The 115,343-nt window shown below is 64.3% G+C and carries 97 protein-coding genes and 2 pseudogenes (2 of these 99 only partly in view); 49 read left to right on the forward strand and 50 right to left on the reverse strand.

Features of this window, described 5'->3' with window-relative positions; translation table 11 throughout:
- The 3 genes in view from FJ956_RS08635 to FJ956_RS08645 are tightly spaced (each overlapping or abutting the next) and all read right to left on the reverse strand, a layout consistent with a single transcriptional unit that may run on beyond the window.
- On the reverse strand, nt 1–891 hold the 5' portion of the coding sequence (locus tag FJ956_RS08635) for a HAMP domain-containing sensor histidine kinase (RefSeq protein WP_140679373.1). Its footprint begins 450 nt before the window's first position; only the first 891 of its 1,341 coding nucleotides appear in the window; its start codon is at nt 889–891; its stop codon lies beyond the left edge, outside the window.
- Nucleotides 891–1,556, reverse strand: a complete 666-nt coding sequence (locus tag FJ956_RS08640) for a response regulator transcription factor (protein ID WP_140679371.1) — start codon at nt 1,554–1,556, stop codon at nt 891–893. The genes FJ956_RS08635 and FJ956_RS08640 overlap by 1 nt, the downstream gene beginning before the upstream one ends.
- Nucleotides 1,553–1,882, reverse strand: a complete 330-nt coding sequence (locus FJ956_RS08645; RefSeq protein WP_140679369.1) for a PepSY domain-containing protein — start codon at nt 1,880–1,882, stop codon at nt 1,553–1,555. Before FJ956_RS08645 ends, FJ956_RS08640 begins: the two co-directional genes overlap by 4 nt.
- A 127-nt stretch (nt 1,883–2,009) precedes the next feature.
- Between FJ956_RS08645 and FJ956_RS08650 the strand changes: the two genes are divergently transcribed.
- Together FJ956_RS08650 and FJ956_RS08655 are read left to right on the forward strand one after the other, a co-directional pair.
- Nucleotides 2,010–2,261 carry a hypothetical protein gene (locus FJ956_RS08650; RefSeq protein WP_140679366.1) on the forward strand — a complete coding sequence of 84 codons (252 nt, stop codon included), beginning with the start codon at nt 2,010–2,012 and terminating at the stop codon, nt 2,259–2,261.
- A gap of 57 nt (nt 2,262–2,318) precedes the next feature.
- Nucleotides 2,319–2,786, forward strand: a complete 468-nt coding sequence (locus tag FJ956_RS08655; protein ID WP_140679363.1) for a DUF2231 domain-containing protein — start codon at nt 2,319–2,321, stop codon at nt 2,784–2,786.
- A gap of 51 nt (nt 2,787–2,837) precedes the next feature.
- Here FJ956_RS08655 and mgtA read toward each other — a convergent pair whose 3' ends face one another.
- Entirely contained in the window at nt 2,838–5,510 is a 2,673-nt protein-coding gene (mgtA, locus tag FJ956_RS08660) for a magnesium-translocating P-type ATPase (RefSeq protein ID WP_140679360.1), read from the reverse strand.
- A gap of 9 nt (nt 5,511–5,519) precedes the next feature.
- Entirely contained in the window at nt 5,520–6,329 is an 810-nt protein-coding gene (locus FJ956_RS08665; protein ID WP_140679358.1) for a universal stress protein, read from the reverse strand.
- A gap of 260 nt (nt 6,330–6,589) precedes the next feature.
- On the opposite strand from FJ956_RS08665, the gene FJ956_RS08670 reads away from it, so the two are divergent.
- From FJ956_RS08670 to arcC, 10 genes and pseudogenes are all read left to right on the forward strand, one after another.
- Nucleotides 6,590–8,077, forward strand: coding sequence for a PAS domain-containing sensor histidine kinase (locus FJ956_RS08670; RefSeq protein WP_281405615.1), 1,488 nt, complete (start codon nt 6,590–6,592; stop codon nt 8,075–8,077).
- Complete coding sequence (gene fixJ, locus FJ956_RS08675; RefSeq protein ID WP_140679356.1) at nt 8,067–8,690, forward strand: response regulator FixJ; 624 nt, start codon at nt 8,067–8,069, stop codon at nt 8,688–8,690. The genes FJ956_RS08670 and fixJ overlap by 11 nt, the downstream gene beginning before the upstream one ends.
- Before the next feature lie 618 nt (nt 8,691–9,308).
- Entirely contained in the window at nt 9,309–10,586 is a 1,278-nt protein-coding gene (hemA, locus tag FJ956_RS08685; RefSeq protein ID WP_140781956.1) for a 5-aminolevulinate synthase, read from the forward strand.
- An 82-nt stretch (nt 10,587–10,668) separates the two neighbouring features.
- Nucleotides 10,669–11,097, forward strand: a complete 429-nt coding sequence (locus FJ956_RS08690) for a DUF2267 domain-containing protein (RefSeq protein WP_140674880.1) — start codon at nt 10,669–10,671, stop codon at nt 11,095–11,097.
- A gap of 3 nt (nt 11,098–11,100) precedes the next feature.
- Nucleotides 11,101–11,814: a phosphoribosyltransferase gene (locus FJ956_RS08695; protein WP_140674883.1), complete on the forward strand. Its 714-nt coding sequence runs from the start codon at nt 11,101–11,103 to the stop codon at nt 11,812–11,814.
- Nucleotides 11,815–11,825: 11 nt separating this feature from the next.
- Nucleotides 11,826–12,275, forward strand: a pseudogene (locus FJ956_RS08700) (pyridoxamine 5'-phosphate oxidase family protein).
- A 142-nt stretch (nt 12,276–12,417) separates the two neighbouring features.
- Nucleotides 12,418–13,884 carry an arginine-ornithine antiporter gene (arcD, locus tag FJ956_RS08705; RefSeq protein WP_140674886.1) on the forward strand — a complete coding sequence of 489 codons (1,467 nt, stop codon included), beginning with the start codon at nt 12,418–12,420 and terminating at the stop codon, nt 13,882–13,884.
- A 10-nt stretch (nt 13,885–13,894) separates the two neighbouring features.
- Nucleotides 13,895–15,109: an arginine deiminase gene (locus tag FJ956_RS08710; protein WP_140674890.1), complete on the forward strand. Its 1,215-nt coding sequence runs from the start codon at nt 13,895–13,897 to the stop codon at nt 15,107–15,109.
- A gap of 11 nt (nt 15,110–15,120) precedes the next feature.
- Nucleotides 15,121–16,122, forward strand: coding sequence for an ornithine carbamoyltransferase (gene argF, locus FJ956_RS08715; RefSeq protein ID WP_140674893.1), 1,002 nt, complete (start codon nt 15,121–15,123; stop codon nt 16,120–16,122).
- A 1-nt stretch (nt 16,123) separates the two neighbouring features.
- Nucleotides 16,124–17,026, forward strand: a complete 903-nt coding sequence (arcC, locus tag FJ956_RS08720) for a carbamate kinase (protein ID WP_140674896.1) — start codon at nt 16,124–16,126, stop codon at nt 17,024–17,026.
- A 77-nt stretch (nt 17,027–17,103) separates the two neighbouring features.
- Here the strand turns inward: arcC and FJ956_RS08725 are convergent, their stop codons facing one another.
- The 18 genes from FJ956_RS08725 to FJ956_RS08815 form a co-directional block, all read right to left on the reverse strand.
- Nucleotides 17,104–17,436 (reverse strand): cytochrome c, encoded by a 333-nt coding sequence (locus tag FJ956_RS08725; protein WP_246672026.1) that lies wholly within the window; start codon nt 17,434–17,436, stop codon nt 17,104–17,106.
- A gap of 160 nt (nt 17,437–17,596) precedes the next feature.
- Entirely contained in the window at nt 17,597–18,040 is a 444-nt protein-coding gene (locus FJ956_RS08735) for a hypothetical protein (RefSeq protein ID WP_181170136.1), read from the reverse strand.
- Nucleotides 18,041–18,168: 128 nt separating this feature from the next.
- A complete protein-coding gene (locus tag FJ956_RS08740; protein WP_140674899.1) occupies nt 18,169–18,831 on the reverse strand; it encodes a TetR/AcrR family transcriptional regulator in 663 nt (220 codons plus the stop codon).
- 51 nt (nt 18,832–18,882) lie between these two features.
- Complete coding sequence (locus FJ956_RS08745) at nt 18,883–19,407, reverse strand: hypothetical protein (protein WP_140674902.1); 525 nt, start codon at nt 19,405–19,407, stop codon at nt 18,883–18,885.
- The gene (locus tag FJ956_RS08750; RefSeq protein ID WP_140674904.1) at nt 19,400–22,279 is read right to left on the reverse strand and encodes a sarcosine oxidase subunit alpha family protein; all 2,880 of its coding nucleotides are present in this window, start codon (nt 22,277–22,279) and stop codon (nt 19,400–19,402) included. The genes FJ956_RS08745 and FJ956_RS08750 overlap by 8 nt, the downstream gene beginning before the upstream one ends.
- On the reverse strand, nt 22,276–22,545 hold the full coding sequence (locus FJ956_RS08755) for a sarcosine oxidase subunit delta (RefSeq protein ID WP_140674907.1): 270 nt from the start codon (nt 22,543–22,545) through the stop codon (nt 22,276–22,278). The genes FJ956_RS08750 and FJ956_RS08755 overlap by 4 nt, the downstream gene beginning before the upstream one ends.
- 14 nt (nt 22,546–22,559) lie before the next feature.
- Entirely contained in the window at nt 22,560–23,813 is a 1,254-nt protein-coding gene (locus FJ956_RS08760; RefSeq protein WP_140674910.1) for a sarcosine oxidase subunit beta family protein, read from the reverse strand.
- Nucleotides 23,814–24,144: 331 nt separating this feature from the next.
- Complete coding sequence (locus tag FJ956_RS08765) at nt 24,145–26,019, reverse strand: alpha/beta fold hydrolase (RefSeq protein ID WP_140674913.1); 1,875 nt, start codon at nt 26,017–26,019, stop codon at nt 24,145–24,147.
- Nucleotides 26,019–26,906: a branched-chain amino acid ABC transporter permease gene (locus FJ956_RS08770; RefSeq protein ID WP_140674916.1), complete on the reverse strand. Its 888-nt coding sequence runs from the start codon at nt 26,904–26,906 to the stop codon at nt 26,019–26,021. The genes FJ956_RS08765 and FJ956_RS08770 overlap by 1 nt, the downstream gene beginning before the upstream one ends.
- Nucleotides 26,903–27,694, reverse strand: coding sequence for an ATP-binding cassette domain-containing protein (locus FJ956_RS08775; RefSeq protein ID WP_140674919.1), 792 nt, complete (start codon nt 27,692–27,694; stop codon nt 26,903–26,905). The genes FJ956_RS08770 and FJ956_RS08775 overlap by 4 nt, the downstream gene beginning before the upstream one ends.
- Nucleotides 27,691–28,416, reverse strand: a complete 726-nt coding sequence (locus FJ956_RS08780; protein WP_140675268.1) for an ABC transporter ATP-binding protein — start codon at nt 28,414–28,416, stop codon at nt 27,691–27,693. Before FJ956_RS08780 ends, FJ956_RS08775 begins: the two co-directional genes overlap by 4 nt.
- A 118-nt stretch (nt 28,417–28,534) precedes the next feature.
- Nucleotides 28,535–29,782 carry an ABC transporter substrate-binding protein gene (locus tag FJ956_RS08785; RefSeq protein WP_140674922.1) on the reverse strand — a complete coding sequence of 416 codons (1,248 nt, stop codon included), beginning with the start codon at nt 29,780–29,782 and terminating at the stop codon, nt 28,535–28,537.
- 47 nt (nt 29,783–29,829) lie between these two features.
- Nucleotides 29,830–30,990 (reverse strand): acetylornithine deacetylase, encoded by a 1,161-nt coding sequence (gene argE, locus FJ956_RS08790; RefSeq protein WP_140674925.1) that lies wholly within the window; start codon nt 30,988–30,990, stop codon nt 29,830–29,832.
- Nucleotides 30,991–31,031: 41 nt separating this feature from the next.
- Nucleotides 31,032–31,928 carry an amidohydrolase family protein gene (locus FJ956_RS08795; protein ID WP_140674928.1) on the reverse strand — a complete coding sequence of 299 codons (897 nt, stop codon included), beginning with the start codon at nt 31,926–31,928 and terminating at the stop codon, nt 31,032–31,034.
- A 185-nt stretch (nt 31,929–32,113) separates the two neighbouring features.
- Complete coding sequence (locus FJ956_RS08800) at nt 32,114–33,181, reverse strand: branched-chain amino acid aminotransferase (RefSeq protein WP_140674931.1); 1,068 nt, start codon at nt 33,179–33,181, stop codon at nt 32,114–32,116.
- A 65-nt stretch (nt 33,182–33,246) separates the two neighbouring features.
- On the reverse strand, nt 33,247–34,266 hold the full coding sequence (locus tag FJ956_RS08805; protein WP_140674934.1) for a succinylglutamate desuccinylase/aspartoacylase family protein: 1,020 nt from the start codon (nt 34,264–34,266) through the stop codon (nt 33,247–33,249).
- A gap of 227 nt (nt 34,267–34,493) precedes the next feature.
- Nucleotides 34,494–35,129: an AraC family transcriptional regulator gene (locus FJ956_RS08810; RefSeq protein WP_140781957.1), complete on the reverse strand. Its 636-nt coding sequence runs from the start codon at nt 35,127–35,129 to the stop codon at nt 34,494–34,496.
- Nucleotides 35,130–35,654: 525 nt separating this feature from the next.
- Complete coding sequence (locus FJ956_RS08815; RefSeq protein WP_140674940.1) at nt 35,655–35,975, reverse strand: DUF1330 domain-containing protein; 321 nt, start codon at nt 35,973–35,975, stop codon at nt 35,655–35,657.
- 128 nt (nt 35,976–36,103) lie between these two features.
- On the opposite strand from FJ956_RS08815, the gene FJ956_RS08820 reads away from it, so the two are divergent.
- The 3 genes from FJ956_RS08820 (at nt 36,104) to FJ956_RS08830 (ending at nt 38,189) form a co-directional block, all read left to right on the forward strand.
- On the forward strand, nt 36,104–36,553 hold the full coding sequence (locus tag FJ956_RS08820; RefSeq protein ID WP_140674943.1) for an Lrp/AsnC family transcriptional regulator: 450 nt from the start codon (nt 36,104–36,106) through the stop codon (nt 36,551–36,553).
- Nucleotides 36,554–36,658: 105 nt separating this feature from the next.
- Nucleotides 36,659–37,429, forward strand: coding sequence for a fumarylacetoacetate hydrolase family protein (locus FJ956_RS08825; protein WP_181170137.1), 771 nt, complete (start codon nt 36,659–36,661; stop codon nt 37,427–37,429).
- A 25-nt stretch (nt 37,430–37,454) separates the two neighbouring features.
- Entirely contained in the window at nt 37,455–38,189 is a 735-nt protein-coding gene (locus FJ956_RS08830) for an SDR family oxidoreductase (RefSeq protein WP_140643150.1), read from the forward strand.
- Nucleotides 38,190–38,214: 25 nt separating this feature from the next.
- Here FJ956_RS08830 and tssH read toward each other — a convergent pair whose 3' ends face one another.
- Nucleotides 38,215–41,061, reverse strand: coding sequence for a type VI secretion system ATPase TssH (tssH, locus tag FJ956_RS08835; RefSeq protein WP_140674949.1), 2,847 nt, complete (start codon nt 41,059–41,061; stop codon nt 38,215–38,217).
- Between the two features lie 333 nt (nt 41,062–41,394).
- Here tssH and tssA point away from each other — a divergent pair, with 333 nt between their 5' ends.
- The 16 genes from tssA (at nt 41,395) to FJ956_RS08915 (ending at nt 60,350) form a co-directional block, all read left to right on the forward strand.
- Nucleotides 41,395–42,567 carry a type VI secretion system protein TssA gene (gene tssA / locus FJ956_RS08840; protein ID WP_140674952.1) on the forward strand — a complete coding sequence of 391 codons (1,173 nt, stop codon included), beginning with the start codon at nt 41,395–41,397 and terminating at the stop codon, nt 42,565–42,567.
- A gap of 6 nt (nt 42,568–42,573) precedes the next feature.
- Nucleotides 42,574–43,110 (forward strand): type VI secretion system contractile sheath small subunit, encoded by a 537-nt coding sequence (tssB, locus tag FJ956_RS08845; RefSeq protein ID WP_140674955.1) that lies wholly within the window; start codon nt 42,574–42,576, stop codon nt 43,108–43,110.
- Nucleotides 43,111–43,113: 3 nt separating this feature from the next.
- A complete protein-coding gene (tssC, locus tag FJ956_RS08850; protein ID WP_140654756.1) occupies nt 43,114–44,619 on the forward strand; it encodes a type VI secretion system contractile sheath large subunit in 1,506 nt (501 codons plus the stop codon).
- Between the two features lie 77 nt (nt 44,620–44,696).
- Nucleotides 44,697–45,146: an Hcp family type VI secretion system effector gene (locus FJ956_RS08855; RefSeq protein WP_181166839.1), complete on the forward strand. Its 450-nt coding sequence runs from the start codon at nt 44,697–44,699 to the stop codon at nt 45,144–45,146.
- Nucleotides 45,133–45,885, forward strand: a complete 753-nt coding sequence (gene tssE / locus FJ956_RS08860; protein WP_140674958.1) for a type VI secretion system baseplate subunit TssE — start codon at nt 45,133–45,135, stop codon at nt 45,883–45,885. Before FJ956_RS08855 ends, tssE begins: the two co-directional genes overlap by 14 nt.
- Nucleotide 45,886: 1 nt before the next feature.
- A complete protein-coding gene (gene tssF / locus FJ956_RS08865; protein WP_140674961.1) occupies nt 45,887–47,761 on the forward strand; it encodes a type VI secretion system baseplate subunit TssF in 1,875 nt (624 codons plus the stop codon).
- The gene (gene tssG / locus FJ956_RS08870) at nt 47,725–48,792 is read left to right on the forward strand and encodes a type VI secretion system baseplate subunit TssG (RefSeq protein WP_140674964.1); all 1,068 of its coding nucleotides are present in this window, start codon (nt 47,725–47,727) and stop codon (nt 48,790–48,792) included. The genes tssF and tssG overlap by 37 nt, the downstream gene beginning before the upstream one ends.
- Entirely contained in the window at nt 48,789–50,240 is a 1,452-nt protein-coding gene (gene tagH, locus FJ956_RS08875; RefSeq protein ID WP_140674967.1) for a type VI secretion system-associated FHA domain protein TagH, read from the forward strand. Before tssG ends, tagH (FJ956_RS08875) begins: the two co-directional genes overlap by 4 nt.
- A gap of 4 nt (nt 50,241–50,244) precedes the next feature.
- On the forward strand, nt 50,245–50,697 hold the full coding sequence (tssJ, locus tag FJ956_RS08880; protein ID WP_140674970.1) for a type VI secretion system lipoprotein TssJ: 453 nt from the start codon (nt 50,245–50,247) through the stop codon (nt 50,695–50,697).
- A gap of 43 nt (nt 50,698–50,740) precedes the next feature.
- Nucleotides 50,741–52,075 (forward strand): type VI secretion system baseplate subunit TssK, encoded by a 1,335-nt coding sequence (gene tssK / locus FJ956_RS08885; RefSeq protein WP_140643169.1) that lies wholly within the window; start codon nt 50,741–50,743, stop codon nt 52,073–52,075.
- A 4-nt stretch (nt 52,076–52,079) separates the two neighbouring features.
- Nucleotides 52,080–53,402: a type VI secretion system protein TssL, long form gene (tssL, locus tag FJ956_RS08890; RefSeq protein ID WP_140674973.1), complete on the forward strand. Its 1,323-nt coding sequence runs from the start codon at nt 52,080–52,082 to the stop codon at nt 53,400–53,402.
- Nucleotide 53,403: 1 nt separating this feature from the next.
- Nucleotides 53,404–56,946 carry a type VI secretion system membrane subunit TssM gene (tssM, locus tag FJ956_RS08895; protein ID WP_140674976.1) on the forward strand — a complete coding sequence of 1,181 codons (3,543 nt, stop codon included), beginning with the start codon at nt 53,404–53,406 and terminating at the stop codon, nt 56,944–56,946.
- Nucleotides 56,928–57,470, forward strand: coding sequence for a type VI secretion system-associated protein TagF (gene tagF, locus FJ956_RS08900; RefSeq protein WP_181170138.1), 543 nt, complete (start codon nt 56,928–56,930; stop codon nt 57,468–57,470). The genes tssM (FJ956_RS08895) and tagF overlap by 19 nt, the downstream gene beginning before the upstream one ends.
- Nucleotides 57,470–58,576, forward strand: a complete 1,107-nt coding sequence (locus FJ956_RS08905) for a DUF2169 domain-containing protein (protein ID WP_140674979.1) — start codon at nt 57,470–57,472, stop codon at nt 58,574–58,576. Before tagF ends, FJ956_RS08905 begins: the two co-directional genes overlap by 1 nt.
- Nucleotides 58,573–59,586 (forward strand): 3-oxoacyl-ACP synthase, encoded by a 1,014-nt coding sequence (locus tag FJ956_RS08910; RefSeq protein ID WP_140674982.1) that lies wholly within the window; start codon nt 58,573–58,575, stop codon nt 59,584–59,586. Before FJ956_RS08905 ends, FJ956_RS08910 begins: the two co-directional genes overlap by 4 nt.
- Nucleotides 59,583–60,350, forward strand: coding sequence for a DUF4150 domain-containing protein (locus tag FJ956_RS08915; RefSeq protein WP_140674984.1), 768 nt, complete (start codon nt 59,583–59,585; stop codon nt 60,348–60,350). Before FJ956_RS08910 ends, FJ956_RS08915 begins: the two co-directional genes overlap by 4 nt.
- Nucleotides 60,351–60,784: 434 nt before the next feature.
- Here the strand turns inward: FJ956_RS08915 and FJ956_RS08920 are convergent, their stop codons facing one another.
- Genes FJ956_RS08920 through tssI form a run of 3 tightly spaced genes read right to left on the reverse strand, consistent with a single transcriptional unit; the run spans nt 60,785 to nt 63,928 of the window.
- Nucleotides 60,785–61,144 carry a hypothetical protein gene (locus tag FJ956_RS08920; RefSeq protein ID WP_140674987.1) on the reverse strand — a complete coding sequence of 120 codons (360 nt, stop codon included), beginning with the start codon at nt 61,142–61,144 and terminating at the stop codon, nt 60,785–60,787.
- Entirely contained in the window at nt 61,144–61,593 is a 450-nt protein-coding gene (locus FJ956_RS08925) for a D-lyxose/D-mannose family sugar isomerase (protein WP_140674990.1), read from the reverse strand. Before FJ956_RS08925 ends, FJ956_RS08920 begins: the two co-directional genes overlap by 1 nt.
- A gap of 10 nt (nt 61,594–61,603) precedes the next feature.
- Nucleotides 61,604–63,928 carry a type VI secretion system tip protein VgrG gene (gene tssI, locus FJ956_RS08930; RefSeq protein WP_140674993.1) on the reverse strand — a complete coding sequence of 775 codons (2,325 nt, stop codon included), beginning with the start codon at nt 63,926–63,928 and terminating at the stop codon, nt 61,604–61,606.
- A gap of 308 nt (nt 63,929–64,236) precedes the next feature.
- Between tssI and tagH (FJ956_RS08935) the strand changes: the two genes are divergently transcribed.
- The 8 genes from tagH (FJ956_RS08935) (at nt 64,237) to FJ956_RS08970 (ending at nt 79,232) form a co-directional block, all read left to right on the forward strand.
- Nucleotides 64,237–65,316, forward strand: a complete 1,080-nt coding sequence (gene tagH, locus FJ956_RS08935; RefSeq protein WP_140674996.1) for a type VI secretion system-associated FHA domain protein TagH — start codon at nt 64,237–64,239, stop codon at nt 65,314–65,316.
- 297 nt (nt 65,317–65,613) lie between these two features.
- On the forward strand, nt 65,614–67,143 hold the full coding sequence (gene tssL / locus FJ956_RS08940) for a type VI secretion system protein TssL, long form (protein ID WP_140675000.1): 1,530 nt from the start codon (nt 65,614–65,616) through the stop codon (nt 67,141–67,143).
- The gene (tssM, locus tag FJ956_RS08945) at nt 67,143–70,670 is read left to right on the forward strand and encodes a type VI secretion system membrane subunit TssM (RefSeq protein ID WP_181170139.1); all 3,528 of its coding nucleotides are present in this window, start codon (nt 67,143–67,145) and stop codon (nt 70,668–70,670) included. The genes tssL (FJ956_RS08940) and tssM (FJ956_RS08945) overlap by 1 nt, the downstream gene beginning before the upstream one ends.
- Before the next feature lie 117 nt (nt 70,671–70,787).
- Complete coding sequence (locus FJ956_RS08950) at nt 70,788–71,567, forward strand: PP2C family serine/threonine-protein phosphatase (protein ID WP_140675006.1); 780 nt, start codon at nt 70,788–70,790, stop codon at nt 71,565–71,567.
- A complete protein-coding gene (locus FJ956_RS08955; RefSeq protein ID WP_140675010.1) occupies nt 71,564–74,062 on the forward strand; it encodes a serine/threonine-protein kinase in 2,499 nt (832 codons plus the stop codon). Before FJ956_RS08950 ends, FJ956_RS08955 begins: the two co-directional genes overlap by 4 nt.
- Before the next feature lie 11 nt (nt 74,063–74,073).
- Complete coding sequence (locus tag FJ956_RS08960; protein ID WP_181170140.1) at nt 74,074–74,568, forward strand: DUF1036 domain-containing protein; 495 nt, start codon at nt 74,074–74,076, stop codon at nt 74,566–74,568.
- Entirely contained in the window at nt 74,565–77,006 is a 2,442-nt protein-coding gene (locus FJ956_RS08965; RefSeq protein ID WP_140675013.1) for a M23 family metallopeptidase, read from the forward strand. The genes FJ956_RS08960 and FJ956_RS08965 overlap by 4 nt, the downstream gene beginning before the upstream one ends.
- 609 nt (nt 77,007–77,615) lie before the next feature.
- On the forward strand, nt 77,616–79,232 hold the full coding sequence (locus FJ956_RS08970) for a caspase family protein (RefSeq protein ID WP_140675016.1): 1,617 nt from the start codon (nt 77,616–77,618) through the stop codon (nt 79,230–79,232).
- Between the two features lie 58 nt (nt 79,233–79,290).
- On the opposite strand, the gene FJ956_RS08975 is transcribed toward FJ956_RS08970, so the two are convergent.
- Nucleotides 79,291–79,827 carry an OmpA family protein gene (locus FJ956_RS08975; RefSeq protein ID WP_181170150.1) on the reverse strand — a complete coding sequence of 179 codons (537 nt, stop codon included), beginning with the start codon at nt 79,825–79,827 and terminating at the stop codon, nt 79,291–79,293.
- 187 nt (nt 79,828–80,014) lie between these two features.
- On the opposite strand from FJ956_RS08975, the gene FJ956_RS08980 reads away from it, so the two are divergent.
- On the forward strand, nt 80,015–80,575 hold the full coding sequence (locus FJ956_RS08980; RefSeq protein ID WP_246672018.1) for a hypothetical protein: 561 nt from the start codon (nt 80,015–80,017) through the stop codon (nt 80,573–80,575).
- A 41-nt stretch (nt 80,576–80,616) separates the two neighbouring features.
- Here the strand turns inward: FJ956_RS08980 and FJ956_RS08985 are convergent, their stop codons facing one another.
- From FJ956_RS08985 to FJ956_RS09035, 11 genes are all read right to left on the reverse strand, one after another.
- Complete coding sequence (locus FJ956_RS08985; protein ID WP_246672019.1) at nt 80,617–81,852, reverse strand: caspase domain-containing protein; 1,236 nt, start codon at nt 81,850–81,852, stop codon at nt 80,617–80,619.
- Between the two features lie 7 nt (nt 81,853–81,859).
- Complete coding sequence (locus tag FJ956_RS08990; protein ID WP_140675025.1) at nt 81,860–82,951, reverse strand: OmpA family protein; 1,092 nt, start codon at nt 82,949–82,951, stop codon at nt 81,860–81,862.
- Between the two features lie 118 nt (nt 82,952–83,069).
- On the reverse strand, nt 83,070–83,549 hold the full coding sequence (locus tag FJ956_RS30835) for a caspase family protein (protein WP_246672020.1): 480 nt from the start codon (nt 83,547–83,549) through the stop codon (nt 83,070–83,072).
- Nucleotides 83,550–83,569: 20 nt separating this feature from the next.
- Entirely contained in the window at nt 83,570–84,688 is a 1,119-nt protein-coding gene (locus FJ956_RS09000) for a branched-chain amino acid ABC transporter substrate-binding protein (protein ID WP_140675028.1), read from the reverse strand.
- 407 nt (nt 84,689–85,095) lie between these two features.
- The gene (locus FJ956_RS09005; protein ID WP_140675031.1) at nt 85,096–86,118 is read right to left on the reverse strand and encodes an AraC family transcriptional regulator; all 1,023 of its coding nucleotides are present in this window, start codon (nt 86,116–86,118) and stop codon (nt 85,096–85,098) included.
- 41 nt (nt 86,119–86,159) lie between these two features.
- Nucleotides 86,160–87,788, reverse strand: a complete 1,629-nt coding sequence (locus tag FJ956_RS09010; protein WP_140675034.1) for an AMP-binding protein — start codon at nt 87,786–87,788, stop codon at nt 86,160–86,162.
- A 3-nt stretch (nt 87,789–87,791) separates the two neighbouring features.
- On the reverse strand, nt 87,792–88,538 hold the full coding sequence (locus FJ956_RS09015; RefSeq protein ID WP_140675037.1) for an enoyl-CoA hydratase/isomerase family protein: 747 nt from the start codon (nt 88,536–88,538) through the stop codon (nt 87,792–87,794).
- Between the two features lie 28 nt (nt 88,539–88,566).
- Nucleotides 88,567–90,258: a methylmalonyl-CoA mutase family protein gene (locus tag FJ956_RS09020; RefSeq protein ID WP_181170141.1), complete on the reverse strand. Its 1,692-nt coding sequence runs from the start codon at nt 90,256–90,258 to the stop codon at nt 88,567–88,569.
- Entirely contained in the window at nt 90,255–91,256 is a 1,002-nt protein-coding gene (meaB, locus tag FJ956_RS09025; RefSeq protein WP_140675040.1) for a methylmalonyl Co-A mutase-associated GTPase MeaB, read from the reverse strand. The genes FJ956_RS09020 and meaB overlap by 4 nt, the downstream gene beginning before the upstream one ends.
- Nucleotides 91,253–91,660, reverse strand: coding sequence for a cobalamin B12-binding domain-containing protein (locus tag FJ956_RS09030; RefSeq protein WP_181170152.1), 408 nt, complete (start codon nt 91,658–91,660; stop codon nt 91,253–91,255). The genes meaB and FJ956_RS09030 overlap by 4 nt, the downstream gene beginning before the upstream one ends.
- Before the next feature lie 70 nt (nt 91,661–91,730).
- Nucleotides 91,731–93,062, reverse strand: a complete 1,332-nt coding sequence (locus FJ956_RS09035) for an aspartate aminotransferase family protein (protein WP_140675043.1) — start codon at nt 93,060–93,062, stop codon at nt 91,731–91,733.
- Between the two features lie 96 nt (nt 93,063–93,158).
- On the opposite strand from FJ956_RS09035, the gene FJ956_RS09040 reads away from it, so the two are divergent.
- Together FJ956_RS09040 and FJ956_RS09045 are read left to right on the forward strand one after the other, a co-directional pair.
- Entirely contained in the window at nt 93,159–94,019 is an 861-nt protein-coding gene (locus tag FJ956_RS09040; protein WP_140675046.1) for a LysR family transcriptional regulator, read from the forward strand.
- 219 nt (nt 94,020–94,238) lie between these two features.
- The gene (locus tag FJ956_RS09045) at nt 94,239–94,649 is read left to right on the forward strand and encodes a thioesterase family protein (RefSeq protein WP_140675049.1); all 411 of its coding nucleotides are present in this window, start codon (nt 94,239–94,241) and stop codon (nt 94,647–94,649) included.
- A 76-nt stretch (nt 94,650–94,725) separates the two neighbouring features.
- On the opposite strand, the pseudogene FJ956_RS09050 reads toward FJ956_RS09045, so the two are convergent.
- The 4 genes and pseudogenes from FJ956_RS09050 to FJ956_RS09060 form a co-directional block, all read right to left on the reverse strand.
- Nucleotides 94,726–94,933 (reverse strand): annotated as a pseudogene (locus tag FJ956_RS09050) (acyl-CoA dehydrogenase family protein); the annotation flags it as partial.
- Nucleotides 94,914–96,266, reverse strand: coding sequence for an MmgE/PrpD family protein (locus FJ956_RS09055; RefSeq protein ID WP_140675052.1), 1,353 nt, complete (start codon nt 96,264–96,266; stop codon nt 94,914–94,916). The pseudogene FJ956_RS09050 and the gene FJ956_RS09055, both read right to left, overlap by 20 nt.
- Nucleotides 96,267–96,341: 75 nt before the next feature.
- A complete protein-coding gene (locus FJ956_RS30985) occupies nt 96,342–96,473 on the reverse strand; it encodes a hypothetical protein (RefSeq protein ID WP_281405614.1) in 132 nt (43 codons plus the stop codon).
- 10 nt (nt 96,474–96,483) lie between these two features.
- Complete coding sequence (locus FJ956_RS09060; RefSeq protein ID WP_140675055.1) at nt 96,484–97,455, reverse strand: LysR substrate-binding domain-containing protein; 972 nt, start codon at nt 97,453–97,455, stop codon at nt 96,484–96,486.
- A 217-nt stretch (nt 97,456–97,672) separates the two neighbouring features.
- Here FJ956_RS09060 and FJ956_RS09065 point away from each other — a divergent pair, with 217 nt between their 5' ends.
- From FJ956_RS09065 to FJ956_RS09075, 3 genes are read left to right on the forward strand one after another with little or no spacing between them, the layout of a single operon-like run.
- On the forward strand, nt 97,673–98,566 hold the full coding sequence (locus FJ956_RS09065; RefSeq protein WP_140675057.1) for an NAD(P)-dependent oxidoreductase: 894 nt from the start codon (nt 97,673–97,675) through the stop codon (nt 98,564–98,566).
- A 24-nt stretch (nt 98,567–98,590) separates the two neighbouring features.
- Entirely contained in the window at nt 98,591–99,958 is a 1,368-nt protein-coding gene (locus tag FJ956_RS09070; protein WP_140675060.1) for an MmgE/PrpD family protein, read from the forward strand.
- Nucleotides 99,959–99,986: 28 nt separating this feature from the next.
- Nucleotides 99,987–100,724 (forward strand): SDR family oxidoreductase, encoded by a 738-nt coding sequence (locus FJ956_RS09075; RefSeq protein ID WP_140675063.1) that lies wholly within the window; start codon nt 99,987–99,989, stop codon nt 100,722–100,724.
- Between the two features lie 62 nt (nt 100,725–100,786).
- Here FJ956_RS09075 and FJ956_RS09080 read toward each other — a convergent pair whose 3' ends face one another.
- From FJ956_RS09080 to FJ956_RS09100, 5 genes are all read right to left on the reverse strand, one after another.
- Nucleotides 100,787–102,280 carry a sugar ABC transporter ATP-binding protein gene (locus tag FJ956_RS09080; protein ID WP_140675066.1) on the reverse strand — a complete coding sequence of 498 codons (1,494 nt, stop codon included), beginning with the start codon at nt 102,278–102,280 and terminating at the stop codon, nt 100,787–100,789.
- Nucleotides 102,277–103,371, reverse strand: coding sequence for a hypothetical protein (locus FJ956_RS09085; RefSeq protein ID WP_140675069.1), 1,095 nt, complete (start codon nt 103,369–103,371; stop codon nt 102,277–102,279). The genes FJ956_RS09080 and FJ956_RS09085 overlap by 4 nt, the downstream gene beginning before the upstream one ends.
- Nucleotides 103,368–105,419, reverse strand: a complete 2,052-nt coding sequence (locus FJ956_RS09090) for an SMP-30/gluconolactonase/LRE family protein (RefSeq protein ID WP_246672022.1) — start codon at nt 105,417–105,419, stop codon at nt 103,368–103,370. Before FJ956_RS09090 ends, FJ956_RS09085 begins: the two co-directional genes overlap by 4 nt.
- Before the next feature lie 89 nt (nt 105,420–105,508).
- Complete coding sequence (locus tag FJ956_RS09095; protein ID WP_140675072.1) at nt 105,509–106,513, reverse strand: sugar ABC transporter substrate-binding protein; 1,005 nt, start codon at nt 106,511–106,513, stop codon at nt 105,509–105,511.
- A 31-nt stretch (nt 106,514–106,544) separates the two neighbouring features.
- Nucleotides 106,545–107,522 (reverse strand): ABC transporter permease, encoded by a 978-nt coding sequence (locus tag FJ956_RS09100; protein ID WP_140675075.1) that lies wholly within the window; start codon nt 107,520–107,522, stop codon nt 106,545–106,547.
- 338 nt (nt 107,523–107,860) lie between these two features.
- Between FJ956_RS09100 and FJ956_RS09105 the strand changes: the two genes are divergently transcribed.
- Nucleotides 107,861–108,733 carry an MBL fold metallo-hydrolase gene (locus FJ956_RS09105; RefSeq protein ID WP_140675078.1) on the forward strand — a complete coding sequence of 291 codons (873 nt, stop codon included), beginning with the start codon at nt 107,861–107,863 and terminating at the stop codon, nt 108,731–108,733.
- Nucleotides 108,734–108,802: 69 nt separating this feature from the next.
- On the opposite strand, the gene FJ956_RS09110 is transcribed toward FJ956_RS09105, so the two are convergent.
- Entirely contained in the window at nt 108,803–109,969 is a 1,167-nt protein-coding gene (locus FJ956_RS09110; RefSeq protein ID WP_140675081.1) for an ABC transporter substrate-binding protein, read from the reverse strand.
- Between the two features lie 575 nt (nt 109,970–110,544).
- Between FJ956_RS09110 and FJ956_RS09115 the strand changes: the two genes are divergently transcribed.
- The 3 genes from FJ956_RS09115 to FJ956_RS09125 are packed head-to-tail and all read left to right on the forward strand — an operon-like array spanning nt 110,545 to nt 114,033.
- A complete protein-coding gene (locus tag FJ956_RS09115) occupies nt 110,545–111,444 on the forward strand; it encodes a branched-chain amino acid ABC transporter permease (protein ID WP_181170143.1) in 900 nt (299 codons plus the stop codon).
- A 7-nt stretch (nt 111,445–111,451) separates the two neighbouring features.
- Entirely contained in the window at nt 111,452–113,314 is a 1,863-nt protein-coding gene (locus FJ956_RS09120) for an ATP-binding cassette domain-containing protein (protein ID WP_140675087.1), read from the forward strand.
- Complete coding sequence (locus FJ956_RS09125; RefSeq protein ID WP_140675090.1) at nt 113,311–114,033, forward strand: ABC transporter ATP-binding protein; 723 nt, start codon at nt 113,311–113,313, stop codon at nt 114,031–114,033. Before FJ956_RS09120 ends, FJ956_RS09125 begins: the two co-directional genes overlap by 4 nt.
- Before the next feature lie 331 nt (nt 114,034–114,364).
- On the opposite strand, the gene FJ956_RS09130 is transcribed toward FJ956_RS09125, so the two are convergent.
- Nucleotides 114,365–115,343, reverse strand: the 3' portion of a protein-coding gene (locus FJ956_RS09130) for an ABC transporter permease (protein ID WP_140675094.1). 35 nt of this gene lie beyond the right edge of the window; only the last 979 of its 1,014 coding nucleotides appear in the window; its start codon lies beyond the right edge, outside the window; it ends in the stop codon at nt 114,365–114,367.

Consider the following 115,343-nt stretch of genomic DNA (forward strand, 5'->3'; position numbering starts at 1 on the left):
GGGCGCCAGTCGAGCGCGCGCCAACTCCCGTTCGACGTGGCGGCGAATCGCGCCGGCGCTTTTCTCGATCTCGTCGGCAAGTTCGGTCTCGCCCTTCTTGCGCAAGGTCCGAATATCGGCGGAAAGGACCTGCAGGGGCGTCTTGAGGCCGTGCGCGAGATCGGTGGCGCGCGAGCGGGCGCGCGCGAGGGCTTTCTCCTGAGCATTGAGCAGGCGATTTATTTCGTCGGCGAGTGGCTGCACTTCGCTCGGCGCTGCTACATCGATCCGAGCCGCGCGCTGCGCAATCACGTTTCTGACGGCGACCCGCAAGCCTTCCAACGGCGCCAAACCGACGGTGATCTGGATGAAGAATGCTCCCATAAGAGCGAGCGCAAGCACCAAGAGCGCCGGCGCGAGATCACGGACATATTCGCCCACCGAGACTTCCACATTGCGATGATCTTCGGCTACGACGGCTCGAAACGCCCGCCCGTCGGCGTCGGTGATCGTGCGCAAGACCGCAACGGTAAGCTCGCCGCCCGGCCCCCTGAGCTCTTCCTTGCGGAGCTCACCACTGGATACCTGGCCAGGCAAGGCAAGCGTGGCGTCCCATAGCGAGCGCGATCGAACGAGGTTATGCGTGGCCAGATCTTCCACCTGCCAGTAGTGCCCGGACAGCGGACTGGCGAAGCGCTGGTCTGCCAGCGTCGATGCGACCAGCAAGCGGCCGTCGGCCGCGAAGCTCGTCGCGCCGATCAACTCATTGAGGTCGACGGTCAACTCACTGACGACCCGCCGCTCGACGTTGAGCTCGAACAGATAGCGCAGGCCGACGCCGGCGATGGCAAGAGCAATCACGATCGATATGGCTGCGGCCGACCAAAGCCTGAAGCGGATCGAATTGCGCATCAGCGAGGCCCGTCCGGCACGAAATATCCGAAGCCGCGTCGGGTTTCGATCACATCGCTGCCGAGTTTGCGCCGCAGACGCGCAACGATGACTTCGATCGTGTTCGGGTCGCGTTCATTGTCTGAACTGTACAGATGTTCCGCGAGCTCGGTCGGAGCGACCACGCGGCCGGCATGATGCATCAGGAACGCCAGAAGCCGATACTCAAGCGGCGAAAGTGCCATAGGAATGCCGCGAACCGAGATGCGCATCTGGCGCGTGTCGAGCGACAAGGGACCCGACTTCAGCACCGGTGCCGCCTGCCCGCTCGAGCGGCGCAGGATGGCGCGCAGTCGTGCCAGCAGCTCCTCCATTTCAAAAGGCTTCGGAAGGTAATCGTCGGCGCCGGCGTTGATGCCTTCCACCCGCTCGGTCCACAGCCCCCGCGCGGTCAGGATCAGCACCGGAAAGCGCCGTCCGTTGGCGCGCCAGCGCTTCAGCACCGTGAGGCCGTCGAGCTTCGGCAATCCAAGGTCGAGGATCGCCGCATCGTAGTTCTCGACGTCGCCGGCAAACCAGGCGGCCTCACCATCGCTCACGATGTCGACGGCCATGCCCGAGGCCTTCAAAACCGCGGCGATATCGGCCGCAATGCGCGGTTCGTCTTCTGCCACGAGGATCTTCATTTGCGGTCGCCTTCGCTGCTCAAGACGCCGCCGGCGCCGGCATCGACATCAACGGTCCTGCGGCGTCCGTCGGCAGCGATCACCTGGAACCGATAGACCCACTTGCTCCCTGCCCGTATGAGATCGACCGCAACGATCTCACCGGGAGCCTTGGCGCGGACAATGGCCATGATATCGGCGAGGCCTTCGATTTCGCCGCGCTCATAAAGGTCGCGCGCCCGGTCATGGTCATCGTCGTCATCCTGCGCCCTGGCGGCGGCCCAGGGCGTGGCCAGCACAAGTGCGGCGATCCCTAGAACGGCCAGGCGCATCAACACGATTTTCATCGAAGAGAGCTGTCGCATGCCGAAGCTGTCAAACCGCTGTCAATCATCGTCAGCCGGCGGCAAGGACCACGTCCCTATCAAGGGCCGCCGTGCCCGATGACGGGCGCGCAGAGAAGGATCTGAAACCATGCGCAATCTTCCTGTCCTAATTGTCGCCCTCGGAGGTCTGGCCGCCTTTGTCATACCCGCCGCCGCGGAATCCGACCATGGATCATGCGCGGCCGCATCCGCCACGGCTCCCGTGACAATCCACCTCGAGGCCATCCCAATGATGAGTTCCACCGGTCCCAAGGCGGTCAAAAGCGTCGGCGACGACGAATGTGACGGCGACAGGTCCAGCGAACGTGGTGACGAAGGATTTGGCGATAGCGACGACTAACAAGCGATCAAGAGCCTGATCCACCAATAGCCTCAACCTCCCTGGAGAATACTCGCAATGCCTGAAATCCAGCATATCCACCCTATTCTCGTGCATTTTCCTATTGTGCTGATGTACACGCTCGTGGTCATCGACCTCGCCGCGCTCGCAAACCGCAACGCCGTTACGACACGCACGGGCGTGGGCACTATTTCCAGTTTTGCGGCGGCAGCCGCGGGAATGTTTGCCGTCGGCACCTGGTTCTTTGGCGGCATCGCCCTCGACCATGCCGAGGCGACGGGGTTCAGCAGCCAGATAGCCGAAATCCACGAGGGCTTGGGTGAGGTCAGCGCCCTGGCCTTCCTGGGCTGGGGTCTCCTCCGCCTCGCGCTGTGGGTACGCAACCGCGAACTGAAGACGCTGGGGCCAGCCATACCCGCCATTGAAATCGCCGGCGCGGCCCTGGTCACGGTAACAGCCTATTATGGCGGGCAGCTGGTCTACGACCTTGGCGTGAACGTTGCCAAGGCCGCCGTCGGCGGCTGACGTCGCAATCTTGGTCCTTGAACCGCCACGCATCGAACCGCATCCTCCGGCTCAGCCCAGGGTGCGGATTGGCGCGACCCGGTGCGGATTTGAGGCCGCAGTTTTTCGGCCGGACCTGGCTCGGCTGCCGTGGTCGAAAAGCCAGCTCTTTGTAAGCTCGGATACCAGCACGTAGAGCGCAGTGATCGCGAGCAGCCCTGCCAGTACCGGTGTTGCCAGAGGCACAAATCCGAACCAGCCGGCAAACGGGGCGAAAGGGATCGCGATGGCGACAACACCGACGCCGACGGCCAAGCCAGCAAGCAAGAGACTCGGACGGCTGCGCCAGAGTCTCCTGCGGGTCCGCACGACGAGCACGATAGCGAGTTCGGTGAGGACGGATTCCACGAACCACGCGGTCTGGAATGTAGCTGCAGTGGCATGAACGGCCAGAAGGAGGTACGCGAAGGTTGCAAAGTCGAAGAGCGAGCTCACCAGTCCGAAACTCACCATGAAACGTCGCACGGAATGGATGTCCCAGTGACGCGGACGGCGCACCTGATCGACATCGACATTGTCACCCGCAATCGCGAGAGCCGGAATGTCGGAGAGGAAATTGTTCAGCAGGATCTGCTTGGCCAGCAGCGGCAGGAACGGCAGGTAAAGCGAGGCGGCGGCCATGCTGATCATGTTGCCGAAATTGGCACTGGTCGTGATGGAGATGTACTTCATCGTGTTGGCGAAGGTTTTGCGGCCATCGTCGACGCCCCTCACCAACACGCTCAGGTCGCGCTTGAGCAAGATGATGTCCGCGGCTTCGCGCGCCACATCGACGGCCGTATCGACTGAAATGCCGATGTCTGCCTCATGAAGCGCAGGCGCGTCGTTTATGCCATCGCCCAGATAGCCGACCACATGGCCGCTCCGGCGCAATGCCTCGACAATGCGCTCTTTCTGGTTCGGGTCGATCTCGACGAAGAGATCGGTATTGCGGACGCCGGCCAGAAGCCCGTTCTTCGTCAGCTTCGATAGATCCTCGCCGGTCATGATCCTATCGGCCCGCAGGCCCACGGCCTCGGCCAGATGCGCCGCGACATAGCGGTTGTCGCCGGAAATCACCTTTACGCCGATGCCTCGGTCGGCAAGCGCCGACAATGTCTCCCGCACCCCCTCCTTTGGCGGATCGAGAAACAGCAGGAACCCCGCGAACGCCATTTCAGTCTCGTCGTCACGGCTGAAGCCCGCCTTGCTCTGAAATCGCCGGATCGCCAGGCCGAGAACCCGATAGCCTTGCGCGCTCCAGCGTCTGAATCGTTCGTCGATCGCCTCGCGTTCCGTCGCGCCGAGGGGTGTCGAGCCATGCGAACCTTGCACGAAGCCGCAAGCATCGAGGACGTTCTGCACGGCTCCCTTGGTGATAAGGAACTGTTCGCTCTTGCTGTCCTGGACTGCGACCGACAAGCGCTTGCGAACAAAATCGTAGGGGATCTCGTCGATCTTGGTGAACCCAGACAAATCGTCCTCTCCATGCGGTACGCTCGCAATCGCCTCGTCGAGAGGATTCTTCAGGCCCGTCTGCAAAGTCGCGTTGAGACGGGCGAAAAGCAGCACGTCGGTCGAACTATTGCCTTCGATGTCGAATGAGCCGTCGAGGTGAATGACGCCCTCCGTCAGCGTCCCGGTCTTGTCGGTGCACAGCAGGTCCATGCTGCCGAGATTCTCGATCGCATCGAGACGGCGCACGATGACACCGCCGGCGGCCATCGTGCGGGCGCCCCGGGCCAAGGTCACACTGATGATCGCCGGAAGCAGTTCGGGCGTCAGACCAACCGCCAACGCCAGTGAAAACAACAAGGATTCGATGAAGGGCCGGTTGAGCATCACATTGGCGAAGAACACCAGGATGACGATCACAAGCATGATCTCGGTCATCAGGTATCCGAACATCCTGATGCCGCGAGCAAACTCGGTCTCGGGTATCCGTCGCTCCAATGCTTCGGCGATCGATGCGAATTCGGTCTGCGCCCCCGTGGCGACTGCCAGCACCTTTGCAGTTCCACTGCGAACCGAGGTGCCGGTGAAGATGGCATTTGTACGCTGCGCGATGCCGGCTTCGGGCGCGGAGCGGCCGGCGGACTTCACGACGGGAAAAGTTTCGCCGGTCAGAACGGATTCGCTGACGTTGAAATCCCGCGACTCCAGGATGACGCCGTCGACAGGGATGAGATCGCCAGCCGACAGGCAGACAACGTCGCCGGGAACGATCTCCTCGACATCGACGGTGCGTTCGAAGCTGTCCCGAAGCACGGTCACCTTGCGGGAGATTCGGTTCTGCAGCGCCTCCATCGCTCGCGAAGCGCCATACTCCTGAGTGAAGCTGAGGACGCAGCTGGCAAGCACAATCACGCCGATGATTGCGGCTTCATGACCCTCCCCGACGAACACCGAAACGGCGGCGGCAAATACCAGGATCAGGACCAACGGGCTGCGAAACTGGCACGCGAATACGCTCATCGCCGATCCACCGGACCGAGGCGCCAGTGCATTGCGACCGAAGCTAGCCAGCCGGATTGCCGCATCGACGCTCAGCAAGCCGGAAGTGGAGGTCTCCAGTTGGCCGACCAGCTCCCCCGTTTCGAGCGACCAGTATGCAGGCTCGACATGGCCGGAAAAGCGGCTGACCGGCCGCCTCTCACGTGGAACGCCCTCCAGCCGGTCCGGGCTATCTGTCGTTCTGGTCGCCATGGTGCAAAGTCAATTCGAAAACAGGCGGCTGATGCCATTCTCGCCAATCAGCGAGCGTGTGATGCCGCCAAAAGCCCATTCCCTGAGCCGGCTGTGACCGTATGCCCCGGAAACGATCAGGTCGGCGTGGACCGAGCGAGAAAACGCAAGGAGTCCCTCGCCGTCGGCGGTACCGGCGACCACTTCCGTACGCGCCATGATGCCATGCTGCTCCAGAAACACCGCGACGTCGGCGAGGCTGTCTCGAACGTCCTTATCCGAAGCTGCTTCGATTGTGGCGACTACGACCTCTTTGGCCTTGGCAAGTAGCGGCAAGGAATCGGACAAGGCTCGTCTTGCTTCCCGGCTGTCCTTCCAAGCGACCAGGACGGTTTTCCCAACCAGGTGTTCCGCATTACCCGCGGCAACCAGTACGGGCCTACCGGCCCCGAGCACCAGGCTTCCTATATCGAGGGCACGGAAGACATCGTCGCCGCCATCGGCGGTCACGATGAGATCGGCTGAACGGGCTACCAGCCCCAGAGCGCGAGTTGGACCGCAAATATATTGTTTCCATTCGCTGCTGGTGGAGTGTGGGACGAGGCCTTCGAAAATGTCGCGCAGTTCGGCAAGGCGTTTCTCGATCGCCTGCCGTTTGACCTGCATGACCTCGCCTTCGTAGACCAGGCCTTCACCCGTGGCCACCAAGGGCGGAACGTCCGCGGCAGCGAAGCCGACGAGGTGAGCGTCGAAGCGATGCGCCATTTCTGCCGCGAGCTTCACGATAGGTCCTGGGTCTGCATCAACGGCCAAGTTGACGACGATCGTTTTGTAGGACATGCGGCACCTTCAGGAGATGATGATCGGTTGATGAGTGCCATTCCGCGAGTTGCATAACCTTGATGCTGATCAAACTCCGGTAGCTCCATGTTTGCGAACGCCTGCACGGATGCTAAACCAGCGATCGCCAGTGTTCCTGATGCAGAATGGATGTGACCCAGAAGAACCCAGCTTCCGCCGAAATCTTCGCCGAAGCGGTCGCCTCGCCGGGCAGCTCGTCGCGAGGTGACGATTTGCCGGAACATGAGTTGCTTGCATTCATGTTCGAGCAGGCACCGGGTTTCATGACGCTGCTCAGAGAGCCCGGGCACGTGTTCGAGCTGGCGAATGCCGCCTACAAGCAAATGGTCGGCCAGCGAAAAATCATTGGCAGATCGGTGCGTGAAGCCTTTCCCGATCTCGAAGGCCAAGGTTTCTTCGAATTGCTGGACCGCGTCTACGAGACTGGCGAACCCTATGTGGGCCGAAGCGTCAAGGTCGTCTATCGCGACGTCGAAACGGGCGTTGCGGAAGAACGCATCCTCGACTTCGTCTATCAGCCCATTAGAGCAAAGGACGGACGGATCACGGCGATATTCGTTCAAGGCACGGACGTCAGCGAGCTGTCCTTTGCCAACGCCGCGCTGCAACTGCGCGAGGACCATCTTCGTTCGATCCTGGCGACAGTGCCCGATGCGATGATTGTCATCGACGAAACCGCCAATATCCAATCCTTCAGCACGGCGGCCGAGACATTGTTTGGCTACAAGGCCAGCGAAGTCATCGGTCAAAACGTCAAATTGCTGATGCCCTCGCCGTATCGGGAAGAGCATGACACCTACATGCAGCGTTACCTGACCACGGGAGAGCGCCGCATCATAGGGCTCGGGCGCACGGTGACCGGGAAGCGCAAGGACGGATCAACCTTTCCGATGGAACTCGCCGTCGGCGAAATGCATCCGGGAACGGGCCGCTTCTTCACCGGCTTCTGCCGCGACCTGACCGAGCGCCACAGAACCGAAGCCAGGATGCAGGAGCAGCAGCAGGAGCTGCTCCACATGGCACGCTTCACCGCGCTCGGCGAAATGGCCTCGACATTGGCGCATGAGATCAACCAACCGCTGACAGCCATCACCAACTATCTCAAAGGCAGCCGCCGTCTGCTCGAGAAAAGCAACGACGAGAACGCGACTATGTTGCGAGAGGCTGTCGAGAAAGCCGCGGAGCAGGCCTTACGCGCTGGCGACGTCATTCGTCGTCTCAGGGACTTCGTTGCCAGGGGAGAAAGCGAGCGCCAGGTCGAACGCCTGCCAGCCCTTATCGAGGACGCCTCATCCCTCGCTCTGGTCGGTGCGCGGGAGGCCGATGTCCGCGTCACATACGATCTCGACCCAGCGGCCGAGCTTGTTCTGACTGATCGAATTCAGATCGAACAGGTGCTCCTCAATCTTATGAGAAACGCCGTGGAGGCCATGCAGGGCGCGCCGCGCCGTGAGCTGCGTGTCTCTACCACCGCCCGGCATGACGGGATGGCAGAGGTTGGCGTGATCGATACCGGGTCGGGGTTGGCGCCGGAGGTTTCAGCCCAACTCTTCCAGCCCTTCGTTACCACGAAGAAGCAGGGAATGGGCGTGGGACTGTCTATTTGTCGCACTATCGTGGAGGCGCACGGTGGCCATATCTGGGCGGAGTCGATGCCCGGCGGCGGGACCGCCTTCCGCTTCACTCTGCGCTCGGTAGAAAAGGAAGAGGTCGACAGTGGCCAGTGATGTCGTGCATGTGGTCGACGATGATGTCGATGTCCGCAAATCGCTAGGCTTTCTTCTGGCGACGGCCGACTTTGCCGTGCGCCTCTATGAGTCGGCGACCGCATTTTTGGCGACAGAGCCGAAGGAGGTCGAGGGCTGCATTGTCACCGATGTGCGCATGCCCGGTATCGACGGCATCGAGTTCCTGCGGCAACTGAGATCCCGCGGGTTGAGCGTGCCGGTGATTGTAATGACGGGGCACGCCGATGTCGCGCTTGCCGTCCAGGCGATGAAGGAAGGCGCCGCCGACTTCATCGAAAAGCCGTTCGATGACCAGGTTCTCATCGATTCGTTGCGTTCGGCCCTGAGCCACCGCAGTCAGCCCATCGCCGCACACCCGCAATCAACCGAGATCCGGAAGAACCTTGCCGCCCTTTCGGAACGTGAGCGCCAAGTGCTGGACGGGCTCGTCTCCGGTTTGCCGAACAAGACGATTGCCTACGATCTCGGGATCAGCCCGCGAACGGTTGAAATCCATCGTGCCAATGTCATGAGCAAGATGGGTGCGGGCAGTCTCTCGCACCTGGTACGCATGGCGTTGATCGCCGAACCCAAACACCAAGGCGATATTTGATTCCCGACACCATCGCGCTTTGAGGCAACCGTCAGGACAGGTCTCGCAACAAGCTGGCCCGCCGCTCTTTTGGATTCCAGTCTCGCCAGTGGGTCGGCCTGATGTCGACACGAACGCGCGTAGCGACATCCACCCATCCTTCCCGGCCCTTTTCACAAGGAAAAACAAGCGCGTGCAGGCCATCCTCGTCCAAAACGGCTAGTTCGAGGCTTCGGCCAAACGGTGCGCTTGCTATTGGATTCCACATCCAATCACCGTGAATCGAGACGTCGCCCCGCGCTTTGATTTGAATCAGTTTTCGAAGTGATTTCGGACCAAGCCGGCTACCTTTGGCCGAATTTCAGATGGAGCATAAAAGTCCGCCCCAACCAGACCAACGCGGACACATCCCACCCAAGAAACTCAGCTTGCGTCTCCGTTTGGGCGGGCAGGTAGATTCGTGGAGGAATGCCGCCCTTCAAGACCCAGCAAACACTCGATGACTTTCGCTTTATCGCTTTAATCGAGTTGGAGTTGCGAATTGATATGGCTCAAAGTCGACGCTCGCAAACCGAGTATGGTGACCCTGAGGATAAGGCCGACCGCGACCGGCCAAGGCATCCCGAACAGGAGTTCATCATGAATTACCAGCGGTTCTTCGAAGATGCGATCGACCAGCTCCACGCCGAGCGTCGCTACCGCGTTTTCGCCGACCTGGAGCGCATGGTGGGCAAGTTCCCGCGTGCCATCTGGCGTTCCAACGGCCGCGCCCAGGAAATCACTGTATGGTGCTCCAACGACTATCTCGGCATGGGCCAGAACGAGGATGTCATCGCGGCCTTCCAGAACGCGGCCGGCAAGATGGGTTCGGGCGCCGGCGGCACCCGCAACATCTCCGGCACCTCCAACCCGCTGGTCGAGCTCGAGCATGAGCTCGCCGACCTGCACGACAAGGAAGCAGCCCTTGTCTTCACCTCCGGCTTCGTCTCCAACGAGGCCTCGATCTCGACGATCGCCCGGCTCTTGCCCAACTGCCTGATCATCTCGGACGAGCTCAACCATGCCTCGATGATCGAAGGCGTGCGGCGCTCGGGCGCGGAAAAGAAGATCTTCCGCCACAACGACGTCGCGCATCTGGAAAGCCTGCTGCAGGCGGCGGGCCGCGAACGCGCCAAGCTGATCGTCTTCGAAAGCGTCTATTCGATGGACGGCGACATCGCGCCGATCAGAGAGATCGTCGAGCTCGCCGAGCGCTACAACGCCATGACCTATATCGACGAGGTCCATGCCGTGGGCATGTACGGACCGCGCGGCGGCGGCATCACCGAGCGCGAAGGCCTGGCCGACCGCATCGACATCATCCAGGGCACGCTGGCCAAGGCCTTCGGCACGCTGGGCGGCTATATCACCGGCACCAGCGCTGTCATCGACGCCGTGCGTTCCTATGCGCCGGGCTTCATCTTCACCACCGCGCTGCCGCCGGCCATCGCCGCCGCCACCACCGCCTCTATCCGCCACCTCAAACGCTCGCAGGCCGAGCGCGACGCGCAGCAGCGCCAGGCGACGCGCACCAAGCAGGTGCTTGCCGCCGCCGGCTTGCCGGTGATGGAATCGGCCACCCATATCGTGCCGGTGCTGGTCGGCGACCCCGAGCTTTGCAAGATGGCCAGCGACCGCCTGCTCGGCGTGCACGGCATCTACATCCAGCCGATCAACTATCCGACCGTGCCGCGCGGCACCGAGCGGCTGCGCATCACGCCGACGCCGTTCCATTCGGACGCGCTGATCGCCGAATTGCAGGATGCGCTGGTCGAGACTTGGGATGCGCTGGGCATTCCCTATGCCAGCTCCGGCCGTCCCGCTGTCGCCAAGACCGATCGGATCATTCCGCTGCTGGCGAGCAACGCAGGCGGCTAGGTCCAAGGCGTAAAACTTGATCCGACGCAATGCACGAAGGTTCCAGCGCGCGAAAATAAAAACAGATTGAAGGATCGCGAAGATGACACACTCTGTTTCGCACACGTCCCTTATCCATGCCGCCGAGCAGGCGCAGCAATGGGTGAACGAACTCGCCAGGGATTTGGATTGGAACGAACAGAGCGCATTTCGGTTATTGAAATCAGTGTTGCATGCTTTGCGCGACTGGCTCTCGCCCGAGGAAATGGCCGATTTACCTGCTCAGTTGCCGACGTTGATCCGAGGCATCTACTTCGAAGGGTGGAATCCCGCCGGACCTGCGTGCGAGCACAAGAAGCGCGGCTTCGTCATCTGCGTCCGCGACAGCTTCGGCTACGAGCCGGAGATCGACGTCGATAAGGCTATCGGAGCGGTGTTCCGGCTCCTCGACCGGCATATCTCCCACGGCGAGATCATCCAGGTCCGAAACTCGATGAAGAAGTCGCTGCGCCAACTCTGGCCGGAAGGATGACCGATGTTTCGCGACCGCCAAGACGCGGGGCAAAAGCTTGGTGCCTCGCTGGAGCGCCTCCAGCTGCAGGATCCAATTATACTCGCCTTGCCACGCGGTGGCGTTCCCGTCGCTGCCGAGATTGCCAAGGCCCTGAGGGCACCGCTGGATCTGGTGATTGTTAGGAAGGTCGGGGCGCCGGGCAATCCGGAACTGGCTGTAGCCGCCATCGTGGACGGAGACCCGCCCGACGTCGTTCTTAACCGTGAGATCGTGGAGGCCTACGCTCTCGGTGACGGCGCCCTTCGCGTTCTGGTCGCGCAGGAACGCCCCGAATTGGAGCGGCGCCGAGCCGCATATCGTGGCAAAGGTCCACCACTGCCGGTCGCCGGTAAGACTGTTGTTATCGTAGACGACGGCGCGGCGACCGGAACGACGATGAAGGTGGCCATCCGGGCGCTGAAGCGACGTTCCCCACAAAGGATCATCGTCGCGCTGCCCGTAGCGCCGCCGGAGACCGTGGACGAACTCGCGCAGGAAGCGGATTTGACGGTCTGTCTCAACCAGCCTGCCCGTTTCCGGGCGCTCAGCTATTATTATGGCAACTTTCCACAGCTCTCCGACAGCGAGGTGCTCGATATGATGGCGCTGGCTCGCGAGGATCGCCGCAATGCTGTCGAAAGAACACGCTCCGGCACAAACGCCGCAAGCAAATCGCGGCATGAGGCCGGCACCTAGGAGTTTCGGCGATGCAGATCCGCACCCTTTCCACCTTGGAATGCACGAAGCTGCTGATGGCCAATCGAGTCGGCCGCCTGGCCTGTGCGAGGGACGGGCAACCTTACATCGTGCCGTTCTACTATGCCTACGCAGACAATCGCCTCTATGCATTTTCGATGGTGGGCAAGAAGATCGACTGGATGCGCATCAATCCGCTTGTGTCGGTGCAGATCGACGAACACAGCGCCACCCGAGGTTGGAAAAGCGTCGTCGTCGACGGCCGTTATGAGGAACTTCCCGATCGGACCGGACACTAGGTGCAGCTCGATCATGCATGGTCGCTGCTGAGCAAGCACGCCGACTGGTGGGAACCAGGCGCGCTCAAGCCGACCGCATCCTCAGACGCGGAGCACCTTCCTCATGTATTCTTCAGCATCTTCATCATGGAAATTTCGGGCCGCGAGGCGTTCGAGGGCTAACCCTTCAGATCGGAGCAGCACTCCATACGAGCTTGTCCGCGCTGAACAGTCCCCCGCAACGAGCTGGATTTGACCAGCGTCAAGGCCGCCGACCTCACTTTGCGGTTGAATGCGCCCATCACTCCAAAGGTGGGAGGGCCCTATGGCCACAACAGACATCAATGTCCCTATCCGGGAAGCCGTCACCACAGCATCGACGAAATTAAGGCTGGGATCGCTTACGGCACTCGTCATCGGCTCGATGGTAGGCTCGGGTGTGTTCAGCCTGCCCCAGAATATGGCGGCCGGCGCTGGCCCGCTAGCCATCCTGATCGGCTGGACGGTCACGGCCGCCGGCATGCTCGCGCTGGTATTCGTCTACCAGTCGCTGGCGGTGCGCCGGCCCGAACTCGACGCCGGCCCCTACGCTTATGCCAAAGCCGGCTTCGGCCCCTTCATCGGCTTCAACAGCGCCTGGGGCTATTGGATCAGCGCATGGGTCGGCAATGTGTCCTACGCCGTAATCGTCTTCAGTGCGTTGTCCTATTTCTTCCCCGCCTTCGGTGATGGGAACACGTGGCAGGCCGTGCTCGGCGCATCGATCCTTTTGTGGATCATTCATTTCCTCGTTCTTGGAGGCATTCGCCAGGCTGCGATCGTCAACACCATCGTGACCATGGCCAAGATTGCTCCGGTGGTCCTGTTTGTCGGCGTTGTCGCGGTCGCCTTCAAGCTCAATGTCTGGTCTCTCGACTTTACGGGGCTCGGCAAAGCTTCCCTCGGTTCGATCGCCGCTCAGGTGAAGAGCACGATGCTGGTGACGCTGTGGGTCTTCATCGGCATCGAGGGCGCCAGCGTGTTCTCCGCGCGCGCGGAGCGCCGCAAGGATATCGCCACCGCGACAGTGCTCGGCTTCTTCACGTGCCTCGCGCTCTATGCGCTGGTGTCGCTGCTTTCGCTCGGCATTCTGAGCCAACCCGAACTCGCCGCCCTGAAGAACCCATCCATGGCAGGCGTGCTGGAGGCGGTTGTCGGGCCTTGGGGCGCCGTGCTCATCAATCTTGCGCTCGTCGTCTCGGTCGTCGGCGCCTTCCTCAGTTGGACCCTGCTTGCAGCCGAAATCCCGCATGTCGCCGGCAAGGACGGGACGATGCCGAAGTTCTTCGGCCACGAGAGCGAACGCGGCGTCCCCTCAACCTCCCTGCTCATCACCAACCTGCTTGTCCAGGCCTTCCTGGTGATCACACTCTTTGCCCAGAGCACCTACCAGGCGCTTTTCTATATCGCCTCGGCGGCAATTCTCGTCCCCTACATCTTCTCGGGCGCCTTTGCCGCGAAGCTTGCTTTGACCGGGGAGAGCTACGAGAGCGGCGAGCGGCGTTCCGGCCCGCTCTTCGCTGGCGTGCTGGCAACGATCTACGGGCTGTGGCTCGTCTATGCGGCGGGCCCTGCGTATCTGTTCATGTGCGCGATCCTCTATGCACCGGGCATCATCTTCTACGTCTGGGCCCGCCGCGAGGCCAATCAGCGCGCCTTCCACCCAGTGGAGGCCATCATCGCGGTCGCGCTCGTCGCCGTCGCAATCCTTGCCGTCTACGAGATGTGGACCGGCGCCGTCAGTGCGCTTTGAGAGCCGTCCTATGGCAAATCTGGGGGTTCATTCGGAAGTCGGTCGCCTGCGTGAGGTGATGGTCCACAGGCCGGATCTCAGCCTGCGCAGGCTGACGCCGGACAACTGCAAGTCGCTGCTGTTCGACGACGTGTTGTGGGTAAAGCGGGCGCGCCAGGAGCACGACGTCTTTGTTGATGCGTTGCGTGAGCGCGGCGTGGTGGTTCATTCGTTCGGCGAGCTCCTCGCCGAGACCATGGGGATCGGCAAGGCCCGCGACTGGCTCCTCGATCGCCGGGTGCACGCCGGCGTGGTTGGCCTTGACATGGTCGACGAGATGCGAGGGTGGCTGAAGGAAATGTCGGCCGGCCTGCTGGCAACCTGTCTCATCGGGGGCATCGCCCGCGCGGAGCTGCCGTTCGAACCCAAGGGTTTGACTGGAAGAACGCTCGCGCCCCAGGACTTCGTCCTGCCGCCATTGCCGAACCAACTCTTCACCCGCGACAGCTCCTGCTGGATTTATCGCTCCGTCTCCGTGAATGCCATGTACTGGCCTGCCAGGCGACCGGAGGCCGCCAACGTCGAGGCGGTCTATCGCTTTCATCCGCATTTCCATGAAAGTGGCATTCCGTTCGTATCGCCCCAGGCAGGAACAGGTATCAGCCTGGAAGGCGGCGATGTCATGCCCGTCGGCGGGGGCGTCGTTCTCGTCGGGATGGGAGAGCGCACCACGCCGCAAGCGGTCGGCGATCTCGCCCGCAGCCTGTTCGCAGTCGGCGAAGCCACGCATGTGATCGCGGCGCTGATGCCGCGCGACCGCTCCTTCATGCATCTCGACACCGTCTTCACCTTCTGCGACCGGGACCTTGCCACCATGTATCCGCCCGTGGTCGACAGGCTGCGCACCTTCTCGATCCGGCCCGGAGACGGCGACGCGGCAGTCGACGTCAGGGAAGAGAACGTGCCCTTTACAAAGGTCATTGCGGAAGCGCTCGGCCTGAAATCGCTGCGGATCATCGCCACGGGCGGCGACCGCTACGAGGCGGAGCGCGAGCAATGGGACGACGGCAACAACGTCGTCGCGGTCGAGCCGGGCGTCGTCGTCGGCTACGACCGCAATGTCTACACCAACACCCTCCTGAGGCGCGCGGGTATCGAGGTGATCACCGTCGAGGGCGCCGAGCTTAGCCGTGGCCGCGGCGGCGGTCATTGCATGACCTGTCCCGTCGCACGCGACCCGATCTGAAAGGACATCCAATGTCGATCAACCTGCATGGCCGCTCGGTGCTTTCGCTGGACGACCTTTCGGCCGAAGAGATTCGCTTCCTTCTGAAGTTGGCCGCCGATCTGAAGGCCGCCAAGCAGGCGGGTCATGAGATACCGCGCCTGGTTCGCAAGAACATCGCCCTCATCTTCGAAAAGGATTCGACACGCACACGGACCGGCTTCGAGGTGGCAGCCTATGATCAGGGCGCCCATGTCACCTATTTCGGTCCTTCCGGCAGCCATATCGGGCACAAGGAGTCCATGAAGGACACCGCGCGCGTGCTCGGGCGGATGTATGACGCGATCGAATATCGCGGCTTTGCACAGCACCAGGCCGAAATGCTGGCGGCGCACGCCGGCGTGCCCGTCTATAATGGACTGACGGATGAAGCGCACCCGACGCAGATCCTCGCCGATTTCATGACGATGCGCGAGTTCAAGCACAAGCATCTATCGGACATGACCGTCGCTTTCGTCGGCGAGGGACGCGACAATGTCGCCCAGTCGCTGGCATTGGGAGCCGCCAAGGTCGGCATGGACATGCGCATCGCATCGCCGAAGGAGCTGTGGCCAGACCAAGAATTCTGCAACCATGTCAAGGGACTCGCGGAGCGCAGCGGGGGCCGCTTCCGGCTCGATCAAGACGCTAAGAGCTGTGTCCAGGATGCCGATTTCATCTACACCGACGTCTGGATGTCGATGGGCGAGGACAAGTCCGGCTGGCCGGAGCGCATCCGTCTCCTGACGCCCTATCGGGTGACGAAAGAAGTGATGGCGGCCAGCGGCAATCCGCATGTGAAATTCATGCACTGCCTGCCGGCATTCCACGACACCGATACCGAGGTCGGCGCCTATATCGCGCGCGAATTCGGCATCGATTGCCTGGAGGTGACCGACGAGGTGTTCGAGTCCGGCGCCTCGATCGTGTTCGACCAGGCGGAGAACCGCATGCACACGATCAAGGCGCTGCTCGTCGCAACGATCGGCAACTGACATGCTGATCGTCGCAGCGCTCGGCGGGAACGCGCTGCTGCGGCGCGGCGAACCCATGACCGCCGAAAACCAGCGCAACAACGCCAAGCGCGCCGCGTCCGCCCTGGCCGCGCTGGTTGGCGAGGGCCATTCGCTCGTGATCACGCATGGCAACGGCCCGCAGGTCGGTCTGCTGGCGCTTCAGGCCGCCGCAATGAATGGCAGCGCATTTCCGCTGGATGTGCTCGGCGCCGAAAGTGCCGGGATGATCGGTTACGTGATCGAGCAGGAGCTTCGCAACCTTATCGGCTCAAGGCTCTTCGCGACATTGCTGACCCAGGCGAAGGTCGACCCGCTCGACCCGGCCTTTGCACAGCCGACGAAGCCAATAGGCCCAGTCTATGATGAAGAGACCGCGCGGCAATTGACAGCGAAGAGAGGTTGGGCAATCGCGCCCGACGGCGACAAGTGGCGCCGCGTTGTCGCCTCGCCTCGGCCTATCGAGATTCTGGAGGCATCCGTCATTTCATTTCTTTTGGACCGCAATGTCGTCGTCATCTGCGGTGGCGGAGGCGGTGTCCCGGTTGTCGCGCTTGAGGACGGTAGTCTGACTGGCGTCGAAGCCGTCATCGACAAGGACCTCGCCAGCTCGCTGCTGGCGCGCCAGCTGAAGGCCGACATGCTCTTGATGCTCACGGATGTGGATGCAGTCTATGCGGGCTACGGCACGCCGGATGCCCGCGCGCTGCGCAATGTCGGAGCAACGGAGCTTTCTGGGAAGGATTTCCCCGCCGGCTCGATGGGACCCAAGATCAGTGCCGCGACCGAGTTCGTCCAGGCGACGGGCAATTCCGCGGCGATCGGCCGACTAGAGGACGCGACGGAGATCGTCAAGCGGCGTAAGGGCACCTGGTTCGAGCCTTAGCCTTGGCATCATAGTGCGGTGTCACGCCTACCCGCAATGAGCGGCCGGCTCGTGGATGAGGTTGCGATAGACCGACATCATCGGCCCAGGCTTTGGATATAGCCGATGATCGCGAAGATCTGCTCGGGAGAAGCCACGAACTCGGGCATGTCCGGATGTCCGGTCGACATTCCCTCGGCCAGAGCTTCCTGAAGATCTTCGATCGGGTACCGCAGGTGCAGCAATCGGAACGGCGGCGCATCCGGATGGGCGCTCTCGCCGCCCGGACCGACCGCGTGACGGCGAGCACAGTTTTTCTCGACCAGTCCTTTTCCATAAGCAATCTGCGAGTCTTCGCCAACACAGGCCGACGATGCAAAGCCGAGCGCGAGCACCAATAGTGGGATCGAAAGCGCTGGGCGGGATCGCATGATCAACAGGTCCTGCTTGATCGCATCAGTTTAAGGAGCGAGCGTGGCTGCCCGCATGTCTTCGATCGTCGCATTGGGTCATCAAGACGCACGATGATGACGGCAACCGCCTCATTGATTTCCTTGCCTCGGTCAAGGCGGACTTGGTTGTATCGGGCGCCTACGGACACAGCCGCGTGCGGGGATGGGTGTTCGGCGGCGTGACACGTTCTCTGTTGGATGAGGTCTGGCTCAATCGGCTGATGTCGAGTTGATATCGGCGGGTCAGCGCGTGCTCATGATCCATCAGGATGGCAGGCGCGAATTTCGCCCCATTGAACAAGCGTTTGATCTGATCGGGCGTCTTGCCTTCCTTCAGCGTGAGCCATGCGAGCAGCCGGGTGCGGGGCATATCCTCGCGCCCATGCTTGACCAGCCACCAGCCAAGCCGTCCTTGATGCCGCAGAAGCGCATAGAGCAACTCTAGAATCTGACCATGGGCCTTGTCGCCGATATAGCGTCGGGCACGAAACCAGGCCGAGACGACGGCATCCGCGGGACGCGGAACACTATCGACTTCATGCATAAGTTCGATTGTGGCTTGCAGACGGACGGCATGGATCACGGAACGACGATCAGGCTGAAAACGCCTATATAGTCGACAGAGCTGCTCCTGACCATTGTTCGTGCATGTCGGCCTGCCGCCAGCGAGCGATTATCGCCGGGCGACAGCTGACGCGATCGCGGTGGCGATCAGCCACGACGTCTCGGCAGCATCTTTTTGGCGAAGGCCTCCACCTCTCCTTCGCGAGGAGCTTCGCCCGTATGCGTGAGCAGGTAGGCCGGCGTCAGAAACAGACGGTTGCTTACCGGCTCGACGATCTCGAGCGAGTAGTAGCCGATCTGCGTGAAGTAGAGCACGCGTGCCCGCACGAACGCTTCCGTGGCTTCGTAGCCATGCCGTGAAAACATCGCCCGGATGGCTTCGACGCGCGCGTCGTCCTCCTCGTTCACGACCCGGTGCACGTCGGCTGACTGGCGCGACCAGGCGCGCACGGCGAAATCCAGCCGCGGATTGAAGAGCGATTCGTCCAGCCAGCACTCGAAGACATTGAGCACTGCCTGCGTGATCGACGCGGCCGGCCGCCCGGCCTGCTCGACGATGAAACGCGTGTTGTTGTTGCGCCAGTAATCCAGCAATTGGTCGAGCAGGTCCTGGCGGCTCTTGAAGTACCAGTAGAAACTGGAACGGGAGACGTTGAGCTTCTGCCCGAGCGCCAGCACGCGCACCGCCTCCACGCCCTCGGAGATCAACGTCTCCAGCGCGAGGTTCATCCAGTCCTCGCGCGTCACCTTGGTGTTGCCGATCAGACCGGACCGCCGCACGACTTCATCAGCATTGGAATCGGAGAACATAGCGGGCTGGCCAAGTTTGAACGCCGGCTAGATAGACCTGAAACCACCACGCTACAATACTTGCGCTTGTTCAAGCCACTCCCAAAGATACGGGGCAAGGCCCCGGTCGACGTGGAGACGCGCCCGATGGGGGTTCCCGAACCGGTAGAAGAGAATGCCGACGCCGGCAAAAAGGATCGAAGCCGAGCGGCTTGCCGCTCCTGGATCGAGCGCCGTGCCCCTGGCGATCAGGCGATCCAGGTCCGGCCCCTCGATCTCGAACACATGCAGTCCGGCATCCATGACCGTCACCGCGAAACCGGCCGCGTGCCAGCCGGCCGCAATGGGGAACGGCTGCTCTCCGACCGCAAGAAGGCGGTCGCGCGCAATCCGCGCCATGTATCGGTCGCCGCTGGCAATTGCGCCGGCGCCGACACCTTCGCCGGCAAGCGCCGAAGCCTTCGACCAGGCGACAAGGTCGCCGCTGACCAGAAGCTGGTTCAGCCCGCCAAGCGTTCGCACGCCGACGCTGCCTTTGCTGAGCGTAGTGGTGGCCCAGTCGGGCGCCGCCGGCCACTTTTCGGCAAGGTTACGCATGGAGCCGGCTCCCTTCCGGATCGAAGGCGCAGGGCGCGACGATCGTTGCCTGCCGCACGACACCCAGATGTTGAACGTCTATCGTCTCGCCATGTCGCGCCGCGCCTCGTTCGATGAGCGCGAGCGCAACCGGGCGTCCCAAGGTCGGGCTCTGATAGCTGGAGGTGACGAAACCGATGCTCCTGAGGCGTCCGTCGCGTTTCTCCACGCCATGCGCGCCGGTCGCCAGCGGCGCCTCGCCTTGGCGCAGCGCAAGGCCGACGAGCTGGTTGCGGTCCATGCTGTTCCCCGCTTCGGTGAAAAGCGAGCGCCGGCCGACGAACTCGTTGGCGCGTTTGGTCCGCGGTCCGGCGACGCCGAGATCGTGCGGCATGGTGGTTCCGTCGGTGTCCTTGCCGATGACGATGTATCCCTTCTCGGCACGCAGGATCATCAGCGACTCGAGCCCGAGCAGCACGGCGTCGAAGGCGCGGCCCTCCTGCTGCATCCTCGCCCACAGCGCCTCCGCCTGGTCGGCGCGGATGGAGATCTCGTAGCTGCGGTCGCCGGTGAAGGAGACCCGGGCGATGCGCACCTCGTCGCCGCCAAAGCGGCCGGCGGCGACGGCCATATGCGGCAGGCTGGCATCGTCAAGTGCTGCGCCCAGATCGAGCGCTCCCACGACCTGGCGCGCATTCGGACCCGAAACGGTCAAGGTGGCGTAGTGCGCGGTGGCATTGTGGATATAGACCGCGTCGCGGCCGAAACGGTCCTGCCGCCATTCCTCGAGGCGCGCGTGGACCGCGCCGACATGCGACGATGAGCAGGAGACGATGAAGCGATGCTCGTCCAGGCGGACCAGGACGCCGTCATCGAAGACGACGCCGTTTTCCGACAGCATGAAGCCATAGCGGCAATGACCCGGCTTCAGTGTCGACATGGTGTTGTAATAGATGAAGTCGACAAACTCGGCCGCGCGCGGGCCGATCACCTCGATCTTGCCCAGCGTCGAACCGTCGAAGAGCGCCACGGATTGCCGGGCCCGCCGCGCCTCCTCCTGGATCGAGGCGCCGGCTTCACCGCCGCCATAATAGGCAGGCCTCAGCCAGCCGCCATATTCCTGGAACACCCCGCCGGCGGCGCGATGGTTTGCCTCCAGCGGCAGACGGCGGACCGGCGCGTGCATGCTGCCCCGACGCGCTCCCGCAAGGCTGGCGAATGGGACAGGCGTGAATGGCGGCCGGTAGGTCGTGGTGCCGACTTCGGCGATGCCGCGCCCGGTGATGTCAGCCAGCAGCGCCAGACCGTTCAGGTTCGAGGTCTTACCCTGGTCGGTCGCCATGCCGAGCGTGGTGTAGCGCTTCAGGTGCTCGACCGAGACGAAGTTCTCCCGCGCCGCGAGCTCGACATCCTTTGCGGTGACGTCGCTCTGATAGTCGATCCAGACGCGCCCCTTGGCCTTGGGTTTCGGCCACAGGTTGACGACGCCGAGCGATGCTTCCGCCCCCGTGCCGCGAGGCGCCGGCGTCGACGAGCCGAAGTCGCCGGGGGCCACGGCGCCGCCGGCCAAGGCATCCGAAAGCGAAACCGTGCCGGCCACGGCGCCCGCGACGCCAATCCCGTCGATGGCTTCGCCGGGAATGAAGGCCGCAAGTTGGTCGCTCCAGGCGAGCTTGCCTTTCGCCTGCGAGAAGAGGTGCACGGTGGGTGTCAAGCCGCCGGAGACGAGGACGCAGTCGACGCCAAGCGTCGTGCCATCGTCCAGCAGGACACACTGGACGGCGTTGCGGCCGCGCGCCGCGACTACCATCCGGCCGCCCAGAACACGAATGCCGGTCTTCGCTTGCGCACCGCTGTCGCGCCGGCAGTCGACCACCGTCACCGAAGCGCCGGCAGCGGCGAGCGCGGAGGCAGGTTCATAGGCGCTGTCGTTGTTGGTCGCGACCACGATCTCGCGGCCGACAAGCACGCCATGCCGGCGCAGATAGCTGAGCGCCGCATCGGCGGAGAGGATTCCCGGAAGGTCGTTGTTGGCGAACGGCACGGGCCGTTCGATCGCGCCCGTCGCCAGCACGATGCGGCGGGGCCGCACGCGCCAAAGCGTGTCCGGCCGACCGTCGAAGTGCCGCTGGTTGAGCGCGACCAGATTGTGGTCGTAAAGGCCGAAAGCGGTCGTATCGTTGAGCACGAGCTGGCCATCGCTCTTTAGCCTGGCAACTGTCGCGTCGACCCACGCCTTGCCCTCGACGCCATCGACTTCGCCAGCGCGGTGACGCAGCGTCCCGCCGGGATGCGTCCTGTCGTCGACCAGGACGACCGAGTGTCCAGCCGCCGCCGCGCTGGCCGCCGCGGCAAGGCCGGCGGGCCCGGCGCCGACCACCAGGACGTCGCAATGATGGTTGATCTGGTCCGAGACCTGGCGCGGCTTCCAGTCGCTATCGACGATGCCAAGCCCGGCCATGGCGCGGATGCGCGGCTCGAACAGGTGCCAGTCCGGCCACATGAAGGTCTTGTAGTAGAAGGCGGCGGGCAGGAAGCGGGCGAAGCGATCCAGAACGGCGTTGCGGTCGGTCTCGGCCGTCGGCGAAGCGTTGACGCTCTTGACCTTGATGCCGTCGACGGCTTGCACGGTCGTCGCGCGCGCATTCGGCACGCGGCCGAGCGCGCTCTCGACATCGACCAGCGCGTTGGGCTCCTCGACGCCGGAGCCCCAGATACCGCGCGGCCGATGGTATTTGAAGCTGCGGCCGACCACTGCCTGGCCGCTCGCGAGCAGGGCGGAGGCGATCGTGTCGCCGACAAAACCCTCGACACGCCTGCCGTCGAAGGTGAAGCTCAGCGGACGAGCGCGATCAATGTCGCTGCCGCCGGCGTCGAGACGGGAAGCGCTCATGCGCCGTGCTCCGTTTCGCCGAGCACGGAAGAGCCCGACACCTTGTGATTGACGCTGTCGCGGCTCATCGCGAGGAACTCGCCGCATGTCATATGCACCCAGATCTCTCGCGTCGGCCCCTTCGGATTGTCGCGCATGTGGAGATAACCGGCCCAGCGCTCGGCGGTCACATCGCTGCCGTCGGGCCTCAGATTGCCGGCCTCGCCGCCATAGTGAAACTCGCTTTCTTCGCGCGGCCCGCAGAACGGACAGGGAAAGATCTGCATCTTCTTCTAGACCTTCAATGGGCAATGCCGGAGCCGGCGGCCTCGTCGATCAGGCGGCCGCGGGCGAAGCGGTCGAGATCGAAGGGCCGGCTGATGTCGTGGTGTTTTCCCGTCGCCAGCAGATGGGCAAGCAGGGTGCCGCCGGCGGGGATCGCCTTGAAGCCGCCCGTGCCCCAGCCGCAGTTGAGGAAAAGGCCGGGCAGCGGCGACTCGCCGATAATGGGCGAGGAATCCGGGACCACGTCGACGATGCCCGCCCATTGCCGCATCATCTTCAGCTGGCCGAAGACCGGGAACATCTCGAGCATGCCGGCGATCACGCCTTCCAGCACCGGCAGGTTGCCGCGCTGGCCGTATGACGGGATGCGGTCGAGCGCGCCGCCGATCACCAATTCGCCCTTGTCCGACTGGCTGACATAAACGCCCATGTCCGGCGAGATCACCACGGTGTCGATGATCGGCTTGACCGGTTCGGACACGCAGGCCTGCAGCGCATAGGAATTGACCGGCAGCCGGAATCCCGCTTTCGCCGCCAGCACCGACGAATGGCCGGCCACCGCCATGCCTGTGCGCTCGGCCCGGATTGCGCCGCGCGAGGTGACGACGCCACGGCAGCGCCTATCCTCGATGATGAAATTGGAAATCTCGCAATTCTGGATGATGTCGACACCGAGACGGCTCGCTGCGCGGGCGTAGCCCCAGGCGACAGCGTCATGGCGGGCGGTGCCGCCGCTTGGCTGCCAGGTGCCGCCATAGACGGGGAAGCGTGCGTCCGGGCTGAAATTGTAGATCGGCACGACGCGACGCACGTCCTCGACCGAGAACGACTCGCAATCGATGCCGTTGACCTGAATGGCGTTGATCGACCGCGCGGCGGTTTCCATTCCCGCTTCGCTGTGCGCGAGCGTGAGGATGCCGCGCGCGGAAAACATCACATTGTAGTTCAGGTCCGTCGAAAGGCTCTTGTAGAGGCTGTGGGCCAGTCCGTAGATCGCCGCGCTCTCAGGGTAGAAGTAATTCGACCGCACCACCGTCGTGTTGCGGCCGGTATTGCCGCCTCCGATCCATCCCTTCTCCAGGAGCGCGACGTTGGTGATGCCGTGATTTTTGGCGAGATAGTAGGCGGTGGCGAGGCCGTGCCCGCCGCCGCCGATTATGATCGCGTCGTAGCGCGGTTTCGGATCAGGAGAGCGCCAGGCCTTTTCCCAACCGGTCTGACCGGCGATGCCCTCCTTGAAGAGCGAAAGCGCCGAGTACTGCCTCGTCATGCGCCCAAACCGCCGTCAGAGGCCAGTGACATCGCTCCACCGCAAGGGCTTGGTCGCCGGGTCTCCAGCTCGAACATGTGCATCGATCGCCCCTTAAGATACCCGCCGTTGGTGCCGAACGCCGCAAAGCAGCGCCAAGCAGACACTTAACGCGAATGTACACCTGTGTCCATTCAAAGCATATTAGCGCGCTTCCGCGCGTTTCACAGATTTTGGGCATTGGTCCAACGAGCCCGATAAGCCCCGAAAGCCTGCGTAAGCAGTGTTCCTGAGGCTGGTGGACCGCTTAACCTGGCGCCCCGACACTCATGGCGGCTTCCCGCTCAAGACATCAGGCGACAGCGTCGGCGCCATGACGGCTTCTTGCTTCGGCGGCGCGCAGGAAAGCGGCGACCTTTTCGTTGAAGATCGCCGGCTTCAGCAGGAAAGGCGCGTGCTTGCCGCCCTGGATGTCGTCCGGCTCGCCGGTCCACTGCTCGAGCTTGAGATCCCGGAAATACCGATGATTGAGGAACGGATCGTCCGAGCCGTTCAGGACGGCGAATGGTATCGCGGCCGAGCGCAGGAAACGCATCTGGCGCGGCCAGTCGACGATCTGGAGCTTGCCCAGCGTATAGGCGCGGGCGCGCCCGTCGGTCCTGCGCACGGCTCGATGGAGGTGGACCGTCTCCGGCGTTTTCGGGCCGGTCGTCGACGCAGCGAAGTCGCGGCTCTCGGCCGGCGACAGGAAGGTCTTGCTCGCCAGAACGAAATGGCTGGTCGCGTCGTAGGCGCGGCCGACATCTTCCGGAACCACCCTGAGCGGCGGCGTGCCGGAAATGGCAAGCGCCCTCACGGGATAGCCCCGGGCCGCGAGCTCGATGGCGATATAGCCGCCCAGCGACCAGCCGAACACAAAGGGGTTTGCCGCGCCGAGCGCCTTGAGCACGTCTTCGGCCACGTCGGCGAAGGCCTCGACGCTATAGTCCTTTTCCGGATCGGCGTTGTCGGAAACGCCGTGACCGGGCAGGTCGAAGGAGATCACGCGATAGCGGTCGCTGAACGCCTTGAACTGGTTTGCGAACACTTCCTTGGCGGAGGAATTGCCGTGAATGAAGAGGAGCGCCGGTTTGTCACCGCCGGTGTCGGCCACGGCGATCCTGCCATGGCGGCTGGCGACCATCGTCTCACGCGCTCCGGTCATCGCTTCTCGCTGCCCGAGGCCGAAGCGGCGGCGCAGCCCGGCCGTCGCCTGCGAACGGACAACATCGAGCGCTTCACGAAATGTCTGCAGCAACGCCCACAGGCCACCCGGATAGAAGATCAGGATGACGATCAGCAACAGCGACATGATGATGTTGCGCCAGGCGCCGTAGGCAGCGAAGACCTCCGACACCATGGTCACGAAGAAGGCGGCAAGGATCGGACCCCAGATCGTTCCGGTACCGCCGAGCAAAAGCATCGAGAGCAGCAGGCCAAGCAGCCCGAGGCCGAAATTGTCGGGAGAGGCCACGCGCATGTAGGAGCCGTAGAAGCCGCCCGCCACGCCGCTCAGCGCGGCGCTCACCGTCAGCGTGAACAGCCGGATGCGCGTCTCCGACATGCCGCGCGAGATGGCATAGTATTTATGGTCGCGCATGGCCACGATGGCGCGGCCGAAACGCGAGCGGGTGATCTTGTAGAGGATGATGGTGGAGGCCACCAGCATCAGCAGGGCCAGATAGTAATAGCCGACCTTGCCGCCGCGATTGAAGCGGTAGCCGAAGAGATCGAGCGCCGGCAGGCTTACCATGCCCGACGTGCCGCCGGTGATGTCGGACTGGCTGATGATGATCTGGTAGAGCACCTGCGAGGCCGCAATGGTCACCAGGATGATGTAGATGCCTGAAAGCCTGAGAATGGGCAGCGTTATGAGGGCCGCGACGAGCCCCGCGGCGACGCCGGCGAAGGCTATGCCCAGCCAGGGCGACAGACCGAGAGTCTGGCCGACCAGTCCGAACGCGTAGGTGCCGATGGTGAAGAGCGCGACATGGGCGAAATTGAACAGGCCGCCATACCCAAGGCTGAGGTCCCAGCTCGAGGCCACGATGCCGAACACGAAGGCCAGCACAAGGAGATGCCGCAGATACATGTTCGAGGAAAGCAGCGGCACAAGCGCCAGCACGGCCAGGACGACCAGAACCGGGATCAGCCCGGAACCGCGGGCGAAGGACGGGCTGTACCGCATCAGACGGATTTCCTGTAGCGGCCAAACAGGCCTTCTGGCTTGGCGACGAGCACGACGATCATGATGGCGAAAAGCACTGTCGGGCTCCAGTAGAGGCCGACGAGATAGGTCATGACAGCCTCGAGAAGGCCAACAATGAAGGCCGCGTAGATCGGGCCGGTGAAGCGCGCGATGCCGCCGAAGATCACCACGATCAGCGCCTTCATCAGCGGATCGGAGCCCATCGAAGGGTTCATGAAGCGGGTGGAGCCGATCAGGATGCCGGCCAGCGCCGCCAGCGCCGCCGACAGACCGAAGGCGATCGCATAGAGCCGCTCGACATCGATGCCCATCAGCTGCGCCGCCTCGCGGTTCTGCGCCACGGCGCGCATGGCGCGACCAAGCGGGGCGCGCTGCAGGAACACGCCGAGCGCCGCCAGGATGACCAGCGCCAGCGCCACCACCGCCATCTCGTTGCGGGATATGGTGATGCCGAAGAGCGACATGTCTCCGCCGAGCAGAGGAGAAAGCTGCCTGTTGCGCGGTCCCCAGACGAGGTTGATGACGTTTTCCAGGATGGTCGCGCCCGCCAGCGTGGTGATGACGGATTTCACCACGATGTCCGGGCTTCGTTCGAAAGGCTTGATCAGGAGGTAGTAGACGAGCATGCCGATGACGAACATGCCGATGATGGAGACCGCCGCCCCGGCCAGCAGGCCGGCGCCCGAGGCTTCGGTGCTGGCGATCTGCCAGGCGATATAAGCGCCGAGCGCGATGAACGTCCCATGGGCGAAATTGAAGATGCCGAGCGTCGTCCATACGAGCGCCAGCCCGGTCGCCATCAGCGCATAGAGAGCGCCCAGCACGATGCCGCCGAGCAGGATCAGGTTAAGGGTCTCAAGGGTCAATGGTGATCCTCGCCGAACATCAGTTTCATGATCTCTTCATGCGTTGGCATGTCGGCCTTCTCGATGCGACGCGAGATGCGGCCGTGATCGAAGAGGTAGAGCGTGTCGATCAGCTCCTCGAGGAAGGCGATGTCCTGATCGACCACGATCAGCGGCACGCCGGATCCCCGGATGGTCTGGATCGCCGACGCGAGTTCCCCGCGCAGCTTGGGCGACAAGCCCAGCGTCGGCTCGTCGAGGATGAGAAGCTTCGGCGCCACCATTAGCCCGACGCCTATGGCCACCATCTGGCGCTCGCCGCCCGAAAGGAAGCGAATCTTGTGGCCGAGCCGCTCGTGCACCCGGGGAAAGAGCCGGAAGACCGTGTCCAGCGTCTCCGCCGCATTGGCGCGCCCGCGTGAAGCATAGGGCGCGATCGACAGCGTTTCGGCGACGGTCATGTCCGGGAACAGCAGGTTTCCCTGCGGGACGTGGATCAGCCCGGCACGCGCCACCGCTTTCGGATCCATCCGGCGCCGGGTTATGGCATCGTAGTTGAAATTGCGCCAGCGCCGGCTGCCGCGCGCGCCCGGCCGGTTGAGCTGGACACCGTCGAAGAAAATGTCCCCGTCCCACGGATCGATAATACCGGACAGGGTTTTCAGGAACGTGGTCTTGCCGTGGCCGTTCGGGCCGAACAGCCCCACGCTCGCGCCCTGCACCAGCGAAAGGTCGATCTTGCGGAAGATCTGCAGCGGCTCGTAGCCGCCATCGAGGCCCCTGACATCGAGGAGAAGCGTGCCCGTCATCGTGCCTGCCCCAGATAGGCTTCGACCACTTTCGGATCGGCAACGACTTCGGCCGGAAGCCCCTGGGCGATCACCCGACCCTGGTCGAGGACGATAAGCCGGTCGCAGACCGACATCAGCAGCGGCAGGACGTGCTCTATGAGCAGGATGGCGATGCCGCGCTGGCGCAGCCCCAGAATGAGCGCCTTCATGTGCTCGATCTCGCCGGGCGTCAGGCTCGACGCCGGTTCGTCGAGCAGCAGCACGCGCGGCGACATGGCCAAGGCGCTGGCAATCATCAGTATCTTGCGGAAGAAGATCGGAAGGGTCGCGGTCGGCGCGTTGTGCAGCGTCTGGGGAAAGCCCACCATGTCGAGCACCGCGATCGCGGCGATCTCGTCCTGCCTCTGCCCCTGCCTCTTGCCGCTGTGCTCGATGGCCACCAGCACATTGTCGATAGCGCTCAGCGAGGCGAAGATGCTTTCGCGCTGGAAGGTGCGGGCGATGCCGGAACGGCTCACCTCCTCCGGCGCCATGTTCTGGATCTCCTTCCCCTCGAAAACGACGCGGCCGCTGTCGGCCGGAAAGGGAATGTTGGTCAGGATGTTGAACAGCGTGCTCTTGCCGCTGCCGTTCGGCCCGGCGACGCCGAGTATTTCGTTCTCGGCCAGCGCAAAGCTGACGCCGCCCACCGCGCGCAAACCGCCGAAGGACTTGGTGAGATTTTCAGCCGTAAGGATCATGCAAGACTGCTTTGACGAAAGCGGAACGCTGTGGGGCTTCGGTACCTTGGAGATTTGCCGGCGCGATACGTCGCGCCGGCAAATCGGACACTTTCGGGTACCGACCGGAAGGCTTCTGCTACTGCTTGATCCAAGGCGGAAGCTTGAAATCGCCCGTAGCGTATTTCTTCGGCCCGATCAGGAAGCGCTTGCCGTCCCAGATCTGGTAGAAGGTCACCGGAATGTGGTTCTCGTCCTGCATTGCGAGATGCGTTGCCTGATCGAATTCCACCGGCCCCGGCGCGGCGTCGAACTTGGTTTCGCCGAGCGCCTTGCCGATCGCGTCATGATCCTTGGGGTCGCCGACCTTCTCCAGCGCCGCGAAATACATCTCGGCCTCTTCGTAGAGAGCCGAGCCGTAGACGCCGGGAGCGACTTTGAACTTGTCCTGGAACTTCTTCAGCACTTCCTGCCCACGCGGCCAGCCGGGCGAGTCGATCCCGCCGCCGATCAGGTTGTAGAGGATGCCGTTCGACTGTTCCTTGGTCAGGTCGACGAATTCGGGAACCGACGGCGCGTATTGCAGGAACACCAGGCTCTGGGTCGGCTGTTCCAGGAACTGTTTCAGGAACAGAGCGGAGTTCGAGGGCTGATAGTCGGTGTTGACCACGAGGTCCGGCGGGTCCTGCCGCACCTTGGCAAGGATAGCGCGCCAGTCGTTGACGGGGCCGAACGGCACCATCTCGTCCACGGTCACGGTCCACCCGGCAGCGGAGAAGGACTTCTTCATGCCTTCCGAGATGACCTTTGAATAAGGGTTGTCGGACGAGATCATCGCCAGCTTCTTGCCCGCCGGCTTGAACTTGCCATCGGCGATCAGCCCTTCCAACAGGGGAAGCACGTCGGTCTCGTAGCCCTTGTAGGACGGCGAGAGCGACCAGCAGCAATTGTAGTTGCCCGGGTCCTTGCTCACGATGCCGGCAAACGAACCGGACGGGCCGGACGAGATGTAAGGCATGTTGGCGTCGGCGAAGAGATCGACCTCGAAAAGCGACAGGCTGGCATAGCCGGTCAGCACGACCTGCACACCTTCGGTGTTTATGAGGCGCTGCGCCGCGCTGCTGACGTTGTCGGGCGACCCGTCCTTGACGTCCGCCGATATGATCTCGAACGTGTGGCCGGCCACGCCGCCGTTGGCGTTCTTTTCGTCAACGGCGAGCTCCACGCCCTTGATGAAGTCCGCGCCGTCGGAGGCCGAAGGTCCCGAAAGCGGCGCGAGCACGCCGACCTTGATGACGTCGGCGGCCGCCGCGCCCATTGCCGTGCCCAGAGCCGACGCGCTTAACGCGCCGACGAGAAGCAACTGTCTCAGTAGTCCCCTCTGCATGAGATCATTCCCCATTTTTGCGATGTTCAGTTCCACGGCATGCGCTCTCAGGCATGACGCGCATGGTCAATCAGCCGGTCGATGAAGCCGAAACAACGTTCGAGCTGCTCGACGGTGATCCATTCGTCGGTTATGTGCGCCTCACTGTCGCGCCCCGGACCGCAGACGATGGTCGACATGCCGGCGGACTGGAAGATGCCGGCCTCGGATCCATAGTTCACGGTCGTCACCTCGTTGCGGCCGGCAAAGCGCTTGGCAAGCGTTTCAGCATGCGAGCCCGCGTCGAGGACGAATGGCGGAACGTCATAGGCGATATTGGTCACCACGGCGGAGCCGGCGAAGCCTTCCTTCATGGCCGGAACGACCTTGCCGTCGCTGAACGCCCGGAACCTTTCGACCAGCGTCTCCACGACGCCGCCGCGAGTAGCGCGGATATCCCACTGGAAGGCGCAGTCGCCGGGTATGGCGTTGCGCGCCGTGCCGCCCTGGACGACGCCGACGCTCACCGTCGTGTATGGCAGCTCGAACGGCGAGTCTGCCTCGGGTGCCGAACGAAGTTCGTTCGCGTAGGAGCGCAATTCTCCCATCAGGTCCATGGCATGGAAGATGGCGTTCACGCCGAGGTCGGGGCGCGACGAGTGACAGGCCTTGCCGGTCACGGTTGTCAGCAGGCCGGCGCTTCCCTTGTGACCGCCGACCACGCCCATGCCGGTCGGCTCGCCGACGAAGACGGCGAGTTGCGGCGGCAGGGTCTTGGCCATGTGCTCGATGATGCCGTGCACGCCCAGGCATCCGACCTCTTCGTCATAGGACAAGGCAAGATGGATGGGCACGGCAAGCGGCTGCTTCAGCATGGCGGGCACGCCGGCCAGCGCGCAGGCGACGAAGCCCTTCATGTCCGAGGTGCCGCGGCCGTAAAGCCTGTCGCCGTCGCGCCACAAGTTGAACGGGTCGCGCGACCACTCCTGTCCCTCGACCGGGACGACGTCGGTATGGCCGCTCAGCACATAACCCGGCCGGTCGGCCGGCCCGATCGTGGCGAACAGGTTGGCCTTGGTGCCTGTCGCATCGGGGATGACGACGCTCTCCACTCCGAAGCCGGCAAGGTAGGCCTTGACGAAGTCGATCGCCTCCAGATTCGACCGGCTGCTGACGGTGTCGAACCCGACCAGCCGGCTCAAGAGTTCGATCGCGGAGGAATGTGCCATTGTCTGTCCTGGTCCGTCCGGTTCGGCGCGGCGATTGCCGATCAAAGCCGGTAGAAGCGCTTGGCGTTGTCGTGGAACAATTGCGATTGCTCCTGTGGCGATAGGACGGCCGCGATCTTCTTGAAGGTGTCGTAGATCTGGTCGAAGTTCATCTGGATCTTCGAGACCGGATAATCCGTGCCGAACATGCTGCGCTCGGTGCCGAAACAGTCGATGCAATGCATGGCGACGTCGCGCACGCTTTCCAGCGTCCAGTTGCGATCGTAGGCGCCCGGGTTCGATATCTTTATGGCGATGTTCGAACAGGAGGAGATGTGCTTCAGGCCGTCGCGCCAGCGCTGCATGCCTTCCAGATCGCGGTCGATCGGGCTGCCGCAATGATTGATGATGATCCGCAGGCCGGGAAGCGCCTCGGCGATCTCCCGCACGACGCCGGCCTGGTAGGGATACATCATCAGCTCGAGGTTGAGCCCATGCTCCTGCAGCCGCGCGATATCGCGGCGCCACTGCGGATTGCGCCCGAGCTCGGGGTCGGTCACGAAGCATTTCTTGGGATCCGGGTGCCAGCTCAAAATGCCCCGGATGCCGGTCAACCGGTCGAACGCCGCCTGTCTTGCGATGGCGTCCGCCGCTTCCGGCTTGCCCAGCGAGGCGCCGCCGACATAGCGCGAGGCCACGCCCTTCGACTTGTCCAGGGTCTCAAGCCAGCGGGTCTCCCCTACCGGATCGCCGGCCCACAACGCCTCTATATGGACCGTGGCGACGATGTTGTGGCCCCGGGAATCGCGCACATAGTCGTCCACGAGATAGTCCGTGGCGATCTCGGCAAGACCGGCCACCGCCTGCACCGAAGGGTCCGTGGGCAGCAACCATGGATGCTTGCCCATGGAAAGGTCCCACAGGTGATGGTGCGGATCGATGATCGGTCCCGAATACATGTACACTCCCGGTGTGGGGATGCGGTCAGACCGGGGAGGTCAGCGTTCACGACTCCTTACCGGAACCCGCATGCTAACCGTTCGTATCCGGCCTGCAACCCAAGCAGTCATAGTGATTGCAACACTAATGCCGGTATTGTCTTTCCAGGACACGATTTCGCAGGAAGGACTCCACCAGCGTCGTCTCAGTCCACGGCGACGGACCAGCCATGCCTGTCGGGCACGGTCCCGGCATGCAGCCCCGTCAGGTGCTCGAACAGTTTCGCCGCCACCGGCCCCGTCTGGCCACCGTTGACGACGATCTTTTCGTCGCGCCAGGCGAGCTCGCCCACCGGGGAGATCACGGCAGCCGTGCCGACGCCCCACATCTCCTCCAGCGTACCGGCCCTCGACGCCATCACGACGTCCTCGATGTCGATGGGCGCCTCGGCCACCTCCATGCCCCAGTCGCGCATGAGCGTGAGCACGCTGTCGCGCGTGATGCCCGGCAGGATCGAATCGCTCAATGGCGGCGTGCGGACGCGGCCGCCGATCTTCACCATGATATTCATGGTGCCGACCTCCTCCAGGGTGCGGCGCTGGACGCTGTCCAGCCACAGCACCTGGCTGAAGCCGGCGGCGGCGGCCTCGCGGCCCACCTTGAGGCTGGCGGCATAGTTGGCGCCGGCCTTGGCCGAGCCGATCGCGCCCTTGGCCGCGCGCACGCGCGTCTCCGAGACGAGGATGCGGACCGGGCCCGCGCCTTCCGAATAATAGGAGCCGACGGGGCAGAGGAAGACGAGATAGGTGTAGGTCCTGGAAGGACGCACCACCATGTAGCCCTCGGTTCCCACCATGGTCTGCCGCACATAGATGGCGTTGCCACGCTTGGCCGGCACCCAGTCGCGATCGAGATCGATCAGCTTGCGCATCGCCGCAAGCACGAGGTCGGGGTCGACCGCCGGCATGCATAGCTCGCCGGCGCTGCGGTTGAGACGCGCGATATGGGCCTGCGGCCGGAAGAGATGGATCGAGCCGTCTTCGCGGCGATAGCCCTTGGACCCGTCGAAGATCGACTGGGCATATTGGATGACTGAGGATGAGGGGTGGAGCTGCAGCGGGCCGAACGGCACGATGCGGGGATCGTGCCAGCCACGTCCTTCCGTGTACTCCATCTGGAACATATGGTCGGAGAAGTAGTCGCCGAAGCTCGCCTTGAGATCTTGCGGGATCGGCTTGCGCGCCGCGGCGCGCGTGACGGGAATGTCATGCATGATGTTATGGATATCCTGATTGTCGATGAAGGCGGCAGGCCATACCCGCGCAACCGAAGTGCCGTTCAGGCGGGGGACGCCAGGTGACCGAGGCAGTCGCCGGCTTCCACCAGCGAGAAGGTGCGGATGCAGACTGCGAAACCGCCATGCCTGAAATGGACGGGAACCGGCTCGGCCCACGGATTGTCCAGATCGTAGATCAGACCGGCAAGCGCGCCGGCCGGCACATCGTCGCCGAGCGCGAAGCGCGGCTCGAAGAAACCCCGGCGCGAAGCGAAGGCATAGAGGCCCGGATCGTCCATCACCAGCCGGCGGACCTTCCCACGGCGCTTCGGCAAGGGTGCCGCGGGCGCCAGCACCTTCAGATGCGACAGCACCGAGCGCAGGCCGTTCTCCACGACGGCCAGCCCTTCGATGTTGACCGTCGAGCCACCGCCGAACTCTCCGGTGACGAAGAAGACATTGTTTTGGTGCGCATAGTTGCCGATGACGCGGTCTTCGCCGCTCAATGCCCTGATGCTGTCGAAATACACCACGTTCGGCGGGTCGAAGGCGTCGATGAACTCTTCCAGGCGCTGCTTCTGCGCGGGATCGGACCAGCGCGGCGCGAGCAGCGTCGGCAGGTATTGCAGCGAGCTGCCGCCGGCGTGGAAATCGACCAGATAGTCCGAGCGCGGCAACAGCTCGGTGGTCACGTAATGGGCGATCATCTCCGTCGCCGTGCCGTTGCGCTTGCCTGGAAAGGTGCGGTTTAGGTTGATATCGTCGATGGGCGAGGTACGGGTGCCGGCGACAAAGGCGGGATAGTTGACCGCCGGAACGACGACCAGCCTTCCCGAAAGCCGGGAAAGGTCGAGCTCGCGAACGAGCCGAGCCAGCGCGATCGGACCCTCATATTCGTCGCCATGGACGCCGCCGGTCAGCAGCACCGTCGGCCCTTCGCCGTTCTTGGCGACCGCGATGGGGATGGCGATGTGGCCATAGGCGGAGCGATGCACGGAATGCGGCAGCCGCAGCGTGCCCGTCTGCAGCCCATCGCGATCGAAGTCGATATTCGTTCCGATCATGGACTTGTCGTCGCTCATCGCATCTCTCCATGCTTCATCCGCATCGACTGGCGAGCGTAGGGCGAGCGGGAAAGGCAAGTCTTGCGCGATAGGGCCTAAAGCGCGTCGCGATCCTTCGGATTCGCTCCAGGCGCTTTAGTTCTTGATTCTATGCATGTCTTTGTCCCGAAACCGGTTCCCACTTTCGGGAGACATGCATTGATCTTTCGCAGATCGGCCATGGCCGCGCGGCCCGGCCTATCCTTTCAGACGAGCTCGCGTCGCCAGCGCAGCGGGGTCAGGCCGGTAGCCTTGCGGAAACAGGTCGTAAAATGGCTCTGGTCGGCGAAACCGCAAGTGAGCGCGACGTCGGCCAGTTGCAGCTTCTGTTTCCTCAGCAGATCCTTTGCCCGATCGACGCGCCTATGCACAATGAAATTGTGCGGGGTCTGGCCCGTGGACTGGCGAAACATGCGCGTGAAATGCCGCACGCTCCACCCGGCCAGATGGGCGAGGTCCGCCAGCGCGATTTCCTCCTGCAGATGGGCGTCGATATAGTCGCAGACACGCCGCCATTCCCGCGGGGAGAAGGCGCCGGAGGCCGGATACGGGGTCCCGGCTTTCGCAAGGATGAGAACCTGGCAGATCAGCGCAAGCACCATGCTGTCCGCCAGCATGCGGCCCAGCGGACCTTCCGGATCGCCGAGCGTCCAAAGCTGCTGAAGAAGCGTGCTCACCACCGCGTTGGGCGCGGTGGAGCCGGAAAGCGGCTCGAGCGCCGATGACAGGTCGTCGGGACATTCCGGGCCAAGCAAGCTCCTGACATGGTCGACCGGCACCGCCAGTATGACCAGCTTGCGGGGACCGCCGACGCGCCAGCGGCTCTCGACGTTGGGCGGCACGATGATGAGGTCCCCGGTGCGAGACTTTCCCCTGCCCACCCGTCCCCCATGTTCCAGTCGTAGGAACAGGCCGGTGCCGACAGGGGCGTGGATATGACGACTTCCTCCACGGCCGGGTCGGCAAGCTCATGCCTGCCCTGCTCGACCAGTATCATGCTGGACCGCCCGGTGCCCTGGATGGTGCGATGCTGCTGAGGAAAGGCGGAGTAGGAAGATTTGCGGTAGAATTCCGCATAATTCTCATACGCTTCCCGCGCGACCTGCAAATCCTCGGCCCTCATGAGCGGCCTCCAACGAGCCAAATTTCGCCTCGCAAGTTCGACCTGAAGCGGGCCGGCGTTTCAAGGAAAACTCGCACTGTTCCGCTCACGTTTGTAGCATGAACTTTTCCGGGGATCGCAAGATGCGTTCCCAGGATCGCGCTTAAGTTATTGTTTTTATGCATGCCGTTATCCCAGAACCGCTGCACACTTCCGAGCGACATGCATTAAGGACGCACTTTGCCGGCTCAACGGCTTGGCCCGCTCAGACGAGCGGGTCGGGAGCGGCGCTTTCGCCGCGTCCCTGCTGCAGGATCATCCGTCCGCGATCGGAAGAGGCGCGGCGGAACTTCGACGCCGCCTGATAGTCGGTGTCGTTGTACCATTTCCGGGCCGTGGCCTCGTCCGGAAATTCGAGGATGACCATCCGGTCGGTGAAAGTCTCGCCCTCGCATGTGGTCACCTGATCGCCCCGCGTCAGGAACTTCCCACCATACTTCTTCAACGTGGCAGGGGTGAGCGCGGTGTACTTCTTGTAGGTTTCGGGGTCGTGGACCCTCATCGTGCAGATCATATAAGCGGCCATGGCCTCCTCCTTGATTTTGGATCGAGCTTATAGCTTTATCAAAGCGCATTCACGATAAATTTCGTTTGTCATCGCCAATTTTTCGCGCATAATCACCAAGGTTGGAGGAAATTTTAGCTGAAAACGCCATGATCGAACTGGACGGTATCGACCATCGCATCCTGCGTGAGCTGCGGCAGGACGGCCGCATCTCGACGGTGGAGCTGGCCGAGCGCGTCGGCCTTTCGCCCACGCCCTGCGCGCGCCGGCTGAAGAGGCTCGAGGAGACGGGCGTGATCCAGGGTTATGCCGCGCGGATCGATCCGGCGGCGCTGGGCCTCGGCGTCTGCGTGATGGTTTCCGTGCGCCTGGGGCAGCAAGGCCCGGAAGGAGCCGGCTTGTTTCTCAACGAAGTGGCGAAACACCCGGAGATTACCGAATGCCTGCTCGTGACGGGAAACATCGACTACCTGCTGCGGGTATGGGTGAAGGACATCGCGGCGCTTCGCGAATTCATCAGCAACGTGCTGCAATCAATCCCATCGGTGGCCGAGACGTCGACGATGGTGGTGCTCAATCCCGACGAGACCAATCTTTAGGCGGGAAATCTTGAGGCAGGGAACATAGCCCTTACTAGGCGGCTCATGACGAATTGATCCGGCAATCGGCGAGCGGATTGTCGGACGGGAATGGAGGGATCTGATATGGCATTCGATATTGTTGGTGCCGCGCAAGCGCTGGTGCGCGGCCATCGAGACAACACGCAGTTCGCGACGATCGAGGGATTGTCGGACCTTGTCTCCGCCTACAAAGTGCAGGATGCCTATGTCGGGGCGATCATCGGCGACGACCGCATAGCCGGCTACAAGATCGGCCTGACCTCGCCCAGCATGCAGAGCATGTGCGGGATCGACCATCCCGTCGCCGGCGCGGTCTTCGGGCGGCGGGTGATGCGTAGCGGAGCCAAACTCTCGCTGACAGGCTACGGCCATCTCGGCCTGGAATTCGAGATCTGCGCCCGGCTCGGCCGCGATCTCGCGCCGCGCGCCGCACCCTATACGCGCGACGAGGTCGCCGCGGCGGTCGACGGCGTTTGCCCGGCGGTCGAGGTGGTGGACGATCGCCATGCCGATTATTCGGTGCTGGACGTGCGCTCGCTGGTCGCCGACAATTCGTGGAACGCGGGCGTGGTGCTGGGCAATTTCGTCGCCCCGCCCGCAGCGCTGGAGAAAGTCGGGGCGATCGTCTACCAGGACGGCGCCGAGATCGGCAGAGGGGTCGGCGCCGATGCGCTCGGTCACCCCTATGAGCCGCTGGCCTGGCTGGCCGACCATCTCAGCGCTTCCGGCAGGGGCATGAAGGCGGGCGACATCGTCACGACGGGCAGCATCGTGCGCACGCGCTTCCCCGACAAGGCTTTTTCCTATCGGTTCGACATTGCCGGCCTTGGCAGCGTCGAGGTCAGCGGCGCCTGAGCCGCCGCATCATCGGAGAGGACGGATGGATCTTGGATTGAAGGGCAGGAACGCGCTCGTGCTGGGCGCTTCGAAAGGATTAGGCCGCGCCGTGGCCAAGGAATTGCTGGACGAAGGCGCGCGCGTGGCGATCTGCGCCCGCACCGCGGCGGCGCTGGAGCAGACCGCCCGGGAGATCGGCGCGACGGCGCTCGTCTGCGACCTCGCGAAGCCGGGGGCGGCGACGGAACTGGTCGAGCGGGCCAAGGCGACGCTGGGCGCGCCGGACATCGTGGTGGTCAACACCGGCGGCCCGCCCACCGCGCCCTTCGACGAGATCACCATCGAGCAATGGCGCGCCGCCTTCGACAACCTGTTCATGAGCGCGGTGGAGATCGTGCGGGCGGTGCTGCCTTCGATGCGCGAGAAGAAATGGGGCCGCGTGCTGTTCGTGACCTCCATCGCCGCGAAGGAGCCGATCAACCGCTTCGCGCTCTCCAACTCGCTGCGCGCCGGCATCCACGGACTGATCAACACGCTGAGCAAGGAAGAGGGAGCCAACGGCATCACCTTCAACGCGCTGATGCCGGGCTATACCCTGACCGAGAGACTGGCGGATGCGAAGCTCGACCTGGAAAAGGTGAGCCAAGCCATACCTGCCAAGCGCATCGGCCGTCCCGAAGAGTTCGCGGCGCTGGCCGCCTTCCTCGCCTCCGACCGTGCCTCCTACATCACCGGCCAGGCCGTCGCCTGCGACGGCGGCGCGCTCTGGTCCATCTGAGGGCGGCTTCCCTCGCCATGAATGCCTATTCGAACGAGTAGGTAAATCCTTCCGCCGACGCGCCGACGATGACTTTCGCCATCTTCTTGCCCTCGAGGGAGCGGTTGAGCACGCCGCGGCTGAGTTCCGGCAGCAGCGTGTTGGTGAGGATGGCGTCGATCATGCGGCCGCCGGACTCGATCTCGGTGCAGCGCGCCTTGACCAGGTCCATCACGCCGTCGCCGATCACCAGCTCGGCATCGTTGGTTGCCTTGAGGCGCTTGGCGATCTTGCCGAACTGGTGCCTGGCGATCGCCTCGATCATCGCATCCGACAGCGGATAGTAGGGAATGGTGACCACCCGGCCGAGAAAGGCCGCCGGGAAGACCTTCAGCAGCGGGGCGCGCAGCGCGGTGTCGAGGTCGTCGATGCCGGTCCGCACCGTGCCGTTCCTGGTGCGGTCCATGATGACGTCGGAACCCACATTCGAGGTCAGCAGGATCAGCGTGTTCTTGAAGTCGATCCGGCGGCCCTCGCTGTCGTCCATCATGCCCTTGTCAAAGACCTGGAAGAATATCTCGTGCACATCGGGATGCGCCTTCTCGACCTCGTCGAGCAGGATCACCGAATAGGGTTTCCTGCGCACCGCCTCGGTCAGGATGCCGCCCTTGCCGTAGCCGACATAGCCGGGCGGCGCGCCCTTGAGCGTCGAGACGGTGTGCGCTTCCTGGAACTCCGACATGTTGATCGAGATCAGGTTCTGCTCGCCGCCGTAAAGCGTCTCGGCAAGCGCCAGCGCGGTTTCGGTCTTGCCGACGCCGGAGGGGCCGCAAAGCAGGAACACGCCGACCGGTTTTTCCGGCGCGCCGAGCCCGGCGCGGCTGGTCTGCACGCGCCTGGCGATCATCTCCATCGCATGGTCCTGGCCGACCACGCGCTCGGACAGGGTCGCGGCGAGCTTCAGCGCCTTCTCGGTCTGGCTGGAGAGCATGCGTCCGGTCGGGATACCGGTCCAATCCTGCACGACGGCGGCGACCGCGTTGCGGTCGACCGAGGGCAGGATGAGCGGCGTCTCGCCTTGCGCGGCGGCGAGCTCGGCCATCAGTTCGCGCAGCCGCGCGAGATCGGTGGCGGCTTCGTTAGCCGGCTCGGCGGAAGCCGTTTCGGCCTTTGCAGTCTTGGCCGCCTTGGCTTCAGAGGCCTTGGTCTTCTTGGTCTCGGCAGCCTTGCCGTCGCCAGTCTTGCTTTCGCCGATCTTGCTCACGGGCGCATTTTGCTCAGGCGCCTTTGCCGCGCCCTCGGTGCTCTCCGCCTCCACAGCGGCCTCTTCGCCCGGCGCCGCACCGAGCGGCACGCCTTCACCACGCAATTTTGCGCGCAGGTCGAGTATCTCGGCCACCAAGGCCTTTTCCCGGTCCCAGCGCGCCTGGGCAGCGGCCAAAGTGGTCTCGGTTTCCGCCAGTCCAGCGTCGACGCGGGCCTGCCGGTCGGCGACGTCGATGCCGATCGCGGCCTCGCGGCCTATGATGCCGCCCTCGACCTCGAGCGCCTGACGGCGGCGCAGGATGTCCTCGACCTCGGCTGGCGTGGCATGCTGCGAGACCGCGACGCGAGCGCAGGCGGTGTCGAGCAGGCTGACTGCCTTGTCCGGCAATTGCCTTGCCGGGATGTAGCGATGCGAAAGCGAGACGGCCGCCTCGATCGCCTCGTCCAGGATCTGCACCTTGTGGTGCTGCTCCAGCACGCCGGCGACGCCGCGCAGCATCAGCACGGCCACTGCTTCCGAGGGCTCGTCGATCTTGACCACCTGGAAACGGCGGGTGAGCGCCGGGTCCTTCTCGATGTGCTGCTTGTATTCGGCCCAGGTCGTGGCCGCGATGGTGCGAAGCTCGCCGCGCGCCAATGCCGGTTTCAAGAGATTGGCGGCGTCGCCGGTTCCGGCCGCGCCGCCGGCGCCGATCAGCGTATGCGCCTCGTCGATGAACAGGATGATCGGCACCTCGGAGGCCTGGACCTCGTCGATGACCGCCTTGAGCCGCTTCTCGAACTCGCCCTTGACGCTGGCACCGGCCTGCATCAGCCCGACATCGAGCATGCGCACGCTGACATTCTGCAATGTCGGCGGCACGTCACCCTGGGCGATGCGCAGCGCAAAACCCTCGACCGCCGCTGTCTTGCCGACCCCCGCCTCGCCGGTCAGGATCGGGTTGTTTTGCCGGCGTCGCATCAGGATATCGACGATCTGCCTGATCTCCGGATCGCGGCCGACGACAGGGTCGATCTTGCCGTCGCGGGCGCGCTGGGTGAGGTCGGTGGCGTATTTGGCCAGCGCCGAATCCCCGCCCGGACCGCGCTTCATCAGCGTCTCGGTAGCGGCCGCGGCGGGCGGTGAGCCGGCTTCGAGAGAGCCTTCGGTGACGTCGGCGAAGCGGGAAACGACACCATCGGCGTCGATTTTGTCGAATTCGGCGCTGATCTTGGACACCAGGCCTTCCAGCACCGACGTCTTCAGGCAGGCAAGCAGGATATGCGAGCTGCGCACCTCTTCGACGCCGAACTCCAGCGTCGCCAGGTTCCAGCCTTCCTGGATGGCGTGGAAGATGTGGTCGGAGAATTCCTCCACCGAAGTGGCGCCGTAGGGCAGCTTGTCGATGGCTCGGGTCATGTCGGCCGTCAGCCGGCTGGCATCGATACCGGCGTCGGCGACGATCATCTGCACATCCGAGCGCTCGGACAGCACCAGCTGCTGGATGAAATGGACAAGCTCGACATAAGGATTGCCGCGCAGCTTGGCCGTGTCGGCCGCGGCCTTGAAGGCGCGCACCCCCGTGGCGTTGAGCTTGGCAACCAGCTCCTTACGCTTGAAGCTCTGCGATGACCGGCGCTGTTCCATCGAACCTGCTCCCGCAACCTGCCGACCATACCCTGCCATATAAGCGGCTGCTTGACAAAGCCGCGTGGCGGATAAGGTTTTTTGAATCTATCCGGGCGGCACCGCCCGGTTACACAAGCCTTGCAAACTCGTGGCCAACAAACACGATTGCTGTCCAGGCTATGCGAGCCATTTCACATACCAGGCCCGGCAATCGCGCAATGGGTTTGGCCGAAGAAAACGGTCGCGTTTAGCTTCCGTTAGTTTTTGCGCAGATGCTCAATTGTCGTCGCATGAGGCCGGTGATAACGTCACGTCACATAGGGGTCTCAGGGCCGCTGGCTGGGGGTTGGTGTGATTGATCTCGCACTCTGGCTGAATCCTCTGAACGGTGAGAATCCGTCGGGAGAGGATTTGCGCAACGACCCGGCCTTTCATGAGCTGGAGCGCCTGGCCGAGCCTCAGCTCAAGGTTGTCCATGACGGCAACAGCAAGCCCGCCTCGCAATCCAGTCCGGTCGACTGGGCGGCGGTGCTCGAAAGGGCCGAAGAGTTGCGCGCCCGCGGCCGGGACCTGCGCCTGCTGGTCATCGTCGCGCGGGCCTGGGCCAACGAGGAAGGGCTGGCCGGCCTCGCCCAGGGGCTGATGTTGATTGCGCGAACCTTCGAGCAGTACTGGGACACCATGCACCCATCGCTGCGGACGGGCGCGCCGCGCGATGCCGCCTTGCGCCGCATCAACGCGCTGCTCGATCTGCAGAACGGCCAAGAAGGCTTGCTGGCGAACCTCAGGCAGGTGGCCTTCTTCTCCCCGCGCGCGATCGGGCCGATCAGCGGCCGGGACCTGGAACAGGCCGCGCTCGATGAACGCGTCATGCTCCAGGAAGCAGCCTCTGGCCTGGGGGCCGCCGAGAAGGCGGCGCTGACGAGCGCCCACAACCAGCTGTTGAACCGCGTGCGCACCGGATGCGCGGCGCAAATCGATCAAGCAGCGGATGTGATGACATCGCTGCTCGCCGACGCGCGCGCCGCGATCGCCGCGCTTGAGGCGGTGGACACCGCGCTCAATGCCCGCATCGAAGGCCATGGCGCCACCGTCCCGGAATTGAAGAAGTTCCTGCAGCGTTTGCTGACGACGCTGGAGCGGAATGCCGGTGGCGGCGCCACGGCGAACGGCGCCGCGAAGCCCGCTCCGCAGGCAACGGCGGAACCAGCAATGCCCGCCCGCAACGGTCATGGAGCTGAGACGATGGCAAGTGTGGCAAGCCCTGTGGACGCGAGCGCCGGTCTGCCGGACCGGATCAACTCGCGCGACGAGGTCGTCAAATGCCTCGACCTCGTGGTCGCCTTCTACGACCGCACCGAACCGTCCAGCCCCATCCCGCATCTCGCACGGCGCGTGCGCCGGATGGTGCACATGGACTTCGTGGAACTGATGGAAGATCTCGCCCCGTCGGGGCTGAAGGAGTTCCGGCTGCTTGCCGGCGTTCCCGATCCCAAGAAGCCGGCCCAGAAGGATGAAAGGTAGAAAAGCATGCCAGCAGAGAGCAAAGCGAAGGTCATCGAAAGAAACCGCGCGCCGCGTGTGCAGATCGCCTACGACGTCGAAACCTACGGCAGCCCGACGACGATCGAACTGCCGTTCGTCATGGCCGTGATGGCCGACCTGGCCGGCGCGTCGCAGACCAAGGAAGCCTCGAAGTCGGTTCTCGACCGCAACTTCGTCGAAACCGACGCCAACCGCTTCCCGAAATTCATGGAAGCGATGGGGCCGCGCGTGAAGGCGCGGGTGAAGAACACCCTGCCGCAGGCCGAGGGCCAGGAGCGGGACGAAGAGCTCATGGTCGATCTCACCTTCTCCAAGATGGGCGATTTCGCGCCGGACAAGGTCGCCGAGCAGGTCCCGCAACTGGCCGAGATCCTGAAGATGCGCCGTCAGCTCGAGGAGCTGCTGGGGTTCATGGACGGCCGCGTCGACGCGGAAAAGCGCATCGCACAGCTTTTGAACAACGAGCCGCTGCTGAGCAAGATCGCCAGCCAGGCGATGGATGACGGCAAGGGCGAGGAGTAAGTCATGGCCGAACAGCAAAAGACCGCAGCCGCCACCGCCGAGGCGGAAGCCATAGATCTTGGCGAATTCAGCGGCCTCCTTGAAAAGGATTTCAAGGTCAAGAAGGACGACAGCGAGAAGCTGCAGCAACTGGTGCGCAACCTGGCGCTTGCCGCGCAATCGCGCTCCGAGACCACAACCATCTCGTCCAATGCGATCAAGTCGATCAAGTCGCTGATCGCCGGTATCGACAAGATGCTGACGACGCAGGTCAACGAGATCCTGCACGCGCCGGAAGTGCGCGAGATGGAAGGCACGTGGCGCGGCCTCTGGTACCTGATCAACAACACCGAGACGGATACCAAGCTGAAGATCCGGGTGATGAACATCTCCAAGGAGCAGCTGGCCGACACGCTCGAAGACTATGAAGGCCAGATGTGGGACCAGAGCCCGATCTTCAAGAAGGTCTATACGGACGAGTATTCGATGCTGGGCGGCGAGCCGATCGGCTGCATCATTGGCGCCTACGAGTTCTCGAACCATCCGCGCGACGTCGGCCTGCTGCGCAACATTTCCGGCGTCTGCGCCTCGGCGCATACGCCGTTCATCGCCGCCGCCTCGCCGCGGCTGTTCCGCATGGACAGCTGGCAGGAACTGCCGAACCCGCAGGACCTGCAGATGATCGTCAACAACCCGGCCTATGCCTCATGGCAATCGCTGCGCGAAAGCGAGGATGCCCGCTATATCGGCCTCACCATGCCGCGGGTGCTGGCGCGCCTGCCCTACGGCTCCGAGACGGTTCCGGTGAAGGGCTTCACCTTCGAGGAAGAGGTGGGCGGCGACCACAACAAATATGTCTGGATGAATGCCGCCTTCCCGATGGGCGTGAACATCAACCGCAGCCACAAGCTCTATGGCTGGGGAACGCAGATCCGCGGCGTCGAGAACGGCGGCACAGTGCTCAACCTGCCGGTGCACGCCTTCCCGACCGACGACGGGTCGATCGCAATGAAATGCCCGACCGAGGTCGCCATCGACGACCGGCGCGAGGCGGAACTGGCGAAGCTCGGCCTGATGCCGATCCTGCACCGCAAGAACACCGATCTCGCGGCCTTCATCGGCGCGCATTCGCTGCAGGACGACGAGACGCGCGCCGGGCGTCTGGTCGACCCCGACGCCCAGTCGAACGAACGGCTGAGCGCCAACCTGCCCTACCTCTTCCCGGTCTCGCGCTTCGCGCACTACCTCAAGGCGATCGCGCGCGACAAGATCGGCTCGTTCAAGGAACGCACCGACATGGAGACCTGGTTGACCGAATGGATCAACCGGTACGTGCTGGCCAACCCTGCCTTTGCCGACGACAAGGCGCGCGCCAAGCGCCCGCTTGCCGCGGCCGAGGTCCAGGTCGACAGCGTCGAAGGCCGGCCCGGTTACTACAACGCCCGTTTCTATCTGCGTCCGCACTACCAGCTGGAAGGCATCAATGCCTCGCTCCGGCTGGTGTCGGAACTGCCGTCAGTGAAGGGCTGAAATCGTAAGCGAAGTCATGTTGTTTCGTTTGAAAGCGGTGGAGAAAGACAATGCCTGATAGAGCCGATGCGCCTTCGATGAAGATCGACGGCTTCCTGAAAGTCCCGGACATAAAGGGCCCGAGCAAGCGCGACGGCCACGAAGACGAGATCGAGATCCATGGCGTCGATTACAAGATGATCGCGCCTTACGATCCCAATTCGCTGTCGCGGCGCGGCCGCGTGTCGATGGGAATGATCAAATTCTTCAAGCACTACGACAAGTCGTCGCCATACCTGAAGAAGGCGCTGTTCGAGAACAAGGCGCTGGACGAGGTGGTGTTTTCGGCCCGCCGCACCATTGACGGCGAGACCAGCGACTATCTGGTCGTGACGCTCACCGACGCCTCCGTCATGGAATACGACATGCGGCAGGCCCATGACGAGGCGGACCTGATCGAGGAAGAAGTCAGCTTCGCCTACAAGAAGATCAAGTTCGTCTACGACAAGGACGACGAGATCGAAATGGACGTCTATGTCGGCAAGTGAGGCCAAGCGGCCTGGCGCGAAAGCGCAGCTTGCCGGCAGTTCGCGGGCAAAGCGCGAGGCGGTGCAGCCCTCCCTCTGGGACCGCCTCGTCAACGACTTGCCCGGGCTGACGTCGGAGATCGACGGGCTGCGCCGTCTGCTGGAAGAAGAACTCGGCGCCGACCGCGTCGAGGCTCTTCTTGCCGGCAGCGCGCGCGCCGTCGATGCCGATGCCGAACTGACATCCGAGCAGAAACGACGGCTGCACAGGCTGGTCTTCCAGACCGAGCATCGCACCGAGATCGAAGGCCGCGGCGTGGTGGTGTCGGCACGCGTGCTGCGCGAAGCCGTGCGGCGCGACATCGAGGCCCTGTTCAACACCGAGCGTTTCGAGTCCGTACCGATGCTTTCCGACGCCGAGCACGAACAGCCCCTGGATGAGCTGCCGCCGCTCGCCGACTTTCCGGAAGTGCGCCGCAGCGTCGTCAATTATGGCGTGCCGTCCTTTTCGGGCCGCTCGTCGCGGGATTTCGACCGCGATATCCTGGCGCGCGAGATCCGCGCGGTGCTCGCCACTTTCGAGCCACGCCTCAAGGAAAGCGCCACGACCGTCAACGTCACGCTTGGCGACAAGACCGTCGGCCTCAAGATCGAGATCGACGCCGTACTGATCATGACGCCGACGCCGGAACGCATGCGGCTGCGCACCACGATCAATCTCGACAACGGCCTGGCGCGAACCGAATTCCGGGAGACCTGAGATGGATCGGGTCTTCGTGGAGTATTACGAAGAGGAACTGACCCATATCCGCGCGCTGGCCGCGGAATTCGCCGACATGCATCCGGCGGTCGCCCGCAACCTTTCCCTCGACACCGTTCCCTGCCCCGATCCCTATGTCGAACGACTGCTCGACGGCGTCGCCTTTCTTGCCGCGCGCACGCGGCTGAAAGTCGACGCGGAGCGCTCGCGCTTTTCGCGCGCCGTGCTCGACGTGCTCTATCCGGACCTGGTGACGCCGGCGCCGGCGACGGCGATGGCCGTGCTGAAACCCGGACAGCAGGTGCAGTCGATGATCGCCGGCCATGCCGTGGCGCGCGGCACGCGGCTGGTTTCCGGCCTGCATCCGGGGCTTTCGACGCGCTCGACCTTCACCACCGCGCAAGAGGTCACGCTGTGGCCGATCGCGATCAATTCGGTGAGCTATTTCCAGGACCGCAGCGCGCTGGCCGCCGCCGGCATCGCGCCGGTCGGCGGCGTGCGCGGCGAAGCGGCATTCCGCATCGCGCTTACCCGGACCGGAAAGGGCAAGCTCGGCGAATTGTCGCTCGACCGGCTCGATCTCTATTTCGCCGGACGCGCCAAGGCGCCGCTCATCTTCGACGCGATCTTCGGCGCCTGCTCGGCCGTCGGCGCGCGGGCGGAAGGCAAGACCAATCCGCTCACGGCGCTGCCCGAGCCCGAAATGATCGGCATCCACGACGATGAAGCGCTGATGCCGCGCACCCGCCCGACCTTCGAGGGATACCGGCTGCTGCGCGAATATTTCCTGATCCCCGAGCGCTTCCACTATGTGCGCGTCGCCGGCCTGCAGCCTGTGGTGCGCAAGTGCGATGGGGCAATAGAGATCATCTTCCTGTTCCGGCGTCCGGTGCCGGAACTCGCCGATGTGGCGGTGGCCGATTTCGAGCTGTTCGCAACGCCGATCATCAATCTGTTCGAACGCGAGTGCAACGTCATCGAGATCGACCCGCGCCGGACGCGCCAGGTGCTGCATGCCGACCGCACCCGGGCCCGGGATTTCGAGATCTTCCGGGTCACCCGGGTGGAAGACGCCGACGCTGAAGGCAGCGAGGCGACAATCCCGGAATTGTTCAGCCTGGGGCAGAACCGCGGCAGCGGCTGGGTCTATTCGACGGAGCGGCGCCCGCGCCGGGCCACGGAGGACGAGCGGCGCGACGGCCTGACCCGCACCTCCTACACGGGCGACGACCTCTTCCTCGCCGTCTCGCGGCCGGCCGGCAGCCAGCCCAACCGGCCGCTCAAGCGGCTCGACGTGATGGCGCTCTGCACCAACCGCGACCTGCCGATCCTGGACGATACGCCGGCGCTGACGCTGGAGACCGCCGACCCTGTGGAAGCGGTGCGGTTGCTCGGCGCGCTGCGGCCGCCGCAGCCGGCGATCCCGGCAGCGCTGCCGACCGGCGCCGAAGGCGAATCCCGCGCCGACAATCTCGCCTGGCGGCTGGTCGCGCAGCTCTCGCTCAATTTCCTCAGCCTCGCCAAGGAAGGTCGCGGCGTCGATCCGCTGCATGCCTTGCTCGACCTCTACGCCGATCGCGGCGATCCGAGCCTTGCCCGCAACGTGCATTCGATCACCCGCATCGACTCGCGGCCGGTGATCGAGCGGCTCAAGATCGACGGGCCGATGTGTTTCGGCCGCGGCACCGAGGTGACGCTGCATGTCGACCAGTCGGTGCTGGCAGGCCAGAGCACGCTGCTGCTTTCGGCCCTGCTTGCGCGGTTGTTCGCTCGCCATGCCGGGATAAATGGTTTCGTGCGGACGCGTACGCGGCTGCTGCAGAAGCAGGAGGATGTGCCATGGCCGATGACGCCCGGCAATCGCTACCTGATCTAGCGCGGCCGGCCCCAAACGAAGGCGAGGCGCTGTCGGAGAGCTTCGACTTCTTCGAGCTGCTGCGCCGCCTGGAGCAGCGGCGCGGACTGTTCGGGCATTCGGGAACCGCGGACCGTGAGCCGGCAAGGATCGGCCAGCATGTGCGCCTGAGCTTCTCGGCCAGGGACGTGGTCAAATTCCAGAACGCCACGGACAAGGCTCCGGCGCGGGTGACCGTCGCCAATCTTGGCCTGCTCGGGCCGGAAGGGCCGATGCCGCTGCATCTGACGCGCTGGGTGCTTGACCGGCTGTCGCAGCGCTGGTTCACCGGCGCCGACGCCGAGCAGACCAGCGACACGACCTTCGTCGACTTCGTCAACATCCTGCAGCATCGCATGATCGCGCTCTATTACCGCGCCTGGGCGGATGCGCATCCGGCGGTTCAGGTCGAACGTTCGGTCGGCGGGCGCGTCCGCGCCATGCTGGAAGCCATGGCCGGCATAGGCCTTCCCGGCACGCAGGATCCCGAGCTCGACACGGTGCGGCGGCGCCAGGCCGGATCGCTGGCAAACCAGGTCGACGGTGCGGAGCGGCTGACGCTGTTTCTCGCCACCGCCTTCAAGGTGCCGGTGCAGATCAAGGAATTCGTCGCCGCCTGGATCACCATCCCAGCGGCGCTGCAGAGCCGTATCGGCAAGGCCTATGCGACGCTCGGCGGCGGCGCGACGATCGGGCCGCGCGTCTTCAGCCGGCAGAGCCGGATCGAATTGCGCGTCGGACCGCTGAGCCTCGACGACTTCAAGTCTTTCCTGCCCGGAGAACGGCGCCTTGGCCTGTTCAAGAAGGCGGTGCGCGACATGATCGGCGAAGCGCTCGATGTCGATCTGCGCATCGTGCTGGCGCGCGACGCCGTGCCTTCACCGAAGATGGGAACCATCCAGCTCGGCCGAACCTCGTGGCTTTCACGCCCCGCCGAAAAGGGGGACGCCGACGATCTCAGGTTGCGCACCATCGTCGGCTGGCGGCCGGAAATGGCGGAGGCAGCCGCATGAGCCTGCTGCTGACCCTGGAACAAGGCCCGCGCTCGCAGGCGGTCAGGCAGACCCGGCTGGACGAAGGCGAGCTGGTGATCGGCCGCAGCGCCGATGCTGGCTGGCAGATCGACGATCCGGACATGTTCGTCTCACGCGCCCATTGCAAGATCAGCGGCGGCCGCGACGGCTATTACGTCACCGACACGTCGAGCAGCGGATTGTTCATCGACGATTCCGACAGCCCGCTCGGCACCGGCAGGTCGACGCGGCTGCAAAGCGGCATGCGGCTGCGCCTGGGCGACTATGTGCTGCATGTCGAGGTCCAGCCCAGCGCTGGCCAAACGTCGATCGGTCAAGCGCCGGTCGCCAACGCCGCGCCGGCATGGTCGCCGCCGCAATCGCGGACGCCACCCAGCATCGGCGGCGACGATTTCTTCTCGGCCAAGGCCGAGGAGGAGCCGCAGCGGCCGCGCCCGGCCGGGCTGCCCGATCCGTTCGAGCAGCCTGTGCCCGGAGCCTACGATCGCGCCGCGAACCAGCGCAGCTCGCCCGCCTTCGACGACCCGTTCAGCCTCGATCCGGTGGCGACGCCGGCCTCGAGCGAAGAGCCTGACGCCGGCCGGCCGGACCCATTCGGCTTCGGCGAGATGCCATCGCGCAACGATATGCCCGAGCCCGCGCCGAAACCGTCCGGCTTTGACGATTTCAGCTTCGGACCAGCCGCGACGCCCGCTTCCGGCAGCAGCGCCGACGCAACCGGTCGCGACGGGCGGCCCGCCGAGAAGCCGAAGGCCGCCCGCCCATGGGAGATACTGGCGCAGGCGGCCGAACCCCCTGCCCCGCCGCTTCGCCCTGTTCCCGTGCCCAAGCCATCGCGTCCGGCGCAACCGCCCAGCGACATGGCGCTGCGCGCCGCGTTCCTGCGCGGCATGGGCGTAGAGGAGGCCGATTTTCCCGGGCGCGACGCGACCGCCGAAATGGAAAAGTTCGGGCGGGAATACCGGCTGATGCTCGATGGCCTGATGCAGCTCCTGCGCAAGCGCGCCGAGGAGAAGGGAAGCGCGCGCGTCGCCCAGACCATGGTCGGCGCCTCCGAGGTCAACCCGCTCAAATTCCTGCCGACGGTCGAGGATGTCATCGTCACCATTATCGCGGAACGCAGCCCCGGCTTTCTCTCCGGCGAGGCGGCGATCGGCGACGCGGTCAAGGATCTCGCGCAGCATCACGTGCGCGCCTGGCGCGGCGTGCAGGCGGCGCTGCGGCGCATGATCGACCGTTTCGATCCGGCCGCGATCGAGGAAGAGCTCAAGTCCAATTCCGCGATCGGCAATCTGCTCGCCGGCGGGCGCAATGCCAAGCTGTGGGAGCTTTACCAGAAACGCCATCGCGACATCGCCCAGAGCGCGGAATCGAGCTTCCTGGGCGAGATCGGCGCAGACTTCAGGGATGCATATGAAGAGGAGTAGGGACATGATCGACAGACGCGAATTCATCATTGCCATCGGCGCCACGGGGCTGCTTGCGGCTTGCCAGAGCGGCCCGCCGAAACCATCGGTCATCTCGGTCAACGTGACCGGCGGCGCCGGCATGAATCCCGGACCGGGCGGCGGCGACCGGCCAGTGACGGTGCTGGTGATGCGGCTTGCCAGCACCGGCAAGTTCAACTCGGCCGACTATTTCGCGCTGCAGGGCGATGCCGGCTCGGCGCTGGGCGCCGACCTCATCGGATCGGACGCGATCTCGGTCGCTCCGGGCAAGACGGCGGCCAAGACCATCACGGTCGAACCGAACGCGACGGCGCTCGGTTTCGTGGCGCTGATCCGCGAACCCGGCGGACGCAACTGGCGCACGACCAAGTCGGTTTCGCCGGGGTCGAAATTCGCCATCAACGTCAGCCTCGGCAAGGGCGGCATTTCCGCTTAGCAGCGCGGCAACCAGGCGGCAGGGCAGTGCAGAGAGCAATGGCATGAGCGACGCAAACAGGGTGCTGTGGTCGGAGGGCCTTTTCTTAAGGACCCAGCATTTCCAGCAGCAGGACCGGTTCTTCGAAGGCATGGTGCGCGGCGCCTTGCAGGCCGGACAGCTCCATACTTTCGGATTCCAGCAGTTGACGCTCGACCAGTCGCTGCTCGATGCCGGCCAGGTCTCGATCGTGTCCGCCCGGGGCATCTTCCCGGACGGCACGCCCTTCTCCATCCCGGAGCTGATGGACGCGCCGAAGCCGCTGCCGGTCACGGCCGACACCGGCGCCGGGCCGGTGCTGGTGGCGTTGCCGCTCGAGCCGCCCGGCGGCGTCGGATTCGATCCGGCGCATGCCGCGTCGACGGGCGCGCGCTACCACGGCAAGATCGTCCCGGTGCGCGATGCCGTGCAGGGCGGCGCCGATCCCGAGGAAATCGAAATCGCCCGGCCGCAAGCGGTGCTGCTGGCGCCCGGCAAATCGGTCGGCGGCTACACCGCGCTGCCGGTCGCCGACATCACGGGCGTGCGCGCCGATGGCGGCGTCTCGCTCGACCAGTCCTTCCTGCCGCCGACGCTGATCACCGGCGCCGTCCACTGGTACCGGCAATTGCTGCAGGAGGTCGTCACCGGCCTCGACCAGATCGCCGAGGCGCATGGCAAGATGGTGATGGGCGGGGCCGGGCGCAGCGTCGAGGACCTTTTGATGCTGCATCTCGCCAACGCCGCGCGGCCACGCCTTGCCCATATGCTGGCCCAGGACGTCTTTCATCCGGCCGAGCTCTATCTCGAGCTTGCCGGCCTCGCCGGCGAGATGGCGACCTACGGCTCGAGCTCCAGGCGGCTCGGCGAATTGCCGGCCTACGACCACATGGCGCCTGGCCCCGCCTATATGGCGCTGGCCGACGCCTTGCGTTCGCTCATCCTCAGCCTGCGCTACATCGAGCCGAAGTCGCGCGCACTGCCGGTCATGCGGCACGCGACCAATGTCTGGAAGGTGCGCATCGACAACCCGAAGCTTTTGGTCGCCAGCCGCATCGTCATCCGCGTCGGCTCCGAGCTGTCGGAAGACGCGCTGCGCAAGATCTTCGTCAACCAGGCGACGGTCGGCTCGGCCGACCAGTTCGAAGGTCTTTGGAAGTCGCGCCTGCCCGGCATTCCGCTGAAACCGCTTCATTCGCAGCCGCGCGAGATCCCTTATGACGGCGACCGGCTGTGCCTGGAGCTCGACCAGAAGAGTGAGCATTGGGCCTCGCTGCTCGACGCCCCCGGCTTCGTCATCGGCGTTTCCGGTGTGCTGCCGAGCGAGCCGCAGGTCGACTGCTATTCGGTGAACAGGTGAGGCCATGAGCCGGGATGATCCTTTCGGACTGTCGGAGGATCGCGAGCGAACCCGCATCCGGCTGACCGGCGCCGCGCCCCGGCCGATGGCGCCGCTGGCGCCGGGCGCGCCGGTCAAACGGGCGCGCTCCCATCCCAACACGCTCATCAACATCTTCGCGCCGCTGCTTGAATTCGCGCCCGAGCTCGAAAGCGCGCTGGCGCCGGAGAACCCGGAAGTCATGCGCACGCGCCTGCTCGACGAGCTGGTGCGGGCCCGCGATGCGGCGGTTGCGGCCGGTTCATCGCTGGAGCGCGCCGACCAGGCCGCATGGGCGGTGGCGGCGCTGCTCGACGATCTCGCGCTCAACACGCCATGGGGCGGTGCCAGCGCCTGGCCGCGCCAGCCGCTTGTGGTGATGCTGCGCGGCGACGTCGATGCCGGCACACAGTTCTTCACGCGGCTCGACGAGCTGGAGCGGCATCCAAACCGCGACCGCGAGATGCTGGAGCTGCAATATTATTGCCTCGCGCTCGGTTTCCGCGGCAAGTACCGCGTGCCCGGCCGCGCCGGCGACCGTTCGCTCAATGCCGTGCGCGTGGCGGCGGCGCGCTTCCTGCGCAATGCGGATGCCGAGGACGCGCCGCTGTCGCCGAACTGGAAGGGCGTGATCGCCTCCGACGAGCCGCAGCGCTTCATCGTTCCGATCTGGGTGATGGCGCTTGCGGCGATCGTCGTCGCCGCGGCTGCCTATATCGGCCTGTCGATGGGCCTGAGCAGCCAGGCGGTCGAGCTCTCGGCGCTGGTGCGCACGCTGCCGCCGGCCTCGCGCGGCGACGTTACCCGCGCCGCGCCACAGCAAGATGCGCCCGAACCGCCGCAGCCCGTCGATTTCGCGCTGCTGCCCGAATTCAAGGCCGAAGCGCCGGACAACCTCAAGGGGGCGCTCAGCGGCACCGAGAGCGTCTCGCTGGCCAAGCTGATCATCCAGTCCTCCAATCCCGAGCTGTTCCAGTCCTCGCGGCCGACGCTGACGGAAGGGTACGAGCCGCTGATCGCAGCGATCGCCAAGGTGATCCTGGACAACAAGGAGCTGATCGGAAAAATCACCGTCGTCGGCCATACCGACAATGTGCGCCTGCAAAAGTCCAATCCGCTTGCCAGCAACCAGCGTCTGTCGGAAGCGCGCGCCGAAACCATAGCCAAGCTTCTGGTGCAGGCCGGCGTGCCGCAAGAGAGCATCTCTTCCGAGGGTCGCGCCGAAACGGATCCGGTGGCCGACAACTCGACACGCGAAGGCCGCGCGCTCAACCGGCGTGTCGAGGTCCTGGTCGAGAAGAGGCTCTGAGATGTTCATCCTGCGCTTCCTCTGGGCCGTCATCACCTCGCGATTCCTATGGACGCTGATCGGCATCGCGCTGCTTTCGCTGTTGATCTGGGTGTTCGGCCCGATCGTGCAAGTCGGCCCTTACGCGCCGTTCGAATCCGACAATGTACGCATCGCCATCATCGCCGGGCTGATCATCCTGTGGCTGATCTGGCTGATCGTCGCGCAACGCCGTGCGATCCGCGCCAACCGCATGTTCGTCGCCGAGATCGCGGCGCCGGTGGCCGAAAAGCAGCTCACACCCGGCGAGGAGAGCGTCGCGGCCGTCGGCGCCAAGTTCGGCGAGGTGATGGCCGAGCTCAAGCGGCGCAAGCTCGGGGGCCGCAAATTCCTGCGCGAGATGCCGTGGTATGTGATCGTCGGGCCGCCGGCCACCGGCAAGACCACGGCGCTGCGCCAGTCCGGGCTCAGTTTCCCGATCGACCTCACCGATGATCTGCAGGGCGTCGGCGGCACGCGCAATTGCGACTGGTTCTTTTCCGAGAACGCGGTGCTGATCGACACGGCGGGCCGCTACGTCCAGCAGGAAAGCCAGCCGGACGTCGACGCGACGGAATGGCTCGGCTTCCTCGATCTGCTCAAGAGGCACCGGGGCCGCCGCGCGCTCAACGGCGTCATCGTCGCGCTGTCGATCGACGCGCTGTCGGAGGGCGACGAGGCGATCAAGGCGCATGGCCGCAAGATACGCCGCCGGCTGGCGGAGCTGAATGATCGTCTCGAGATCCGCCTGCCCGTCTATCTGATGCTGACCAAGGCCGATCTGATCAAAGGGTTCGAAGCGTTCTTCGGCGGCTTGTCGACCACGGCGCGCGAGCAGGTGTGGGGAACCACTTTTCCGCTCGACGCCCGTGTCAACGCCGGCACGATCCAGACCGAGCTTGCCAGGCTCGCCGCCGAGCTGGAACGGCGGCTGGTGCCGCGGCTGGAGGACGAGGACAAGCTCGGCCAGCGCGCCGAAATCTTCCGCTTCCCGGCACAGCTCGCCAGCCTCTCCGAGCCGATCCAGGTGCTGGTCGAGGCGATGTTCGGCGAAAGCCGCTACGAGGAGGCCGCCTGGCTGCGCGGCCTCTATCTGACCTCGGCGACGCAGGAAGGCGCGCCGATCGACCGGCTGACCGCCGCCCTTTCCTCATCCTTCGGACTGCCGCCGCGTCGCGCCATGCCGGCGGCGCGCGTCGAGAAACGCAGCTTCTTCCTCAGGAACCTGCTCACCGAAGTGATCTTCAAGGAAGCCGGCCTCGGCACGTTCGATCCGCTGGCGCAGCGCCGGCGCGCCTGGATCTGGCGCGGAGCCGCCGCCGCCTGCGCGCTCGCCGCCCTGCTCGCCGGCGGACTGTTCACCTGGTCCTATCTCGACAACCGTAATGCGATCACCGAGCAGGCCGGCCAGTTCGAGGCGCTGCAGCAGCCCCTGACCGACGTCGCGGCGATGCCGGCCGCGGTCGAGCAGCCGACCATGGACGGCGCGCTGGCGGCGATGGACGCGGTGGCGACGGCCCGCACCACACCGCCGGGTGCGATCCACAACCTGCTCGGCCCGACCGCTTCGGCCGAGCTGGTGCGCGCGCAGACCGATACCTACGACCATGCGCTGCGCAACGTGCTGGAGCCGCATATGGTCGCGCTTCTGGAGGCGACGATGTGGCGGCAGATCCGCGATCCGGATTTCATGCTCGGCGCGCTGAAGACCTACCGGATGATGACCGGCCTGTCGCAGATGGACACCGACTTCGTCCAGAACTGGTGGGTGAACAGCCTGCCGCAATTCGCGCCGGCCGCACCCTTCCCGACCGCGGACGCCGAAGAGCACCAGCTTGCCGCAATCCGCCGCATGGCCGTCGACGACAGCTACATCGCGCCGGACAAGGAACTGGTCGCCGAGGCGCTGAAGACGGTGTGCACGATCTCGCTGCCGGAACGCGCCTACAAGCAGCTCCTGGCCGACCCTGAGGTAGCGGCCGCCAAGGAATGGGTGCCGGCCAATTTCGCCGGGCCGAACGGCGCCAAGGTGTTCGCGCGCCGTTCCGACAAGACGCTGCGTGTCGGCGTTCCAGGCCCCTACACCTATGCCGGCTTCCACGACGCAATCCTCGACCGGGTCGAGGATGTCGCCGGACAGGCGGCGCTTGACCGCGCGGTGTTTGCCGGCGGCTGCTCGGAGAATTCGGAGACGTCGGTTTCAGCGCTGTCGGAAGACATTCTGAAGCTCTATTACGACGACTATATCGCGCAGTGGGATAGTTTCCTGCGCGACATGCGGCTGGCGCCGCTGACCGATCTCAACGTCGCGAGCGAGAACCTCAAGGATCTGTCGAGCGCCGACTCGGCGCTGAAGCGCCTGCTCACCGCGGTGGTACAGGAGACCGACCTGACCCGTTCCGACGAGGCGGCGGCCGACGACAAGAGCGGCGGCGCCGCCAAGGCTGGGTCGAAGCTGCTGTCGAAGCTGGGTAAGCTCGGCAAGGTGGTGAAGACGGGAGCGAAATTGCTGCCCCGCGCGGGCTCGGCCGATCAGGTCGACATGACCGGCAGCCTGGTGGCCGAGCATTTCAAGCCGCTCAAGGGCACGATCGCCCAAGTCGACGGCCAGCCGCCGGCGCTCGACGCGGCGATCGTGGCGTTGACGGCGCTGTCCAACGTGCTGCAGACCGTGACCGCCAACCCCGATCCGCAGGACGCCATCAAGAAGCAGGGCGGGCTTGCCGAACTGACAGGCGCGGTTGCGAGACAAGCGCAGATCCTGCCCTCGCCGATCAACGACTGGCTGGGCGGCATCGCCGGCGACACAAGCGGCCTGTCGCAGAAGGCCGTCACCAACGAGCTCAACGCCATCTGGCGGGCGGACATCTTGCCCTTCTGCCAGGCGGCGCTCAACAACCGCTATCCGTTCAGTCCGGAGAGCGCGGTCGACGTCAACGTGCGCGACTTCCAGCGCCTGTTCGGGCCGACCGGACTGATCGACGCCTTCACCAACGACCATCTGATCAACTATGTCGACACCGCCAGCGAACCGTGGAAATGGCGCGCCGATTTCGGCCTGGACCCGGCGGCATTGGCGGCCTTCGAACAGGCGCGCCACATCCGCGACGATCTCTTCCCCGGCGGCACCGGCCCGGTGATGAATTTTACGCTGGAGCCGAAGGACCTGTCGCCCAATGTGGCGCGGGTGACGCTCAACCTCGATGGCCAGAACCTCGTCTACTACAACAACGCGACCAGGCCGCAGCCGATGACATGGCCCGGCAAAGACGGCACCGGGGTGATCTCGCTCGCCTTCCAGCCGGTCGACGGCTCGCCTGAGATAATGCTCAACGAGACCGGCAGCTGGGCGTGGCTAAGAATGCTGCGCGGCGGCCGCTTCAACGCGACCAAGCTCACCGACGTCTACAGCTTGAGGCTCGGCACCAAAGGGATGTGGGCCGATTTCGAGCTCAAGGCGGCCAGCGTCGAGAACCCCTACACGCTCGAAATGTTCAAGAAGTTCACATGTCCGCCGCAGATCTGATCCTGCCTGGCTTCTACGGCAAGATGCCCGCCGCCGGCGATTTCGTGACGCGGCGGCTGCCGGGCGATTTCGTGCGCGTGTGGGACCGCTGGCTAGCGCAGCACATTGTGCCGCTGTTCGGGGTAGAGACCTGGCCAACGGGCACCGCCTTGCGCTTCCTCAGCGGCCCTCATTCCTTCGGCGCCTCGGCGGGCATCGTGCTGCAAAGCGCCGACAGGGTCGGCCGGCGGTTCCCGCTCAGCGTCGTCGCCCGGCTTTCGGAAGCGCCGCTACAGCTGGCCTATTCCGATGCCTGGTTCGACGGCATCGAGGGCGCAGCCTTCGCCGCGCAGCGCGGCGAGCTGACGCCCGACGAACTGGAGGCGGTGCTGACAGCCCTGCCCGCTCCGTTTGTCGACGGCGAGGGCGATGTCATCAACGATCTCGTCATGTGGGCGGCGCATACGGATATTTTCGACGTCGATCCGCAGGCGCCGCAATCGACGCTGGAGCAGATCTTCGCCGCGAGCTGGGAGACCAACTGATGCAGATCTGGAACCAGATCGGCTATCCGCATCAGTTCACCATGGGCATGGACAAGGCCGGCCATGAGTGGCTGGTCGTGGTGGTGAAGGGCACTTTCGATTTTCCGACGATGCCCGGCGGGCTGGTGCAAAAATCGGCGAAACAGGTTCCGCTGGTCATGGCGGACACGCACACCGGCGTGCCGGGGTACTCGGCGACGCTGTGGGAAACCGATTTCGCCTTCCGAAAGCCACGCTGCGACGTGATTGCAAATGGCTTCGCCTATGCGCCGGGCGGGCGCCCGGCCGAGCGCGTGCCGGTAGGCATCAAGATTGGCAATTGGTCAAAGCTGTTCGAGGTCGTCGGTCATCGCGAATGGCGGGCTATAGGACCGGTGTTTACCTCAACCACGCCGCAACCTTTTCTGAAACTGCCCATCTCCTACGACGTTGCGTGGGGCGGCGTTGACGGACTGGATTCGGAAGACAAGCTTCCGGCTAGCTACAAATACAATCCCGTCGGCACCGGCTGGTCGCGCACAAAGAATCAGCGTCTCGTCCCTGGCCTGCGGCTGCCTAGCACGCAGGCGATTGGGGAAGAGATCCGCTCTCCGTTCGGCGACTACCGGCCGATGAGTTTCGGGCCGATAGGCCGCGGCTGGCCTGGCCGCATAGAATATGGCGGCACCTACGACCAGAACTGGGCCGATAATGTCTTCCCTTTCCTGCCGCAGGATTTCGACGAGCGTTATTTCCAAATGGCGCCGCCCGACCAGCAGATCGATGCGCCGAGGGGCAGTGAGGAAGTGCAACTCGTCAACCTAACACCAGCCGGGCGCGAGAGTTTCCGTTTTCCCAAGACAGCGCTGCCGATTGCGCTGTTCAAGGGCGGGCAAGAGGCCTTTCAAGGTGACCTTCTACCCGACACTGTCTTATTCGATCCGCAGAACAGACGTTTCTCGCTGGTTTGGCGGTTGCAGCAGCGCATTCAGCGCACGATCCTCGAGTTCACCGAATGCTGGGTTGGCCCGCCGACCAGAGGTATGCTGCGGGCGAGATTGACGGGCAAGCGGTATATACGCACCGACGTTCCCGCGACATTCGACGACGAAGAGGCTGCCGCATGAAAGCCGCACTCGACTTCGTTTCGGCCGGCATGGTGACAGCGGTAGGCCTAGATGCGGCTTCGTCCTGCGCGGCCATGCGCGCCCGGTTGGACGGATTCCAGGAGACCAGGTTTGCCGTGCCCAGCGGTGAATGGCTGATTGGTGCGCCAGTCCCGCTGCCACGCAACTGGATAGGCGAGGAGCGGCTCGCCCACATGGCCGCTGCAGCCATCATCGAGGCGTTTGAGATCGTACCCCAGGCACGCGGCCAAACCGCCCTCATTCTTTGCGTGGCTGAGGAGGATCGTCCCGGGCGCCCGGTTGGCGACGGACGAAACTTGTTCGCTCTCATCGGGGAAATCTCCGAGCTTGGGAAGACGATCCGGCCTCGCATGATCGCTCATGGCCGCCCGTCTGGCCATGTCGCCCTCGACGCGGCCCGTCGTCTGCTAGCCTCGGGCAGTATTGGATTTGTGATGATTGTAGGCGTGGATAGCTATCTTACGCCAACGAGCGTCAACCATTATCTTCGGGAGACGCGGCTGGTTACAACCATGAACTCGAACGGGTTCATTCCGGGGGAGGCTGCCGCTGCGATTCTCTGTGCGCCTTCCGGCGGTGTGCTTCGCCTCACGGGGTTGGGTCTCGCACGGGAGTCGGCTCACATTTACAATGAAATGGATTATCCGCTCCGAGGAGAAGGGATGACGTCGGCCTACAAGAACGCACTTGCCGAGTCGCAGCGTCTCCATTCCGATGTCATGCTCAAGATCGGAGATCTTGTAGGCGAAACTTACTGGTTTCAACAATCCGCCTTAGCCATGCTGCGCACGCAGCGGGAGCGCTCAACGGTGCAGCCGATTTGGACGCTAGCCGCGAGCTTAGGAAACATCGGAGCAGCCGCTGGACCAGTGATGATAGCCTGGGCGATGCAGGCTGTTCAACGCGGCTATGCTCCAGCAGGGCCAATCATGGTGGAAGCATCAGGCGATAATGGCGCCTGCGGCGTCGCCATCGTGGAGGCGCGATGACTGTCTTTGCGAACGGAAGGGAGATTTCGGCCGAGGCACAGAATTGCAAGGTCATCGCAGCCTTCCCCGACACCTGCTTCACCCCGCCCGAAAATCCGGCGACGCCGCCCGGGGTGCCGGTGCCCTATCCTGACTTCGGGGTCGATTCCGACCTGACGTCCGGCAGCGGAACCGTAAAGATTGGCGACAAGCAGATCAGTCAGGAGAACAGCAGCTACTATAGCAAGTGCACGGGCGACGAGGCCGGAGCGGCCGCGAAGAAGGGGCTGATCACCTCGAAGAATACCGGCAAGGTCTATGCTCAAGCCTGGTCTATGAACGTGAAGGTCGAAAGCAAAGGCGTTGCACGCTTTGGCGATATGGCAACAAGCAACCATGCCAGCAATCCCGGCGACACACCTACTATGGTGATCGTCGGTGTGATCCATAATTCTTCATTTGTTCAAGCGATGACATGCGCTGAACTCGGAATACGAATCCGACAAAGGATTGAAGAATTAGAAGATCGGCACCAAGACTTTCTGGACGACAATTATGACCTCTTCACCAACCATCGAGCGGTAAACAATCGTCATCCAAAGCCTGGGGTTGGAAGCTGGGACGGCCACGTCATCCAGTATGACGGGCAGCAGCGAAATCTACGACGCATGTTGCTTGAATATAGCGGCCTCAACTGCGTTTCCATCGACTATCAGCACGCAAACCACGTGGCTTACAGGCCCCATCCGCCCACTCCTCGAAGATTAACTCCAAGGGGAACCTAATGAAAAAACAAAATGACGCGAGCGATTCTTATGCAGATAACTTTATTGTCGGCATAAACAATCGTATATCGGCTTTAAGCAGTCGACCATGGGTCAATATACACATCGATTATGACAGCCTATATCAACAAATATGGATTTGGATGTTGGTCGCTGACATTCACAGCGCGAAGAGAGCCTATGAGGTTCTGGTCAACAATGTTAGAATACTTGACATTGACGAAATGCAGTGTGAGCTGAATCTAATGATCATGTGCAAACTTCGTGACGGGAGAACCGGTCACATAGCGGATCTATGTGGAAAGCAGGATGTCATCGATTTTTATTATAGGGAGATAGGTGAAGGCGATATAATCATTGGCGACGCGTCCGACGCAAATGTATTCTCGAACCACTGACAGTAGGCGGGGGCGGCGGCTGTCATGATGGGCGGATTATACGGCCTGCTGCAATCCTCTTCTCAACGTCGTCGAAAGAAACGCGCGAACTTTATCCAAATTCAGGTCCCCGATGCGGACCGGAGCCTTCGCCTCTGATATTCTCAGCACGAACAATTCCCCCGACTCGGGAAACTCCTCATATTGCGTTCGCGCGATGTTGCGTCCTTCCTCACCCGCCACTCTTAGGCCATCCAGATGCGCTTCCAGCCGCTCCACCAGGCTGGCCAGGTGGTTTTCATTCATATCCGGATTTTCTTCCAGATGCTGAAGATGGTGGTCGTAGACAGTCCAGAGATGTGCAGCCATCTCTGCGTGCTGGCGCACGATATTCCTGAGGATCGGAACCTTCGTCATCAGTTCAGGTTCACCGAGCCGCCACGGATGTGGTTCGACGCGCTAGCGTGGCTGACAAGATAAGTCCCCCGAATGGTCAGGTGGCCGTCCTTTTCCATGATGATGACCGATTTGCCGCAGCGCAGTTCCAGACGCTCGCCGGCAGTGATCTTGACCGTCTCGCCGTCGCGCATGACAGTCATTTCGTTGCTGGACTCGTTTGGCTTTTGCGCCTGCTTTTTCATCGCCCCGACAATCCGGCCGACGATCAGCGGCCGTTCAGGATCTCCATCCTGGAACAGCAGCGCCACCTCCGCGCCGATCGACTCGCGCGAGAGTTCCACAAGACTTCGCGCCGACAGAGCCGTCTCCTTCGGATTGCCGGAAAAGACAACCAGAGGCACATCCGCATCGAAGCCGAGCAAGATACCGATTACGACGCCTTCGATTCGATCCCGGACACTGTTCATAGCCAGACCCTCAGTTCTGATTGATTTTAGAGCCCTTCATCGTGATGTCGCTTGAAGCCTTCATGTCAATCTTGCCAGAGCCCTTGACTGTAATGTCCTTGCCCTCGATTGAAATTGATCCATCTTTCTTCATCGCTATTGTCGCCGAACCGCATTTGATCGTGATGGAACTGCCGGCCTCGACCACAAGGTCGGTACCTATCTTGATCGCCCCGTCCTCGCCGGCTTCGAAGAGATAGCCCTTGCCGACCTTTATTGCCTGCGAGCCGCCAACTTGCATTGCATCGTCCGCACCGATCTTGGTGGCGCGTCCGGCGCCTACGTCGAAGGATTGACCGGCGCCAACACTAATAGTCTGGGCGGCGCCGATGCTTACGCTCTGCCCGGCTCCAACGTTCCAGCTGTCGCTGGCCCCGATATCATGGCTTTGGCTGATGCCGACACTGACAGCACGGGTCGCCCCGATGGTATTTATCTGTGTCGCACCAACGGTTCTGGTTTCCGCCGCTCCCACTGTATCGACGCGCGCGATACCCACCGTGACCGTCTGGTTGAGCCCCACGGTCTGCGAATGGTTGGCGTCGATGTTTTCCGTGGAATTGGCGACGACGTGGATGGTCTCGTTCGCCATCACCGTCAGCGAACGGTTTGCGCCCACCGTCTCGGTGTCGTTCGACCCGATGTTGGTGGTCTGGTCGACGCCGATCTTGACCGTCTTGTTGTTGCCGACATCCTCGTCGAGGTTGTGGCCGACGGAATGCTTGGCGTCGTGGTCGATGCGATCGGACTGGTCGTGCTGGACCGTCTTGTTGCGGTCGTGCTTGATCAGCAGGTGATGATCCTTCTGGGCCTGGAAATTGACCAGCTCGGAGCCCGCCTTGTCCTCGAACATCAACTCGTTGTAACCGCCACCGCCCTTCGAAGAATTCGACTTCCAGCCGGATTGCGTGGCGTTGCCCGGCAGCGCGTAAGGCGGCATCTCGGAGGCGTTGTAGACGCGGCCGGTGATGATCGGCAGGTCCGGGTCGCCTTCGATGAAATCGACGATGACCTCCTGGCCGATGCGCGGGATCTGGATGAAGCCCCAGCCGCTGCCGGCCCAGGTTTGCGAGACGCGCACGAAGCAGGAGGAGTTCTGATCCTTCTTGCCGAGCCGGTCCCAGTGGAACTGCACCTTCACCCGAGCATATTTGTCGGTGAAGATCTCCTCGCCGGAAGGTCCGACGACGGTCGCCGTTTGCGGCCCGCGCATGATCGGCCGCGGCGTGATGCGCGGCGGCCGGTAGGGCAATTTGGTCGGCGCCACGCCGAGCACCACCTTGAAATTCTCGTTGTGGGCCTCGTTCTGGGTCCGATAGCCCGGGTCGAACAGCCGGTATTCGGCGCTGACCACCAGATAGTCCTGGTTCTGGTCGTCGCGCGGAAAGCTTTCCAGCGTGAACTTGCAGCCGGAAAAGAGGCCGCGCACGGTGCCGACAGCCGTGTTGCGCTGATGTACGGCCTGAAGTTCCTCGCGGCGGATCCCCGCTATTTTGTCGCCCCGCCCGACATCGAGATGCGCGCCGGGCTGGCGATAGTTTTCGCCCGAGGCCTCCTTATGCGCGAAAGGCTGGGCGGATTTCGCCATAAGATCGGCGCCGGGTTTCTCGAAATCATAGTCTGTATGGGCATAAGCGCCCGGGCGCACCGCGCTGCCAGGTATCCATTCGGTGATGTATTCGACATCGCGCCGCGAGGCGTGGCCCTCGAAATTGTAGAGCACCTTCTCGTAACCAGGCGCCGGCTTCAGCTTGCTCATCGCATCGCAGAGGATGAGCGTGTGCTTGCCCTCGTCATGCTCGAAGAAATAGAAGATGCCTTCGTGCTCGAGCAGCCGCTGCGCGAAATCGAGATCGCTCTCGTCGTACTGCACGCAATATTCGCGCGAGGGGTAGGACCCCTGCAGCCGCTTCTCGAATTTGGCGATGCCGTATTTCGAGAATATCTTCTCGACGATCTCCACCGCCGTCATGTTCTGGAAGATGCGGCAGTCGGTGGTGTTGCCGAGGAACCAGAGCCAGGGCCTGACAGTGGCCTCGTAAAAGGCCAGTCGGTCCTCGATGCGGGTCAGCTTGAAATCCGACACGAGGCCGCTGAACCAGCGCTTCGGATCGGATTCGCCCTCGACCGAAACGACACCGCCCAGCATCTTCAACGGGTCGATGTCGCGGTTCTTCGAGACGAAGCCGACCGTATAGGCGAAACAGCGGCTGACCTCATCGCGGCCGACGAGATGGGTGAAGGTCAGGTCGGCGCCAGCCGGCGTCTGTACAACCGTGGCACGTTCGTTCGGCATGGGTCGTGCCCCTCCTCGACGCGGCCGCCAGTGTGATGGTTTGAAACCCCCGCTCTATTAACTGCATCACGTTCGGGAGCGTTCGAATTCACCGCACCGTAGGGCTGCAAGCCTAGCACATGTTTGAGGGAGGCCAAATAACAGCGATGGCTAAACCGCGCCCGCGCGCCGATGTGAAACGCTCCTCTCCCGCTCAGCCTGCAAGCTGCTAGAATGCCGGAGCAATTCCGGGAAGGCTCCTGGCGGCTTTCCGCCTGGAATTGCGCGAACGATAAGCATTTGTTGACCAAGTTCGGCGACGCTTCCGGATGTTCATCTCTCTCCAGATCAGCAATGTCGACAGGCTGCCGGCCGGCACCGCCGCCAACTACGCCGCCCGCGACCGCAGCTTCGAGATCGGCCGCGAGAATTGCGACTGGACGCTGTCCGATCCGGATAAGTTCATCTCGGGTCGACATTGCGAGGTCCGCTATCAGGCGGGTTCGTTCTGGCTCTACGATGTCTCGCGCAACGGCACTTTCGTCAACGGTTCCAGCCAGCGCATGACCGGGCCGCACCGGCTGGCCCAGGGCGACCGGCTGCTGATCGGCCGTTATGTCGTCGGCGTTTCGATCGAAGACGAACGAGCCGCGACCGGACATGCTCAGGCCAGTACAGGATCGACGCAACGTGAGCTGCCATCCTCGACCGGCCGCCCCCTGGATCTCGGCCACGGGCCGTTGTTCAATCCGGCGGAGCAGCGACCGACCGGGGCAGCGCCCGTCTCGACGTCCTCGGCGCTGCAGCCCGGCCCGGCGGTTCCGGCCAACCGGCCCGCGGAGGCGGATGCGATAATGCGGGAGATCGCCAAGACGGCGGGCATCGCGCCGGAGTTGCTGCAAGCGCGTGATCCGCATGACGTCGCGGCCGAGATCGGCGCGGTGCTGAGGACAACGGTCGAGCAACTGTCCCTGCTGCTCAAGGCGCGCGCGGCGGCAAAGGTGCTCGCCAAGAGCTCGAACCGGACGATGATCGGCGCCGAGGACAACAACCCGTTGAAATTCGTGCCGGGCACCGACGACATATTGGAGATCATGTTCGCCAAGCGCAGAGCCGGCTATCTCGACGCCAGGCATAGTGTCGAAGACGCGTTCCGCGACCTGAAGGCGCACGAAATCGCGACCTACGCCGCCATGCAGGCCGCGCTGTCGCGGTTGCTCGACGACCTGTCGCCGGAGGCGATCGCCAAGAAAATTCCGCCGGCGTCCTTCTCGTCCAGGAAAAGCCAGGCCTGGGATGCGCTTGTCGCGACATGGCGGACGATGGAAGACAAGCACGAAAACGGCATGCTGGATGTCTTCCTTGCCTATTTCGCCGAAGCCTACGCCAAGGCCGACAAGCAGAAATAGCCGCACCGCACGGACCGCGCCAACCGTATGTGACGGGTCTCATAGAAGAAGCCGCCTCTTCGATCATCTTGTTTTCCGATTTCAATCGGCGGCCCCGTTTCAATTGAATGCCCGGGCGATTAGAATGGGCAGGGATGCTTGCCTGGCGGGCAACGCGGCGTGGCTTGGGGCGTGTGCAGCAATGTCATGTTTCGGCGAGATGAGCCTTTCCATGCGGCCTGCCGCCGAGGCTCAGCCTGAAGCGCGCTTTGCCTGGCAAAGACCTGCTCGTTGCAATTCGATGGCGGGTCGCCGCCGATGAGCTCGAAGGACGATCCCTCCAGGCCGGCGGACAAAACCGTCATCCGCGCGCCGCGGCCCAAGCAACGACCGCTCGCGGCTGCCGAGAGTTCCGGTCTGGAAGGCGTTCGGCCCGCTCCATCGCCTTCCCGCGAATCGACGGTGTTCGATCCCGGCGGCGGCCGACAGGTGCCCGCCGGCTGGTCGTCCGGAACGGTGCTCTTTCAGGGACCGACCCCGGGAGCAGAGGCCAATGCGGCGCCGGGGTTGCAGCAGGATGCCCTGCTCGACGCCGCCGGCGGCGTGAGATATGCCGCGGCTAATGCGATCCTTGCCGCCGCGGCGCCGCTCTTGATGCTCTTCGGCCAATTGCGGCTGATGCCGGTCGAACGGCAAGCGGCGCCCTTGGCGGAGCATATAGCCGAAGCGATCGACACCTTCGAGCTTGCAATCGCGAAAGCCGGCGTAGCCGAGGAAGACGCGCGAATCGCGAAATTCGCCCTTTGCGGAACCGCCGACGACCTTGTCGGCAATCTGCCATGGCCGAGCAAGGACAGCTGGCTTCAGCACAGCCTTGTGGCGCAGTTCTTCCAGACCCAGCCGACGGGCGCCGGCTTCTACGAAGCGCTGAACAACGTCCTCGCCAAGCCGGAAGCGCATTACAACCTGCTCGAACTGATGCATGCGTGCCTTTCGCTGGGTTTCGAGGGCCAATATCGGGGGCTTGCGGGCGAGCGAAACACGCTCGAACGTGTCCGGCGCGACGTCTACGACACGCTGCGTTATTTCAAGCCGCGCGCCGCCGACGAAATCTCGCCCCGCTGGCAAGGTATGGCTGCGGCATTGCCGAAGCCAAGGGCGCGGCTGCCGCTGTGGGCAGTCGCCGCCGCCGCGGCGACGCTGGTGACGGCGGCCTTCTTTGGACTGCGGGTGCTGATCACCGACGAAGGCGACGCGACCGCCGGCGAATTGCTGGCGCTCAATCCGTCGACATCCGTCAACATCGAGCGCGCCAGCGTGGCGGCGCCCGCCGGACCGGTGCAAGCCAGCCCGCCGCCAGCGGTTCCAGATACCGCCCAGATCGACCGCATCCGCGCCGCACTTGCCAAGGAGATCGCCGGTGGCGGACTGAGCGTCGGTGAAAAGGGCGAGTTTATCGTCGTCGAGATCAACAACCAGCTCTTGTTTGCGTCCGGCCAGGCGGAGCTGAAGCCGCAATTCCAGCCGATCGCGGCCGACATCGCCACGGCGCTCGACGCAGAACCCGGGCCGATCAACATCGTCGGCCACACCGACAATGTGAAGCCCAAGAAATCGAGCCAGTTCAAATCGAATTTCGATCTTTCCGTCGCTCGCGCCAAGGCCGTCCAGGCGATGGTGGCCACGCAATTGAAGGACCCGTCGCGGCTCAGCGCCGACGGCAAGGGCGAAGACGAGCCGATCGCCGACAATGGCACGGCGGACGGCCGTGCCAAGAACCGCCGCGTCGCCGTGATGATCCCGAAACAGGAAACCTTGCAGCACGGCTCCGCGGAGAACGGCAACTGATGCGCTGGACGCCGCGGATCTTCAGCTTGCTTGCGCTTGCCGGTTTCTCGGCGGCGGTCTGGTATGCCGGACCGCTGATCCGCTTCGCCGACATACGCCCGTTTGCGCCTGCGTGGCTCAGGGCCACGATCATCGTCGTCACCATCGTGGTGCTCGCGCTGTCCTACGGGGTCCGCTTCTGGCAGCGCCGCAAGGCGCAAAAGGCGCTCGAAACGGCCATCGTGCGCAGCGACGAGCGCAACGACGATTCCCAGGTGCTCGAAGCGCGCATGAGCGAAGCGATCGCGACGCTGAGGCGGACGAGCGGCAAGCGCAATTTCCTCTATGACATTCCCTGGTACATCGTCATCGGCCCGCCCGGCTCCGGCAAGACGACGGCGCTGGTCAATTCCGGGCTGAAATTTCCGCTTGCCGGCTCCGGCAGCGCGCAGCCGGTGGCCGGTGTCGGCGGCACGCGGTCCTGCGACTGGTGGTTCACCGACGAGGCGGTGCTGATCGACACGGCCGGCCGCTATACGACGCGGGAGTCGGACCGCGAGCGCGACAAGGCAAGCTGGCTCGCCTTCCTGGGATTGCTCAAGAAACACCGCACCAGGCAACCGATCAACGGCGTGATCCTCGCCATCAGCCTTGCCGACCTGATCGGCTTCGACGACCGGCAGCTCGACGCGCATGTCACCGAGATCCGAAGCCGCCTGCGCGAACTGCACGAGACGCTGAAGATCCAGTTCCCGGTCTATCTGCTCTTCACCAAGGCCGATCTCGTCGCCGGCTTCATGGATTATTTCGGCGATTTCGACGAGGCGCGCCGGCGCAAGGTGTGGGGCGCGACATTCCAGACGGCCGACCGCACCAGGAACATGGCCGGCGAGGCGCCCGCAGCCTTCGACGAACTGGCGAAGCGGCTCGCCGAAGAGGTCGCCGATCGCCTGCAGGACGAGGCCGACCCGGTGGCGCGGATCGCGCTGTTCGGCTTCCCGGCGCAGTTCGGCGCGCTGAAGGTCCGGATAACGCAGTTCGTCGGCAGCCTGTTCGACACCTCGCGCAGCCAGGTCAATGTCAGCCTGCGCGGGCTCTATTTCTCCTCGGGCACCCAGGAAGGGACGCCTTTCGACCAGGTGCTGGGCGCGATCGGCCGCAGTTTCGGCAGTGCTTCGCAAGCGCATCTCTCCGGCGCCGGCAAGAGCTTCTTCCTGCACGACCTGCTGGCCAAAGTGATCTTCCCTGAATCGGGCTGGGTCTCGTTCGACAGGGCCTCCGAGCGGCACTCCAGGCTCGCGAGGTTCGGCGGCCTCGCTACGATCGCGCTGGCGGCTTTGGCGGCGCTCGGCGTGCTGGGCCTCAGCTTCTTCGCCAACAGAGAGCTGATCGCCTCCACAAGGCAGGCCATGGCGCATTATCGCGACAGCGCCGATACGCTGCTGAAGAGCACCACGGTGACCGACGTCGACCTCGAAGACGTCATCGGTCCGCTCGACCAGTTGCGCAACCTGCCGGCCGGCTTCGAAAACGGCGACCAGGCAAAGCCGATCGAGGAGACGTTCGGGCTCAGCCAGCGCGAGAGGCTGTTGTCGGCCTCCAAGACCGCCTACCGGCAAGCGCTGGAGCGAACCTTCCGCTCGCGGCTGCTGGTGCAGGCGGAGCGGACGATCCAGGCCAGGATGGCCGACCCCGTCGCACTCTACGAGCCTTTAAAGATCTACCTGATGCTGGGCGGCAAGGCGCCGAAGGTCGACGACGAACTGGTTGTCTCCTGGATGAAGCAGGATTGGGAACAGAACCGCTACCCCGGCGAGAACAACCGCGAGGGCCGCGCGCAGCTCGAAAAGCACCTGCGCGCCATGCTTGCGCTCGACGACGCCTATGATCCGGTCTTCGAGCTCAACCAGCCGCTGGTGGAGGCCGCGCAGCGCTCGCTCGGACGCATGAGCCTCGCCGACCGCGCCTGGGCGCAGATCAAGTCGGCGGTCTACGCCGCAAGGCTCAAGGACTTCTCCATCGCCGCGAGAGCCGGTCCGGAAGCGCAGTTGCTGTTTGAGCGCACGGACGGCAGCGAGCTTGCCGATCTTCAGGTCACCGGCCTCTATACGCGCGGCGGGTTCAATAGCTTCTTCCTGCCGCAGCTGTCGCGCATCGCGCAGATGCTCGTGGACGACCAGTGGGTGCTTGGCGGCGGCGGCGAACAGGTCGGCATCGACCAGGACCTGCCCAAGCTCGGCCCCGAGCTCATCGACCGCTACGGCAAGGAATTCGCCGCCGCCTGGAACGGCGTGCTCGACCAGCTGAAGCTCAAGGCGATGATGAAGGACAAGCCGCAATATCTGGCGCTCTCCGCCGTCGCCGCGCCGGACTCGCCTCTCGACCAGCTCTTCACCGCGATCGCCGATGAAACCGCATTGACGAAGGACAGCGCCGCCGAGGGCGACACCGGCACGGCGCAGCAGGATCCCGCCAGCATGGCCAAGGGCCTCGCCCGCATCGGCCTGCAGATCGCCGGCGGCAAGTCGCAAAGCCGCGCCGGCGCAAGCTCGGCCGTCGCGCAAAATGCCGGCGCGAGCGTCGAGGCGCAGTTCCGCTCGTTCCAGGCGCTGGTCGGCGGGGCCGCCGGACGCCGACCGCTCGATGCGCTGACGCAGAACTTCCACGACATCTTCCAGAGCCTGAAGCTCGCGGCCGATGTCCCCACTCAGACCGAGCGCGTCAACGCCAACCTGCAACTGCAAATCTCGACATTGCGCGCCAATGTCTCGCGCCTGCCCAAGCCGCTGGCGCGCATGGTCAACGCGGCGGCGGACGAATTCGAAGGCAATGTCGCCGAGGCCTCCGTCGCCAACCTCAACCAGAGCCTCGACCAGACGGTGACGCGCGCCTGCGAGGAGGCGGTCAATGGCCGCTATCCCTTCACCCGCGACGGCACAGACGAGATCTCGATGGCGGATTTCACCAAGCTGTTCGCGCCGGGTGGGCTGATGGACCGTTTCTTCGCGCAGAATCTTGCGCCGCTGATCGACATGACCGGCCAGGAATGGACCTGGAAACAGGACGCCCGTTCCAGCCGCGACCTGGCCAAGTCAACCTTGAAAGCGTTCCAGTCGGCCGCGGAAATCCGTAGCGCCTTCTTCCCTTCCGGCGGCTCGGTGCCTTCGGTCTCGATCACCATCACCCCCACGTCTGTGAACAGCGAAGTCGACAGCGCCGTGCTCAATGTCGACGGGCAGACGGTCCAGAGCGCCCAGGCCGGCAACGCGCCGAGCATCGTGACATGGCCGAGCGGCGCCGCTTCCGGATCGGCGAGCCTCAGCCTCGTGCCGGAAATGCCTGGCCGTGAGTCCGCGCTCAAGTTCGAAGGGCCGTGGGCGTTGAAGCGGCTTTTCGACAAGGCGACCATCACCGGCGACGGCGCCAACACGGAAGCCCGCTTCGTGATCGGCGGACGCGATGTCGCCTACACGATCCAGGCCGGCTCGGGCGCCAATCCCCTGCTGCTGCCGGCCTTGTCCGGCTTCAGCTGTCCGAAGGCGTTCTGACATGGCTGGATCGAGCCTTCATTTCGGTACTCTAATGTATGCGCTTGTGGCAGAGTGGCCTGGGCAAGCGGCCCGTGGCTGGTCACGGAGGACGCTCGCTGAGCGCTTGGTGGCAAATTGAGCACTGTCGCCCTCCCCATCGAAAGCTTCGGCGTGAGCCACAAGGGCTGCGTGCGCGATCACAACGAGGACAATTACCTCATCGAACCGCAGACCGGGCTCTGGGTGGTGGCCGACGGCATGGGCGGGCATGAGGCCGGCGAAGTCGCCTCGGCCAGCATCGTCGACCATCTGGCAACGATCGGCATCGCGAGCTCCGCGCCGGACCTTCGCGCCCGCTTCGAGGACCGGCTCAGCCGCGCCAATGCCGAGATCCGCGACATATCGCGCTCGCGCGGCATCACCATCGGCTCCACGTTCGCGGCCCTGCTTGCCATGGATGGACGTTTCGCCTGCCTGTGGGCCGGCGACAGCCGCATCTATCTCGTGCGCAACGGCTCGATCTTCCAGGTTTCGAAGGATCACACCGAGGTGCAGGAATTGCTCGACCGCGGCATGATCAGCGCGGAGGAAGCGCGCGTCTGGCCGCGCCGCAACGTGATCACGCATGCGGTCGGCGTCAGCGACGAGCTCGAGATCGATTTCCAGCAGGGCGAGCTGATGGCGGGCGATGTTTTCGTCCTGGGTACCGACGGACTGACCGCGCATGTCAGCGACGCCGAGATCGAGGCCGCGGTCAGGTCCGCCGCGCCGCGGACGGCATGCCAGACGCTCCTGGATACCGTGCTTGAGCGCGGCGGAACCGACAATGTGACCATCGTGCTCGTGAAGATCGGCGGCGGGCGCAACAGCGCGCTTCATCCGGATCGGTCCGCAGTGGAGGGCCTGACCAGATGAACGACGACGACAAGACGCGGATTTCGACGAACGTCACCAATACTGGCGTCGGCACGCAGCTCAGCGGCATTTACGAGCTCGACGAGAGGATCGCCTCCGGCGGCATGGGCGAAGTCTATCGCGGCCACAACATCCAGACCGGCGACCATGTGGCGATCAAGATCGTGCTGCCAGAATTCGCGCGCGACCAGACGATCCTGTCGCTGTTCCGCAAGGAGGCGTCGATCCTCAACCATTTGTCGCATGACGCGGTGGTGCGCTACCACGTCTTCACCATCGATACGGGGATCGGCCGTCCCTATCTCGCGATGGAGTTCGTCGACGGCGAGTCGCTGTTCGACGTCATGCGGCGCGGACCGATGCGGGGGGACGATGTGCGCCGGCTTTGCCATCGCCTCGCCTCCGGCTTGAGCGCCGTGCATCAGGCGGGCGCGGTGCACCGCGACCTCTCGCCGGACAACATCATTCTGCCCGGCGGGCGGGTCGAGCGGGCCAAGATCATCGATTTCGGCATCGCTCGCTCGGCGACCGTCGGCGGCGAAACGCTGATCGGCGGAAAATTCGCCGGCAAATACAACTACGTCTCGCCCGAGCAGCTCGGCCTCTATGGCGGCGAGGTCAGCGAGCAATCCGACATCTACAGCCTCGGGCTGGTGCTGGCCGCGGCGCTGCGCGGAAAGCCGCTCGACATGAGCGGGTCGCAATACGAGGTCATCGAGAAACGCCGGACCGTGCCGGACCTGTCGGATATCGATCCCGATTTTCGCGAGCTGATCGAAGCCATGCTGCAGCCGGATCCGCGCGACCGCCCGGCCAGCATGGCCGAGATCGCCCGGGCGGCGCGCGACGAGGATCTCGAGCCGACATTGCCGCCGCCGGTGTCGTTCGGCGCACGCGAGCGCTCGGGCCTGCCACGCGCCGGGTGGTCGGCGCCGCCGGACTCCAAGCCTCAGCCGCCGCCACCTCCCGGCGAGCCGAGCTTCGTCGAGCATGTGCGCCCCGCATATCTGTCGGAGGCACGGCCTCAGCCGGCGAGCACGCCCGCGCCGCTCGCGCCCAAAAAGGCTTCGCGGATGCCGGCCATCGCCGGCGGCGTCGCGGCGCTCGCTGTGCTGGTGGGGGGCGGCCTTTATTTCGGCGGCGTCCTGGCGCCTCCGCCGGTGACGGAAAAATCCAAGCCGCTGACGCCGAAACCGGCCGCGGAAGCCGCCAAACCAGTGGCCGAAGCGCAGCAGCCGGAGGCGCCGAAACCCCAGCCGCAGGCGCCGGCCGCGCAGCAGCCGGAACTACCGAAACCTGACAGCGCGAAGCCATCCGCCCAACCCAGTGCGGAGGCCAAGACGCCCGTCGAGCAGCCGACGCTGCCAGCCACCCCGCCGGAGAGCGAAGCAAAGACGCCTGAGGTCGAGACCAAACCCGTGCAACCCCTGGCGCAACAGTCGCCAACACCTGCGCCGGGCCCCGCACCAACGGCCGCCGAAAGCCAAAAGCCGGCGCAGCCTACAAGCGAGCCGGCTGTCAAGACGCCGGAACCGAGCCAGGCGGCTGAGAACAAGCCGGCGCAGGCGTCGAAGCCGCCGGCGGCCAAGCCTAGCGTAAAAGACCTGGTGGACATGCTTTCCAAGCTGCCCAAGCCGAACGCTTCCCCACCCCCGGCTTCAGAAGGCCAGGCGCCGGCGCAGCCAACCACGTCGCCGGCGGAGCCGAAGGCACAGACCTCGACAGCCAGCCAACCTGAAGCTCCGACCGCACCAACCCAGCCGGCGCAGCAACCGCAGCCGCCGGCGACCAAGCAGCCGGACACCGACGTCGCCATCAATGTGCCAAAGCCGGCGCTTCCGTCACTGGAACAGGACACGGCCAAGTGGAACGACCAGCGCTCCTGGGTTCGCGATTTCAGCGGCGGCAGCTGTTTTTACGCGAACGTGACATCGGGACCCGGCGCTTCCCCCGCGATCGAGGGATACGGGACGGCGGTCCAAGCCTTCGAACAATTGCTCAGCGATTTCCAGACGAGGTTCCATATCGAGCCGGACATCAGCGTGCGCCTCATCACCCTGTCCCAGTGCGGAGTGCCCACTTTCCTTCGCTTCCTTGACCGGAGCTCGGCCGCGAAGCCGCAGCTTGTGCTGGACCGGACATCGGTCCCGGACGGCTCGCCGGTCAGCGGCGCGCTCTATACGGGCAGCGGGCTCGTCTCGAACATCATGCTGATCGACCACAAGGGCGTGGCGTTCAATCTCGACGACCGCATGGTGCCGCAAACCGACAAGGTGACCTTCAACATCCCGATCGGCCTCGCCGCCGCGGACAAGGCAGCCGGCAAGGCGGTGCCGCAGATCATGCTGGTGATCACCGGGCCCAAGGACATCCAGGCCGCCATGTTCTCCAGGCCGACGCCGGCCTCGGAGCTTTTGCCCAGGATCCTCGAGGAGATCGAGGCCGACGGATCGCAGTTCTCCGCCACGGCCACCTATTTCCGGCTTGGCGGATAGCATGAACGCCGATGGACCTTCGCACCTTGCGTTCTCCGCCCCAGCCCTCGCCACGCAAGCAGCGTAGCCGGCTCCGATTGCCGTTCCCGGGCCGCATGACGCTTGCGGCGCTGCTCGGCGCGGCGCTGTTCTCGATCCTTTCGCCCGGCAAGGCGCATGCCGAATTCACCGTCTGCAACCAGACGCTCGACGTCGTCAATCTCGCCGTCGGACAGAAGGTCGACAATGCCGACCAGACGGACGGCTGGTGGACGATCGGCGCCAACCAGTGCGTCAACGTCATCCGGGAGGAGCTGACCAACCGCTATATCTATCTCTACGCGACGGACGTCTTCGGCCACGCGATCCTCAACGGCTTGACCGAGATGTGCATCGACCGGCGGCGCTTCTCGATCCGCGGCATCGACGAGTGCTGGCAGCGCGGCCATATCGCGGCGCGCTTCGTCGAGGTCGACACGCTCGAGCAGGTGCGCTGGACCTATTTCCTGACCGGAAGCAGCCCGTGACGCACTCGATCGACACGAGCTTCAGGCAGAAGAAACAGGCGCGCCTAGCCGCGCAACGGCGTAAGCTTTGGCGCCGGGCCCTTGCCGGCCTTGCCACGCTCGCCGTCGTCGCTTTAGCCGCCGGCTTCTACCTGACCAGGGACTACTGGTCGTTCGGCGACGAGGACGAAGAGCTGCATCCCGTCGAGGGCATGGAAGACGTGCCGCCCGACGCCTCGGTCTATGTGCCGGCGATCATCGATCTCGCCGGCGATCCGATGTGGATCACGCTGGCGCCAGATGCCGACACCGCGACAAAGGGCAAGACCGTCGCGCGTCCGGCCGGGCTCGACAGCTCCGGGGCTTCGCCGCAGATCGAAATCCTGTCCGACGTGATGCTGAGCGCCAGCGAAAAGTTCATGACGACGATCCCGTCGACGCAGGAGGATTTCGCCTTCTTCCAGGCACAGCGGCAGGCCGCTCCGAAGCCTTCGGCAACGAAGCCGGAAGATGAGCAACCGGCCCCGCACGCTCCGGCCGCGGCGCCGGACGATCAACAGGGCGATCCGCAAGGCGACCTGCAGAACGATCTCCAGGCGGCGCCGGACGAAAGCGATGCCGGTTCAGCGCCCAAGGCAGACACCGACGATCCAGAGGCAGGCTGGGGCGAGACCATCGACCAGGGGGAGGCAGCACTCCCGGCTTTCAAGAAAACCGCGATCGAGAACAACACGACCGTTGCGACCGTCGCCAGCGAATACCAGCGCTTCGAGGCGACCGAGGACACCTTCGTGAAGATCCTCAACGACCGCAGCCTGGACAGCGTGGCGCTCGACGCGCATTTCTCCGCCGACGACGCGAAGCTTGCGGGCGAAGCGCTGAAGACGCTCTTCAACCGCGACGGGCTGGAGTCCGGCTTTGTCGTGGCCATGCGCGGGTTCCGGCCGAACCGCGAGACGACGACCATGTCGCTGATGCAGGTCTCCATCTACGCGAGGAACGTCTATGTCGGCACGCTGACGCGCAATGCGGCCGGCGCCTTCGTGTCGGGCGTCGACCCCTGGGTGCGCGAGGACCTCTTCAACTATTCCGGCGCTTCCGACCAGGGCGGGCCCAAGCGGCAGTACCGCCTGCTCGACGCGATCTACTCGACCGCGGCGCGCAACAAGGTGCCGACCAGCGTCATCGGCGAGGCGATCATGTATCTGTCGCGGGGACAGGACCTCGACGCCTTCGCCAGCGAGGACCAGCGCCTGGTGCTGATCTATTCGCAGACGCCGCGCGGCCAGGGCGAGATCTCCGGGCGGGTGCTCTATGTCGGCGTCCAGGGCACGGACAAGAGCCTCGACTGTTTCGTCTTCCAGCAGAGCGACGGCCAGTATGCCTGTGTGACCGGCGACGACCAGGTCCGCTCGCTGACCGTCACCAACGGCATGGTCACGCCGGTCGCCGGAGTGATGACCTCGACCTTCGGCCCGCGCAAGCATCCGATCCTGGGCACGGTTCGAATCCACAAGGGCGTCGACTGGGCGGCGCCGGTCGGCACGCCGATCATGGCCGCCTTCGACGGCGAGATCTCGTTCCAGGGCGATGGCGGCAGCTATGGCAATCTGGTGAAGATCACGCATGCCAACGGCCGCGAGACGCGCTACGCGCATATGCAGAAATTCGCCATCGCCAGCGGCGTCGGCACCAAGGTGAAGGCTGGCGACGTCATCGGCTACATCGGCACCACGGGGCTTTCGACCGGCCCGCATTTGCATTTCGAACTCTACCAGAACGGCGAGGCGATCGATCCGCTGGGGACAGTCACCTCGGTCGCTACCGCCGTGTCCGTCAGTTCCGGCGGCTCCGGCGATGCCGCGGTCGAGATATTGACCGACCGGATCGTGCATGTCGAAAGCGGCGGCAGCGCGCGAGCCAAGAACCCGCTTTCCTCGGCAACCGGCGCCGGCCAGTTCATCTCCAAGACCTGGATCCGCATGATGAACACCTATCGCCCCGATCTCGCGCGCTCGCTTTCGACCGCCGATCTGCTTGCGCTTCGCTACGACGCCACGCTGTCGCGTGAAATGGTGCGCAACCTGGCGCGCGAAGGGGAAGCCTATCTGCGCGCCCGCGGCCACCAGATCACCGCCGGACGCCTCTATCTTTGCCATTTCCTCGGCATGGAAGGCGCGCATCAGGTGCTGGCGGCGCCGGGTTCCTCGCAATTGACCGCGGTGCTCGGATCCGCCGTCATCCAGGCCAACCCGTTCCTGACCGGCAAGACTGCCAGTTATGTCATGGACTGGGCCGAGCGGAAGATGGGGCAGAAAGCGCCGCGCGTGGTCACCGACCAGGGCCAGCCGACGACAACCACGACCGAAGTCCGGCAGACCTCCCCGGAATTCGAAAAGTACAAGCAGGCGATCGCCGCGCTGATAGGTTCGATCCAGGATACGCTGGAGCCCGGCTAGTGGCACTGCACAGAGATTTTGACCGGTCGGCTCTGTTTGCGTTGGTAGGCGGCATGCGTTGGAGATTGGCCGAAACACCCATCGCGATCGTCATTCTAGGGCGGAGCAGGAGCGAAGCTCCGTCGCGAAGACCCTAGAATCCATGCCGTTACCTTGGTCGAAAGGCACAACGGAGCAGAATTTTGCACGGTGGCGGCGCTTGCAAGTCACGGCATGGATTCTATGGTCTGCGCCGCGTCGCTTCGCTCCTTGCTCCGCCATAGAATGACGAGATTGCAGCGGCTCAACCAATCCCCGGCGTTTGCGCTGATTTCACGCAAATGAATGGAAAATCTTGCACCAGACAAACGGCAACTTTCAAACCCCTGAGCCGGGGAACTAATCGGTTCACCAAACCCCGTGTTTTTGGATGGGCCGATTGGTTTTCAGGCCCACGGATGGTATATTAGCGGATATTCACGGAAGGAAATTTCGGACCCCTCGTGAACCAAATCTGTGGCCGAGATCACAGACGTCCAAGAGACGATTTTGGCAGAAGCGACGCTGTCGCTTACGAAATTCAGCATGCGCAGGCAGCATAACGCGCCCCAACGGGCGGAGGATTGATCCATGAAAGCGTTCGCCATCCTTTTGGGCGGGTTGATCCTGCTTTTCCACGCCGCCATCGGCGCCCAGGCCGCCACGCCCGACAGCAAGCGTGTCGCGCTGGTCATCGGCAACAGCAAATATGTCAATGCGGTCGCCTTGCCCAACCCGGCCAACGATGCCCACCTCATCGCGTCCACGCTGCGCAACGCGGGCTTCGAGGTGATCGAAGGCGTCGACCAGGACAATGCCGGCATGCATAGCCTGATCGGCAAGTTCACCGAGGAGTCCTACAATGCCGACCTCGCTGTGATCTTCTATGCCGGGCACGGCATGCAGGTCGACGGCAAGAACTACCTCATCCCGGTCGATGCCGAGCTGACGTCGCCGGCCTATCTCAAGACCCGCACGGTGCAGATCGACGAGTTCATGGCGGCGCTGCCGGCCGATCCCGCCGTCGGCATCATCATCCTCGATGCCTGCCGCGACAATCCGCTGGCACGCACGCTGGCCGCCGCGCTGCCGAAGAGCCGCTCGCTCGGCGCCGGCCTCGCGCCGGTCGATGCAAAGGCCGACGGCATGGGCACGGGCGGCGTCCTGATCGCCTATGCGACCGACCCCGGCGCCATCGCTTTCGACGGCAACGGCGTCGACAGCCCCTATTCGCTGGCCTTGGCCAAGCACCTGACCGAACCGGGCGTCGAGATCCAGAGCGCCTTGACGCGGGTACGCGGCGAGGTCACGGAAGCCACGCAAGGACGGCAGCGGCCCTGGCACAATGCCTCGTTGGGACGCGAAGTTTTCCTCGGCAAGCCCACGACACAAACTGCCGCGACGCCGGCCACCGGTGCAGCCGAGACGACGGCGGCGCCCGCCCCTGCTCCCGTGGCCACCGAGGCGCCGTCCTGGGAGGTCGAGCAGCGGCTTTGGGACGAGGCCTCGAAGAAGAATGCCATTCCCTATTACGAGGCCTATCTCGACCAGTTCCCGAACGGCCGCTTCGCCACGGTGGCGAAGCTCAATATCGACCAGCTGAAGGATCCGACGGCCGGCAAGCAGATCGCGGCGCCCGGCGCGGACGATGCGAATGCCAATCCAGGCTCGGCCGTTCGCACCTCGGTCGGCATCACCGACGAGATGAGAAAGACGCAAGGCAGCGAGCTGACCGAAAGCGCCATCGGCCTCGACCGCGACGGCCGCATCGACCTGCAATTGCGCATCGAAGCGCTGGGCAACGAGGTTGGGCAGGTCGACGGCAATATCGGCGCGAGGACGCGCCAGGCGATCGGCGCCTGGCAAGGCAAGAACGGCCTGCCGCCAACCACCTATCTGACGCGCGAACAGCTGGCGTTCCTGGTGATCCAGACCGACCCGATGATGGATGCGGTGCGCGCCAAGAACGCCGCCGACCAGGTCCGTGCCGCGCCAGCGAAAAAACAGGTCGCGCAGAGGACCCGGACGCTGAAGCCGGTGGCGCAGCAAAAACCGCGCAGGAAACAGACGCAGGTCGTGCAGCGCAGGCGCAGCAGCGAGACCGTGGTCCGCGAGGATGCGCCGCCGCCAAGAGACAACAACGACTTCCTGACCAAGGCGCTGATCTTCGGCACCGGCATCGCGGTCGGCGGCGCGCTCAAGAACTGACCGAGGACAAAAGGGCCGGCCCGTCGGCGGGCGAGCTGCCCGGCGACGGGCCGGCCGCCTATTGCGTCCTGATCCGCATTTCCACCCGGCGGTTGACCGGATCATAGGGATTGGCGACGCGCGGATGCGACTTGCCCAGGCCGACCGGCTCGAGTCGGGTAGATTGAACGCCGTTCGCCGACAGGAAGGCCGCCACCGATTGCGCCCTTCGCTGCGACAGGTCCTGGTTGTAGCGATCCGTGCCGGTCGCGTCGGTGTGGCCTTCCACGACGAAGCTGAACGTGCTCAGCCGGTTGTCCTTCAGCGCCTTGGCGAACTCATCCAGTTCCGTGCGCGCGGTCTGGTCGAGCTGGGCCGAATCCAGGGCAAAATTGATCATCATGTCGAGGCCGGCCTTTTGAGGCGGCGCCTCGTTCTTCTCGGCCTTGCTCTTGCACTCTTCCTCGGTGCCGACGCAGATGCCGCGTGACGCGCCAAGATTACCCTGGCCGGCGAAGTATTTTACGATGTCTTCCGATTTCTGAAGCGGATCGGCGTAAACGTGCGTTGAAAAAAGCACGGTCGCCAATGCCAAGGCTGAGCTGCCCCACCGCATGACCGTCACTCCTGTTTGAGCTCTGTTTGAGCGGGTTTCGCTGGCGCGGACCATATCAAACCTTGAAGCGATTGTCTGTGACCAAGCGCACGTTGCCAACGGCCGCCACCTGCTAAAAGCTAAGGCTTGACCGGCTCTCGGCTAAAGGCTTGAGTGCTTGTCAGCTGGCTCTCAGGGTGTGGCAGCCATGGCCAACGAACTCGGATACAGAACCGCAAGGGATCTGTTTCTTGCCTGTCCCGCGATCGCCCGGGACATGAAATCGCCTGCCGCCAATCAACCCCCGCTGGAATTTTGCCGCGCCCTGCTCGCCGGACGCGTGCCGGAGGAAGCCGTCACGTTCTGCGCCTATCTCCTGCCCGATCGCGCCGCGATCTGGTGGGGGCATGAATGCCTGAGCCATCTCTCAGAACTCCTTGCCGATAGGGACCTCGAATTGCTGGCGCTCGTCAACGATTGGGTCGGCGAGCCCGGCAATCCCCGCCATCGAGCGGCGCTGGGCGATGCCGTCGATCCGTCGCCAACGACACCGGCTGCGTGGATCGCGCTGTCGGCGGCATGGCGTGACCCGGCCTTCGACATGCTATCGACCGGATTCCCCGCCGCTCACGCCGTCAACGCCGGGATCCTGGCGGGGCTCGCCCGTGTTTCGACCGCGGACCGCTTTGGCGTGCTTTCCGCCTTCGTCGAAATGGGCATCCAGATGGTGGAGATGGAGGCCCAGCGGCAATCTGTCGACGCGTATTAGGGTTTTCCGCCAGACAAGGCTGCCAAGGCTCTAATCCACGATCATTGGCAGCCGCCTTGCGCCCACCTGGCCAGAGCGACCTTGAAGCGGGTCCCAAGCGGATGCTGCAGGCGCAGCACGGAGACGTCGTTGGCGGCGAAATTCTTCGCCTGCTCGCACAGGCGGGTCTCGTTCCACTCGTGGCAGCCGTCGCAGTGCTTGCCCTGCCAGACCGACTTGTCGAGGCCTTCGACCGGACTGAAAAGCGGTTGCCCCTTGATCAATTGGGCTATGCTCTTGCCGTCGATCGCCGGGTCGCCGAACTTGACCGGGCGATCGAAAAAGATCGGGCCGTCCGTCGCCAGCTTCGGTATCTTTTCACGCAGCATATTGAGCGCAAGCTGGTCGTCGGTCTGGCCGGACGCGCCGGTGTTGCGCGTCCCGGAGCCCGCTTCGGCCTGCGGTGTGCTCGCCTCGCCGACGATCAGCGGCGCATTGAGATCGACCCTGTGCAGGACGACCTCGGTGGTCAGCGAGACGTTGATCCAGGGGCGCTGCTTGCCGGCGGTGGCCTTGAAGACGTCGCTGGTCACCCTGTTCATGGCTTCGGTGATGGAGACGTTGGATTCGCCGACATGCTGGAGCAGCGCCGTGGTGAAGGGCGAGTGGTCGCCCGACCCGTCATAGGCAAGCTGGTTCGGGCTGGCAGCGAAGGCGACCAGCGTGCCGGCGCCGCCATTCTCGATCGGGATTTCGGCAAGGCCGCTGCTTGCGCCCTTGATGCCGGCAGTCTTCGCCAGCACGTCGGCAAGCGGATTGTCGCGGCATGCGTCCAGGAAAACCAGCCTTATGCTGGTCTCGCGCGACATCTGGCGCAGGACGAAATCGACCGAGACGGCCTCGAAATCGAGCGAGGTCTCGTCCTCGAGCGCGGCATCGACGGGAAGCAGATAATTCTTGCCGGAGACCTGAAGGCCATGGCCGGCATAGAAGAAAAGCGCGATGTCGGCGCCGCGCACCTCTCTGGCAAACTGGGCGACCGTATCTTGCGTCTGCTGCTTGGTGAGGTCGAAGCCGGAGACCACCTCGAAGCCGAGGTCCTTGAGCCGATCGGCCATGGCCTGCGCATCCCGCGCCGGATTGAGGAGCGGCGCTGCGTGCTGGTACTGCGAGTTGCCGAGCACCAGCGCCACACGCCGCTCGGCGCGCGCGGCCGTCAACGTCAGGAGCAAGGCAAGCGCCACAAGTCCGGCGGCGCGAAACACGTCACCGCAATGGGCGATCGGAGCGGAACTCACCGCCACCTCAGTTGGCGAGCTTGCTGGCGGAGAATTCGATCCGCCGGTTGAGCGCCTTGTTCTTGGGCGTGTCGTTGGCGGCGACAGGCTTGTCCTCGCCATAGCCGGCCGAGCTGATCTGGTTGCGCGGGACGCCGTCCGCCACCAGCGCGTCGGCGACCGCCTGGGCGCGCCGTTCGGAGAGCGCCTTGTTCGCCTCGGGCGACCCGTCGGAATCGGTGTAGCCGGACACCTCGACCTTGAGGGTGGGGCATTTGCCGACGACACCTTCCACCTCAGCCAGCAGCGGGCGGCTCTTCGCGTCGAGCCTTGCGCTTGCCTGACGGAAATAGATGGCGCCGGTGCGCGAGAGGACGGCAAACCTGTTGAGGCACTCCTCGTCGTTGAAATTGGCTTTCGCGGCATCGGTGGCGACAGGGCCGACCTCGGCGACACCGGCCGCGACGGTCTGCACAGCTGCCGGCTTGGTGCCGTCGGCGGTGAAGACGAAATCGAAGGACACCGAAGCGGTCGGCACGATGTTGGTCACGTTGGCGGCCTGCTGCAATTTGTCGATGTTGGGCAAGAGCCCGAAATCCTCGACATGGACAGCGACGGGCGCCTCCGAAGCGACGGAGACCTGGGTGTCGCTGATCATGGTGACGACGACGCTCGCCTCGAGATCCTTGTCGACGCCATGCAGGCTGAGGCGGAACGGCAATGTCGTCTTCACCCGGCGCTTGGCCGGCAGATCGGCGAACGCCGCGGGATCCACCTTCGCCGTCACTTCGGCCGTCGGATAGGTGAATGTCTCGAAAAACAGAAAGCGCATGCGAACATTGCGCAGGTCGACGCCCGTATCGACGGAATTGAGGTCGAAGCTGATCTTGGCGTCGCCGGCGGAACTCAGCGTGCCGGTGATGTTCCTGATCTTGTTGGTCTCGACGATCGTGTTCTTCTTGACCGACTGGTAGGTGAGCACCGAGGCGGCCGGATCGAGCGTCCAGTTGGGCGCGGCGCTCGCGGCCTGCGATCCGAAGACCAACAGCGCGGCAACGATCAAGCCAAGAGCCGCGGCCTTGGCTTGCATTTTTCGCCAGAATGCGACGACTTCGAACATGGAACGCCCCGCCAGGACAACCCGATCTCGATACCGGCACGTGACCGGAGCATAGAGCACTTGTCGGGGCTTGGCGAGCAGGTTCCAGCGGGAAGCGAAAACCGTCATCGAAATCTCATCACCAGCCACCGTCGCCGCGAGATAACTCCTTCTCGAACTGGAGCTTGGTCAGGTCCTTGGCGACGAACACGTCGAAGCCGGCCAGCCGGAAGGTGTTCGACACGTCCTCGGCATCCTTGTCTGGATTCTTCAGGGCCGGAATTTCGCGGTATTCGGAATTGCCGATGACAAGGGCAACCCTTCGATCGGCGCATGCCTGCACCGTCGTGAGGCCCACGACGATCAAGGCTGCAATCAGTGAGCAGCACCGCAGCATGGCAAAATCCCTAACTGCTCGTCGGCCACAAGAACGCAGCTTGCGACATCGTGGTCTGTTAAAGACTTCACAATCTGCCAAGACGGCAAGGAAACGCGCCTGCGAGGCAGATCGCGCATCCAATAAACTGCTAAAATAGCTCAGAGGCCCGGGCGCCGCAATGACCTGGGCAGATGCGATCCCGATGATGACGCCCGGTCTCAGCCGGGCATCCTCGGTCACGCTCACCCGCCTGGGCCGCATTATTTCTCGGCGTATGTCGGCTTGCCGTCCGCGCCCTTCTTCCATTCGTAGATGACATAGTCGGGGCGCGTGATGTCGCCCTTCTCGTCATAGCCGATGTCGCCGATCGCCGTCTTCCACGGGCCGCCTGCCTTGATGGTGGCGCCGACCTTTTGCGCGTCGTCGGCCGAGCCGGTCTTGTCGATCGCCGCGGCGACGATCTGGACCGCCGCGTAGGAGTAGAGTGTGTAGGCTTCCGGCTCGAAACCCGAGGCACGGAATTTTTCGACGATGTCCTTGGCGGCGGGGTTTTTCCGCGGGTCCGGCGAGAAGGTGTTCAAGGTGCCGATAACCGAATCGCCGGCGATTGAGGCAAGCTCGTTCGAGACCATTCCGTCGCCCGAGAACAGCGTCGCCTTCAGACCCTGATCCGCCGACTGGCGCATGATCAGGCCCGCCTCGGTGTGGAGACCGCCGAAATAGATCAGCGTGACGCCGGCCGCCTTCATCTTGGCGATGAGCGCGGAGAAATCCTTGTCGCCGACATTGATGCCTTCATACATCACCTCGGTGATGCCGTCGGCGTTCAGGTCCTTCTTGGCGACATCGACGAGGCCTTGGCCGTAAGGCGTCTTGTCGTGGACGATGGCGATCTTGGCGTCCTTGAAATTCGCGGCGATATAGTCTCCCGCGACCTTGCCCTGCTGGTCGTCGCGGCCGCAGGTGCGGAAGGTGTTCCAGAGGCCGCGCTCGGTATATTGCGGATTGGTCGATGCTGGCGATACCTCGAGCACGCCGTTCTCGGCATAGACTTCCGAGGCGGGGATCGACACGCCCGAGTTGAAGTGGCCGACCACATATTTCACGCCGTCCGCGACGAATTTGTTGGCGACCGAAATGCCCTGCTTCGGATCGGAGACATCGTCGCCGATCTCGATCTTGATCTTCTGGCCGAGCACGCCGCCGGCCGCGTTGATGTCGGCGGCCGCTTGTTCGGCGCCTTTCTGGAACTGCGCGCCGAAAGCCGCGTTCGGACCGGTGATCGGCCCGGCGACGCCGATGACGATGTCCGCCCAGGCGTTGCCCGCGAAGGCGACAAGCGCTGCCACTGCCACCGCCGACAGAAGATATTTTTTCATATGAGGCTCCCATTTTCGTGGTGGGCACTGGTTGCGGCTTCGATGCGATGCCCACGTCCGACGCATCGAGCTGACTTGAATTGGGCGGGCCGGTTTTTGCCGTCGGGCAAGGTCAGGCCCAGGCGGACTGGTCAGGATGCGAGGCCGGAGCAGGCCCCGTCACCAGAGATGTCTTGCCTTCAATCCACATCCAAAATGCCCCGTCTTCAGGGCATATTGGCTGCAAGCGAAGTGGCATACGATGACCGTAGGACCCAGATTTGGTGATCGATTTTGCAATGTTTCGGGGATGCGTCGCTCGCCTGCTAGGCCGTGATGGCGTTTCGTTGAATCGCCATCACGGTCTAATTCTTTGTTGGAGCATGATCTTTCTCCGAAAACCGGTTCCCACTTTTTGGGATCATGCTCTAATGCGCGGGCGCGTTGTCGCGCGGACCGGCGTCGGACGAGGCCTCGCGGCGGAACAAGGCCGGGCTCTTGCCGGTCCATTTGTGGAACGCGCGGTGGAATGCGCTCGGCTCGGAAAAGCCGATGTCGGCGGCGAGGTCGGCGACGCTGCGGCTGCCGTTGAGCAGGGCCTCCATCGCCAGGGCCCTGCGCATCTCATCCTTGATCGAGCGATAGCTCTGGCCCTCGGACTGAAGCCGGCGGCGCAAGGTCGGCGCCTGCATGCGCATGCCGGCGGCAAGCCGCTCGAAGCTCGGCCATGAAGCGGGCGCGGTGGCGTGCAGGCGCCCGCGTATGGCCGCCGAGAGCCCCTCGTCATGGCGATAGCGCACCAGAATGTTGGCCGGCGCCCTGCGCAGGAATTCGCGCAGCGCGCAGGCGTCGCGGATGACAGGCAGCTTCAGGAATTCGGCGTCGAAGACGAGGCGGCTTTCGGGCTGGTCGAAGCGCACCGGCGCGCCGAAGAACAGCCGGTAGTCGCTTCCCGTCGACGGGATGCTGCATTTGAAATCCACCCAGCGGATCGGGAGACGCCGGCCCACCAGCCAGCAGTTCACGCCGTGGACGATGATCCAGAAGGTGCGGTAGGCGAAGGCCGAGCGCAGCGGCCCGGAATCGCTCAGCCTGATTTCGGCGAGCCCGTTGCCGACGGTCAGCTCGCCATGCGGATCGTCGAGCACGGCGCGCAGGAAGCGCAGGCCCCTGCGCAAGGCATGCTCCAGCGTCTCGGTGGAGAGCAGCGCCTGGCAGAGCAGCGCGAAACTGCCGGCTCGCATCGGCCTGGCGCCTTCGCCGAAGAACTCGTCATCCATCTCCTGCGCGACGGCATGCCAGAGCGCGCCATATTGCTCGGCCGAGATCGGCTCGGAAATCACCGGCGGCAGCCCGACGCGGGCCAGCAGGGGCTCCACCTCGACGTTGTGGCGGCGAAGGCATTCGAGCGTGTCGTCCATGAAGCAGGGGGCGATCATCCGGCGCTGCATCGCGTAGGGCTCCGTCCTCCTTCCGCCTGCGTTCGACCCGGCTAGCGCTCGCCCCGATCGAATGTGGCGGCGCCGACACCCTGCTGGCGCAGCGCGGTCCTGGCGATCTTTTCCGTCGGCGTCCGCGGAAGCGGCGTGTCGGTGATCTCGATGTAGCGCGGCACCATGTGGCGCGGCGCCATTGCCCTGAAATGCGCCAGCAGTTCGGCCGCCCCCAGCGTGGAGCCAGGCCGCCGCTGTGCCACGACCATGATGTCTTCCTCGGTGAACTCGGACGGGATCCCGAACGCCGCGCTTTCTACGATGTCGGGATGCTTCTCGGCGACGGTCTCGACCTCATAGGCCGAGATGTTCTCGCCGCGCCGCCGGATCGCCTCGTTCAGCCGGTGCTTGAAATAGAGCCAGCCATCCTCGTCTAGGCAACCGGCATCGCCGGAGTGATACCAGAGGTTCCGGAGCGTCTGCACCGTTTTGGCGTCCGCCCGGTAATAGCCGGAAAACATGCTCCAGTTCTTGCGCGGGCGCGATACGATCTCGCCGACGGAGCCATGCGGCAGGGGCCGGTCCCGCTCATCTACGATCGCCACCTCCCAATCGGGGTGCGGGCGGCCGCACGAACCCGCTTTCGTATCCGCCACCGTGTCGAGGGTGACGAAACCTGTCTCCGTCTGCCCATAGCCGGTGACGAGCCGCATGCCGAAGCGCCGCTCGAACGCTTCCTTGTCCGGCACCATGGGGATGCACTGGCATATGCGCACCGGATTGGCGCCGTCGCCATCGGATGGCGGCTGGCGCGACAGGATGACCGCCATGGCGCCGAGCAGGTTCGTCGCCGTGGCGCCGCTTTCGCGGACCTGGTCCCAGAACCGGGAGGCGCTGAAACCGCCGACCAATGTCGTGCGGGTGCCGTAGATCAGCGGCAGGTAGACGCCGAACATCTGCGCGTCGGTGTGGAACAGCGGCAATGCCGAGAAATAGCTGTCGGCGGTCGTGTAGCCGAGATTGAGCGCCATCGCCGCCGCCCAGGAATAGCAGTGATGATGGGACATCAATGCGCCCTTGGCCGGACCGGTGGTGCCCGAGGTGTAGAGGATCGCCATCGGGTCGGAGTAATGGATGTCGGCGAGGTCGAAATCCGGCTGCCCGGCCATGCATTCCTCGAAGGAGACGATGCGGCGGATCCGGATGCCGGCCGCCCGGGCTTCGCTCGGATCGACGCCGACCAAGATAAGGGTGCGCAGGTCCGGCAGGCGGTCCTGGACCCGGGCGAGCTCGTCAAGCGCGTTGGCGTCGGCGACGAGGACCTCGGCGCCGCAATTGTTGAGGTTGTGGCAGAGAAAGTCGCCCTTCAGGCCCGGATTGCTGGGCACCTCGATGGCGCCCAGGCTCGATACCGCGAACCAGGTCGCGACCAGCTCGAGACAATTGGGCAACAGCATCGCCACGCGATCGGATTTGCCGATGCCGAGACCGCGCAGGCCACGCGCCAGCCGGGCCGAAGCGATCTGCATCTCCTCGAAGCTGGCGGAGCGTCCGCAAATGCCGATGAACGGGGTGTCGCCCAGGCGTTCCGCCTGCTTGAGCAGGATTTTGGGCAGCACCCGGTTCTCCAGGTCGTCGTCATGCTGGCCGGGGATGTGGAAGGAAGGGGCGAGATCGAGCATGGTCATGGATCAAAAATTCTTTGCCCGCGCCTGCGCGTCCGGGGAGAGGAACCCGCTCACCGTGGCTCTGGTCTCGAGCGCCATCGCATCGGCCAGGGAAGAGTGGAAGCCGTTGTTGATGGCATGCTTGATGTCTGCCACGGCGCCTTCCGGACGCTGCGCTATCGCCAAGGCCAGTTTCCTCGCCTCGTCCAGCAATTGCGCCTCGGGAAAGAGCTTCCAGGCGATGCCGACCTCGAGCGCTTTGCTCGCATCGTGCTTCTCGCCCAGGATCATCAGTTCCTTGGCGACCTGCGGCCCGGTCTGCTTGGTCAACAGGGCGGTGACGCCACCGGTGACGAACAACCCGTATGTGACTTCGGGGAAGAACCAGCGCGCATTGTCGGCGAAGAGCGTGAAGTCGCAATTCACGGCCCATTCGAGCGCACCGCCGACGCACCAGCCATGCACCGCGGCAATCACGATCTTGCGCGACTGCATGATCTGGAGCGTGATGTTCTGGATGGCGTCCACCCAGGCCTGCGTCGTGGCCTCGGAAGTGGTCTGGGAGTCGAGATCCTTGAGGTCGTCGCCGGAGCAGAAGGCGCGTCCTTCGCCATGCAGGATGACGGCGCGGATCGACGGGTCCGCATCGGCGCGCGCCAGCGCCTCGGACAGGTCGTCGACGAGCTGCCTGTTCATGGCGTTGAGCCGTTCGGGACGGTTGAGCTTGACCCAGGCGATTGCGCCATCGTGCCTGGAAATGACTGCGCCCATTTTGGCATCCCCCATCTTGGCGTCCTCCTCAAACGATCATCGGTTCGGCGTAAGCGCCCCAGACCTCGCGCAGCGCGGCGCAGATCTCGCCAAGCGTCGCCTTCGCCCTCACGGCCTCGATGGTCTTCGGCAAAAGATTGATGTCGTCGGATCTCGCCTGCTCGGCGAGTTCCTTCAGCAGTTCCCGGACGCGGGCGTTATCACGGCCGGACCGCACCGCTCGGAGGCGGTCGATCTGCAGCTGCGTGCACTCTTCGTCATAAGGATGGATGTGCACTTCGGCCGATCGGCTGGTCTCGTCGACGTACCGGTTGACGCCGACCGAGATCTTTTCGCCCGCATCGATCTTCTGGAACGTAGCGTAAGCCGAGTCCGCGAGCTTCTGCTGGAACCAGCCTTCCTCGACCAGTTTCACGGCGCCGCCGCGCTCGTCGACTTCGTCCAGCAGCTTCCAGATCTCTGTCTCCATGTCGCGGGTGAGGCGCTCGATGAAATAGGAGCCGCCAAGAGGATCGATCACGGAGGTCACATTGATCTCGTCGCGGATGATCTGTTGGGTGCGGATGGCCAGCTTCATGGCCTCTTCGGTCGGGATGGCGAAGGCTTCGTCGAGGCCGTTGGTATGCATGCTCTGGCAGCCGCCCAGAACGGCGCCGAGCGCCTGGATGGCCGTGCGCATGAGATTGTTGTGGTGCTCGACCTTGGTCAGGCTCATCGCCGCGGTCTGCACATGCACGCGCAGCCGCATGGACTCCGGCTTCCTGGCCTTGAAGCGCTCAGCCATGATCTTGGCGTAGACGCGCCTTGCCGCCCTGAACTTGCAGATCTGCTCGAAGAAATCCTGATGGCTGATGAAGAAGAAGGACAGCCGGGGCGCGAAGTCGTCGATGTCCATGCCGGCGCCGGTCACCTCCTCGCAATAGGCGATGGTGAAGGCCATGATGAAGGCGATCTCCTGCAGCGCGTTGCCGCCGACATCCGAAAGGTGATAGCCGCTGAGGCTGATCGGATTGATCTTCGGCGTCGCCTTGGCGCTGTACATGATCAAGTCGCGCAGCAGCCTCACCGCGGGACGCACCGGATAGATCCACTCCTTCTGCGCGACATACTCCTTCAGCGGATCGGCCTGCAGCGTGCCGGCCAGCTTGTGGAGGTCATAGCCACGCCGTTCAGCGACGGCGACATACATGGCGTAAACCACCCAGGCCGACGGATTGATGGTGAGCGAGACCGAGATCTTTTCGAGGTCAATGCCATCGAACAGCCGTTCCACATCGTCGACGGTGTCGATGGCGACGCCGACGCGCCCGACTTCGCCGAAGGCTCGTGGATCGTCCGAGTCCAGGCCGAGCAGCGTCGGCAGGTCGAAATCGGTGGAGAGCCCGGTCTGGCCGGTCTGGATCATGTATTTGTAGCGCTGGTTGGTGGCCTCGGGATTGCCGAAGCCGGCGACCTGCCGAATGGTCCAAGGCCGGCCGCGATACATCGTCGGATAGGCGCCGCGGGTGAAGGGATATGCGCCGGGGAAACCCAACTCGTCGGCGGGAATGTCGGCGATGTCGGCGGCCGTGTAAACGCGCTTCAGCGGAATGCCGCATTCGGTCTCGTAGGCCGGTTTTTCCTCGGGCCTGCTGCCGAGCGCGGCGGCGAGTTCCTTTTCCTCCCACGCGGCTTGCTTTTCGCGGATGTCCTCGATCGCGGTTTGCGAGAACAGGTTCATGTCGCTTGCCCCTCGTCCGTCCAGCCGAGCAGAAGGCGGGCCGCGCCGGCGGGATCCATGTCCCTGTTCACGACGGCCTGGATGTGCTCTCCGATCTCGCCGGCCCGCGCATCGAACTTGCCCTGGAAAAGATGTTTGGCCGCGCCGAGGATCCGCGTCCGGCAAATGCCCCGCTGCCGATCGGCCAGCTCGCCGCTTTCGCGCAGATGCGCCCAGTGCCTGGAAATGGCGTCCTTCAGCTCGCCGATCCGCTCGCCCGAGACCGCGCTGACGGGAAGCACCGGCGGCGACCATTTCGACTGCGCCCTTTCCGAACCGAGGGTCATCATGCCGCGCAGGGCCGAAACGGTCGCCGCCGCCTCCGGCTTGTCGGATTTGCTGACCGCGTGGATATCGGCGATCTCCAATATGCCGGCCTTGATCGCCTGTATGTCGTCGCCAAGGCCGGGCGCCGAGAGAACGACGATGCTGTGCGCCGCCGTCACGACTTCCACCTCGTCCTGGCCGACGCCGACGGTCTCGATGATGATGGGCGAGTAGCCGGCGGCGTCGAGGACATCCACCGCCTGCAGCGTCGACCGGGCAAGGCCGCCCAGCTGGCCGCGCGTCGCCATGCTGCGGACGAAGGCCTGGGAGGACGAGGCCGCCTCGCTCATGCGCACCCTGTCACCGAGAATCGCGCCGCCGGAGAACGGGCTGCTCGGATCGACGGCGACGACGCCGACTTTGCGCCCCTCCGACCCGAATGCCCGGATAAGGGAAGACACAAGCGTGGACTTGCCCGCTCCCGGAACGCCGGTGATGCCGACGACATGCGCCTTGCCGCTATGCCTGTAGATCTCCGCCAGCGCGGGCACTGCTTCCGGATAGCCGGCCTCGGCACGCGTGATCATGCGGGCGATGGCCGCAACGTTGCCCGCGAGGATCTCGGGCACCAGCTCGATCGAGGGCCTGTATGCCGCGCGCCTCACCGGCCTCGAGGGCGTGAAAACGGTCATACCCGGCCACGAGCGGCGATCAGGTTCCTGACCGTCGTCACGATCAGTTCGGCCCGCGCCTCCTGCGGCACGATCGCGTCGACGCCGCTGTCCCACAAAGCGGCATAATCCTGCTCGGGAATGACCCCGCCGGCGACGACGAAGATGTGGTCGGCCTTCTGCTCGCGCAGGCAGCGCCCCAATTCCCGGAACAGCGGAACATGGGAGCCGGAAAGGAGGCTGACGCCGATGACGTCGACATCCTCCTGGACCGCTGCCGCCACGACCTCGTCAGGCGATTTGTAGAGGCCGGTGTAGACGACCTCCATGCCGGCATCGCGCAGGATCCGCGCGACCACCTTGGCGCCCCGGTCGTGCCCGTCCAGCCCGAGCTTGGCGACAAGCACGCGGATGGTGCCGGTCATCGCGTCCCGGTCCGGCGCATCGCCCGCAACCTGTTCGGTCATGTTCGCTTCGCTCATCGGCCCCTGCCCGTCACTCTGCAGCCATGCGGCCGCTGCTCGCGGACAGCACCGCTTCGATGGCGTCGCGGATCGTGCGCAATCCGAGGTCGAGTTCTTCCTGCGAAATCGTCAGCGGCGGGGCAATGCGGAACACGCCGCCCATGCCGGGGAGCTTGACGATGTTCATGCTCAGTCCGCGCTTGAATGCCTCCGCGGCAATTTTCGCGCCGAGCTCGTGATCGGGCTCGCGGCTCTCTCCGTTCTTGACGATCTCGACGCCGAGCATCAGGCCGCGGCCGCGCACGTCGCCGACGCATTCGTAGCGTTGCTTCAGCTCGGACAGTCCGTCGAAAAGCCTTCTTCCGAGATGGCGCGCGCGCTCGACAAGGCGCTCCTCTTCCACGACATCGAGCACGGTCACGCCAACGGCGGCCGGCAGCGGATCGGACACATGGGTGGTGTAGAACAGGAAGCCCCGCTCATGCGCAGTTTCCTCGATCTCGGCGCTCGTCATGACCGCCGCCAGCGGAAGGCCGGCGCCGATGGTCTTCGACAGAGTGAGGATGTCCGGGGTGACGCCGTCGCGCTGGAAGGCGAACATGTCGCCGGTGCGGCCGACGCCGGTCTGCGCCTCGTCGAGGATGAGCAGCATGCCGCGTTCGCGGCATTTCTGCTTCAGCGCCGCGAGATAGCCCTGCGGCAGCTCCAGCATGCCGCCGCTGGACAGGATCGGCTCGGCGATGAAGGCCGCGAGGCCGCCGGTCGACTGGCTGTCGACAAGGGCGAAGGCATCGTCGAGCTCGGCCGCCCAGTCGAGCGAGCCGTCGGCCTTCTTGAAGCGCGGGCGAAAGCTGTTCGGCGCGGGAATCGCGATCGAGCCGACCGCCGCGGGCCCGTAGCCCTTGCGCCCGGCGCTATAGGTAGCGGAAGCCGCAACGCCGGTCATGCCGTGCCAGCTTTTGGAGAACGCGACGATCTCGTGCTTGCCGGTCACCAGCTTCGCCATGCGGATGGCCGCCTCGTTCGACTCCGCGCCCGTCGAAAGCAGGAGCGCCCTGTCGAGGCCGGGCGCCAGCGCGGCGAGGCGCTCGGCAAGCTCGACAACCGGGCGGGACAGCATGCCGCTGAAGAGATGCGCGACCGTTTCGACCTGGCGGCGCACCGTCGCGACGATCCTCGGATGCGCATGCCCAAGCAGCGCGCTCATCTGGCCGGAGGTGAAGTCGAGTATGGGCCGGGCATCGGCGTCGTAGACGAACGAGCCTTCGGCCCGCTCGATGATGGCGGGCTCGAAAGCGCCGCCATATCGGATGAGGTGCTTTCGCGCCGCCGACCAGAAGGCATTGTCCAGATTTCTCGACATCTCGCAGCCTCGCCAAAACGCAAGCCCGAAGATTAGCGTCTGGCGCTACAGCAGTAAAATTGATAGATATGTGACTCCGATATCAATGGAATTGATATGCCCGCGCCCCTCGATCTCAGATTGCTGTCGACCTTCGTCCGCGCGGCGCATTCGGGAACGCTCAGCGCCACCGCCGTGCAGGTCGGGCGCACGCAATCGGCGGTGACGATGCAGATACAGCGGCTCGAAGACGCTCTCGGCGGCCAGAACCTGTTCCATCGAAGCGGCAGCGGCGTCCGCCTTACCGGCAGCGGCGAGCGCTTCCTTGCCTATGCCGAGCGCATCCTCAAAATCCACGATGAGGCGATTTCGGCCTTCTCCGGCAAGGGCCTGCAGGGATCGATCATCTTCGGCAGCCCGGAAGACTATTTGAGCGCCTTCTTCCCCACGCTCTTGAGAAGCTTCGGGAGCCTTTATCCGGACATCGAGATCAAGGTCGTGTCGGCGCCGACTGTCGAACTGCACAATCTGCTGCATGCGCGCCAGGTCGATCTGGCGCTCGTCTCCATTCCGGACGCGAGCGCCTCTAGAGAAGTCGTGCGCACGGAAGCGATGGTCTGGGTCGGCAGCAAGCCGACATTGGAGCTGCACGAGTTCGGCGAGACCGTGCCGCTGGCGCTGCCGGCATCGAACGCCATGGACCACAAGGCGGCCTGCGATGCCATGGCTCGCGCCGGGCTGCGCTACAAGATATCCTATGCCAGCAACAGCCTCACCGGCCTGATAGCGGTGGCGCGCTCCGGCCTCGCGATAAGCGTGATGACGCAGAGGGCCGTCCCGTCGGATCTCTTCATCCTCAACGCGCCGCTTCCGAGATTATCCCGGCTCGGCGTTCTGGTCGCCTTCGCCGAGACCACGAGATCGCCGGCCGTCGAGGCGTTTGCCAGTCACATCCGAGGTATCCTGCCGTCGCTGTAGTCGACTTGCCCCCGTCAAAAATGGGGCGAGCAATGCTCCGAACATCGATTGGCTCTCCCAGAGATAACCAATTCCCGCTAGTGCGTTTCACCGTTTCACGGAAACGGCGAAACACCCTATCTCTTTGTTTTTACGCAATTCCGGAACGGAAAACCGCTCACACTTTTCCGGGAATTGCTCTAGATAGCAGTCGCATCGGACGAGTTATCAGGAGCAAAAATGATCTTACTGACGAGAGCTGTGGTTCAGCCCTGGAATTGCGACATGATGGGCCACATGACGACGCGGTTCTACGTCGCCTTTTTCGACGACGCCATCAACATCCTGCTCGGACAGGCGACCGGCTGGGCGCCGACGACGCCAGAGTGGGCCGACAGGGGGTGGGCGGACGTCCGGCATGAGATCGACTTCGTCGGCGAGGTGCCATCGGGGGTCATAGTGGAAATCTTCGGCACGGTCCGCACCGTCGGCCGCACCTCCATCCAGACGGACTACGAGATGCGCAGGCTGCATGGCGACGAACTCGCGGCCAAGCTGGCCGCCAAGACGGTCTTCTTCAACCTTGCGGAGCGGAAATCCACCCCGCTGACGGAGCCTATGCTCGAGCGCCTGAAATCCTGGATGGCTTGAGCGCGGCAAATCCTCGCCGTACCAGGTGCTGCCCGCAGCGTTCACACGAACATCGGCGGGGTTATGCAGCTCCAGCGGCGGCCGCCGCCGAAAGCGCCAGGCCTGCTCCCGCTATACTCCTCGGGGATCAGCGTCGCGAGGTAGCCGACCCCGGTCAGCGCGTCGACGAAATCCAGGGGGTAGGCGCGATCGGCATCGAGCTTGCGCCAATATTCCCCCGGGAACCGCTCGCAGAGCCGACGCAACGCACCGCGGATCTCCTCGTTATCGACATCCTTGAACATCAGGCACTCCGCGCGGCACGCGCCCGGGATGCGCGTCCGCAGCGATTTCAAACAAACCCAGCGAGCGCACCGGACGGTTGTCAGGAAGTGCAAGGATGGCGCCAATCAGTTCGTCGGTGCGGGTTTGCGAACTGCCGCCAGCGATGAGCTGCGCGCGCGCTTTCTCGGAAAGCTCGGCCGCCGTCACCGGATTGCCGGGATCTCCCTTGGCGTCGTGTCGCACGGCGGAAAGACGCCGGCCGGAAGCCGTCTCCACCACGATTTCGGCGCCCCACGATTCGGGGTACGCAGCCTCGATCTTCGGCGCCAGCTCGACGTCGACTTTCTTGCGTTCGCCGGCCATCCGCTGCCGGGCATCGGCATCGAAACTTGCCTGGTCGACACGACCGTCCGCCAGGGCGATCACCACCGTGTGCTGCAGGGAGAATTTGGCGCTGTAGGGATCCTCGGGGGAGGGCCGGTCGCACACGTCAAGCGCGGCCCGGTAGGCTCCGACCTTCACCTTGGCGATGGCTTCGCCGGCTATCTCGCCGTGCAAGGCGATGGCGCCGTCGATCGCCGGATGGGTATGGCGGCAGCAGGGCCAAGGCTTGATCGAGGTGTTGATCAGCTGCCAGGCCCGATCGGGCCTGGCCGTCACAGCCTCCGGGATCGGGTCTGGACACAGGCCCGCATAGAACCCCTTTTCGCCCTCCAGGATGTTTTCCGCGCCCGTGAACCCTTCCCTGGCCAGGAACGATGCAAGCACGCCCGACTCCGCTGCCCGGGCAGTGTGAAGATGCTTGCTCATAGCACCTTCGGCGAGGAACTCCCAAAGCCCCGACGACTGGGTTCCGGCGTTGCCGAGCGCCCAAACGGTCCTGTCGTCATCGAGACCGATTAGCTCGGCCACGGCAAAAGCCGCGCCGAACGGCCCGCAGGTCGAGGTGTTGTGCCAGACCCGGTAGTGCTTCTTGCCGACGGACATGCCGACGCGGCAACAGGCTTCGTATCCCCCCAGCACCGCGCGGAGGAACGCTTCGCCGCCAAGGTCGCGATCGTGGGCCACGGCCCAGGCCGCGGGAATGACGACGCTTCCCGGATGGGTCACCGAATCCCGATGCAGGTCGTCCATCTCCAGAATGTGGGACAAACCGCCGAGATAGAACGCCTTGCGAGCCGTATCCGCCTGCGCCGGCGGCGCCACCGCCTTGAGCATGCGGGCAGGTTCGGTCGGCAACGCGCCAAGCGCGCAGCCGAGCGTATCCAGGACGAACAGCGATGCCCATTGCAGATCGCGTTCGCTCACCGGCTTTTCGCGGATCAACCGGGTCAGGTCGCGGGTCAGGCTCATAGCGTTGCATTTCCTATCCGTTGGGATCCTGCCGTGTCCGGCGGACCGAACTCCCGCCGCAAAGCCACATCGTGCTCACCAAGCGAGGGCACCCTGCCCCAGTTCGGGGCGCTTGCCGTCGACCGTGACCGGTGGCGCAAAAAGCTCGACCGGACCAACCGCAGTCTTCAGCGAGACGACAGTTGTTCCCTCCAGCGCGCCCGGCATGGCTCGCTCCTTATCCCGCTTTTCCGATATCGTCTGCATGATCGGAGGCTGGAGGGGGCTGGCGCGGTTCCCAGACGCCCAGCTTGCGCAGGACGCGCACCTCATCGCGGATCAGGGTCGTCAGCGCGCGTATGACCGTCGTGGTCGGCCGCTGGCTGGATGTCGCCAGAAGCAGCTCCCGCTCGATCGGCGGGTTGCGAATGCGCCAGTAGTTGATCCTGCCTTCCGCGACGAGGTTGTGGCAGCTCGAATAGGACAGGATGGTGTAGCCTACCCCCGCTTCGACGAGCCGCAAGGTCGAGGGCATGGCGTCGACCTCGACTTCGATATTGGGCTCGATGCCGGCGGATCCGAGGATGTGATCCAGGACCACGCGCAGGCCATGCGGCCTTGCCGGCAGGATCATCGGCAGCCGGGACATCACGTCGGCGTCGACGGGACCTTGACCGAGATTGTGCGGGTCGTTCTTGGCGCCGAGCAGGAACAGTTCGTCGCGCAGGATGGGCTCGGCCAGAAGGTTGTTCATCCGCGGCGCATTGTACAAAACCGCGACGTCGATCTTGCCCATCACCAGCCATTCGAGCAGATGGCCGCTGAAGCCTTCGATCACCCTCAGGCTCACTTGAGGGAACTGGGCGCGGAAATTCTGCACCAGGGGCGCCGTCAGCACGACGCCGACCGACGGCGGCATTCCGAGCACGATCGTGCCGCGCGGGTTCGAGCGCAGCGCCGCCAGTTCCGTCTCGGCGCGCGCGGCCTGCTCGAGCAGGGCCACGGCGTAGCTTTGGAGGATCTTTCCGGCTTCCGTCAGGACGATGCCGCGGCCGTTGCGGTAGAGCAGCGCGACGCCGACCTTGTCCTCGAGCGACTTGATCTGGCGGCTGAGCACCGGCTGGCTGATGGAGAGCGCCACCGCCGCGCGCGAGAAACTGCCGAACTCGGCCACCGCGGTGAACAGCTGCAGTTGCTTCAGATCGAACATGTAAGTGCGGCCTTTGGCTCGAATGCGAGAACCGCATTGTCGAAGCACGCGGCAAACACCGGAGTTTGGGGCACAAGGCGATGGTTGACAAGTGAGGCCCAACCGGCGCTCTGCAAAGCTGTTATGCGGCGAGCGAAGCTTATGCTGCGCTCCGGAATTGGCTTATTTGCTAGCCCATGGCCGTCTGAACGAGCATGGCCTTCCCGGAGTAAGAACTTTGCAGACTCGAACGCTTGGGTTCGTTGGGCTCGGCCGCATGGGCGCGCCCATGGTAAGACGGCTTGCGGAAGCGGGCCACCATGTCATCGTCCATGATCGCAGGCCGGATGCCGCCGCCGACCTGCCGGGCAACTCCATAAGCGTGGCCGCCACGGCCGCCGCAGTCGCGGACGAGGCTGAGGTGGTGTTCTGCAGCCTGCCGACGCCGCCTATCGTCAAGGAGGTCGTTCTCGGCGCCGACGGCCTGGCGTCCGGCGCGAAAGCCAAGGTCGTGATCGACCTGTCGACGACCGGTCCCAGCATGGCCAAGGCCATCGCGGCGGAGTTGGCCGGCCGCGGCATCGCCTGGGTCGATGCACCAGTTTCGGGCGGCATCGCCGGAGCCAGCAACGGCTCGCTCGCGGTGATGGTCTCGTGCAAGAAATCGGTATTCGACGAGATCGAGCCGGTGCTGGCCAATTTCGGCAAGCGGTTCTACTGTGGCGAAAACGCCGGCACCGCCCAGGTCGCCAAGCTTGGCAACAACATGATCGCGGCGGCCGTCATCCTGCTCTCCGCCGAAGCGCTGGCGATGGGTGTGAAGTCCGGACTTGACCCACGCATCATGTGCGACATCATCAATGCATCGAGCGGCCGCAACAGCGCCACCCAGGACAAGTTCCCCCGTGCCGTGCTGCCGGGAACGTTCGATTTCGGCTTCGCCACCGCCCTTTCCTATAAGGACGTTCGCATGTGCGTCGACGAGGCGGAAAATCTGGGCGTGCCGATGGTCGCGGGCTCGCTGGTGAGACAGATGCTTGCCGCCACGAATGCGCGTTTCGGACCGGACTCGGACTTCACCTCGATGGTGCGTATCGTCGAAGAATGGGCGGGAATAGAAATCCGCGGCTGAGGGTAGGAACAGCGGAGAGCTCGGATGGCGACCTTCACGAAGCAATTGGCCGACACTCTGGCCGACCTGCCGTTGGAATTGTTCAGCCCTGCCGCCACCGCCAAGGCAAAGCTTTGCCTGCTCGATTTCATCGGCTGCGCCTTCGAGGCGTCCGCGCTCGATCCGAGCCGGCAGGCACTGGCGGCGGTGACGCCGGCGCGCGGCGGCCACATCATCGGCGAAACCCGGCAGGCCACGCCGGCGGACGCGGCCTTCGTCAACGCGGTCAAGGGGCACGGGCTGGTCCGCGAGGACATGCATGCCGGATCCGTATGCCATCATGGCGTCGTGGTCTGGCCGCTGCTGCTGGCGCTGGCCGAGACGAAGACGGTTTCAGGGTCGGATCTGCTGCGGGCGGCGATCGTCGCCTACGAGGTCGGCGGGCGGCTCGGCCGGATGCTGATCGACAGGGAGCTTTCGGGGCTGTTCAGGCCGACGGGGCTGGTGGCTCCCATCGGCGCGGGATGCGGCGCCGCGCGGCTCATCGGCCTCGACAAGGAACGGACCGCGGCCGCGATCGCCTTTGCCGCCAACACATCCTCAGGCCTCAACCAGTGGCCGCAGAGCGGCGGATCGGACATGTTCTTCCATCCGGGCTTCGCCGCGCGCAACGCCTGGCTGGCTGTCCAGCTTGCGGCGGCCGGCGCCTATGGAAGCCCCGACGCGCTCGAGGGAAAATCCGGCTACTTCGCGGCGTTCGCACGCCGTCCGATGCCGGGGCCTGTGCAGCTCTTCCCCGACGGCGAGGCCGATATCCTGGCCGTCTACCACAAGGCGGCACCGGCCTGCAATTTCGCCCAGACGGCCTGCCAGACCGCGCTGAAGCTCGTCGAGATGATCGGCCCCGACGCGGCGCCCGTCGAACGTATCCGTATCCGCGTCCCCGCCGCGGCGGCCGCCTATCCGGGTTGCGACAATACCGGACCCTTCGAGCGTTCGCTGCAGGCCAAGATGAGCATTCCCTATGGCGTTGCGGCGGTGTTTGCCAGCGGCCGCCTGTCGGAAGACAATTACCGGGACCTGCGGGACAAGGAGACGCTGCGGCTGATCGATGCCAGCGACCTTTCGGCGAGCGAGGAACTGACTTCGCAGTTTCCGGCGAGACAGGGCGCCAGCATCGATGTCGTGCTCGGCGACGGGCGGCAGCTGTCGATGGGCCTTCAGGACGTCATACCGGCCACCGAAGCCGAAATCCGCGAGCGCTTCCGGTCGGCTGCCGCGCCGATCGTAGGCGGCGAGGCGGCGAGGTCGATCGAGGACTTCATCGACCGGCTGGACTCCAAGAAGGATGCTGGCCGGCTGATGCCGCTCTGCGCAACGAAGGAAAAGGCCAGGCAGCGAAAAGCAGCTTGAGCGGGAAGGCCCGTGGGGAGGGGTCTGAATGACAGTTCGGCGCAAGACAGCTTTCGTGACCGGCGCGGCGAGCGGCATCGGCCGTGCCATTGCGACAAGCCTCCAGGCGGAGGGCGCCCGCATCGTGCTTGTCGACCGGCAGGCCGAGGCGCTTCAGGCGTTGGCAAGCCAGCTGGGCGGTGAGGTCTTTGCGCTCACGCTGGACATTGCCGATGCATCGGCCGTCGACGCTTGCCTGGAACAGGTGCCGGCGGAATTCCGCGACATCGACATACTGGTCAACAATGCCGGCCACGATATCGGCGGCCGCATCCGTTTCGACCAGGGATCGGCGGATGACTGGTCGGCGATCATCGAGACCAATCTGATCGGCCTGATGCGCGTGACGCGCGCGATCCTGCCAGGCATGATCGCGCGCGGCCGCGGCGACATCGTCAACATGAGCTCGATCAGCGCGCTCCGGATCGTGCCCGAGCAGGCGCCCTACTCCGCCAGCAAGGCCGGCGTGCACATGCTGAGCGACATCATCCGCGGCGAGCTCGCGGAGACCCCGCTGCGCGTCATCGAGATCATGCCCGGCCTGACGCGCACCAACATCGTCACGACCCGCCACCGCGGCGACGAGGAAGCGGCGCGTCAGTATTTCGAGCGCTTCGGCATGGCGCTCGATCCGCAGGACGTGGCGCGCTGCGTGATGTTCGCGCTGAGCCAGCCGCCGCATGTCCAGATCGCGCAGATGTTCGTGCTGCCGACGAACAGATGGTAGGTCCCGACTGACGGCTATGGCCGTCGTTTAGACCTCCATCGAACCGGCCCGTGACGCCCAGTTCAATGGACGGCGGCGTACATGATGCGGCTTTCGGTTGCCTCGGCGATGTCCATCTCTTCGACGACGCGACCCTGGCGTGCAACCAAGATACGGTCCGACAAAGCCAGGATCTCGGGCAAATAGGACGAGATCACCACCACCGCCATGCCGCTGTCGGCAAGCTCGTTGATGAAGTTGTGGATCTCGACGATGGTGCCGACATCCACGCCGCGCGTCGGCTCGTCCAGGACGACGAGTTTCGGCTTCTGGATGAGCGCCTTGGACAACACCACCTTCTGCTGGTTGCCGCCCGACAGCTCGATCACGCGCGCGTCGGCGTCGATCGCCTTGACGCCCAATCGCTTGGTCCAGGCCGTGGCCAGCTCGCGCGCCTGGCGCGGCGTGACCGCGGTCAGCGGATTAGTGCCGGTCGCCAGCGCGCCGAGCTGGACGTTGCTGGCGATGGTCATCGTCTCGAAGAAGCCTTCGATCTTGCGGTCCTCGGTGACGTAGACGATCCCGTCTCGCACCGCTGGCCGCGGCGTGCGATAGCGGACCGGCCGGTCCTCGAAGCGCACGGTGCCGCCATGGAAATAGTCCCGCTTCAAGACACCGGCGACGATCTTCATCGTCTCCGTCCGCCCTGCCCCGACCAGGCCGAACATGCCGGTGACCTGCCCTGCGAACACGGAGAACGAGGTGTTGCGGACCGTGTTGCCCATCGACAGGTTCTCGACGCTCAGGATCTTCTTGCCCATCGGCCGCGCCTTGCGCTTGTCGCCGGCGTAAAGCTCGCCGGACAAGCTTCGCCCGACCATCGCCTGCACGATGCGGTCGCGGTCGAAATTGCGCGTGTCATCGGTGACGACGACCTTGGCGTCGCGCATCACCGTGATGCGGTCCGACAGATAAAGCGCTTCCTCCAGCGCATGGCTGATGAAGATGATGGCGATCCCCTGCTCCTTCAGCCGGCGCGCCAGATTGAAGAAGTGGAACTTTTCCTCCGGCGTCAGCGTCGCGGTCGGCTCGTCGAAGATGATGAGCCGGGCATGGTGATGCACGGCACGCGCGATCTCGACCATCTGCTTCTTGCCGGCGCCCAAGGTGGAAACCTGCGACGTGGGATCGACGTAGAAATTGAGCGACAGGAGATAACGCTGCGCCTGGATATTGAGGCCGCGCAGGCGGTTGAAGAGCTTCTCGTCGCCAAGATAGATGTTCTGCGCCACCGACATGGAGGGAACCAGATTGGTCTCCTGGAAGACCATGGCGACGCCATGCGCGAGCGCGTCGGAAGGCGAGTTGAAAACCGTCGGCTTGCCGTCCAGGACCATCTCGCCCGAGGACGGCTGATAGACGCCGGCCAGCACTTTCATCAGCGTCGACTTGCCGGCGCCGTTTTCGCCGAGGATGGCATGGATCTCGCCCGGACGAACGTCGAGGTTGACGTCCGAGATCGCGAGCACGCCGCGAAAGTCCTTGGACACCCCGCGCAATTGAACCAGTGAATTCATGCCGCCGTCTCGTCGTCGATTGCCACGATCTTGCCCGAGCCCTTGGCGCCGGCGATCAACCTGCCGCCTGCCTCGCAGAGCGACGTCACGCCATGGACATCGCCGTCGGCGCGGCTCTGGTAGCTGCGCAGCATGGCCATGCGATCGTCGCATCGCACCACCAGGCCGGTCGACCATGTCGGCGACCACGGCTTGAGCATGTTGAGCTTCTTGCGGGCGCCACCCTGGATCGGTTCGAGAAAGCTCTTTCCGGTCGCCAGCGCCGGCGCGATCCAGTAGGCCGGCTCGATCGTGTCGACCATGCGGCGCCGGTATTCGTCCTCCTTGAGCACGAATTCGACCAGCGGATTGCGCGGCGCGAACATCGCCAGCCAGAAGCCGCCCGAAGCCGACGGCGTCATGCGGCCCGGATAGGCGGGCAAGGCCGAGAGCGCGATCCGGGGCTGTGAGCCGCCCGCCAGCGCAAGGACGCGATGCCGCCACGCTTCGGCGACGAAGATGTCCTTTCCCGAAAGCGCCAGCCCGGCCGCGAATTCCAGCCCGCCGAGAAGCCGTTCGGCGCGGCCGCTGCCGGTGTCGATCCGCCAGACCGAGCCGCTCGCCGACTTCGTCATCAGGTCGCGCTTCCATTCGCTCGCCGCGTGGCGATCCGATCCGACGGCAGCGAACAGTGTTGTTGGATCGGCGAAAGCCATGGCCGTCACGCAGGAAGGATTCAGACCTTCGATGGTCAACGGCCGTGAGGTGGCGCCGGGGCTTTCCAGGAGAATTCCGCGACCTTCGACCGCCATCGCCACGCTTTCGCCCACGGCGGCGATGCTGGTCACCGGCCCGTACATCGGACAACGCGCACTCAGCTCAAATTGCGAGGCATCGCCAGTGGCTGAGAGGGTCAGCAGATCGTTGCCGGAAGAGCAAAGTATCCCGCCATGCGCGGCCGTGAGGTTGTCGACGCCGTCGAGCTGCATCAACACCGGCATCGCGTCCAGCTTCGCGTTCGGGCGCAAGGGCCCATCCATCGGCGGCACGGTGCTGCCGGTGAGATCGAAGCCGCGAAAATTGGCCCAGGCTTTCCAGATGGCGGCGATCATGGGCGGGCGCCCCAATAGGCGTCCTGCGCGCACCAGTTCGGGTCGGCATCGGGCAGGCGGTAGCGCCCGATGCGATTGTTGGAGACGCCGCCGAGATAGAGCCAGCCGCGATGCTCGCGCATCGAGGTGATCATGGGATGGTTAAGGCCGCCAAGGTCCCAGAGATTGTCGAGGATCTCGCCCTTCTCGTTGAACTTCACCACGCAGCCGGTGTTGATGTTGGGATAGAGCCACTGGTCCGGCGCGACACGACGGGCCATGCGCTTGCGGAAACCGGGCATGCGCTGCGCCAGATCGAGGGCCGGTCCGCGCATGCCGAGCAGCGCCAGCCAGTAATTGCCGTCGGAAGACCGGTTGATGTTGTCCGGGTAGCCCGGAAGGTTTGAGATCACCTTCTCGACCTTGCCCTTCTTCGGGCCTTCGAAATAGTAACGGCTGATCGAGCAGGTCCAGCTCTCGGCGAACATGAAGGATTGCCCGTCGGAGCACATCGCGACGCCGTTGGCGAACACCAGTTTCGGGATTTCCGTGTGCGTCTTACCGGTGCGGGGATCGTAGCAGATGATGCGCCCGCTGGCGCGGCTCTCGAGCGCATCGGTTGCCCAGTCCTCCTGCTCGTAGCGTATGGTCGCCTCGCTGAAATAGATGCGGCCGTCCGGCGCGACATCGACGTCGTCGGCCAGGCGAAGGCGTGAATCGTCCACCACCGAGAACCAGCTGCGGTTCGTTTCGTCGGTGAGCTTGGTGACTGTCTTGTCGGGCGCCACCTGGAAAAGCCCCATGCCGCCGATGCAGACGAGCAGATTGCCGGCCTTGTCGAAGGCCATGCCGAGCGGGTGGCCGCCGATATGCGCGAACACTTCCGAGCGTTTATGATCGGAGCCGAAGAAGCGCACGATGTCGCCATGGCGCGTGCCGCAATAGAGATTGTCGTCGCGGTCGAGGATGACGTCCTCGGGCCCTTCGATCTCGCCGAGGCCGATGATCTCGACGGAGCGCAGCCGATCGTTGAGCACATAGGGCGAGCCGGGCGCATCGACTTGCGGCGACGGCGGCAGCGACAGATAGGCTGGCGAGACATAGACCTTGGCCAGGATGCGGTGGCGGTGCTTCTGCCAACGCATGTCGACGAAGACGGCGAGCAAAAGGATCGCGCCGAGGATCGTCGAGGTTATCGGACCGCTGATGCCGAGATTGATCAGGCCGTTGGTCAGCATGAGCACGAGCAGGCTGCCGATGATGGCCTTGGCGACGGAGCCGCGGCCGCCGCCGATGGCGGTGCCGCCGAGCACGGCGGCCGTCAGCGCCTGAACCTCCAGGCCGACGCCGGTGTCGGACCCCGTGCTGCCGAGGCGGGCCGCGAACAGGAAGCCGGCGAGCGCGCACATGGTGCTCGACGCGACATAGGTGAGGAACACCATGAAGCGCACGTCGATGCCGGCATTGAAGGCCGAGCGCCGCGCTCCGCCGACGGCCGTCAGCCGCCAGCCGGGCCGCATGCGCGACAGCACCAGATGCCAGGCGAGCGCGATGATCAGCGTGATCACAAGGGACACCGGAATGCCGAGGACCGTGCCTTCGCCGATGAACACCCAGAGATCCGACGTCGAGAACCCCGACATGATCGAGGTGGACATGCGCACGAAGACGATCTCGTAGAGCGAGCGGAAGATGATCAGGCTTACCAGCGTCGTCAGGAAGGCGCGCAGCCGCAGATAGCCGATCAGCACGCCGTTGATGGCGCCGCAGATCATTCCCATGCCGAGAATGCCGGCGAGCGCCGCGGGCACCGGCAACTCGTAGACATTCACGCCGATGAGCGAGAACAGGACGGCAAGGGAGAAGACCGACGCCACCGAGAGGTCGATGCCGCCCGAAATCATGACGACGGTGAGCGCCAGGACGACAAGCCCGAATTCGGCGAACTGGCGGGCCAGATCCGACAGGCTGGAGAGCGACAGGAAGTCGGGAATGATCGATCCCATGACCAGCGCCGTCAGAACCAGCGCGGTGAACGGGATGGCGTTGTCGATCCATCGCTTGGACATGATCTCCCCGATCAGATGATCGGGGAGATAACGCGAGCGCAGGGACGCTAGGGTGTCGCTGGACATGATGCTGATTGACTTGCCCCGGCTCACTTCAACTGGTCGAGCGACCAGCAGGTGCGCGGACCGATATTGTCTTTGGTCAGCAGCGTCAGCGGCGTGTAGTAGGCGGTCTTCGATTCGCCGGCCTTGGCGGGCGACAGCAGCGTCTGGACGATCTGCTGGTTGATCGCATTGCCCTGCAGCGGCACGTCGTAGCTGATGATCAGGTCCAGAAGCCCTTTCTGGATGTTGTCGCAGCCGATCTGGTTGCCGCCGCCCGATGTCACGACATAGACGTCGTTGGCCTTGCCCGCCGCCTGGATGGCAGCGCCCGCGCCGACATCCTGGTTGTCCCAGTTGCCCACCACGCCGCACAGGTCCGGATGCTGCTGCAGCACCGTTTCCATGATGGCGCGCGCCTTGGCCGGATCATACTGGGCGGCCTGCTCGGACACGATCTTGATCGCCGGGTCCTTGGCGAAGGTCTGCTTGTAGGCATAGAGCTCATAGAGATCCGACGCCGCCGTGGGCTGGCCGCGGATGATCGCGATCTTGCCGGACTTGCCCGACCCCGTGCCGCACTGCTTCACCAGCGCGTCCGCCTCGATATAGCCGACGCGCGACCAGTCGGCGCCGACATAGGCGTCGGTCGGCACGACCGATTCCAGGTTGAGCTGGACCACCTTGATGCCGGCGTCCATCGCACGCTTCAATAGGCGCGCATAGGACTGGACGTCAGGATTGTGCGCGATGATCAGGTCGGGCTTTTCGGCGATGAGCGCCGTCAGCGCCCGCGTGCCGGCGTCCGTGCTCCAGTTCGGGTCGCGGATCTCGAGCGTATAGCCGAGGTCGGCCGCCTGCTTGCGCATGATCGCCGCCCAGCCTTCCGTCAGGTCGAAGCCCATGGCCAGCGGAATGAAGACGACGCGCTTGCCCTTGAGGCCGTCGTAGAACGGATTGCGCGACGGATTGTCGAGGCCGTCATCGGCGTGAGCGGCCCCAGCAAGGCCGAGCGCCATGAGCCCGGCCGCCAGGATAGTTCTGAATTTCATGGTTTCCTCCCGTTAGATTGCAAAGCTCTGTTCAGATGTCGCCCTGGCTCTGTTGCGAAGTCTGCTCGTCCCTCGGGTTGATGAAACTATCGACCGTGATGGCGAGCAGCAGGATCAGGCTCTTGATGAGGTTCTGCGTGGTGTAGGTGATGTCGAGGATGGTCATGCCGTTGAGGAGCACGCCGACCAGCAGCGTTCCCACCAGCACGTTGCGCACGCTGCCGCGGCCGCCGCTGAGGCTGATGCCGCCGAGCACGACGACCAGCAGCACGTCGTAGATCATGGTCGAGTTGTAGACGCGGGTGCTCATTCCTGAGACGGCGGCCGCCATCACCACGCCGGCGAGGAAGGCGATCAGGGCGCTGATCACATATTGCGCCACGATCAACGGGCGCAGCGGCAGGCCGGTGATGCGCGCGGCGAGCGCGTTGTCGCCGGTCGCGTAGACGAAGCGGCCGAAGCGCGTGCGCATCAGCACCAGCGCGACCAAGGCGGCCAGCACGGCGAAGGCGACGATGGGCATCGGCAAGCCGAGGAAGGTCCCCTGCCCGAGGGCATCGAACCACGCGACGCCGGCAGGCGAATTCTGGACGTCGATCTGGAACAGGAAGGCTCGCCCCGAGCCATACATCACAAGGCCCATCGCAAGCGTGGTGAAGATGGCGGGAATGTCGGCGTAGGCGATCAGGATGCCGCTGGCCAGGCCGATCGCCAGCGCCAGCAAGGCGCCGTAGACGAGGGCCGTGTCGAAGGATGTGCCGGCCTGCGCCATCGAAAGCACCCAGGACAGCGACACCACCATGGTCGCCACCATGGCGAGGTCGATGCCGCGGCCGATGACGACCAGCCCCATGCCGAGGCCCAATATGCCGAGGATGGAGACGCTGCGCACCAGCGCGATCAGATTTCCCGCGGTCAGGAAATTGTTCAACGTGGCGGCGAAAACCACGAACAGCGCGACGGCGAGCGCGAACACCACGCCCTCCTGCGACAACCGCGCCTTGGCCATGCGCCACCTCCCGAACCAGGCCTGCCGGCCCGGTCGCGAACCCCCTTCGCGACCTGTTTTTCCTCCCGGCGACCATCCCCTTTTTGGGTGGTTCAAGACATATCCGCCCAGGGAATATCAGTTATGTTTCATGTCGGACGGGGCATAGGGCGCCGCATCGGGTGGAGTTGCGGGAGCTGAGGACTGGGCGTGTTCGGCGAGGCCTGCCATGCGATCAGCGCCATAGCTGTTATCCGGATTCCGGACAGCCTCGTCGCTTCACTCCGCCTTGCCAATCACGCAAAACTGCAGAGCGACAAGAGGAGGCGCGAAGGCGCCTGTCGCACCGGGAGGAAACGATGACGGAAGAGCCGCGCAAACAGACGCCGGGGGTCTATAGACGCCGAGTGGGCGATGCCATGGTCACCGTCATCAATGACGGCTTCCTCGATATCAGCGTGGCCATCCTGCGCGGAACGGAGCGCGGCGATATGGAGGGCCTGATGCGCGAGCAGTTCCGCCACACGGAACCGCGTCTCACCGTCAATGCCTTCGTGATCGAGACAGGCAAGCACACCGTCCTGGTCGACGCCGGAGGCGGGTCGACCACGGTCTATTCCATGGGGCTGCTGCCGCAGAATCTCGAGGCTGCCGGTTTCAAGCCCGCGGACTTCGACACAGTCCTGCTCACGCATATCCATCCCGACCATTCGAGCGGCCTCATCGACACGGCCGGCAAGCCGCTCTTCCCGCGCGCCGAGATCATCGTCCACGAAGACGATTTCGACTTCTGGTCCGACACCGAAAAACGCGGAAAGTCGGCGGCGGCCGTGCCTTATGCCGGCTCGGCCGATGCCTTGCTGACGACGTATCGAGGCCGCTTCCGTCCGACGAATGGCGGGGACGTGGTGCCGGGCATCAGGCAGCTTCCGCTGCCTGGACATACGCCCGGCCACAGCGGCTATCAGCTCGACTCGGCCGGCGAGACGCTGGTGATGTGGGGCGACACGGTGCATGTGCCCGAGATCCAGATTCCACGGCCGCAGGTCACCAGCGAATTCGACGTCGACGAAGCATTGGCGCATGAAAACCGCCGCAAGATCTTCGAGCATGTCGCCAACGAGCGGCTGCTCGTCACCGGCGGGCACCTGCACCTGCCCGGCTTCGCGCATCTGGTGAAAGCCGGCGCCGGCTACCGCCTGGTGCCTGAAGCCTGGCTGGTTCAGCTTTAGAAAACGGACGACTGAAAAAGACAGGGCCAGCCCGATCGGGCCGGCCCTGTCTTTCATCCCGCAGAGACGTCAGTCGGTGACTTCGACCCAGGTCTTGCTCTTGGCATCGTATTTGACCAGCGTCACCTGCTCGGCCGTGATGGTGATATGGCTCTGCTCCGAGAAGCCGATGGTGCCGGTCATGCCCTTGAAGCCCTGGACCGCGTTGAAGCCTTTCTGCAGGTCCTCCGGCTTCGTCGACTTCACGTCCTTGATGACCTGCGCCAGCATCTTGATGCTGTCATAGGCGCCCGCCGAGAACGGCGTGGCATCGACGTTGAACTTCTTCTTGTAGGCGTCCTTGAACGCCAGAAGCTCCGGACCCGGATGCAGTTCCGTCGTCAGCATCGCGGTGATCGTCCCGTCGGCAAGGTCGCCGGCAAGTTTCGAGTAGGTGTCATCGGCATTGGTTTCGTCATTGCCGTAGACGATGGCGTCATAGCCGATCGAATGCAGGTCCTGCACGAAGGCGGCCTGGTCCTGCGGCGTCAGCCAGACATCGACGCATTTGATGCCCGCCGCCTTGATGGCATTGACCTCCGGCATCAGGCCGGCGGTCGCGCCCGTCGACCAGTTCTCGGTGATGGTGTGATCCATGGCGATCTTCTTGCCGGCCTTGTCATAGGCAAGCTGGATGCCGAACAGCCCGCCCTGCCCGTAGGTGGATGGATCATGCAGCACCGCGAGGCCATCGGGGCAGTGCTTGAGGGCATGCTGGCCGATCTTCTCGCCCCAGGCAAAGGTGTTGAGGCCGAAGTCGAAGACCCACGGATTGGGCGGACTGGTCGGACCGTCCGGATTGACGGTCAGGCCGCCATCGTCGACGACGCCGATGGTCGGGAACTTGTGGCGCTGCGCCAATTGCGCCGTCACCGGCCCCGTATCCGGCGAACCGGCGATGGCTATCGCTCCCTGCGACATCAGCTTCTCATAGAGCTGGCCGGAAAGCGTGGCGGATGCATTGTCGTTATGCGGGTCGAGCTTGAAGGTGTGGCCATCGACACCGCCGGCGGCGTTGACCTCGTCGACCGCCATCTGCGAGCCGTTCACCGTGGCGACGCCGGTCGAACCGTAGGCGCCGGTCGTTCCCGCGATCAGGCCGATAAGATATTCGTCCGCGGCGCCGGCCTGAACACCGATCCCCCAGAACGCCGTCGTAGCCAGCAACATCGCGGCAGTCGTCGCGCGTTTTCTCATGTCCGATTTTCCTCCCTGCGATCGGTGGGCAGGAACCGACAACCCAATCGCTCAATTTGCCCTGCGCTTCCCGCGCCCTCTCGGTGGTGAATTTTGCTATCCCGTTGCACGGCCTTGTCAACGCGAGCGCCAGTGGCCCGGGGCCGGTTCGGCGGCCTTCCAAATGTCACCGGAGAAGTCGGCCGGGCACGATTATCGGCATCGCCAACAGGGAGCTCGGTATTCATCCTAACTTTTTGGTTTTATTAAATTTTTTCACCCAGATGACTTGGTCCGCCCGCACATGCAAACACGACCCGGTCGGCTCTCGCCGCAGCGGCGTTTCAGCGTTCCGAACGCCATCCAACCGCTCCGCTCATAGCTGTTATGTCACTCGCATCAGCTATTTCCGGACGGCCATTTTCGACTAGGTGTTCTGGCACCGGCGCAGAATGCCAGAGCTGGACATTGTGACATGGAACCCCGGCCCGACGGTTCATCTGAATCCGGGCGGCTATCCGACGGAAGCGTCTCCCGCGAGGCGATCGAGCCGGCTGAGGAGGCGACGCCGGCCGGAGGAGAGGGGAAAGCCGCCAGTGCTGCAATTCGTGTTGAGCGGAGTAGCGATAGGATCGATCTACGGTCTGATCGGCATGGCGCTCGCGATCTCGTTCTACGTCACGCGCATCATCAACTTCGCGCAGGGCCAGCTGATGATGGTGACCGTGATGGTCACCGCCGAGCTGGCCTCTTCCGGCTATCCTGTCTGGCTGGCCGCGCTTGCCGGCCTGGCGTGCTCGTGCATCGTCGGCATCCTGTCCTATGTCATCGCGGTGCGGCCGATCCTTTTGTCGAACCGCTTCAGTTTCGGCTGGCTGGTCTCGACGCTGGGCTTCGCCGTGATCGTGGAGAACGCCGCCGCCTATATCTGGGGCCCGACCTCGCAGGCGTTCCCACCGATCCTCAACGGCATCAGCCTGCCGATCGGCGGCGCGGTGCTGACCGCCCAGCAGCTTCTCGCCATCGTCACCGCCGCGGTGCTTGCCGCCGGCTTCGAGGTCGTGCGGCGCTATACGCTGTTCGGCAAGCTCGGCATGGCGACGGCCGCCGACCCCGAGATGGCATCGGCCATCGGCGCCAACACGACGGTCGTCGCCATCGTCGCCTTCGCGGTCTCCGCCGTTTACGCCGGGATCGCAGGCCTGCTCATCGGGCCATCGACCTTCGCCAATCCCTATCTTGGCGATACGTTCGGGACATACGGCTTCATCGCCATGATGATCGGAGGCGGCACCGAGCGGCCGATAGCGGCGATGTTCGGCGGCCTGCTGCTCGGCGTCTGCGCCGAAGGCGCCAACGCGCTGATCAATTCGCAGGCTTCGGACTGGTTTCCCTTCATCGTGCTCGTCCTGATCCTGATCGTCTCGCCCAAAGGGCTGTTCAGCACCAGCAATCCACTGTTTCGCCCGCGCCGGGCGGCCGTGACGCGCGGCTGAGGTGAGCATGGTTTCCACATTCGATTCGCAACCCGGCGATCCGCAGCCAGGCGCCGGCGCCGCTCCAAGGCTTCGCGTCGGCCGCTGGCGCGCCGCCGGGCTGGCCGCTGTCCTGATCGCCTATCTGGCGGCCACCGCCTATGTCGCTCACACCGACCTCGGCCTCCAGAGCCTAGTGCTGGTGGCCGCCGTCTTCGGGATACTCGCCATCAGTCTCGACCTGGTGGCCGGCATGCTTGGCCTCTATTCCCTGGGCCAAGGCGGCTTTTTCGGGATCGGCGCCTATGCGACGACGATCCTTGCCAATGACTATGGCTGGAACGTCTTCGGCCTGCTGGCGCTGGTCCTGGTGGCGACGGGTCTGATCGGGATGGCAGTGGGCGCGATGTCGCTCAGGGTCAGCGGCCTCTACTTCGCCATCACCACCTTTATCTTCACGCTGGTGCTGACGGTTCTGGCGACCGACATGGTCACCGTCACGGGCGGCCTGCAGGGCTTGCTCGGCCCGGCCTTCCCGGATTTCCCGGCAAGGCTGGAATGGCTCGGCACGCCTTTGGTGTGGTGCATCATGCTGGCGCTGCTCGCCTGCCTCGGCCTGGTCTGGAACATCCGCCATTCGCCGCTCTACCCGATCCTGCTTTCGATCCGCGACGCCGAGCCCTTTGCTGAAGCAGCCGGCGCGCGCACGGCGACGATCAAGGTCGGCGTCTTCGGTGTCTCGGCCGCGATGGCCGGAGGAGCCGGCTGGCTCTTTTCCTTCCTCGGCGTCGTCTCTCCCAGCCAGTTCGACTGGTCGGTGTCGTTGAACGTGCTGGTGATGGTGCTGATCGGCGGCATCAATACCAGCATCGGTCCGGTCGTCGGCGCGATGTTCGTCTCGATGTTCCCGAATGTCGTCAACATCAATCCCTGGCTGCAAGAGATTGTCTACGGAGCACTCTCGATCCTAGCGATCACGCTGTTGCCCGACGGTGTCGTCGGCATCGCACGGCGCGCGCTTGCCCGGCGCGCCGGCGGCATCGCTGCGGCGGCGGATGCCGCCTCGGCCGAAGCCCTGCCCGCCGCGCCCGACACCACGGCCTCTTCCGCTTCGCCGAAAGACTCCGAGATCATCGTCGAATGCCGCGGCATCGAATTCGGCTATGGGCTCGGTCCGAAGGTCCTGCGCAATGTCGACCTGGCCGTCCGTCGCGGCCACATACATGGCCTGATCGGCCCGAACGGCTCGGGAAAAAGCACTTTGGCCAATGTGATATCGGGGCGCCTCACGCCGCATGCCGGAGAAGTCCGGCTCAAGGGCACGCGCGTTGACGGCATGCCCGCAAGCAGCCGCTCGCGGCTGGGACTCCGGCGCACCTTCCAGGCCGCGCAGTTGGTGAAGGAACTGACGCCGACGCAGAACGTCATGGTCGGGCTTTTCGACCGCGTGCCGCGCATTGTCGGCCGCGCGCCGCTCTGGCCGATGCTTGCCTCCGGCCGGCGCGACCTGGCGGCCATGCAACACCGCGCCAGCGAGGCTCTCTCCCTCGTCGGCGCCGCCGACTGGACCGCGAGGCAGGTGGCGGACGTGCCGCACGGCATCGAGCAGCTCACCCAGCTCGCGTCGGTCTGCGTGGCCGGCCCCGACATCATCGTGCTCGACGAGCCGGCGACCGGACTGTCCGCCAAGGAGGTCAGGCATCTGGCCGCGATCCTGGCCAATCTCAAGACGCAGGGCGTGACGATGATCATCATCGAGCACCAGACGCGCTTCCTGTTCCCGCTCTGCGACCGCGTGACGGTGCTCAACGCCGGCGAAGTGATCCTCACCGGCTCCGCCGACGAAGTGCGCGCCGACCCGGTGGTCAGACAGGTGTATCTCGGCGAATGAGCGAACGACCCACTCTCGAAATCAACTCATTGAGCGCCGGCTACGGACGCTTCGATGTGGTGCGCGACGTAGCGCTCAGCGTCGGCAAGGGCGAGGCCGTCGCCTTGCTCGGCCCCAATGGCGCCGGCAAGACGACGGTGCTGCGCGCCATCATGGGCCTCGTCAAGCAGCGGCGCGGCCTGATCCGGATCGGCGGCACCGACGTCTCGGCGCTGCCCACCCATCGTATCGCGCGCGGACTGGCCGCAATCGCTCCCGAGGGACGCCGCCTGTTCCTCGACCAGTCCGTGGAGGACAATCTGCTCCTGGGTGCCCTGCATCTGCGCCATGACCGGGCACGCACCCAGATATTGCTCGCCTCCGTCTACGATCTCTTCCCGGTCCTCAAGGCTTACCGCCAGCGGCTGTCGTCGTTCCTCAGCGGCGGCGAGCAGCAGATGGTCGCGATCGGCCGCATGTTGATGAGCGACCCAGAGATCATGCTGCTCGACGAACCGTCGGTGGCGCTTTCTCCGGTCGCCGTCGACATCGTGGTCAAGGCGATGCTGGAGCTGCGCAAGCGCGGCGCCTCGCTGCTGCTGGTCGAACAACGCACCGACGTCGCAACCCGCGTCTGCGACCGGCTCTACGTCATGACGCATGGCGAGATCGTCGACGAGATGAAGCCGGAGACGATACGCTCCGGCGGCATGTCGATCCTCAACAAATATCTCGGCTAGGGCAGCCCGGCGTTGAAGCGTTAGACGTTTCCCGACACAGGGATTTTGAAAAGGTTTGCGGTTTGTCTTGGTGTAAGATTTTCCGTTCATGTCCGTGAAATCAGCGCAAACGCCGGGAATTGGTTGAAGCCTCCCCAACCTCGTCATTCTATGGTCTGCGCCGCGTCGCTTCGCTCCTTGCTTCGCCATAGAATGACGACCGCGGTGGGCGTTTCGGCCAGTCTCCAGCGCATGCCGCCTGCCAACGCAAACAGAGCCGACCGGTCAAAATCCCTATGCAGTGCCACTAGCCGCCCCAGCTCCTTGATCTCTTGCAGGCGCCCGCCACCCGTCAGGCCGAGGCGGCGTAGCGACGGGCGAGCGCCGACATGCCGACGGCAAGCACCAGTATCCCGCCCTTGAAGATCGGCTGGAAATGGGTGGGCGCGCCGAAGATGCTGAGCCCGTTGAAGCCGACCGCCAGGATCAGCACGCCGACCAGCGTTCCGGTGATGTGGAACTCGCCCTCGCGCAAGGTGGCGGAACCGAGGAACACCGCGGCGAAGGCGTCGAGCAGATAGCCGTCGGCGGCGGCCAGCGTGCCGCTGCCGAGCAGCGACGACAGCAGCGTTCCGGTGAGCGCGGCGCAGAAGCCGGCGGTGGCGAAGGCGAAGATCTTGATGCGGTCGACGCGGATGCCCGAGAGCCTCGCCGCCTCCATGTTGGAGCCCACGGCCTGCATCTTCTGGCCGATGTCGGTCTTGTTGAGCACGATCCAGAGCGCCAGCAGCACCACGACCATGATGATCACCGGATTGGGCAGGCCGAAGACGATCCGGCCGAGCGAGATGTCGGTGAAAACACGCGGGATGCCGGTGGCGATCGGAAAGGCGCTGTAGGTGAAACCGATGCCGGTCAGCATCGTGCCGATGCCGAGCGTCGAGATCACGGCATTGATCCTGACCTTGGTCACGAGCAGGCCGTTGAGGATGCCGATCCCCGAGCCGAGAGCCAGAGCGCATACGATGCTCAACCAGATCGGAAAGCCTTCATACGCCATCAGACCGGTGACGATGAGGCCGACGAAGCTCGCGACATAGCCGATGCTGAGATCGAACTCGCCGACCACAAGCGTATAGGTCAAGCCGCTGGCGATGATCGCGGTGAGCGAAGCCTGGCTCAGTATGTTGAGGAAGTTCGCGCGCGACAGGAAAATGCCGGGTGCGTTGATGGAGAAGAACAGCACCATCAGCAGCAGTCCGATGATCGTCCCGTAGCGCGACAGGCCGATCAGCGCGGTCCGCTTCCACGAGGATTTGCGGGGCTGCGGC

It is taken from the genome of Mesorhizobium sp. B2-4-3 (assembly GCF_006442815.1).
GTDB lineage: Bacteria > Pseudomonadota > Alphaproteobacteria > Rhizobiales > Rhizobiaceae > Mesorhizobium.

Coding starts and splice junctions, on each gene's coding strand:
- FJ956_RS08640 (WP_140679371.1), bottom strand. CDS start 1,556: ATGAAGATCCTCGTGGCAGAAGACGAACCGCGCATTGCGGCCGATATC.
- FJ956_RS08645 (WP_140679369.1), bottom strand. CDS start 1,882: ATGAAAATCGTGTTGATGCGCCTGGCCGTTCTAGGGATCGCCGCACTT.
- FJ956_RS08650 (WP_140679366.1), top strand. CDS start 2,010: ATGCGCAATCTTCCTGTCCTAATTGTCGCCCTCGGAGGTCTGGCCGCC.
- FJ956_RS08655 (WP_140679363.1), top strand. CDS start 2,319: ATGCCTGAAATCCAGCATATCCACCCTATTCTCGTGCATTTTCCTATT.
- mgtA (WP_140679360.1), bottom strand. CDS start 5,510: ATGGCGACCAGAACGACAGATAGCCCGGACCGGCTGGAGGGCGTTCCA.
- FJ956_RS08665 (WP_140679358.1), bottom strand. CDS start 6,329: ATGTCCTACAAAACGATCGTCGTCAACTTGGCCGTTGATGCAGACCCA.
- FJ956_RS08670 (WP_281405615.1), top strand. CDS start 6,590: ATGTTCGAGCAGGCACCGGGTTTCATGACGCTGCTCAGAGAGCCCGGG.
- hemA (WP_140781956.1), top strand. CDS start 9,309: ATGAATTACCAGCGGTTCTTCGAAGATGCGATCGACCAGCTCCACGCC.
- FJ956_RS08690 (WP_140674880.1), top strand. CDS start 10,669: ATGACACACTCTGTTTCGCACACGTCCCTTATCCATGCCGCCGAGCAG.
- FJ956_RS08695 (WP_140674883.1), top strand. CDS start 11,101: ATGTTTCGCGACCGCCAAGACGCGGGGCAAAAGCTTGGTGCCTCGCTG.
- arcD (WP_140674886.1), top strand. CDS start 12,418: ATGGCCACAACAGACATCAATGTCCCTATCCGGGAAGCCGTCACCACA.
- FJ956_RS08710 (WP_140674890.1), top strand. CDS start 13,895: ATGGCAAATCTGGGGGTTCATTCGGAAGTCGGTCGCCTGCGTGAGGTG.
- argF (WP_140674893.1), top strand. CDS start 15,121: ATGTCGATCAACCTGCATGGCCGCTCGGTGCTTTCGCTGGACGACCTT.
- arcC (WP_140674896.1), top strand. CDS start 16,124: ATGCTGATCGTCGCAGCGCTCGGCGGGAACGCGCTGCTGCGGCGCGGC.
- FJ956_RS08725 (WP_246672026.1), bottom strand. CDS start 17,436: ATGCGATCCCGCCCAGCGCTTTCGATCCCACTATTGGTGCTCGCGCTC.
- FJ956_RS08740 (WP_140674899.1), bottom strand. CDS start 18,831: ATGTTCTCCGATTCCAATGCTGATGAAGTCGTGCGGCGGTCCGGTCTG.
- FJ956_RS08745 (WP_140674902.1), bottom strand. CDS start 19,407: ATGCGTAACCTTGCCGAAAAGTGGCCGGCGGCGCCCGACTGGGCCACC.
- FJ956_RS08750 (WP_140674904.1), bottom strand. CDS start 22,279: ATGAGCGCTTCCCGTCTCGACGCCGGCGGCAGCGACATTGATCGCGCT.
- FJ956_RS08755 (WP_140674907.1), bottom strand. CDS start 22,545: ATGCAGATCTTTCCCTGTCCGTTCTGCGGGCCGCGCGAAGAAAGCGAG.
- FJ956_RS08760 (WP_140674910.1), bottom strand. CDS start 23,813: ATGACGAGGCAGTACTCGGCGCTTTCGCTCTTCAAGGAGGGCATCGCC.
- FJ956_RS08765 (WP_140674913.1), bottom strand. CDS start 26,019: ATGCGGTACAGCCCGTCCTTCGCCCGCGGTTCCGGGCTGATCCCGGTT.
- FJ956_RS08775 (WP_140674919.1), bottom strand. CDS start 27,694: ATGACGGGCACGCTTCTCCTCGATGTCAGGGGCCTCGATGGCGGCTAC.
- FJ956_RS08780 (WP_140675268.1), bottom strand. CDS start 28,416: ATGATCCTTACGGCTGAAAATCTCACCAAGTCCTTCGGCGGTTTGCGC.
- FJ956_RS08785 (WP_140674922.1), bottom strand. CDS start 29,782: ATGCAGAGGGGACTACTGAGACAGTTGCTTCTCGTCGGCGCGTTAAGC.
- argE (WP_140674925.1), bottom strand. CDS start 30,990: ATGGCACATTCCTCCGCGATCGAACTCTTGAGCCGGCTGGTCGGGTTC.
- FJ956_RS08795 (WP_140674928.1), bottom strand. CDS start 31,928: ATGTATTCGGGACCGATCATCGATCCGCACCATCACCTGTGGGACCTT.
- FJ956_RS08800 (WP_140674931.1), bottom strand. CDS start 33,181: ATGCATGACATTCCCGTCACGCGCGCCGCGGCGCGCAAGCCGATCCCG.
- FJ956_RS08805 (WP_140674934.1), bottom strand. CDS start 34,266: ATGAGCGACGACAAGTCCATGATCGGAACGAATATCGACTTCGATCGC.
- FJ956_RS08815 (WP_140674940.1), bottom strand. CDS start 35,975: ATGGCCGCTTATATGATCTGCACGATGAGGGTCCACGACCCCGAAACC.
- FJ956_RS08820 (WP_140674943.1), top strand. CDS start 36,104: ATGATCGAACTGGACGGTATCGACCATCGCATCCTGCGTGAGCTGCGG.
- FJ956_RS08825 (WP_181170137.1), top strand. CDS start 36,659: ATGGCATTCGATATTGTTGGTGCCGCGCAAGCGCTGGTGCGCGGCCAT.
- FJ956_RS08830 (WP_140643150.1), top strand. CDS start 37,455: ATGGATCTTGGATTGAAGGGCAGGAACGCGCTCGTGCTGGGCGCTTCG.
- tssH (WP_140674949.1), bottom strand. CDS start 41,061: ATGGAACAGCGCCGGTCATCGCAGAGCTTCAAGCGTAAGGAGCTGGTT.
- tssB (WP_140674955.1), top strand. CDS start 42,574: ATGCCAGCAGAGAGCAAAGCGAAGGTCATCGAAAGAAACCGCGCGCCG.
- tssC (WP_140654756.1), top strand. CDS start 43,114: ATGGCCGAACAGCAAAAGACCGCAGCCGCCACCGCCGAGGCGGAAGCC.
- FJ956_RS08855 (WP_181166839.1), top strand. CDS start 44,697: ATGAAGATCGACGGCTTCCTGAAAGTCCCGGACATAAAGGGCCCGAGC.
- tssE (WP_140674958.1), top strand. CDS start 45,133: ATGTCGGCAAGTGAGGCCAAGCGGCCTGGCGCGAAAGCGCAGCTTGCC.
- tssF (WP_140674961.1), top strand. CDS start 45,887: ATGGATCGGGTCTTCGTGGAGTATTACGAAGAGGAACTGACCCATATC.
- tssG (WP_140674964.1), top strand. CDS start 47,725: ATGGCCGATGACGCCCGGCAATCGCTACCTGATCTAGCGCGGCCGGCC.
- tagH (WP_140674967.1), top strand. CDS start 48,789: ATGAGCCTGCTGCTGACCCTGGAACAAGGCCCGCGCTCGCAGGCGGTC.
- tssJ (WP_140674970.1), top strand. CDS start 50,245: ATGATCGACAGACGCGAATTCATCATTGCCATCGGCGCCACGGGGCTG.
- tssK (WP_140643169.1), top strand. CDS start 50,741: ATGAGCGACGCAAACAGGGTGCTGTGGTCGGAGGGCCTTTTCTTAAGG.
- tssL (WP_140674973.1), top strand. CDS start 52,080: ATGAGCCGGGATGATCCTTTCGGACTGTCGGAGGATCGCGAGCGAACC.
- tssM (WP_140674976.1), top strand. CDS start 53,404: ATGTTCATCCTGCGCTTCCTCTGGGCCGTCATCACCTCGCGATTCCTA.
- tagF (WP_181170138.1), top strand. CDS start 56,928: ATGTCCGCCGCAGATCTGATCCTGCCTGGCTTCTACGGCAAGATGCCC.
- FJ956_RS08905 (WP_140674979.1), top strand. CDS start 57,470: ATGCAGATCTGGAACCAGATCGGCTATCCGCATCAGTTCACCATGGGC.
- FJ956_RS08910 (WP_140674982.1), top strand. CDS start 58,573: ATGAAAGCCGCACTCGACTTCGTTTCGGCCGGCATGGTGACAGCGGTA.
- FJ956_RS08915 (WP_140674984.1), top strand. CDS start 59,583: ATGACTGTCTTTGCGAACGGAAGGGAGATTTCGGCCGAGGCACAGAAT.
- FJ956_RS08920 (WP_140674987.1), bottom strand. CDS start 61,144: ATGACGAAGGTTCCGATCCTCAGGAATATCGTGCGCCAGCACGCAGAG.
- FJ956_RS08925 (WP_140674990.1), bottom strand. CDS start 61,593: ATGAACAGTGTCCGGGATCGAATCGAAGGCGTCGTAATCGGTATCTTG.
- tssI (WP_140674993.1), bottom strand. CDS start 63,928: ATGCCGAACGAACGTGCCACGGTTGTACAGACGCCGGCTGGCGCCGAC.
- tagH (WP_140674996.1), top strand. CDS start 64,237: ATGTTCATCTCTCTCCAGATCAGCAATGTCGACAGGCTGCCGGCCGGC.
- tssL (WP_140675000.1), top strand. CDS start 65,614: ATGAGCTCGAAGGACGATCCCTCCAGGCCGGCGGACAAAACCGTCATC.
- tssM (WP_181170139.1), top strand. CDS start 67,143: ATGCGCTGGACGCCGCGGATCTTCAGCTTGCTTGCGCTTGCCGGTTTC.
- FJ956_RS08955 (WP_140675010.1), top strand. CDS start 71,564: ATGAACGACGACGACAAGACGCGGATTTCGACGAACGTCACCAATACT.
- FJ956_RS08960 (WP_181170140.1), top strand. CDS start 74,074: ATGGACCTTCGCACCTTGCGTTCTCCGCCCCAGCCCTCGCCACGCAAG.
- FJ956_RS08970 (WP_140675016.1), top strand. CDS start 77,616: ATGAAAGCGTTCGCCATCCTTTTGGGCGGGTTGATCCTGCTTTTCCAC.
- FJ956_RS08975 (WP_181170150.1), bottom strand. CDS start 79,827: ATGCGGTGGGGCAGCTCAGCCTTGGCATTGGCGACCGTGCTTTTTTCA.
- FJ956_RS08980 (WP_246672018.1), top strand. CDS start 80,015: ATGGCCAACGAACTCGGATACAGAACCGCAAGGGATCTGTTTCTTGCC.
- FJ956_RS08990 (WP_140675025.1), bottom strand. CDS start 82,951: ATGTTCGAAGTCGTCGCATTCTGGCGAAAAATGCAAGCCAAGGCCGCG.
- FJ956_RS09000 (WP_140675028.1), bottom strand. CDS start 84,688: ATGAAAAAATATCTTCTGTCGGCGGTGGCAGTGGCAGCGCTTGTCGCC.
- FJ956_RS09005 (WP_140675031.1), bottom strand. CDS start 86,118: ATGCAGCGCCGGATGATCGCCCCCTGCTTCATGGACGACACGCTCGAA.
- FJ956_RS09010 (WP_140675034.1), bottom strand. CDS start 87,788: ATGACCATGCTCGATCTCGCCCCTTCCTTCCACATCCCCGGCCAGCAT.
- FJ956_RS09015 (WP_140675037.1), bottom strand. CDS start 88,538: ATGGGCGCAGTCATTTCCAGGCACGATGGCGCAATCGCCTGGGTCAAG.
- FJ956_RS09020 (WP_181170141.1), bottom strand. CDS start 90,258: ATGAACCTGTTCTCGCAAACCGCGATCGAGGACATCCGCGAAAAGCAA.
- meaB (WP_140675040.1), bottom strand. CDS start 91,256: ATGACCGTTTTCACGCCCTCGAGGCCGGTGAGGCGCGCGGCATACAGG.
- FJ956_RS09030 (WP_181170152.1), bottom strand. CDS start 91,660: ATGACCGGCACCATCCGCGTGCTTGTCGCCAAGCTCGGGCTGGACGGG.
- FJ956_RS09035 (WP_140675043.1), bottom strand. CDS start 93,062: ATGTCGAGAAATCTGGACAATGCCTTCTGGTCGGCGGCGCGAAAGCAC.
- FJ956_RS09040 (WP_140675046.1), top strand. CDS start 93,159: ATGCCCGCGCCCCTCGATCTCAGATTGCTGTCGACCTTCGTCCGCGCG.
- FJ956_RS09045 (WP_140675049.1), top strand. CDS start 94,239: ATGATCTTACTGACGAGAGCTGTGGTTCAGCCCTGGAATTGCGACATG.
- FJ956_RS09055 (WP_140675052.1), bottom strand. CDS start 96,266: ATGAGCCTGACCCGCGACCTGACCCGGTTGATCCGCGAAAAGCCGGTG.
- FJ956_RS30985 (WP_281405614.1), bottom strand. CDS start 96,473: ATGCCGGGCGCGCTGGAGGGAACAACTGTCGTCTCGCTGAAGACTGCG.
- FJ956_RS09060 (WP_140675055.1), bottom strand. CDS start 97,455: ATGTTCGATCTGAAGCAACTGCAGCTGTTCACCGCGGTGGCCGAGTTC.
- FJ956_RS09070 (WP_140675060.1), top strand. CDS start 98,591: ATGGCGACCTTCACGAAGCAATTGGCCGACACTCTGGCCGACCTGCCG.
- FJ956_RS09075 (WP_140675063.1), top strand. CDS start 99,987: ATGACAGTTCGGCGCAAGACAGCTTTCGTGACCGGCGCGGCGAGCGGC.
- FJ956_RS09080 (WP_140675066.1), bottom strand. CDS start 102,280: ATGAATTCACTGGTTCAATTGCGCGGGGTGTCCAAGGACTTTCGCGGC.
- FJ956_RS09085 (WP_140675069.1), bottom strand. CDS start 103,371: ATGATCGCCGCCATCTGGAAAGCCTGGGCCAATTTTCGCGGCTTCGAT.
- FJ956_RS09090 (WP_246672022.1), bottom strand. CDS start 105,419: ATGTCCAAGCGATGGATCGACAACGCCATCCCGTTCACCGCGCTGGTT.
- FJ956_RS09095 (WP_140675072.1), bottom strand. CDS start 106,513: ATGAAATTCAGAACTATCCTGGCGGCCGGGCTCATGGCGCTCGGCCTT.
- FJ956_RS09100 (WP_140675075.1), bottom strand. CDS start 107,522: ATGGCCAAGGCGCGGTTGTCGCAGGAGGGCGTGGTGTTCGCGCTCGCC.
- FJ956_RS09105 (WP_140675078.1), top strand. CDS start 107,861: ATGACGGAAGAGCCGCGCAAACAGACGCCGGGGGTCTATAGACGCCGA.
- FJ956_RS09110 (WP_140675081.1), bottom strand. CDS start 109,969: ATGAGAAAACGCGCGACGACTGCCGCGATGTTGCTGGCTACGACGGCG.
- FJ956_RS09120 (WP_140675087.1), top strand. CDS start 111,452: ATGGTTTCCACATTCGATTCGCAACCCGGCGATCCGCAGCCAGGCGCC.
- FJ956_RS09125 (WP_140675090.1), top strand. CDS start 113,311: ATGAGCGAACGACCCACTCTCGAAATCAACTCATTGAGCGCCGGCTAC.